The organism is Paenibacillus sp. J31P316 (assembly GCF_056269105.1).
The window spans coordinates 1-115343 of the sequence record NZ_JBWDNI010000006.1; the positions used below are offsets into that span (position 1 = coordinate 1).

Sequence of the window (115343 nt, forward strand, 5' to 3'; positions counted from 1 at the left end):
GCGTATGCTTCCGATGTAGTTTTGCTTGTCTCGCCGGGTTCCCCGGCTTCGCGGCTCCGCCGCAAAACTTAGCGTATGCTTCCGATGTAGTTTTGCTTGTCTCGCCGGGTTTCCCGGCTCGCGGCTCCGCCGCAAAACTTTTAGGAGGTTTTTCAACATGACCCTTGAACGTTCCGTTCCACTTTCCGTATTGGATTTGGCTCCTGTCGTAGAAGGCGGCACGCCTGCCGCGGCTTTCCCGCAAACGCTGGAATTGGCCCGACATGCCGAGCGCCTGGGCTATAACCGCTACTGGTTGGCGGAGCATCATAACATGGCCGGCATCGCCAGCTCCGCCACGTCCGTCGTCATCGGCTATGTAGCAGGCGGCACGAAGCGGATTCGCGTCGGCTCCGGCGGCATTATGCTGCCGAACCATGCGCCGCTGGTCATCGCCGAGCAATTCGGCACGCTGGAGTCCATGTACCCCGGCCGAATCGACCTCGGCCTCGGCCGCGCGCCCGGCTCCGACCAGACGACCGCACGTGCGCTGCGCCGCGACTTGGCGACGCACGGACAGGAATTCCCCGAGCTGCTGTCCGAGCTCCGCGCTTACTTCAATCCGCCGGCCGATGAGTTCCGTCCCGTCCGCGCGACGCCCGGCGAAGGGCTGAACGTGCCGATCTGGCTGCTCGGCTCGAGCGGCTTCAGCGCCAAGCTGGCGGGCGAGCTTGGCCTGCCGTTCTCGTTTGCGAGCCATTTTGCTCCCGAATATCTGATGCCTGCCATTCATCTGTATCGCAGCAGCTTCCGCCCATCGGAAGCGCTCGACAAGCCTTATATTATGGTCGGCGTCAACATCGTAGCCGCAGATACGGACGAAGAGGCGAAACGCCTCGCGACCTCGCAGCAGCAGCAATTTCTCAGCTTAATCCGGGGACGTCCAGGCAAGCTGAGACCGCCGGTCGACAACATGGACGATCTGTGGCAGCCGCATGAACGCGAAGCGCTGCAGTCCAAGTTCCAATTCGGCATCACCGGCAGCAAGGCTGCGGTCGAAGCGCGCCTGCAGGAGATTCTCCGGGATACGATGGCCGATGAGCTCATCGTTACTTCCCAAATTTACGATCACGGCGCACGGATGCACTCCTTTGAGCTCATCGCCGAGGCCGGCAACCTGCAAGCATCCGTCTAAACATCAAAAAGCACTCTCCTGACCGCCAGTCAGGAGAGTGCTTTTTTACAACGCTCGCCCATAATTCAAGGCAGCAGCAGCCGGAATAGCCCGATGGCGCTGATCAGCAACCGTTCCTTCTTGCTGCCGAGCAGCCGCTGCGTCCAATCGACGAATCCGCCGTCGCCGATGTCATGCTCGCGCCCCTCGATCCGGGTTTTGATCGTGAATTGCACGCCCTGGTAATACGCGTTATCCAATAAAGCCGGTCCAACGCTAGTATTGATGCTGATTCCACGCGCTTCCCCGTCCGCAAGCAGCCGCTCAACCAGCCCTTCAGCATTCCGATAGCAGCGCGGTTTCCGTTCGAGGTTCCTTATCCATAGGCAGGCCATCCCTCCCGAGTTTTAACCCAGCATCTCCGCGCACTGGACGAAGCTGTCGATCGTCTCCGTCCGCTGCCTGCGCAGCTGCTCCGGCGACCATTTGGCAGGCAATCCGGCAGCTGCCGCTGCCGCCTTCAGATCCTTCTCGATCAGAAGCAGCATCCACAGCGAGAACACGGCCGCGAAGCGGGCATATTCCCTTTTAAAACCGACAGCCTCAACCTCCGCGCCGAGCAAACGCGCTTCCTGCACATACGAATCCAGTAAGTGCTGCCTCGATACAACGTCCAATACCTTCGGGAAAACCGGGTGCGACAGGTCCAGCAAATGATACAAATCCCAGTACGGACTGTTAAGGTGGACATGCTCCCAGTCCAGCACCTTGGCCTCCCCGTTCACCAGCGCATAGTTGCCTAGATGCAGGTCGCCGTGGGATAGAACCCGGCGCATCCAGCCGGCAGGCAGCTCCCCGCCGATCCGTACAGGATCCAGCACCAAAGCCAGCAATTCGCTGCCGCACTGAATCTCAGTCAGTGCAGCCCTCAGCTCCTCTTCCTGCCTCAGGACGTCCTGCAGAAGCACCTCGATCATCGGCTTGGGTCCGAGCAGCGGAGCAGTTTGCAGTCCTTCCGTCGGCAGCGCCTGCCAATGGGCAATCGAAGGGATTAACCCGGCAGCCGTCCGAACGGCGAACGCGTGAGACAGCGGGCCCAAGTCCTCGAACAGACACCAGCAGCCATCGCCGTCCCTTTTCTCCAAGTCGGACGTCACCACTTCATCAGCATTGGCTGAGGCTGAGCCTGAGGCCGCTTCTTCTCCAGCCGGCATGCCCGCTTGCCCCCATGCTTCTCCCCTGACCCCCGAATACGCAAGAAGCCGAGGGTATATAGGCGGAAACGCCGGCAAAACATGCTCATATACCCACGCTTCCCTGCCAAGCTGGCTGTCATTGGTCAGCGGCTTGTAGATCACGCTCTCTCCCGTCACTAGAAACAGCCGCTCCACGCGCTGCCCGTTCATTCCCGTGTACAGCGTCTCCCGTCCTTCGACTAACGCTTCATTCAGCGTGCCGTCCGGTTTTATCCACTCGTTCATTTCCGCTGCTCCCCTCCAATTACACGCAGTTCAGCAGTCATCCGCAGCCTTGCAAGGTTGCGTTTGCAGCCGCCGAGCTAGATCACGATCGGCGACCCGCCCGTTTGCGGCGTTCCGCTCCCTGAGGCCGTCCCACTATCCGGAACCGCACCTTCGGTTGGCTTCAATGCGTTTTCGCCCGTCTGCAGCTGGTACATTTTAAAATACCTTCCCCCTAGAGCCATCAGCTCGCGATGATTGCCGCGCTCGACAATCTCGCCGCGATGAAGGACGAGTATTTGATCGGCATCGCGGATCGTCGACAGGCGATGCGCGATGACCAGCGTCGTCCGCCCCTCGCTCACGACCTTCAGCGCCTGCTGGATGAGCCCCTCCGTCTCGCTGTCGATGCTCGCCGTCGCCTCGTCCAAGATGAGGATGGACGGATCGAAAGCGAGCGCCCGGGCAAACGAGATAAGCTGCCGTTGACCGGAAGACAGCGTGCTGCCCCGCTCAACGACCTGCTCGGCATAGCCGTTCGGCAGCTGCTCGATGAACGCCGATGCGCCGACTTCGCGCAGCGCGCCCTTCACGCGGTCCGGCGTAATGTCTTTATTATACAGGCTGACGTTGAACATGATGTCGCCCGCGAACAGGAACGGATCCTGCAGCACGATGCCCATATGCTTGCGCAGCGATTGCTTCGAGAACTTCCGGATATCACGCCCGTCGATGGAGATGACGCCCTGCTGCGGCTCGTAGAAACCGAGCAGCAGGTTCATGATCGAGCTCTTGCCGGAGCCCGTATGGCCGACCAGCGCAAGCGTCTCGCCCTTGCGCGCTTCGAACGAAATGCCTTTCAGGACATTCTCGCCTTCCTTGTAGGCGAAGGTGACGTTATCGAATTTCACGACGCCCTCCGGACGGGCCGTTCCTTCCGCTCCCTCCACTTCCGTGCCTTCGATATCCATAATCGCGAACACTTTGTCCGCGGACACGAATGCGCGCTGCGCATTCATAAGCTGGTCGAAGAACCCGATGATCGGCTGGAAGATCCGGCCCAAATAATCGATGAACGCATAGAACACGCCGAACGATATGGATGCCGCCGTGAGCGACTCGTTCCCGAAATACCAGATGACTCCTGCCGTCAACAGGCCGCCGATCGTGCCGACGATATTACGCGAGGACAGCGAGAAGACGCGAAACTGTTTCACTTGATTGATGTATCTGTCGTGATTAAGCGTCTCGAACTCGTCGATCGTCACTTTCTCCCGGCGAAAGGCCTGGATGACCGGCATGACGTTGATCGTCTCGCTGAACATCGCATTCATGTCGCTCAGCCGGGCGCGCATAATGGTGATGTACACCTTGGAGTATTTCAGATGCACGTACATGATCACGACGAACAGCGGCGGCAGCAGCAGCGTGAATAACGCCAGCCGGGCATCCAGGATGAACAAAGCCGTGTAGATGCCGATCAGCTGCACGATGCTCACGACGAACGTTGCCATGAAGCTCATGAACAAATCGCGGATCGCTTCCGTATCGTTGGCAATACGCGAGACGACCTGGCCGATCGGCGTATTGTCAAAATACCGCACCGGTATGCGGGAAATATGCTTCATCAGATCCATCCGCATATTCTTGATAATGCGCAGCGCAGTGGCTTGCAGCATATACGACTGGGTGAAATTGCAGACGCTGGCCGTCAGCAGCAGACCCATATACAGGCCCAGCAGCCGAAGAACGGCGCCGATGTCACCTTCGCCTGAGGACAAATGCTTATCGATGATGGTTTTGGCGATATACGGCCCGCCCAGTTCGGCGCCGACGGCGCAGCACAGAATGAGAATAGCCGCGATAATACGGTATTTGTAGACGAGGGCATAGCGGGACAGCCTGCTCGTCGTGGTTGATTTCATCGGACGACCTCCTGACGATGTCACCCCGAAGGGCGCATAAAATGCCTACTCCTGCAGCCCGGCTTCCATCTGCTGACGGTCCCATTGCTTCCGGTACCAGCCGCCGAAGTGCATCAGCTGCTCATGCGTCCCTTCTTCCAGGACGCGGCCTTCGTCAAGCACGAGAATCCAGTCCGCATGACTGACGGCAGACAGGCGATGCGTGGTAATGAAGGTGGTTTTACCCGCGCGTTCCCGCCGGATATGCTGCAGAATCCGGCTCTCGGTCCGGGCATCGACGGCCGACAGCGAATCGTCCATCGCCAGAATTTCCGCATCCAGCAAGAGCGCCCTTGCAATCGCCAGCCGCTGCTTCTGGCCGCCCGAGAGCATGACGCCGTTCTCGCCGACGATGGTTCCCAGTCCTTCCGGCATGAGCGCGACATCGGAGGTGAAGGATGCCATCTCCACCGCCTTGGCGATCTCCTCATCCGTCGCGTCCGGCTTGCCGAGCGCGATATTGTCGCGAATCGACTTGGACAGCAGCAGATGCTCCTGCGGCACATACGCGACCCATTGCTTCACCCGGTCGAGCAGGATCTCTTCCACGGGAACGCCGGCAATGAACAGCTGCTTCTCCGCGAGCGGATATTGCCGCAGCAGCTGCTTGAGCAGCGTGCTCTTCCCGCTGCCCGTGCGTCCGACGACGCCGAGCGTTCCGCCGCGCGCGAGCGAGAAGGAAACGTCCTTCAGGCTCGGATGCTCGGCGGCCGGATACGTGAACGTCAGTCCGCGCATCTCGATAACCTCCGGCACGTCGACTTGGACAGGTTGTGCCGGGTCGGCCAAGTCCGGCTGCTGGATAAGCGACTTCTCTACGCGATCCGCGGAAGCGTTGCCGCGCTGCAGCACGTTAATGAACTCCCCGAACGAAATCATCGGCCAAATGAGCATGCCCAAATAAATGTTGAACGAAATCAATTGTCCCAGCGAGATTTCATCATGAAAGACCAAATACGAGCCGTACCCAATGCCGATGGAGTAGCTGATGCCGACGATGAGGGAGATGAGCGGCTGGAACAGCGCGTTCAGCAGCGATACTTCCCGGTTCCGATCCATGACCCCGGTCGTCACGCCGTCGAAGGCGGTTATGTCCTGTTTCTCCTGCACGTAAGAACGCAGCACCCGGATACCGGAAATGGACTCCAGCGCGTGGTCGTTCATTTTGCCGAACGCATCCTGGGCCGCGAGGAAGCGAACCCTCACCTTTCCGCCGAGGTAGCTGATGACGACCGCAAGCAGCGGCAGCGGAATAAGCGCGGCCAGCATGAGCCTGTAATCGATCAGCGAGATCATCGTGATGATGACGACGGAGGCGCCGACCAGCGTATTGACGAGGGTCATGACGCCGTAGCCGGCCGTATTGCCGATCGCCAGAATATCGTTCGTGGCGAGCGCCATGAGCTGCCCCGTGCTGTTGCGCTGGAAGAAGCTCGGTTTCATTCGCGTCAGATGCGCCATGAAGCGTCCCCGAAGCAGCTTCTCCAGCAGCACGGAGTTGCCGTACAGCGTCGTGATCCAGACGTACACCAGCACATACATCCCCAGCGCCAAGCCGATCAGCAGCAGTACGGTATGGCTCAGCTCCGCCGCGTTCAAGCTGCCCTTCTGAATATCGTCGATCGTGTTTCCGATCATTTTGGGCGGGATCGTCTGAAGCAGGTTGACCGTCGCCATGAGCAGGATCGCTGCCGTATAATGCAGCCATCTTGTTTTGAAAAACCATTGCAGCCTTGTTACGAAAGACACGCTTTCTCCCCCATTTCCTTCTGCCCTCAAGGGCTCAACTTGATGGAACGCCCTTCCGCCGCGCCGGCAGCCGCTCGCCGCCCGGACCTTTGCGCCCGGCCAGGAAGACGCCGGCCAAAATAATGACGAGCCCGGCAAGCATGTTCCATTTAATCGTCTCGTTCAGCAGCGCATAGCCCCACACCAAGGCCGTCGATGGCACGAGATACGTGACCATGGAGGCAAACTCGGCGCTTCCCTTCTCCACCATATAGTAGAACAGCAGATAGGCAATGCCGGAGCCAAATAAGCCCAAACCGATGAGCATCGGTATGTTGGACATGGATGTCAGGCTTGGAAGTTCGATGGATTCCGTCATTAAGGACATGACTCCGCAAAGCACCGCACTGCTGATCAGCGTCCCATAGGTGATTTGATACGTCGTGCAGCCGCGCACGGACAACCGCTTGGACAGCTGAGAGCCGATGCCGTAGCAGCAGGCCGCACCCATCATGCCGACAAAACCGATTCCGTCCACGGACAGCAGCGCACCCGGCCGAATGCCCAGCAGGACAAGCAGACCGCACGTGGCGACGGCGAGGCCAACCCATTGCATCCGGCCGGAGCGACCGCGGAAAAACGCCATGCCGACGAGCACCGTCCACACCGGCGTGGTCGCATTCAGAATCGAGGCCATTCCGCTCGTAATCCGCTGTTCGCTGAACGCGATGAGCGTCCAGGGCACCGCCGTATTAATGACCGCCATGACGAACATCGCAAACCATGGAATCGCGCGAAATCCGAACGGCTTGCGGAGGACAAGCATAACGAGCAGTACGACGGCAAGTCCGCAGGTCGAACGCAGGCACGCGATGGACCACGGTCCGAAATCGTGCAAAAGCATTTTGATGAAATAAAACGACCCGCCCCAGATGAGACTTAAACACAGAAGCGCGACATAGACGAGTCTTGGCACCGAAACATCCTTCTTTCCTTCATATCATTCCACTTCACTCGGCTGGTCCTGCTCGTACCGGAATTCCGTCAAATCGACGACTCCCGCCGGATTGACGTAGACGCCTTCCTCTTCAAGGAGCGCGCGCTGCATAAACCGTCCCTCGTCGCTGCCGATCGCGATTTCACCCTTGGCGTTGATGACGCGGTGCCACGGCAAATCGTGCTTCCCGCTCATGGAGTGGAGAATGCGGACCACCTGCCTTGCGGCGCGCGGGCTTCCCGCCCGTTCCGCGATCCCGCCATAGGTCATGACCCGGCCGGGCGGTATGCTCCGAATGATGTTCACTACGTCTGCTGTAAAAGGCGTCAATCCTCGAACCTTCCTTTCGCGCGGCGGCCCGGGAGACGGCTTATGCTCGAAGCATCGGACATTATCTCCATCCGCTTCTTTACCTTCGCGTTCACCTTCCGCCAGCCGAGCTCCTGATGTATTTCTAGTATTTCCTAGTATAGCGTACTTCTACCGTGCACACAGCCATTTATACGAAAATATGTTCGTAAAATTTTCTGATGGGCCTTCGCCAATTTTCCTGATAAATGACCTTTCGAATCCAAGTTCAAGCATCCCCGCGCAACCAGATCCGCTTCGTCCGTTTCGGCTGGAATTTCATTCCTGGCCCCTTTCCCGCTTTAGGGTTTGAAGACCTTTTATGCTAAAATAGGGCTATATGAACGTAAGGAGTGTTTTCAATGATAAATGATTTCCAAACCAAGCTTGAACGCTACGCGGCGCTTGCCGTCGAGGTCGGCGTGAACGTGCAGCCCGGACAAACGCTTGTCGTCACGGCCGGCATCTCTTCCGCGCCGTTCGTGCGCATGGTCGTGAAGAAAGCCTACGAAGTGGGCGCCAAGAACGTCCACGTCGAGTGGAACGACGATGTCGTTACCCGCACCAAGTACGAGCTCGCTCCCGACGAGGCGTTTACGGAGTACCCGCAGTGGCGCGCGCAGGGCTGGGAAGATATGGCCAAGGATAACGCGGCTTTCCTAAGCATCATCGCGGCCAACCCCGATCTGCTGAAGGGCATCAACCCGGAGCGGATTGCCAATGCCAATAAGGCTGCGGGCATCGCGCTCAAGACATGGCGTACATACACGATGTCGGACAAAGTCAGCTGGTCGATCGTAGCCGTCCCTTCGCAGGACTGGGCCGCCAAAGTATTCCCGGACGTTGCGTCCGAGCAGCAAGAGGACGCCCTGTGGGACGCGATCTTCGCGGCGACGCGCATCAACGAGCCGGACCCGGTAGCCGCTTGGAAGACGCATATCGAGACGCTCGATACGAAGGCCGCTTTCCTGAACGAGAAGAAATACTTTGCGCTCCGCTACACCGGCCCGGGCACGGACCTGACGCTGGAGCTTGCGCCCGGCCATATTTGGATCAGCGCGGGCAGCGAGAACACGAAAGGCGATATCTTCGTCGCCAACATGCCGACGGAAGAAGTGTTCACCGCTCCGCTGCGCGGCGGCGTGAACGGCACCGTCACCAGCACGAAGCCGCTTAGCTACGGCGGCAACCTGATCAAGGACTTCGTGCTGACCTTCAAGGACGGCAAGGTGATCGACATTCAGGCGGAGGAAGGCCTTGAGGTGCTGAAGAACCTCATCGGCACCGACGAAGGCGCCGCGTTCTTGGGCGAAGTCGCGCTCGTGCCGCACCGTTCGCCGATCTCGGATACGAACATCATCTTCTACAACACGCTGTTCGACGAGAACGCCTCCTGCCACCTTGCCATCGGCAAAGCGTACGCGTTCTGCATCGAGGGCGGCAAAGAAATGAACGAAGAGCAGCAAATCGCCGCCGGCCTTAACACCAGCCTCGTTCACGTCGACTTCATGATCGGCTCCGCCGAACTCGACATCGACGGCATCCGCGCCGATGGTTCTGCCGAGCCCCTGATGCGCGGCGGCAACTGGGCGATCTAGCTCGGGTTTGCACCGGTTGGCCGCTTGCGAGCTGGCCGCCTGTCAATGCTTCATCTAATCAAGCAGCATCATGCATGCTAAAAAACGCTGGGATGTCCGCAATCGGACTTCCCAGCGTTTTATTTTTAATGGCGGGTAAGATTCACCTAACCCGCAGTACATTCAATCATCGCCGCTACAGCACCTTGGACAGAAAAACCCGCGTCCGCTCTTGCTGCGGACGCTCGAACAGCGCCTTCGGCTCCCCCTGTTCCACGATGCGGCCCTGCTCCATGAAGAGGACCCGGTCGCCGACCTCGCGGGCGAAGCCCATTTCGTGCGTGACGACGACCATCGTCATCCCTTCCTTCGCCAGCTGCTTCATGACTGCGAGCACCTCGCCGACCATCTCGGGGTCGAGCGCCGACGTCGGCTCGTCGAAGAGCATGATCTTCGGCTCCATCGCGAGCGCGCGGGCGATCGCGACGCGCTGTGCCTGACCGCCGGAGAGCGACGACGGATAAGCGCCGGCTTTGTCCTCCAGGCCGACCTTGCGCAGCAGTTCCATCGCCTTGTCGCGCGCCTTTGCCGCCGGCCATTTGCGGACGCGCAACGGCCCCAGCGTGATGTTGTCCAGCACCTTCAGGTGCGGAAACAGATTGAACTGCTGAAACACCATGCCGAGCTCCGCGCGGACGGAGACGATATTCGTCTCTTTCGCCAGCAGCGGCATGCCGTCGATGACGATCTCGCCGCCGCTCGGCTGCTCCAGCAAGTTGAGGCAGCGCAGCAAGGTGGACTTGCCGGAGCCGGAGGGTCCGATGACGACGAGCACCTCGCGCGGCGCGACGTCGAGCGTAATGTCCGACAGCACCTCGTGCTTCCCGAACCGCTTCGACACGTTCGTCACTTGAATGATGGGCATATGTGCCGACGCCATCGTTAGTTCACCTTCCTTTCCAGCAGAACCAACAGCTTATTGAGCGTGTACGTCAAAATAAAATAAATCAGCGCCGCCGTCAAATACGGCTCCCAAACCCGGATGTACTGATTCTTCATCGCGCTGCTCCAGTACATGATTTCGGGCGTCGCGATCAGCGCGACCAGCGAGGAATCCTTCAGCAGCACGATAAACTCGTTGCCGAACGCCGGAATCATCCGTCTCACCGCCTGCGGCAGCACGACGCTCCGCATCGCCTGCCATGGCGACATGCCGATCGACAGCGCCGCTTCCGTCTGTCCCTTGTCGATGGACTGGATGCCGGCCCGGTAGATTTCCGCCGTGTACGCCGCCGCATTGAGCGACAACGCGGTCACCGCCGCCACGATCGCGTCCGTCTTGCCGTAGAGGAGCGGAATAAGGCCGAAATGCACCATATAAATTTGGACGAGCAACGGCGTCCCGCGGAAGAAATTGATGTACGCGTGCATCGGCCAGCGTAAGAACCAATAACGCGACATTTTGCCTAAGCTGACGCCCAGTCCAAGTATCGAACCCAGCGCGATCGACGCCAGCGAAATGCATACCGTATACACCGTGCCCCGCAGCAGCAGCGGCAAATAATCCCGTATAATATCGAATCTGAAATCCATGTCCACTCGCCCTTTCGCATTCGCTCAGCTGCAGGGACAGCAAGGGCACGCGTAACGTTCTCGATTACGCATGCCCCGCCATCCGTCTAAGATTTCGTTTCCAGCAAATGCGTCGTGTCCGGCGCTTCGTCGAACCATTTCTTGTAGATATCCGCGTACGTGCCGTTCTCGATAATTGCCTTGATCGCCGGATCCAACTTCGCCTTCAGCTCGCTGCCCTTCGGATAAGCAAGCCCGTAATATTCCGGATTGAAGTTGACGTCGTCCACCACTTCCTTGTATTTCTTGCCGGGATTGTTCTTGATGTAATCCCGCACGATGGCGATGTCCGCGACGACCGCATCCGCGCCGCCTTGGTCGAGCTCCAGCAGGGCGACCGCGTTGCTGTCGAATTTCTTCAGGTCCGTATTGCCTTCGCCCATGATCTTCGTCATAAGAATATCCGCCGTCGTTCCGCCCTGCAGCGCGACCTTCTTGTCCTTCAGGTCCTCCGCGCTCTGGATGTCGCTGTCTTCCTTGACGAGGATGACGTTCTTGGATTCAAAATAAGGCATGGAAAAATCGTAGGTTTCTCCCCGCTCCGGGGTGATCGATATGCTTGATACGCCGGCTTGGAATTCCGTGCCTTGCTTTACGCTCTCCAGCATCGCGTCCCAAGCGACGTTGCGGACCTCGTACTTCAGACCGGCTTCCTTCATGACCGCTTCGAGAAAATCGATATCGAAGCCCTTCAATTCATCCTTATCCAAATATTCCATCGGTGCGTAGCTGCCATCGCTGGCAAACAGATACGTCGTCTCCTCGGCGGCGTTTCCGCCGGTGACGCTGTTGCTGCTACCCGCTGCGACATTTCCGTTATTCTCGCTACCTGTTGCAGCGCCTTCAGTCTCATTGACAACCTTCTTCGCTCCGCAGCCGGCAAGCATGGCAGCAGACAGAATTGTCACAATACCTAACGCCAATCGTCTATTCATGTCGCGTCCTCCTCGATAGAATCCGAATTTCAATCCCATCCTATCAAGAATTGTTCGGTTATTCAATCCTTTTGTGATATCTATGTAAGATAATCTAACATTATGTTCGCAAAAAAACGTCCGGTCCTCCGCGTTTCCGCAGCAGAACCGGACGTTAATGTCCGAACGCCGATCTATTCTACTCTTCCTCTTCCCCAAGCGCCATGTTCGGATTGAAATCCGCCACGATCAGAACATCCATATGACGGCCTTCCCGCAAAACCGTATCGATAACCGGTTTCTGCTTCAGCCGGCTCCAGAAGCCGCGTCCCGACTGGCCCAGAATCATCTGCGTGCTCTTCAGCTCGTTCGCCTTCGCCAGCAGCGCGTCCGGAATCCGGTTCGCGGCTACGCCGTTCTCGGCTTCGAACGTGCCGCCCAGCCGGTCGACCAGCGCTTTGATCTCCTCGATCCGCTGGTCGCAGGCAGCCGAACGCTCCCCTTCGGGACGCACATAATGCACATGCCAATCGGCCTTAAGCCGGTAGGCGATGCGGAAACCGCGGCGGATAAGCCGCTCCGCGTTCTTGCTCGTCGTGACGCCGACGAAGATCGATTCGTGGCGGCGCCATGGTCCGCGCAGCGAGCCGTGACGCTCCCACGACTCCAGGCGTTCATCCACATCGTCGGCGATCTCGCGCAGCGCCAGCTCGCGCAGCGCGATCAGATTGCCGGTCTTGAAGATGCCGGCAAGCTCGCCTTCCACGTCCTCGGCCCTGCAAATCTGTCCATCCCGCAACCGCTCCTGCAGCGCGCTCGGCGCTACGTCGATCAGCTCCATTTCATCCGCCATGCGGAGAAATTGGTCAGGCACCGTCTCGGTTACTTTCGTTCCCGTGATTTGTTCCACGGCATCCTTCAGACTCTCCAAATGCTGTACGTTCATTGTCGAGATGACCGATATGCCCGCATCGAGCAGTTCCTGAATATCCTCGTAGCGATGCTTGTTGCGGCTGCCCGGCACATTGGCATGCGCCAGCTCGTCGATCAGCACGACCTCCGGATTGCGCGCAATGATCGCCGCGACGTCCATTTCCTCGGCGCCGTTCTCCCCGATCGCAATTCGGGGAACGGCCGCCAAGCGGCCGATCTGGGCTTCCGTATCCGGCCTTCCGTGCGCATCGACGCAGCCGATGACGACATCGATATCCTTGCGAAGCAAGTCATTTCCCTCGCGAAGCATCATATACGTCTTGCCGGCGCCCGGCGCCGCTCCGACGTATACCTTGAACGTCCCCCGCCGGATACGCTCGATCTTCTTCTCGACCTCCTGCTCGCTCAGGCGACGGTAAGGCTCGGATGCCGGCTTCGGCACGTCGCGCTTCGTCGGCAGCACCCGCTCGCCCTCATGCTCGGCGCGGTCGGCCATGAAGAACACGTCGATATTGCGCGTCTGCTTCAGCAGGCTGTGCGCAATGGAGCCATGAAGCAGCTCTTCCGAGCGGGTCTGCTTGGAATGGCCCATGACGATGCGCGTCGCGTTAATCAGCATCGCATAGCGAATCATCGCCCGCGGCACCTGCTTGCGGTTCGAGACGGCAATCTCGCGGAAGCCGGCTCCAACCTTCTCGACCAGCTTCATGATCGATTTCTTGAATGCCTCGCGCTCCTTGGTCTGCTCCTGGCTGGAATCGTTGAAGACGACGACCTGCAGGTCGCCTCCGAGCCGTTTGGCAATCTGCTGCCCGCGCCGTATATAGATGGAGCCGTTGATGTGGTACTGCGCCGCAACCAGAATGCGCTCCGATGCGCCGGAAGGTCCGATAAATCCCTGTTCCTCGCGGTATTTCTCCAGCGACTCGTTTACTCCCTCCGCCACCAGGCGAAGGGCCAGCTCGCGCAGCTTGCCGACGTTGCCGCGTTTCAGCAGCTCCGGATCCTTGATGTTATTCAGCCGGCCTTCGCTGAGCCTGCTCAGAATGGTCTCCGGCGATACGTCGATCAGACGCACCTCGTCCGCCAGCTCCAGCAGATCGGCTGGCACCGTGCATTCCGGCGCGATCCCGGTCAGCTTCTGGGCCTGCTCCTTCACGCCTTCCAGCTCATACACGTTCACCGTCGTGATGACGCTGATGCCGAGGCTGAGCAAATACCGGATATCTTCGCGCCGGGTCGGAAACTTCGCATCCGGGCGGTTCTCATGCGCCAGCGAATCGACCAGCAGCACTTCCGGATTGCGCGCCACGATCGCATCCAAATTCAAATCCTTCTTCTCCACGTCGCCCTTCATCCAATGGATGCTCGGAATACGCTCCAAATCCGCGAGCTGCTCGACGGTTTCCGGACGGCGCATCGTCGAAACCGCGCAGACGACCACCTCGATCCCCTGCTGCTTAAGCGCTTGCCCCTCGCGCAGCATGTGATAGGTTTTTCCGGAACCGCTGACGGCGCCGATATAGATCTTGAGACGTCCGCGATGGATTTTCGAAATGGATAATAGCAATTCCTCCGGAGTTTTACGCCGGTAGCCGGCCATAACAACAAGCCCCTTTCCTGCCTATACCTATAAATTTACATCTTTGCCCGAAACTTATGCCCCGGATGAATACGAGCATCAAAAAAGAAGCCGGCGAAACACGGCCTCTGTTCAGAGGAACGCCTTTCGCGGCTTCCTGGCACATCTTATAATGAAGTGTCCTGTCGCACGCATATTCGTCGCCTCTCTCAGGTCGCTTACGAGGTTAGCTGTCGGATTCGGGCATGAGAGCTGCCCTACCCGAGCACGGCTGCCGCAACTGCCTTGCTCAGGATTCACCCCAGACGGCAAGCGCGGAAGCAATTGCTTCGCATGCTTGAGCTGTCATTGGTTCCCCCGTTTTCCTACTTCGGAAATTCAGCGTAGTTGTCACGTTGTTTGTTTTAGCACGAATCGTATGTTACGCCTGCCACCGCTTTTTGTAAAGGAAATTCACTGGTAATCCGGTCGCGTGTACAGCCAAGCGACTCGGATATAACGCTTACAATGGCGGCTGGCGCCAGCAATCTCCCGCTACCTCGCTAAATGAACGTTTTTTGTAAAAACGGCGAAGCGGCAGGGTTTATTAGCCCCGCCGCTGTTCCGTAGCTGGCGAATGCCGGCATCTTCATCCATTCCCAGTCGCCATCTCGATCCCGCGCAACAGCACACCGATCAAGAAGCCGCAGACCGCTCCGTTGACCCGGATCCACTGCAAATCCTGCCCGACCTTGTCTTCGATCAGCTCGACCAACTGGTCGTTGTCGAGGCGGTCCAGGTTTTCTCTCACGAAGGAACCGATCCGCACATGGTTGCGCTCGATCAGCGACGCGGCCTGCCCCTTGAGCCATTGCTCGGCATCGTGGATAAGCGCTTCGTTCTCTTCCACCCGCTTCAGCAGGCCGTCCAGGAACGGCCACGTCTTCTCGGCAAAATCCTCCGCGTGCAGGAAAGCGACCCCCTGCTCCCGCAGGCGTTCGAACAGCTTATGCAGCTCGCCGTCGAGATCGAAGGCGTTCAGCATCTCGTCTCTCATCGCGTCCAGCTGACCGGATTCCGCCAGTCTCGTGATAAGAATATCGAGCGCCTCGCGCAGCTTGCTCATCACGACGAAGCGTCGCTGCGTATCCGGAATCTTCAGCTCATGGATCTTGGAGAGGACGAACGACTGCAGCATCGTGCCCAGCTTGTCTTCCTCCAGGTAGCCAATGAACGCATTCACCGCGAACGACATCAGGCCGCCCAGGTTCAGCCCTTTGATCAGCGTCATGACCGCGCTGCCGAGCTCGCGGCGCATGCCTTCGGTCGCGATCCACGACTCCGCGCGCTCCAGCAGCAGGTCGAGCATCCGTTCATCCGTGCCGTCGGCCTCCGCTTTGCGCAGGAAGGCGCGCAGCGCCGCCTCCAAGTCGATCCGCTTCACGGCGTCACGAATCTCGCCGGACAGCAGCGGCACGATCCGATCCGCGTCCACGCTGCGGACTGCTCCTTCCAGAAGATGCGGCAGGCGTTCGCTGTGCACCGCCGAATGCACCGCGTTCCGGACGGCCGGCAGCAGCTGCTCCATCAGCTCGAACTGCCTCAGCTTCTCGAGCATGCTCTCCTTGGCAAGCAGCCGGTCTTCCAGCACGCGCACGATGCCTTCCGTCATTTTCTTCCGGTTGCGGGGCAGCAGCGCCGTATGGGGAATCGGAATGCCGAGCGGATGACGGAACAACGCCGTCACGGCAAACCAGTCCGCGAGCCCGCCGATGACGCCGGCCTCGAAGCCGGCATGCAGCAGGCCGAGCCCGCCGCCGCCGAACGGAAGGGTCGCGGCGAAGCCGGCAGCCATCCCGCCGAGCGACAGATTGGCAAATTGTTTATTTTTCTTCGATTCGTTCGCCATGTTCTTCCTCCTATAATTACCTTCTTACACCATACCATTATGGGCGAACCTGTTGCAAAGGGACTGGCCGGCCGCGGCGCCGAATACGGGTCTAGGCGATGCACTGGAAGCGAGAACGAACGCGGCACCAGTAAAGGCACCGGAAGCGCATAAAGGCAGCCCGCTCCCCTGGTAAGAACGGACTGCCGGTATGCAGGCGATTTGCGCAGCCGAAGAAATCCCATTCGAACGAACAGCATCGGCGCAAATCCACGACTGCCGCTGCTCCCGTCCGCGTCATGCGCACCTATTCCTCTTCCTCATCCTCCAACACGATATCCAGCAGCGTAAACTGCCCCGCGTTAATGACCGGTTCTCGCAGTGCGGTCATCTTCTCGGGGAACGAGAATCCCGCGACCAGCATGCCCGGCGGCAGGTTGGAGATCGCGTAACCGCCGTCCACGGCGCTGATCGACGAACGCATGAAGGTGCCGCTCACGGGAAGGGCCAGCGCTTCCTGCAGCGCTGAAATTTTGGCCTTCGGCCTGGCCTTGGTTCTTGCTTTGGCGCGCGAACGCGATGGGACCGGCTGCGCCGCCGCGGACCGCATGACTTCCTCCAGGAAGATTTCCACCAGTGCCAGGTTCAACGGATTGCCCGCGATATCGCGGATCGTCCCCCTCAAGCCCCCGAAGGTCGGAGACAAGTCGAAGACGAGAACGGCGGCGCCCCCGCGGGCGACGGTAACCCGCTGAGAAGTCGAGCCGTAGAACGGCGACGTCGCGGATACGAAATAAGTGCCGGGAGCGAGGGTATTAAACGCGAATACGCCGTCCCCATCGCTCGGTATCGATTCGATGACGATATGCTGCAGCGTAAGCACGGATAGCACGACGCCGGATATCGGCGATCCGGTCGCCGCATTGCGCGTCGTTCCGCTGATCATGGACGGCCCTCCCGCCAACGTCAAATTCAAGCTCGCCCGCTGGCCCGGCGCGAGCAGCGCCGACGTTTCGCCGAATTGGCGCCCGTCCTTGACACCGATGATCCATAGCTGCGCCTCCGTGCCCGTGCCAATGGAATAAAAGCCTTCGGCATCCGTCACGCCTTGCCCGATGATAATGCCATTGCTGTTGATTCCCGTCACGAGCACGTCCTGGATCGGCTGGCCCGAATCGGGATCGGTCACGATGCCTTCCACGATCGCCGGCGTCGCCTGGAGGACGAAGTTCTGAACGACCCGCTCCCCGCGCCCGACATAGAAGGAGGATTGTTTCGTCTCGAACCCGAATTGCGCCAAATTCAAGGTATAGTTCCCTGCGGACAACTCATCCAGCAGGTAGACGCCGCCGCCGTTCGTCGTCGTCAGCGCAAGCGGTCCCGCAAAATTGTTCAACGGCCGCAGGATGATCGCCGCATTCGGAATCGGGCGCCCGGAAATATCCGTCACCGCGCCCGTCAGCGAACCGGGCAGCGGCTGCAGCGCAAAGCTGTACTTGGTCGCTTGGCCGGGAGCAATGGCGAAAGCGCCTTGGCTGGAAGCAAACCCCCTCGACGAGGCAATGCTCAAGTAATTGCCCTGCGCAAGCTCGTTGAACGTGTACATGCCGCTGTTATCCGTCAACACGGATGCCAATTGCACCTGGCTCCGATTGAACAGCTTGATCTCCGCCCCGACCAGCGCCGTCCCGTCATCGAAGTCGGTTACGAAGCCGAAGACGGTACCGGGATCGGGCTGCAGCCGAAAGACCAGATGAATCGGTTTCCCGGGCAAAGCATTAATCGCCGCTGACGCAGCCCCATAGCCGACCGCCGACGCGAATAACGTCAATCGGCCGACGGGAAGCGAGGTGTAGACGAATTCCCCATTATTGTCCGCGGTCAACGATTCGATCGGAAAGGCGATTCTGCCGTTGATGCCGATCAGCGCGCCCGCGATGGGACTGCCCGTATCGGCGTCCACGACCTGCCCTGTTATGCTGATAACTTCGGGAAACAGCGTGAAGGCTACGGTCTCGCTCCTGCCCGCTTCCAGATATACGGTCTGCGTATCCGTAATGAAACCGATCGCGGATACGCTGAGCACGTAAGTGCCCGGAGCAAGGTCGGCAATGGAGAAGTTGCCGTCATTGTCCGCGAACAGCGTCTCGATCAAGGCGCCGGCCACGGTGAACAACTTAACGAATGTGCCGTCGGCAGCAACCTCCGCTCCCCCTTGCCCTTGAATCGTGCCGGAGATGGAGCCTTTCAGCCCGCTCAGACTGATGAACGCGCTAGTCCGGATGTCGCTCTGCACGATTGCGCCGATGGCTCGGGACGCGAAGCCGCGCGCGAATGCCAATACCGCATAGGAGGCAGGACGAAGATTATCGACGACGAATTCGCCGAATTCGCTGGTGGCCGCGAAGGCAATGACGATGCCGGAGGCATCGGACTGACGCACCTCGATTTGCGCGGAGGCAATGACTGCTCCCGTGTCCGCGTCCGTGACCAGCCCGCTGATGCCGCCGGAGTTGGCGATTAACACGAAGTCGATGCCCGGAATGTCGCCTCCCGGCGGCAGCTTCACCGCTCCCAGCGCATTGGCGAAGCCCGGCGCCGATACGACGAGGCTCAGCGTCCCTTCTTGAAGGTTCCCGACTGCATAGGCGCCGAACTGCCCCGTTTGCCCGATGCCCCTGACCGTTTCGTTGCGGTCCAGTACGAGAACCGTTGCATTCGAAACGGGAATTCCCTGCTCATCCTTGACGGTGCCTCTGATGACGCCCGGATTGGGCACAAGCCGAATGACCGCCTGCGACGTTTGCCCCGGAACGATCGTTAGGCCGACGGGATTGGATGAGTAATGAACGGCTTCCGCCGATAACACGTAGTTCCCGGCATTCAGGACCATGAATCGGAAGTTGCCGTTCATATCGGTGTACGTATTGTCGAGGAGCACATTGCGGTCCGTGTACAGCTGAATGAGCACGCCGGCGATCGGCGGCTCAACGGCGCCCGTCAAATCGCCCGTCAATTGGCTCAACCGAATGTCCGCCTGGGTGACCGTATCCGCGAGCACGATCGCGCCGACGACGAGGTACTCGTAGACGGGAGAAGAAGCGACAATGGAATACCCCCCCGGACGTAAACCTTCCAACCGATAGAAGCCTTCGCTGTCTGTCAGCACGGCGTCCAGCCCGACGCCGTTCTGCGTCAGCGCTCTGACCGTCGCCCCCGGTACAGGAGCTCCCGTGCGATCATCCGTTATCGTACCTTGAACGGCGCCCGGCAGCGGTATCAGAATGATGTTGGCCGACACCGTTTGACCCGCGTCGACCTGTCGGGTCGCCTGATCCGACCTGAAGCCGCTGGCGTTAGCCAAGAGCGTATAGAAGCCGGGAGCCAGGTCGCCGCTGACGTAACGCCCGTCGTTACCGGCAAATACCGCGGATACGGTAGCTCCGTTCGAGCTTGAAATGACAACGGACACGGTAATATCCGTAATTGGCTGCTCCTGATCATTCAGCACCAAGCCCTCCAGTCTCCCCGGATTCGCCAGCAGCGCGAAGGATTGCTCGGTATTTTGCAGCTCCAGTACCATCACGACGCCGATCGCCGTTTGAAAACCTTTCAAGGATGCTGTAATCGTATATTGCCCGGGCAGCAAGCCGGACAAGCTGTAGAAGCCGGCGTCGTCCGAAATGACCAGCGCGGCTTGCGTCGTCACCGTAAGAAAATTGACCAGCACGTTGATCGTCGCTCCCGCAAGCGGTCCCCCGGAAGCATCGGTTATGAACCCGCTGATACTCCCTGTCTGCCGAATGAGCGCGAATTCCAGCGACGATTCCAGCAGCGGCTCCACCAGCACGCCTAGAGACTGCATCGCGAAGCCATCCGCTCCCGCGATCACGATATAAGATTGCGGATACAAGCTCGGAATAAAGAAACTGCCATCCGCGTCCGTAATCGTCCGGATAATGACGGCACCGCTGAGGACGACGCTCACTTCGGCGTTGGCGATCGGAGCGCCCCCGAAAGCCGTTACCCGGCCGCTGATCGTCCCCGTTTGCCTTGTAAGCGCAATGGTGACCTCCGTGTTCTGCCCCGATTGCACGATGGCACCGACCGATTGATTGGCGAAGCCGGACGCGTTGACTTGCAGCGTGTACGCACCCGAAGCAAGCGAATCGAAGAAGAACCGGCCGGCCGCATCCGTCGCCGTCGTCTCCAGGTCAAGGCCTCTTACATCGGCAAGGCGGACCGCCGCGCCCGCAAGCAGCTGCCCGACTTGCGATTCCGTGACGACGCCTGACAAGCTGCCGGGAGTCGGAGCCAGCGTGAAATTGACCGTCGCTGTCACCCCCGGCCGGACCCTTACCGACGAAGCCGAAGCCGTAAAACCCGGTGCTGCCGCGCGAATCAAATAGACGATACCGGGGACGAGCAATAGAAGCGAGTATTGCCCGGCTGCGTTCGTCGTTACGTCCACTTGCGTAACCGTCTGCTCGTTCAGCAGCGTGACGGCAGCCCCGGCGATCGGCAGCCCTGCTGCATCCGCAACGACTCCGATGACCCCGCCGGGCGCGACGCGAAGGACGATGTTAAACGTCGATTCCGCTCCGGGAAGGGTGGTAAAGACCGCTGTCGACAGCTGGAATCCTTCTGCTCCGGCGCTGATTTGCAGCTTCCCGGCAGGCAGTCCGGACAACGCGTAGGATCCGTCAGGCGCCGTCGTTACTTGCGCGATCGGCGCGCCGACGGAGTCCTCGATACGCAGCACCGCACCGCCGATGGGCATGCCGTCGGCAGCCGAGGTTACGCCCCCGCGGATCGAAGAAGGCAGCGGAGCAAGCAGCGCATTGACGGCGAGCGTTTGCTGGGGGGCAATCGCCACGGGGATCTGCTGCGTCGCAAAATTGGCCAGGGAGAATTGCAGCGAGTAGCTGCCAGGCGCGATGCCCGTCAGTCCGTAGCCGCCATCGGCTCCGGTCGTCGTCGCAGCGCCGCCGGGAAGAAGCTGCACCGATACGCCCTGGAGTACTTGACCTGACGCGGTATTTTGCACAATGCCGGATACGCTGCCGGATGCCTGGACCGTCACCTGCTGAGCGCCCGTCACGGACGGCAGCGTATTGCCCGTGAATTGGTCGATCCCCGAGACCGCGAAGCTGTTCAAGCTGCGCTCGCCGGAGGTCGTGAATACCGCTGTCAGGGTGAACGTCAGCTCTGCCGTCTGGCCGCTGGCCAGGTTGCCGATGTTCCAGCTCAGCGTGCCGGTGGACGCGTTATAGTTGGCATTGCCCAGCGTCGCCGCGTCTATGTTCAAGGACGACACGGAAGCCGCCTCGAACGGCAGGGTGGCGAACACGGCCAAGGCGCCGCTGGATCCGGCGTTGCTCACCGCAAGCCTCGCCGTCAATGACACCGGTCCGCCGGCCGTGATGACGACAGGCGCCGCGAGAAGCGTCTCCTGCGCCTGCAGGGATGCCCGGACATTGGCTTGGTTGAACGTCACCGGATCGGAGAACGGCAGCGAGTCTTTATCGAATTGCTGCGTCGTGGTCGACGTGAAGAATAACAGCCTCACCGGCGTCGATGCATTAATGACCAGCTGGCTGAAGAACGTACCCGTATCGACGAAGAAGTCGATGAAGTAATTGCTGCTGCCCCCGAAAGTCGAGCCGTCGTCCGTCAGGCGGGCGCGGGCGAGGTCGAAATTGTTGATCGGGCGGTGAAAATTCGGGAATCCGGCGCCGTCCGAGCCCTCGGGCGGGTCCGTCAGCGGGGCGCTTCCTTTGGTCCGGTTCTGGACGAGCGTGATCCAGCTTCTGCCGCCATTGACCGCGAACATCCATTGGTACGACTGCGGATCGCCGCCGAAGGCGAGCAGCACGCCCCAGATCAGATTTTGAAAGCTCGTATTGGATCTGGGATCGCCCTGCAGCCGCAGACGGAAATAAACATTTTGGCCGTCGTAAGCGAAATACGCCGGAGGGAAACGCGCATCCCCGACAATGTCCATGGAACTGGGCGTCACGTCCCCTGCGGGGTCTGACGGAATAACGCCTCCGGCGCGAATGGGAACGAACTGGATATTGGAAGGGAACGCCATTCTTCTTGCCTCCTTTGCATCGCTGTTGGTGCGCGCTATTGCCAATGTATGCGGCGCCCGGTCGATCAAGAAGAAGCCAAGCCGTACGCTGCTTTCTCCGGATCGATCCCTAACGTTGGACTAATAAAAAGCAGGTGAAGGCCTATTGCCTTCACCTGCTCGCCATTCTGCCAGTCATTCCGCCAGCCTCCCTGCCAGCCTTCTCTTGTTCCCTTCTCTTGCTATCCCGACTCGCTCAGCCCAGGACGATCCGATCGTCCGACAACGGGCTGCCGCTGATTCGCTCGAATTCACCGAGCAGCTGCGGAACGGTCAAGCTGCCCTTGCGCGACTCCGGAACGTCCAGGATGATGCGTCCCTTGTCCATCATGATCAAGCGATTGCCCAAGCGGATCGCCTGCTCCATGTTATGCGTGACCATCAGCGTCGTGAGCCTTGTCTCGCGAACGATCTCCTCCGTGAGCGCCGTTATGAGCGCCGCGCGCGCCGGGTCAAGCGCCGCCGTATGCTCGTCCAGCAGCAGAATCTGCGGCTGCGTGAACGTTGCCATCAGCAGGCTAAGCGCCTGCCGTTCGCCGCCGGACAGTAGGCCTGCTTTGGCGCCGAGCCGCTCCTCCAGTCCAATGCCGAGACGGCTTAACTCCTCGCGAAACAACTTCCGGCGGGAAGCGTTCACGCCCCAGCCGAGTCCGCGCTTCTTGCCTCGTCTGTACGCCATCGCCAAATTCTCCTCGATCGACATCGTCGGAGCCGTGCCTGCCATCGGATCCTGGAACACGCGTCCGATCCACCGGCTGCGGGTATGCTCGGGCAGGTGCTGAATCGCTTTGCCGCCGATGCGCACCTCGCCGATGTCCGGCTTCATGACGCCGGATATGATGTTCATCAGCGTCGATTTGCCCGCGCCGTTGCTGCCGATGACCGTCACGAAATCGCCCGGGTCCAGCTTCAGCCGAACGTTCATGAGCGCGATTTTCTCGTCCGGCGTCCCCGGGTTGAACAGCTTCGATGCTTGATTGATTTCCAGCATTACGCTCGACCTCCCTGGCTGCCTGCCCCGCCCAGCAGCTCCTCGGTTCGCCTGCGGGCCAACGCCTTCTGCCTCAGGGAACGCCTTACGGTCGGGATGACCAGAGCCGCAATGACGATCAGCGCCGTCATGATTTTCAAATCCGACGTATCCAGCAGATCGATACGGAGCGCCAGCGCATAGATCGTACGGTATACGATGGAGCCCAGAACAACCGCCAGCGTAGCCCGGAACACCGTACGGGAACCGAAAATCGCCTCCCCGATAATAACGGAAGCCAATCCAAGCACGATCGTGCCGACCCCGCTGGATATATCCGCAAAGCCGCCCTCCTGCGCGATGAACGCCCCGGATAAGGCCACGAGTCCGTTGGAGAGGCTGACGCCGAGGATTTTGGCCGTATCGGTATTCGCGCCCAGACTGCGAATCATGCGGGCGTTGTCGCCGGTCGCGCGCAGCGCCAGACCCATGTCAGTATGCAAAAATGCATCCAGCAGGAGCTTCACGACCAGCACTACAACGGCAAGCACCGGAATGAACACGGCACGGTTATCCGAGATGGCCGAGAACAAGGTGTCCGTACGGAGGAGCGAAATATTCGGCCTGCCCATCAAACGCAAATTAATCGAATACAGCGCGATCATCATTAGAATACCGGCAAGAAGCCCGTTGATCTTGCCTTTCGTATGCAGCAGTCCCGTGCATGCTCCGGCAGCCAAGCCGCAGACGAACGCGCACAGCGTCGCGATTATCGGACTGTGCCCGTGCGCGATCATGATCGCGGCAACCGCGCCTCCCGTGGTGTAGCTGCCGTCGACGGTCAAATCGGGAAAATCCAGGATACGGAAGGTGATGTAGACGCCGAGTGCCATTAAGGCATACAGCAGACCCAGCTCTACCGCTCCCGTTATTGCATTCAGCATCGGCCAGCCTCCTCATAGAAAAGGAGCGAGCGCCATTAACGCCCGCCCCGATTGATTGCCGCTAGTGGTTACTCAATAATGTTGGTCGTTTGATCCTTCACTTCGCTCTTCATCTCGTCCGTCACCGTGATGCCCTGCGCCTCTGCGGCCTTCAGATTGAGAATCAGATCCAGCTTGTCCGGGATGGTTACTTTCATATCCGCCGGTTTCTTGCCGTTCTTCAGAATATCGACCGCCATTTGGCCGACTTGATAGCCGTGGTCATAGTATTTGAAGCCGACGGTTGCAAAAGCTCCCGCTTCGACCGTATCCCGGTCGCTCGAGAAGAACGGGATTTTGTTGTCGTTCGCGACTTTAATGATGGCATCCACGCCGCTGACAACCGAGTTATCCAGCGCAATGTACAGCGCATCCGCCCGTCCGACAAGCGATTCCGCCGCCTGGCTGACTTCGGAGGTTCCCGTTACGGGCGCTTTGAGAAGCTTGATCCCGTGCGCCGCAAGCGCCTTCTCCGCATAGTCCGCCATGATGACCGCGTTCGATTCGCCCTCGTTAATGACCATGCCGACGGTCTTCACGTCCGCGAAATTGCTCGCGATAAAATCCATCAATTGCGTGATTGCCGCCGGATTCGTATCGGAAGCGCCGGATACGTTGCCGCCAGGCTTGTCCAGACTGCCGACGATCTTGTCCTTCAGCGGGTCCGTAACGGCAGCGAACAGAACCGGCTTGTCTTTCTCCTGCTGGACGATGGCGAGCGCGGACGGCGTGGCAATGCCGAGAACGAGATCGTAGTCTTCGGATGCGATTTTTTGGGCAATGGCGAGGTTGTTGCCGGCATCGGCCTGCGCGTTGTTCATATCGACCTTGAGGTTATCGCCTTCTACGATGCCCGCGTCCTTCAGGGCCGCGAGGAAGCCTTCGCGCGTCGCATCGAGCGACGGATGCTCCACGTACTGCGAGATCGCAATGGAATAGTGTTTGGCGCCTGAGCCGGAAGCGTTATCGTTCTTGTTCCCGCAGCCGGTCACCGCCACGAGCGCCGCCGTGGATAAGAGCAGAGCGGCCAGCATCTTTTTCTTCATTACGTTACCTCCTTCGATTTCCATTCTCTACCACGCTAACGCACTTCCGCTTGGCTTGGCTATAGGTCGCGAGGACACAATTTCTCAATAATTACCACCGCCCTGGTAGTTATGACGCACGCCATAAACCCCGAGTATGCGTCGCAGAGGCACGCGCGAAGAAGCAGCAAAAAACAAAAATAGGACCGTCCTCAAACGAATGTTCGAGGACGGCCCTGCCGTACCGATGGGATTATCCCAAGAAGCTTTTTACGATGAAATCCAGCAGATAGTCCAACGTGACCGGGTCATCGAAGTAAGCGCGGTTCGTATCCACCTCGAATACGTGCTTGTTCTTCACCGCCGTCAGGTTTTTGTACATCGTCGTTTCTTGGAAGGAGTTGTCTTGCGCAATATCCTTGCTGAACACGATATAATCGCCTGCATACTGCGGCAGCAATTCGGTAGACAGCGCATAGTAGCCTTCCTTTTGAGCCTGCTGTTTGACTTTATCGGGCATGTTCAATTTCATCTCTTGATACAAAATTTCCGTGCCCCGCGTGTAATGATCGCCGTAAACATAAAGCTGCTTCTCGTAGCTCTCCATGACCGTCACGGTTGCGTCAGCGCCGATTTTGGTCCGGATTTTCTCGCCTGCCTCTTGGGCGCGTTTCTTGAAATCGTCAATCCATGCTTGCGCTTCCGCTTCCTTGTTCACCAGCTTGCCGATTTCCAGGAATTGATCCAGGTAGGCGACTTTCCCGTAGGTATAGGTGATCGTCGGCGCGATTTGTTTCAGCTTGTCGAAGTTCTTCACATCGCCCGCCGCGATAATCAGATCCGGCTTCAGCTCGAGGATTTTCTCCAAATCTTCATCGTTAACCTCAGGCGTATCGCCTAAATAGGCAGCAAAGTTCGGATTCTGTTTGGACCATTCATCAACCGCTACGATAGGAATGCCCAGCGTATGCAGATGCCCGGAAAATCCGGCAAGCGCGACTACGCGCTGCGGATTGGCCGGTACTTCGACAGGACCGTTCTCCGATTGATATGTAATGGTGCCTGCGGCAGTACCGGTGTTCGTGCTAGACTCTGCGTTGGATTCAGTGTTGGTTTTCGTGCCGGTTTCAGCATTTGCGCTCGCGTCCGTGCCGGTGTTGGCGTTCGTGTTCGCGCTCGCGTTGGTGTTAGCCTCATTGGAATTGTTTCCGCAAGCACTCGCAATAAGCGTGAATACAAGAATAAGCGCGCTAAATAAAAATTTCTTTCTCATGACAGTCGTTTCTCCCCCTGTTATCGATCAGATGTCCTCCAACGCAGCCCAATGCCCTATCAGCATCAGAATAGCGGAGTCTCCCTCGCCCTCATTTATTGATATTGATAATCATTATCAAACAAATACGATAATATCGATTAATTCCCTTGATGTCAATCACTAAATTTCTCACGAAAGATGCCCCAAAGCAGGCAGCAAGTTTCCAGGTCCAGGAAGTCGAGCACTTAAATTGCTTTGCAGCAGCGCACGGCACGTGCTAGACCTACCAACATCAGGCATCAAGGAAAGGAAGCACGCAAAAAGTAAAGTGTGTCTGCCAAAGGCAGACGAAAACGAGCCCTCCTCAAACGCAAGTTCGAAGACGGCCCCGTAGCAGTCACGCCAAATCCGAGTCCAGGGACGGAGTCCCTGGGGTCCCCCTTAGGCAAGGGGGATTTAGGGGGTTGTGTTAAGCAGGTCGCGCACGGCACGTGCTAGACCTACCAACATCAGGCATCAAGGAAAGGAAGCACGCAAAAAGCAAAGTGTGTCTGCAAAGGCAGACGAAAACGAGCCCTCCTCAAACGCAAGTTCGAAGACGGCCCCGTAGCAGTCACGCCACACCCGGGTCCAGGGACGGAGTCCCTGGGGTCCCCCTTAGGCAAGGGGGATTTAGGGGGTTGTGAAACGCTTTTGATTAAAGCTTTAAGGTTGAAGGTTTACAGCTTTACAGAGAAGGAAAGAGGGGGTCACAGGGGGAAACTCCCCCTACATCCGCTCCGCGAGAATCATTTGACGATACTCCGTAGGCGTCACGTTCATCTTCTTGCGGAACACCTGCGTGAAGTGCCGCACATCGCCGTAGCCGATCCGCTCCGCGATATCGGCAAGCTTCAGGCCGTGCTGCCGAAGCAGTTCCTTGGCCTGCTCGATGCGCAGGCTGATGACGTAGTCCTTGTAGCCCTGCCCGGTCTTCTGCTTGAACAGCTGGCTGAAGTAGATGGGATTGAGAAACACGACGGACGCGACCTTCTCGAGCGACAGCTCCTCGTTGTAGTGCGCCTTCAAGTACTGCAAGGAAACCTCGATCGCCCGATCGCTTCCCTCGCCGCGCTCCAAGCCGGGGATGGAGGAGGCCTGGCGGAGCCGCTTCACTTCCAAGGCAATGTCATGAACGTCGGTGATGTTGCCGGAGTGCGAGATGCGGAACGGCAGCTTCAAATAATGGCCGAGATGGGTCCGCAGCTCCGCCAGCATGGCCTCCTCCTGAGCCAAGTCCTTGAAATGGACGATGGCCAGTAAGCTCTGCCGGTCGAAATTGACGACGAACCCTTCGCCGTGCCGGTCCACAAGCTCGGACAGCACGTTCTCGATGATGAAATGCTCCAGATGAACCGATTTGACCGCCTCTTCGATATGCGTCATCACGAGATGAAAATCCGGATAATGCTCGAACACCGGCGCAATGTCGATATTGCCGATATCCAGCCCCGAAGCTAGCCGCTGGAAGACCGCCTCGCGGAGATACTTCAGGTTCCGCTTCAGCAGATCGCCTTCGCGCGACAGCTCCGTCTCCGTCTTGGCCTCCTCCGCGAGCTGCTCCATCAGCTCGACAAGCCGCTGCTTCCCGATGGGCTTCAGGAGGTAGTCGCGCGCGCCAAGCCGCACCGCCTCTTGGGCATACGAGAACTCGGAGTGCGCCGAGATCACGACCCATTTCACATGCGGATATTTACGCCGCGACATCTTCATGAACTCCAGCCCGTTGATGCCGGGCATGAGAATATCCGTCAGCACGATATCGATAGGCTGCTCGTCGATAATACTGACCGCCTCCTCCGCGGAGCCGGCCAGATGAATATGGTAGTCGGGAAAAGCCCGGTTAATGGTTCGTTTCACACCTTCTCGAATGACGCTTTCGTCATCCGCGATGAGGATGTTCACTGCCAAGTGCAGCGCCTCCTTCCTTTTGTAGCGGGAGCGGAATCGTAATGATCGCCGTCGTCCCCCGGTTCGGCTCGCTTCGCAATTCAAGCCCGTACGCTTCCCCGAACATATGCTGAATGCGCCGCTGCAGGTTGACGAGACCGATGCCGCCCTCGCGGCGTTCCGACTCTTCGTTCACGTCCGATGCCGTATCGTCCTTCGCCCGTTCCAGCACCGCATGCAGCTGCGCCAGCGTCTCCGCATCCATGCCGATGCCGTTATCTTCGACCATGATGCGCAGCTGGCGGTCGTCTTGTTCCGTATAAACGCGCAGCACGCCGGGGCGATCGACAAGCGGCTCAAGGCCATGCTTGACGGCGTTCTCGATGACGGGCTGCAGCGTCATTTTGGGCAGCGCGATGCTCATCCAAGGCTCGCTGACATCCACCTTGACCGTCAAACGCCCTTCAAGGCGCGTCACGATAATGTTCAAATAATGCTGGATTTGCTCCGTCTCTTGCCGAAGCGTGACGGCGGCGCCATCCACCCAGTGGCTGCTGTAGCGGAACAGACGGGACAGCGAGAGCACGACCTCGCCGAGGCGGTCATGCCCCTTCTCGTCCAGCATCCAATAAATCATGTCGAGCGTGTTATACAGAAAATGCGGATTGACCTGCGATTGCAGCGCCTGCAGCTCCGCGTTCTTCTCGCTGATCGAGGATACCTTCACCCGCTCAATCAGCTCCGCGATATGATTAACCATCTGGTTGAAGGATGCCACCAAAATATTGATTTCCCGATAAGACGTCACGTTAAGCGACCCGCGGAAATTCCCGATCTCGACCTGCTTCATCTCGGAGATCAGCCGCTTCAGCGGCGATGAGAGCGTCCGGGAGAAGATCGTCGCGAGCAGCACGGAGAACACGACGAGAATGGCGCCGACGATGATCAGGAACCGCTTCGTCTCCGTCAGCTCCACGTTCAGATCCCGGGCCGGCGTCACGCTAAGCACCGTCCAGTCCGCGAACGGCAGCTGCGAAGCGACGATCAGCTGTTTGTCTTGCTCCTCGACGACCGGCACGCCGTTCCGCGGACGCGGCAAGCTCGACAGCCACGCGGGATCCCAATGGAAGGCGGTCGTGGAGATAATATCTCCCTTGCTGTTCATCAGGAAAACCTCGCTGTGCGCGCCGAGCTTCAAATTATCCATGGCGGCGATGATCGCCTCCGGATTCGTCTCGAACAAGGCAACGCCGATCGGCCGATGATTGTTGAGATCGTAGATCGGCCGTCCGAACGCGAAGACGGCGCGGTCATCCACTTGGTCGATGATGGAGTGATCGAACACGCCGAGCCACTGCATGTCGCCGGTCGAAGCCGCGATGAGGCCATACCATCCGGTCGTCTTGTAGTCCGGGTTGATGACATTGGCATAGTTACCGTAATTATAGACTTTCCCTTTATCCGTCAGCACATGAATGCCGATGAGGTCGTCTTGCGACAAAAAAGCGGCTCCCAAAATATTGGTAATGGCCCGCTCATTAAAATAATCGACAGCAGGGCTGTCGATTTGGGGATTGCTCAATATGCGATTAAGATCGTTATTGCCGATGACGGATTTGGACAAGCTGTCATACCCTTTCAGAAGAAGATCGAACAAGCCTGCCGTCTGCGATACGTTCTGCTTCGACAGGCTGCTGATCTTCTCATGAAATTGTACCGTCGTACGGTTGTAGTACAGCACGCTGACCGTAAGCACGATCGCGGACATGCTGATCAAGAATAGCACGAACAGCCGATATTGAATGGAATGAAAACCGCGCTTCACGCCGTTACCGCCCTTCCAAGGCAGCATTCCTTCTTGCTTACCCTTTTTACTTCATTCCCTATGCATAACCCTTTAATCTTACCCTTTAACCGCTCCCGCTACCATACCTTTCGTGATCCGTTCGGAAAGGATGAAGTATACGAGCAATACCGGCAGCGCGCCCAGGATGAGGAATGCGCCGATTGCGCCATAGTTGACGTTGTACTGGCTGACGAACGTATAGATGCCGAATGGGAGAGTTTTCAACTTCTCCGACGAGATGAACGTCGCGGCCATGATGTATTCGTTCCAGATCGTAATGAACGTCAGAATGATGACCGTCATGATCGGCGGCACCGAAACCGGCAGGATGATGCTGCGGAAGATCCGGTACACGCTCGCGCCGTCCATGAAAGCCGACTCTTCGATCTCTGCCGGAATGCCTCGCATGAAGCCGCTCAGGATAAAGACCGAGATCGGCGTCGAGAACGCGATATACGGCAGGATGAGCGCCCAACGCGTATCCAGGATATGAATGTTCTTGAAGATAACCATCAGCGGCAGCAGCGTCGCCGACATCGGAATCATCATGCCCATCAAGAAGATAAGCGTGACGATCGGACCGTACTTCCATTTGAAGCGCGAGATCGCGTAAGCGACCATGGAACTGAATACGATGACGCACAGCAGCGTCACGCAGGTGACAAGCACGCTGTTGCCGAGATATTGCAAGTAATGTCCGCTCGTGTAGGCGGCTTTATAGTTAGCCCATTGCGGCGTCGTCGGCATCGAGAAGAAGCTGCCGCCGAGAATCTGATCGTTCGTCTTGAGCGAGTACAGAACGAGCCAAAACAATGGATAAATTTGCGTAATAACGAGGATCGCCAGCAGTAAATATACGACCCATTTTGAAATTGCCTTCATGATTGCCGTTCTCCCTTCTAGCTGTACTTCGCTTCGACTTTTTTGAACACGGCGTTGATAATGACCGTAACGACCAGACACATGACAACGAGGAACGTAGCGATCGCGCTTCCGTAACCGTATTGATTAGACGAGAAGGAGCTCGTGTACATGAGCGTCGCAATCGTGTCCGTCGCGTGCGCGGGACCGCCGCCAGTCATGACCCAAACGAGGTCGAACGACTGCAAAGAGCCGATAAACGCGAGTACGATAGAAATTTTGAAGATCGGAACAGCCATCGGATACGTGATGTACCAATCGGATTTGAAACCTTCGGCGCCGTCGATCTTGGCTGCCTCGTATACTTCTTGCGGGATGTTCTGAACGCCCGTGAATTGAATAAGTAGGTGATAACCGAAATATTGCCAGAGCGATACGATATACAAGCAATACATCGCGATTTTCGGCTCCGTGAGCCAGCTGCGCGTCCAGCTGTCAAGACCGATCGAATTCAGAATGCCGTTCAGCATACCGCCCATTTCCGCCGGATTATAGACCGTTTTCCACAATTGGCCGATGATGACGGTGGACAAAATGACAGGGACGAAATAAATCGACACGAGCGTGTTCGCTTTCTTGACGTAGCGATTCATCAGTGCCGCGATAAACAAGCAAATCGGAATTTCAAGCATGGAGAAGACGGCATACATCAAGGTGTGGCGGACGGCTGGCCAGAAGTTCGCATCGTGCGCGAACATCGTCTTAAAGTTATCGATCCCGATATGCTTCGCCGTATTGATGCCGTCCCAATCCAACGTGCTGTCGTAAATGGATACGATAATGGGAACAAACACGAGACCGATGTAAATAAGTAGACACGGCAGGACGAATACGGCGATTGTGCGGGCCGGTACTTTTAAAACATTCACTGGGGTTGCCTCCTGATTCATAGCAAGATGATAATAACGACCGTCGGAAGGAATCCGGGCGGGGAAAGAAAGCCGATTGGGGCGGAGCCGCCGGAGCGATTCCACCCGCAACCAAGGCTGGTTGAAGCGTCTTATTTGTTAGCGTCGAAAGCGGATTGGTGCTCAGCGGCTACTGCAGCCGGATCAACCTTTTGGACGAACATGTTTTGGATGCTGCTCAAGTGAGCTTGCGCGATGGCCGGCTTCATCGTGTTATCGAATGCCAGGTCGCCGCCTTTAACGCCTTTGAACAGGTCCAGCGTGTCGATTGCGAGCTGCGAGTAGCCAGCGGCTTTGAAGTCGCCTTCGATGATTTGACCGCTGCCCACGGCGTTTTTCAGCTCGAATTGTTTCTTCGGCATTTCCGTCATGAAGTAGTTCAGGAAATCCTTCGTCGCTTGCAGGTGTTTGCTGTTCGCCGATACCGCGAACGCGGAGCCCGGAGCGAGCATGAATTGATCCGGATCGCCTTTGCCGTTAACGGTAGGGAATTTGAATACCCCTGCTTTCGGGCCGATGGCGGATGCGTCGACTGCGCCCGTCTCCCAAGTACCCATAACCATCATAGCCGCTTTGCCTGTTTTGAAGAGATTGCCGCCCGTGTTGTAATCGATGGACGTTGCGCCGTCTTCGAACGCTTTGGCTTGAATCAGATCTTGCATAGCGGATACGGCTTCCGTGAATGCAGGGTCTTTGAATGTTTTCTTGCCGTCAACGACGTCTTGCAGGAAGCCAGGGCCGCCGTTCGTGCGGAGCAGGATGTTCATGAACAGGAACGAACCGGTCCAGGAATCTTTCTCGCCGATCGCGATCGGCGTGATGTTTTTCGCGCGCAATGCTTTTACGTCCGCCAAGAACTCGTCGAACGTCGTCGGAGGAGCCGTGATGCCCGCTTGTTGGAACAGGTCTTTATTGTAATAAACGACTTCGATGTTGTTGCCGTCCGGCAATGCGTATGTGTTGCCGTCGACGCTGTAATAGTCGAGCAGGCCTTTTTGGAACGTGTCTTTCAGGCCGTTCTGATCGATCATGTCGTTCAGCGGAGCAAGCACTTTGACGTAAGGCTGCAATTGAGCGGACGGGTTGACGATCGTGATGTCCGGCACCGTGTTGGAAGCCGCTTGCGTCTTCAGTTTCAGCTTTTGTTGGTCCGTGTTCATCGAGTCGAGAGAGATCGTTACGTTCGGGTGATCCTTTTGGTATTGATCTACGATCGCGTGGAGCATTTTGTAGGAAGGGGTCGCCGGATCCGGGTAGATGTTCTGGAACGTAATCGTTACTTTCTCGTCGCTTGCGCCTGCGTTCGTGCCGGCGTTCGTACCCGCGTTCGTGCCTGTATTGCCGGTATTTGTATTCGTATTATCATCGTTTTTGTTGCCGCATGCCGTCGCGCCTAGAAGCAGTGCTGCCGCGGTCAAAGCAATTGCTGCTGTTTTCGTAGACTTTTTAACCATCTTTGAATCCCCCTTGGGTTAATATACGCTTATTATCATGTACCAACCCCTTTTCAACAATGCGCGAAATCAAGGGATGAGGTTTGCTTTTTTAAGGTGCTGGCGACCAGATATGAAGTTTACCCCCCTCTCGTGCTATCATTAGGGAATGATGGAAAAATAGACCTCGTAAGCGAAGGAGAATAGGAAACATGGAAGATATTCGCAACATTTACTGCGTCGGCCGCAATTATGCGCTGCATGCAAAGGAGCTTGGCAATGACGTGCCGGAGGAGCCGATGATCTTCTCCAAGCCGACGCACGCGCTGCATCCGGCAAGCGGCAAGCTGGCGCTGCCCGGCTCGATCGGCGAGATCCACTATGAGCTCGAGATTGTCGCTCGCATCGGACAAACCTATAAGCCGGGCATGACCGCGGACGAGCTCGTGGACGGCATCGCGCTCGGCATCGATCTGACCGCCCGCGACTTGCAGTCGCAGCTGAAAGAGAAGCGTCACCCGTGGCTGCTTGCCAAAGGCTTCATCGGCTCGGCCGTGCTGGGGCCGTTTCAGCCGTTCGGAGGCGTGGAGGCTTTCGGAGATGTCGTCTTCAGTCTCATCAAGAACGACGAGACCGTGCAATCCGGCTCGCCGCGCGACATGATCTTCTCGCTGCAGCAGCTGATCGACTTCATCGGCACGCGCATGGGACTCGGCGCCGGCGATATTATCTACACCGGCACGCCGGCCGGCGTCGGACCGCTTGCGGACGGCGACGCGCTGGAGCTGAAGCTTGTCGCCGGCGGCAAGGAAGAGACGTTCGGTCCGCTGTATGTGGATCTGATCTAATATGGAAAAGGGCCGCCCCGGCGTCAGATTGTTGACGTCGGGGCGGCCCTTTCATTTATTTGATGCGGCAGCCGTATGCCCTTGTCCATGCAGGCGGCTGCCGCCTACGCCTAATAGGAGCGACGCGGGTTAAACACCTGGCCTGCGGCCAGCGTGATGCGAAGCATTTGCTTCGCGATATCTTCTTCGGTCTGTTTCATGCCGCCTTGCAGCCAATATTTATAGATGGCGATCGCGCCGCCGATGATCCAATCGATGAAGAGGTCGTAGTCGATATCGGCATGCTTCGTGCTCATTCGACCGAGTGAGATATGCAGCGAACGGCTCATCTGATCATGCAGTCGACTCGTCAGATCGGGCACGCCGTTCGTCAGCAGCAGGATACGGTAGAATTCCGCATGCTTCCCGATATGCCGGATCGACTGCCGAATCGTTTTGACGAGCAGCATGGGAGGCCATTGGGCGATCAGATTGCTCGGCGTATTCTCGATGATGTCCGCGTATTCCGTCAGCACGTCATCGATGAGTTCTTCGAGCAAGTCTTCCTTCGCCGCATAATGATCGTAGAAGGTCACTCTATTCATGCGGGCGCGCCCGGCGATTTCCTTGGTTCGGATCTGGCTGAACGGCTTCTCGGCCAGCAGCTCGAGCAGCGCCGACTTCAACTGATCGCGCGAGCGGACGATTCTGGCATCCGATTCTTGAACGGCTTTGGTCATACCTGGGTTCCCACCCTTGCGCATGTTCGCCAACTTCGCGGCAAGACTACATTTTCGGGGAAAATGTCATCTATTCGGCTGACGGATTGCTATTATTATAAGCGTTTAGACCATAGCGCCACAATGAACGAACCATTCGACCATTCGACAGGAGGATGAACAAAGATGAAATTGCAAGGGAAAAGCGCAGTCATCACAGGGGCCGCATCCGGCATGGGCAGATCCATGGCTCTGTTGTTCGCTAGCGAAGGGGCAAGCGTCGTCGTCGCCGACATCAATGCCTCGGCCGTAGAAACCGTCGTGCAGGAAATCACGTCAGCCGGCGGCAATGCCAAGGGTGTCACCGTCAACGTCGCGAGCGAAGAAGACGTCGCCCGGATGATCGATACGGCGGTCGAAAGCTTCGGCAAGCTGGATATTCTCGTGAATAACGCAGGCGTCATGGACGCCATGATGAGCGCGGAAGCCGTGACCGATGCCATGTGGGACAAGGTCATGAGCATCAACGTCACGGGGCCGATGAGGGCGATTCGCAAAGCGATTCCGATTATGAAGGAGCAAGGCCACGGCGTCATCATCAACACCGCCTCGGTCGGCGGATTGTTCGGCTCGCGGGCAGGACTTGCTTATACGGCGTCCAAGCATGCCGTCGTCGGGATGACGAAGAACGTCGGTTTCCAATACGGCAAGCTCGGCATCCGCTGTAACGCGATCGCTCCTGGCGCCGTCATGACCAACATCGGCATCGGCGGCTCGGAGCCGGATCAATACGGGCTGGAGCAAGCCATGGCGGGCATGGGTCTGCAGCGTACGCAGCCGGGCGACCCGAGCGAAATCGCAAGCGTGGCGCTGTTTCTCGCTTCCGATGACGCCAAGTTCGTCAACGGCACGGTCGTGACCGCGGACGGCGGCTGGTCCGCTTATTAATCGCGAGATCGCCATCCGATAGCGCAAGTTAATGTCGTGAATTAATATCGTGAATTAATACCGCGAATTAATACCGTGAACTAATACCGCAACAAACGCAAAAACGGCTGCCCTCGGGGCAGCCGTTTTTCTGTTCAAATCGCGGAAACCTGCGGTTTCCCAAGAAATTGCATCTCTTTCGTCCATGCCAACTTCGACTTATACAATTGCGTGGCGAAAGGTGCTGTTTTGCAGCTTTCCGGTTCACTCTGTTCATGTGGCACTTGAAAAGATGCGGTTTAGCAGCTTTTCAGCGTATTTCCATCGTTTGGAGCTTGAAATTATGCGATTCAGCAGCTTTTGAATGCATTGTACCCGTTAAGAGCCTGAAATTATGCAAATCTGCAGCTTTCATCGCTTTCTGGCCGTGCGGAACTTGCAAGGATACGGTTCTGAAGCTCTTTCGATTGCCGCCGCTGAATGTCTCGAAATCAACATACCTGATGCAAAGCCACTTGCGTTACTTGCGTATACCGCATCGTTGTTCAACAGGCGCGCTTCGGCCGCAACGTTCTCCGCCAATCGCCCATCAAGCCGTTCGCTTCTGCCAACCCCAACTCTCTCTACTCCTACTCGTACATCTTCAGCAGCGTGACGCTGATGTTCTTCACGAGATCGTCTTTCAGCTCGAACTCTATGGCAAGCTTGTTCGTCTTGTCGATATACCCGACCGTTGCCGAGCTTCCGCTTTCGCCCCTCGTATAGAAGCTTTCGCCGTATTGCTTCAAGACATCCGCCTTGGCGGCGCCTAGCTTCAGTCCCTTGGCTGTCATCGACTCGGGGCTCAAGGTGTAGCCGACCACCTCGTTGTCGACCGACGTATACTGAAAATCCGAGTACATGAAAATAAAGCTTCGACCGCCGTCGTTCAGCGTTCGGATCGGCTTGCCTTTCTGGTTCACGAGTTCCTGCTCGCTAATGCCAAGATCGGCTGCTCCGCCCTTCTCGGCGCTCAGATCGGTAGAATCGACCTGATCCATATAGGTCAGCGGCGTCTCGCTTTTGCTGCAGCCCGTGAGCATGAAGACCGCTAAAGCCGCGCATACGAGCGCCAGCATGGATGTTCGTAACCGCATGTTTCTTCTTCTGCTCCTTTGTTTTGCCGTTCTCGCCTAACTTCTTTCGTCGGCCTAGCGGCAAATCCTGCCCCCTGTATAAGCAAAAAGGCACGAACTTGTTACAGTTCGCGCCCTGTGCGGCTGCTCCATGCTTATTCCCCATTAATCAGCTGTATGCGTCGCATGCTCCGAATCGCCCGTCGCCTTATAAGCGACAATGACGATTTCCTCCGAGGTATGCACGCGCAGCTCATTCTCGAGCTGCTGCAGCTGCGTCAAGGCTATCCGGTCCAATAGCGCCGGCTTAAACTCCATCTCGTCTCCTCCTCGCGTACGATGCTGACCATCCTACGATTCAGTGTTGACGGGACTTGGCAGGCTTATTCGAATCACGGCAAATCAATCAGCATGAAATGAGCCCCTTGGCTCGAGCCGACCTCCAGCTTCGCGAGATCGGTGATGCGGGCGGAGTCGCTTCTGCCAAGCGTATGCTCTCCGTTCAGCGTTACCTCGCCCTTCATGACGAAGAGAAAGATTTTGCGGGAAGCAGCGCCTTCGTAAGTCAGGGTTGTGCCGGCATCCGGTTCGGACAAATAAATGGTCATGTCCTGATGAATGCTCACGATCGATTCATCCTGGATCGCATTCGAGACGATCGGCAGCAGCGTGTTTCTCATCGCGCCCTGGTCGAACGCCTTCTGCTCATAAGATGGCGTCAGCCCCTTCGCTTCCGGAAGAAACCACATCTGCAGCAAATTCGCGACTTCCGTATCGGACGCATTCACTTCGGAATGCAGGATGCCGGAACCTGCCGTCATACGCTGCACCTCGCCCGGACGGATCAGGCCCGCTCCGCCCGTATTGTCCTCATGCTTCAGCTCGCCTTTCAGCACGACCGTTACGATTTCCATATCGCGGTGCGGATGAATGCCGAAGCCGCGCGAAGGCTGAATATAATCTTCGTTGAACACGCGAAGCGGACCGAAATTGACATTGTCCGGATCGTAATAATCCGCGAAAGAGAAACTAAAATTAAATTGAAGCCAGCCAAGATCGCCGGAATGACGCGAGGAAGCCGGGTATACGTTAATCATGGGAAACACGCTCCTTAGTGATTGCACAAATAATGATCATCGTTCAATTCATCATTCTTGATTATGATTCATCATTCTTGATCAAGATTCAACGCTCTTTGTTCATCGGTACAGCTCATCATTCGTCTTATGCGATATCCACATTCCAAACGCTTATTAACTTACTTTATGTAAGTATCATATTGTGCTATAGTAAGGATGTCAAGGAGGGGTTGTCATGGACCATTTGTATATCCGCCACACCGTAGGCGGGAGGCTGTTCCTGGATTCCATCAAGCATGCTGCGCCGTTTGCCATCGAGCCGGCCGCGATCCGGGATGGCTGGAAAATCACCATCGACATTGGCGACAGCGCACAAGCAGAGGGCATCTGCAGCAGCCGCGACGAACTGAATATTTTCTTCGTGCCGAGCGGCGCCGCTGACCGCAAAACGTGGTTTTTCTCCACGCATGGGGAAGTCGAGTACGATGCCAATCGCAAGCAGCTCACCATCTGGGCAGACGGCCGCATCGATTACAACGTTTAGTTTGGAGCTTCAAATTATCATGCTTGCGCAATGAATGCGGCAGCTCACGCTGCTGCGCGCGTCTAAAAGGGCTGCCTGCTTAGGCGGCCCTCTTCGCTACACCCATGCCCAGAAAAAAGCGTCCCGTTCCCAGGCTGCGCGCCCGCCGTGCAGTTTCTTGAAGCGCTTCTTCACTTCCTTGTCGATCGACACGTTGCCGTTCTCGTTGATATAGATGAACGAATCGCCATACTTCTCCCGAATATGCGCTACCGCTTGATCCTGATACAGCTTGCCTGTCTCTCTGAGCTCCTCCAGCATCCACTGTGCGATTTCTTCTATTTTCTGATCCTGTTCCATCGATTCTCCTCCTTCAATGCGCTCCATTCAGTTTACCAAAAAATGTTGCCACTTTCCCCTCCCCCGGGCGTATGATTTCCATAAGCGCCCATACGCCAGTGCGTCATGGCCAACTGACATTGGAGGGGTTAACCATGCACGTCGTGGAACCGAATACGAACAAACCGAGATTTCCTTTGCGGATCCTGATTTGGACCGCCGTAGTCGTGTTTGCGGGGCTTCTCATTATTTTGAATTCTTTCGCGACCGTTCAATACGGGAATGTAGGCCTGTACAAGACGTTCGGCAAGCTCAACGATAATATCCTGGCACCCGGTATTCACCTCAAAATCCCATTCGTACAGTCGATTATTCAAGTGAACGTGCAGGTTACGAAAGCGGAGACCGATACATCCGCCTCGTCCAAAGACCTGCAGCCCGTATCGACGCACGTGGCCGTCAACTATTCCGTCGATAAGGCATCGGCCTACAAGCTGATGAACGACGTCGGCGGCTCCTTCGACAACGTGATCGTCAACCCGGCGATTCAGGAAATCGTCAAAGAAGTAACGGCCCGCTATCCGGCGGAGGATCTGATCGCCAAGCGGGACATCGTGGCCGGCGAGGTGCGCGATGCCCTGACGAAGCGGCTGGCCAAGTATAACTTGCTCGTGAACGACATTAATATCGTCAACTTCAAGTTCTCCGATGCGTTCGACCAGTCCATCGAAGCGAAGCAGGTTGCCCAGCAGCAGGCGCTCAAAGCCGAGAACGACCTGAAGCGCGTACAGATCGAAGCCCAGCAGAAGGTCGCGCAGGCACAAGCGGAAGCGGAATCGCTCAAGCTGAAGAAGCAGGAGGTCACGCCGGAGTTGATTCAGCTGAAGCAGATCGAGGTGCAGGAGATGGCCGTGGACAAATGGGACGGCAAGCTGCCGAGCGTTACCGGCGGCGCCGTGCCGTTCATCGATGTCAATTCATTCGGCTCTTCCGCGTCGCAGCCGGCGGTTACGGAGCCTGAGGCAGGCGAGGATGCCGCGGCAAGCGGCGATGCGGCGGCCGAATCGAAAGATGCGCCGTAAGCGGACTGTACAAGAAATGATCGTTGATAATGATTAATAGCCGCTTGCTTGCAGATTACCGGCCTGGACTTGTTCCAAGCCGGTTTCGACTTTATGCGGTCTGTTTCGCTCCCCGAAATCGCAATCTTTCATTTCGCAATTTGTAACTGCTCTTCCGGAAGTCTATTGAACTCGCTCCTTCTTCGGCCGATTTCCTTCTCGTTTCTTCGCTCCATGGGCTGCTGAATCAGCCTCTTGACCTATCATCTGACCGCTTCCGGCCCATGCGGCCCAGCCTGCGTGGGCCCTCTTGACGAGCGCCAAACTTCGCCTTCCGCGCGAGCAATCGCGTATAACCACTTTGTTTAGCGAATGGACACTACCTTTGTCACCCTTGCAGGGGGGCGGCCGCGGCATCTCGAATACTCTTATCAATCCCAACGGAAGCGGAGTGATGAGGAATGGAAGCCGTGAAAAGCAAAGACGCTGCTCTTTCTCTGAACGTGAGTCAAACGACGATTAAACGATGGGCCTCCTACTATCCCGATGTGTTTCGCAAAGACCGATTTGGTCACTATATGTTTAATGAGCGCGACCTTGAGCTGCTCGGTTTGATCAAATCAGCCATCGAACGCGGGGAAACGATGGAGCAGATCAAACTGCCGGTCCCGGGCATGGAGCAGCCAAGGCTGGATGAGGCATTCCTCGAGACGGCGGCAAGCTCCGAGCTGCTGCGGACCGCGGACGACGATATGCTGACGCGCATCCTGCAGGTCGAGCATCGCCTCGAACAGAAGGCCGACGAGGTCGTGAATGCCCAGATCCGCCAGCATCGCCAGGAGCTCGAGGAACTGCGCCGCATGATCGAGCAGCTCTCCGCTTCGATGGAGCTTGCTCGCCAACCGCTCCCTGCCGTAGACCAGCCTCGGAAGAACGAACCCGCCTCCCCTGCTCCTGCCGCCAGCTCCCGCAGACGCGGCTTATTCAAATCGATGTTCATGTGGTTTTGAGGTTCATCACGGCGGCAGCCGTCATCACGCCCTATGCGCAGACATTATGAAGAGCCTTGTTCCCTTGGAGGAACAAGGCTCTTTGCACGTTCTCTAACCGCTGGCAGGCAACGATATTCCCGCGCTTCGAGTTTCGGGGGTCAGCTATATCCGCCCGTTAGCCATCTTGCGCAGTCGCACCTGCGTTTTGCAGGCCGCGCTATGTACGGGAGCTTCTAGTACGTCTTGCTCTCCAGCTCGTTCAGCGGCTTGAACGTATACCCTTTATCGCGTGCCGAGTCGATGATCCGGCCGAGCGCTTCGGCGTTATCCTTGGACACCGAATGCAGCAGGATGACGGCCCCGGGATGGAGCTGCGCCATCACGTTGTCATACGCATACTTCCAGCCGCGTTGAGCGTTCGGCTCCCAATCCCGGTACGCGACAGACCAGAACACGCTGGTGTATCCTTGCTCCTTGCTAACGGCAAGCACCCGGTCGTTGAAAATCCCGCGCGGCGGACGCAGAAACACCATCTCCTGCTGTCCCGTCAGCTCGGCGACCGCAGTCTTCACCTTGGCCAATTCCGTACTGATCTGACCGCTCGAGATGACGCTCATGTCGGGGTGGCTCCAGGAATGATTGCCGATGAGATGCCCTTCCGCAACCATCCGTTTCACGAGCTCGGGCTTGTCTTTGACATAATGCCCCGTGATGAAGAAGATCGCGGGCACGCCCTTCGCCTTCAGCACATCTAGAATGCCTGGCGTATAGCCGTTCTCATAACCGTTGTCGAAGGTCAAATACAGCTCGCGCTGCGACGTATCCCCGAGAAAAATCGCCCCGTGCTGCTGCAGCACGCTCTGAAAGCCTTCTTCCTTAATGGAGGGCAAGGCGCCTCCGACGCTTCGCTTGAAACCAAAATGAAACACGTTGCCGCCTGGCGAAGCAGCCGCGGGCTTCAAGTACGCCAGTCCCGACGCAATAAGCAGCGCCGCCAACAGGATGATCCACTCTCGACGTTTAATCAATGTCTCCACCACTTTCCCAGCTTTGTCCATACTCGTAATATGGCTCATCCCGCGGGAAAATATGTGAGGATGCATGGAAGCCGTACGCCGGAACCAATCAGCGCTCGGATTGTGCTAAAATAGATGGAAACTTCCACATTAAAGGAGCAATTATCGTTATGGCTGATCTTGTGAAAATCCGAGGCAGCGCCTTTATCGGCGGACTTCATTGGCTGCCGGCTATCCGCGAACCGGAGACGGGCATTACCCTCGAATACGCAGGAGATGCCCGCGAATTCACGCCGCACGCCGTTAACACGGGACGTTCTCAGGTGGAGCAGGAGGTCGTCGTCGATTTCGTGAAGCGCAAGCTCTTCACGTATGCCGATACCGGCTTCACCGCGGTTAAGCAAACCGCTGCCGACGGCAAAGCGCAAATCACGCGCGGCAAAGCGTCGGCGGACGGCGTGCGCGTGGAAGATGAAGCTTGGGAAGCCATGTCTGTCTCGTTCGTGATGCGCGCAAGCGCGGCAAACCCGCTTCGTACAGGTGCGCCGGCCGTGGATTACATGCTGCGCGTGACCGTTAACGGCGAGGACGGCACCGTGGACATCACAGGCAGCCATGACGGCTTTCCGTGCTTCGAGTTCTACAAGCAAGTCGATTTCGGCGATTTTCAGCTGCTGTACAGCCATGACTATCGGCTTACAGGGGACACGCCGGCTGCCTTGGGCGGCGATATGAAGTACCATTTCGAACGCAAGCTGTAACGAGCAGCCGATGCGGATTCAAGAAGGAGGAGCGGCATGGCCTTATATCGCCGATTAGTAACGGACGAAGACTTCGAAGAAGCGATGGCGCGGCAGTTCAGGCTGCGCGTCTTCAAAGACGATCATATCATTGACTCCGGCGGCGTCATCATCCGGTTCGACGACACGACGGTCGTCAGCCAGTCCAGCGTCAGCGACGTCGCCTACCACGATCGCACGGCGTGTGAATTTTTCGAAATTCGAAAGCGATAACGAAACGACGAGAACAGCTGCAGCTCGGGAAGCGGATCAGTCCGCAGCCCGGCAGCAGCTGTTTTTGCTTTCACCTTTTGGCCGGTGGCACAACGACCACCATGCTATGGCAGGCGCTTACTGATCCTTGCGCTTCACAGGCACGTAAATATCCATCTGCCACAGCTCGTTGCCAGGACCGCTCCGAGAATCGTACAGCTCGAACTCCGGCTTGCCCGCATGCTCGTAGCCGGAATGCGGGAACCATTCGCTGAAGATCGCCTGCCAGGTATTCTGGATGGATGGCGAGAACTGCTCCGCCGGTACCTTCGGCGTCGTGAACACCGCGTACTCCGCTTCCCCGAACTCGCGGCATACCATATCATCCGGCACGTTGTCGAAGCTCTTCGCCTCCATGCCGATCAAATACAGGAACGTGCCCTCATCCATGTTGAAGCCGTGGCATACGCCAAGCTCGATCGGGCTCTCTTGATGAATGCGGTTCGGAATCTTGCTGCCCAAGTCGTTCTGAATGTACGTCTGCCAGAAGGCCGGAATTTGCTTCAGGTTCTCCCCGTCGCTTGTCGTTTTGATTTCATAGCCAATCACCTTGAAAGCCGGTTTCGTCTCGATGCGGTAGTCCATTTGAATACCTCCCAGATATGGATTGTACTTCCGTTGCAGCACATTCAGCTTCGCGTACGCCGGGATCCGGATTCCCCGCTTGCGATATTTGGCCGGCGTCAGCTCGAACATCCGCTTGAAGGCGCGCGTGAACGTCTCGTGGTTCTGGAACCCGTTCGCCAGCGCAATGTCGAGCAGCCGTTCATCCGTATGGGCGACTTGATAAGCCGACCGGGCAAGCCGCCGTTTGCGGACGTATTCCATCACCGTCTCTCCCGCCAGTGATTGAAAGACGCGATGAAAATGAAAGTCCGACAACAGCGCGACCTTCGCCAGCAGCGAGAGGGACAGCTCTTCCGCCAAATGCGCCTCGATATAGTCGACCGTCGCTTGGATCTGCTTCAAGTAGTCCGTCCGCATTCGAACTCCGGCCTCCCTTCCTGTGCTGCTGCTATTGTAACGCGGCGATACCGAACAAATCTTGACGATGCTTGCTCTTCTTCGCCCGTTTGTTTTCGGTGCTGAATCGGTTAGTACGGAACTACTGTAAACCAACTTAATAGGCGGCGTTTGATTATTCTTGCTATCTTCCCTTATAAGGGAAAGCTTCCTGTTAGAAATATTCCAAATAATAGGAGGCTTTTCCCCTAACAAACCTTTTTCCCGCTGCATCTATTAGTAGTAGCTTGCATGACGAGCCTTCTAATTGAAAGAGAAAGCAGGGATGTAGGATGGCGATTCATAGAACACCGGCAGGGCGAGCCGTTAAGCGCGGCGCAGCACGAAGCTGTCTGACCAAAGGCAGACCGGCCAGTAGCGGCCCGGTAAAGAGCGGCCCCTCCGATAAGGGCACATCGAACAAGACAGTCTCAAGCGGAAGCAGCGGAATGCGTAACCGCAATTTGGGGACCCGCATGGTCAGCGCCCGGGCAACGACCAAGCGGGCAGTGTTCTCGACAGGCATTCTTCGTCGCAGCCCCGGTACGAGCTATGCGCTCGTTGATCTCGTAAATCTCGGCTCCACGATTGCCAATCGGATGACCGTGCAAGTATTCGACTGGTCGAGCGGAATGCCCGTTCCCCTGACTCTCGTGCCGTGCAATTCCACCAAATGCCTGGTATCGCTCGCTCCCGGCACCTCAAGCTTCGTCTATGCGGACGTCTCCGGCGTCGAGTTCAAATACGAGGTTCGCATTACGCGGGCAGCCTTTAACCGTAACGTCATCCTGAACGTATCCGGCTTAAGCTCGGAGCCGATGACGCCGCAAACCGGCAACAACGTGCTGCAGCAGCAGCTCTTCCGTCTCAAGCGACGCAGCGGCTCGGGCAGTTGAGATTGCGAATAATGGATTCGCGGCAAGCCAACCAGCCCCGTTACCCTCGGAATGCACGCAGGGGCTGAACCAGTCCAGCCCTCCTGGCCCTCGGCTTGCCGGGGGTCAATTCGCGTCGAACGACAGGACGTGTACCCGGGGCCAAATCCGCTGCCAGTTCTTCTTCGCGATACGCGCCCGGTACACTTCTTCAAGCGCCGGATGGCTGCGGAAGTAAGGCGTCGGCCGGACAATCATAGCGATGACATCCCCGATGCCGCAAGGCGCCGCCAACAGGACCTCTCCATCCGCGTTCAACGACAATCCGAGCGCTGCCACCGTCTCCGGAAACTTGGAGATGGCATCGACCGTCGACGCGTACGGCAAGTAACCGTTCACGGCATGCATCCTGGCTTCGTTCTTAACCGACCACGGAACATCCGGCATGCGCTCGCGCAGCTCGCGTTCCCAATCCTTCTCCGCCGCCTCGTCCAGACAAGCAGGATCGAAATAAACGACGTCCACGTCAGGCAAGGGCGTACGCTCCGCAAAGCCGTGGAGCGCATCCCAAAGCTTGGAGCGAACGAATCCCGCGCATACCCACCAGTCCGGCAGCTCCAGCGACCGCGCGGCGCGAAGGACATCCATCATCCAATCATCCGCGGCAACCAGACCAATGATGTCCTTTTCCTTCATCCAGCATCCCACCTTCCTCATACGAAACAGGAACATATATTCGTATTCTAACGTATTCCCGCGTGCATTTCTACCTATATTTTGTAAAAAGAGCTCTTCCCGATGCACATGCGGCATCGAGAAGAGCTCTTTTTATTTTTGCGTTCTATTTACTCCAAACAGACCGCGAAGTCGGTATCAAAAAAGCGATAACCAAACTTAAAATGGTTAACGGTTAATCGTTTACGATGATTCAAAAATTTCTTATAATAAGGATATTCATCCTATTATTTCTAATTGGAGGTTCGAGTAATGATGTCCAATCTGAATGGCAAAATCGCGCTCGTTACGGGCGCCGCACGCGGCATTGGCCGTGAAATCGCACGAAGGCTGGCGTCCCAGGGCGCCTCAGTCTGCATCAACTACGCAACCAGCGAGGCATCCGCCGAAGCGCTCGTAGAGGAATTGCGCGCGCAAGGACATGCCGTCTTCGCCCATCGCGCGGACGTCGCCGACGTGAGCCAAGTGAAAGAGATGGCAGGACGGGTCGTGTCCGAATTCGGCGCGCTCGATATTCTGGTCAACAACGCGGCCATCGATCCCGTCGTGGAGATGTCGCAGATGACGGAAGCGATCTGGGATCGGGTCGTCGACACGAACCTGAAGGGCACCTTCTTCAGCGCGCAGACCTGCGCGGAAGAGATGAAGAAGCGCGGCAGCGGCAAGATCATCAACATCAGCTCGGTGCATGGGAACACGACGATGCGCGGCTACGGGGCATATTCCGCCTCGAAGGGCGGCATGAATGCATTGACGCGCCAGCTCGCTCTGGAGCTGGCGCCGTATCGCATCAACGTGAACGGCGTGGCGCCGGGCGTCATTGAAGTGGAGAAATATTTCACTGACATTCCGTGGTACAACCGCGATATCGAAGGCCGGAAGATCCCGATCGGCCGCGTCGGCATGCCGGACGACGTCGCGCCGCTCGTCGGGTTTCTTGCGTCGGCGGAGTCCGATTTCATTACCGGCCAGACGATCACCGTCGACGGCGGCTCCAGCGCGCGGTTCTTCCTCTGGCAGAAGCCGCTACTCGTAGACGAATAGGCTGCGTTTGCTCTCTAGACCGTAGATGCGGAGCGTGTTCTCGTACATGATTTTGTCGGCGAACCGCTCTGCGTCCTTCGCGGTCCAGAACCCGTCCTCCACCCGCTCCGACAGCACCTTCGCCAGGATATGCCGGAACGCCATCGAGGCGCCGACCCCCTCTTCGCCTGTCCAGGTATCTCCGCCCCAAGCGATCGAGCCGTTGTCGCGCAGCACATCGATATAAACGTTCAGCGCGTCGACGGCCGCGGTCGTGGAGATGAGAGGGAGCCAGTTAATGTCGATCACCACGTTGCCGTAGTTATGCGCCAGCGCCGCCGTCTCGTAGATCCACGGGAAGCCGCCGTGAAACAGCACGAACCGGTTGCGCGGATGCGCCGCGATCAGCGGCTCCATGAGCAGCGGACTCGAGCCGCTCAATTGGGCGAGCCCCGTATGGAACTGAACCGGCAGCTCCAAGGCTTCGGCAATCTCCAACCCCCGGCCAAGGACATAGTCGCCAAAGGCATTGCGCTCGGCCTGCGTCGTCTCGGAGGGGTGTTTGCCAAAGACCTTCGCGGCCTCTTCCCTTGTTGCCGCTTGGAAGCCGATCGTACGCTGGTATGCCGACGCGCATTTCAATCCCGCAATCCGGCCGCGCCGCCTGCGCAGCTCCTCCTCGAAGCGCTCCATGTAAGCCTCGAAAGAAGGCGGCTGTGGGAATAGCGCGTGCGAGCTCGTACCTTCGTTCGTCAACGACTCCGCATGAAAGCCCATCATCCACATGTCCAGCCGGTAGATCGGCGTCACGAATTCGGGGTAGCCGACGTCGCTGCCACTGTCCCAGTAGCAATCCTCCAGAAATCCGGCATAACCGCCGTGCTCCTTCATGACGCTCAGATGCCAGTCGGGATCCTGGTGCGCGGCCGTGATGCGGTCAGATAGTTCATCCCAATTGTCCGCGGTGATCTCGTCGACATCGTAAATCCGGCAGACCGCCTTCTGCAGCCAGCTGAAATACGTATTCGTCCGAATGCCGTCCAGCCAGGCTGCCCGCAGATCCCGGTCATTGGCCGGAGCCGGCTTGCACCAGCCCACGTACGATTGGTTAAATAGACTGTCGAGATTCAACTGCTGCTGCTTAGGCGACTCCATATGATGCTCGTGCGTGCTGAAAACCGGCTTCTCGGATAATAGCTCCAGCCAAATCTGGTAGGTTGCGTTTCCGCGGCTCATGCCGACCCAACTCCCTTCGAATAATGCTGCTCTTCCTCGTCGCATCGCTGCCGAAGCTTATCGCAGGCTTCCGCCAAGGCGCCTCGCAGCCGGAGATAATCCGCTTCCGGCGGCCGGGTCGCCAGCGTCTCGTAGAAGGTCAGCGCCCCTTCGATTTGCTCCATGATGGAGCCGGAGTCGACGGCATTAAAACATGTCCTGCCCTCCGAGGTAATCAGGACCGGACTGGTATGCGCCGCGATCGCTTCCCGCTGGCCTTCTTGGCATCCCCATACCCGCAGCGCGAACCACGTCGGCTCCGATACGGCGACCTCCCAGGTACCGGAAAAAGTTCCGGCCGTGCCTCCGTCTAAATCCTGCCGGACGACCGCTTCGCCGCCTTGTACAAGCTCGACCCGCGTCATCGGAAGCGTAACGGAAGCGGCCTCCCAGCGGATCTCGAGGACGGCGTTGCCGCCGATATCGATTCTCGACCCCATCGGCTGCCCCTGCACGCTGATCGTTAACAAAGGTCCGACAGTGACGAACGTTTCACCGCCGCGAACAGATGCCTTCCACTCGGCGTTGCCGAACGCCGCGGCTGCCGCTCCGCCTCCGGCGAGCCGGGAGTAGGTACGCAGCCTGCCGACGGCGGCGCCGGCCGACATTTTGTCCGTGCCGCCTACGACGGGCAGCAGATACCCGCAATTCAAGAATCGATACCAGTCGCTCAGCGTATACGCGCTGATGCCTCCATGCGAACAGGACCATGCGCAGACCTCGACGGCATCCGCAAGTCCGGCCATGTACACGGCAGCCTCCTCCCCGCGCGGACTCGGAAAATGCGGCAGCACGACGAGCGCGTCCTGCTCCCGCCCCTTCGCCGCCCAAGTCAGCATCGTCGCTTCCAGCGCGTCGCCGAGCGCGGATTCCATCGGGCCGCCCGTGCAGAGCGGCATGATCATGTCGCCCTCGTAGCCGAGCAGCGAGAGATGGCCAAGCACGGCTTGCCGGTTCTCCGTCCCGACGCGGACCAGATAAGGCCCTCGCCCATCCGCATCCTTGGCGCCGATCGTCGTCTCGCCGTCGAAATCGCCGATATTGCTGAACAGCTCGCCCCACTGGCTCGCCAGCAGATGAACCATATGCACGTCCTCGGCTTTTCCCTGCAGCAGCGCGGTCTGCGGGGAGAGGAAGTGGACATGCGTATCCGCCGTCACCCAGCCTCTGCTCCGCCAATCCAGACCTCGATCCAGCTCGATCGTAAGACTATCCGTCGCTTCGCCGATCTCGAACCTGCGCCGGACCGGTATATATTCAAAACCCTTCGTAACCTCCACATAAACGCTCCCGAGAGGCAGACGCAGCTCCGCGCGCCCGTCGATATACGTCGTGAAATGCCCCTTCTCCGTGCAGTCCGCGCCGTAGTCCTCGAACCATTCCCCGTTCGGCCGGCGGTGCCGGTTCAACGGGACGATCGTTTCCCCTTGCTCGCCGTGGATATGGAGACGGACCGGCGTTTTGGCAGTCAAGCTGCTCGCCCCCCGCTCGCGCACATGCAAGGTTACCGGCCGTGCTCGCTGCGGAATGACGGTCACGCCGTCTTCGAGTGCAAGTTCGCTAATGGGGAGCCCTTCCTTCCAGTGCTCGCTGCCGTCAATTCGCGCTCGAGGATGCGCGGCGTATTCCACGATCCAGCGTTCCGACGATATCGAAGGAGGCTTCAGGGCGTACGATCGATCCCACTCGTCGCCGACCGGGTAATCGAAGGCCGGACGCACCGAGATGATGCGCCCGCGGTCGATCGCCAATTCCGGCGGTTTGGAGCCGGCTTCGGTCCGCAGCGCGAACTTGGCGCGCGGCAGCAGCCGCAGCGGATGCTCCGCCTCCTCCGTATGCGTGATGGCGAACAGCAGGATCGCACCTGTCCCCGGAAGAAACCCCAGCGAGCGAATGCGTTGTTCCGGACGAGGATTCTCCAGCGCATAGATCCAGTGGTACGCCAGCGGATGGCCGAAATCCGCCGTCACTCTGCTCTGCGATTCGCCCCACGCCGTATCCGGGATACCGCCGGACCGGATCGACTCCGACGTCTCCGCCCGCGCGCGAGGCATGGCATGCGGCACGCAGCCGAAGCTGCTTTCGCCCATGGACACGCCGAGCTGGCTGATCTCCATTCGACGCCGGATGGGTACGCCATGCGAGGTTCCGTCTTCATAATGCAGCACATAATAGCCGGCTTCGTCGCCAAGCTCCGTCGTGCCGCGGATGGGACGCGCGTACAAGCCATCTTCGCGCAAGCGGCGCTCCGGAAAATCCGACGCGTGCAAGAACAGCACATAGCGCGCCCGGATCGGCTCCCCCAGCTTCAGCTCGGCGGCTTCCCGGAGCACGAACAGGTCATTACGGTCTGCCTGTTCTTGTTGCTCTTTCTGGTTTTTCGGTTCATCCTGGTTTCTCGGCTGACTCTGGTTTCTCTGATCCTGCTGATCCTGTCGATCCTGCTGAACGCGCAGCTCCCCGCCGCCGCACTGAAAAGGCAGCCCCCACAGCTGCTGCGCCCCGCGAAGAAACGCACCCCGCAGCGCGTATGCATTCGCGGAGAGCACGCCTTCCGGCAGCTCTGCGGCTCTATAATTGTTAACCCCGCTTAAATCTAACGGGATGAATCGCTCGTTTGCAGCCGGTTCCATTCGTTCAAGCCTCCTTGTCGGCCGCAGCCGGTAACCAAAAACTCAAGCGAGCGGCTCGTTCGTCGAAAACAGATCCGGATCGGCCTGAAGCATCCGGCTCAGCAGCTCGTTCGTCGTTGCCGCGTTCGTTACCCGCGTATCGGCGTAGCCGAAGTGCCCGGTGTACATGATCCCTTCGCGAATGAACAAATCGTTCACTTTCCAGAAATAATACGACCACAGCTCGCCGCAGTGCTTGCGCGAAGGCGCGGAGATTTCCGAGCCGCCCGGCAGCTCGATCACGTACGGCACGAGGTGGTCCGTCAGCCGGTTCGGGATGTCGTTCCATTCCTCGACGCCGTGGATGAAGGTGTTTTTGCACAGATCGACGCCGATGAACAGGATCGTCGCATCGCGGTCGAGCAGCTTGCCGTAGGACGATTGCCGTCCGCACGGCGTATCGCCGAGCTCGTTGCCCGCGATGAATGACGCGGCATCCTTGCCGAGCGCGCATACGGAATGCGTCGGATGAAGCGAACGAAGCACGCCGGGACGCTTGCGGAACAGCTCCGTCAGAATCCCCACGCACGTGGGGGAATCCTGCACGTTGAAGCGCGGGTTGCCTTCTCCGATGTAGGACCACGTATGGGCAGGCAAGGCAAGCAATCCGTCCTGCATGTACTCCGACAGCGCATCAAGCACCGTATCCGGCCCTCCTTCGACGGGACCGATCGCCTTGTACGAGGAATGAACGAACAGCGTGCCGCGGGGATCGATCCGCATCTTCTCCAAATCGCGGAGAAGGGTTTGTTTGGTATGCATGGGGCAGCGCTCCTTGATTGGATTTTCTGATTTATGACTCTCTCGCTATCGGCTTAGGCTGCGGTTGAACATTATTATGAACACGTGCAGCTGCCGTCCGCGCCTATGCACACATCAACTTACCTTGAGACTTCACGCACGCCTCAGCTTCAAAAGCACGACCGTGTGCCTCGGAATGAACAGCTTCAGCAGCCCCGTGCGATCGAGCTCGTGAGAGGCAGCAAGCTGATCCGTACGTTCCCGGTCGATGCGGTACTCCTCGGCGATCCAGCGCTCCCCATCGGGCAGGCCGCCGATGCTGATCTCATAAAAGACGGACTGCCCGCGGTAATTGCTGATGAGCGCCGCTGCCGAAGCCGGTTCGCCGGCCGTGACGCCTGCTCCATCGCCAAAAGCCCCGTTCACGCCCGCGCATGCATAGACGCCGGCGCTTTCGCATTCCGCTTCCGCCCGCCGCGCGTAGTGCCGCAGCTCGTTAAACTGCTTGAACGCGTGGTACGTCTTCGTCGGCACGCCGTAATAATCGAACAGGCCGCACCACAGCGCGGTCGGCTGTCCGTCGTAATAATTGGCTTCATCCACGGGGCAGTCCTGCAGCACGGCCAGTACGGCTGCGGCATAGGAGGCACCCTGCTCGTTCTTGGCACGTTCGAACAGATCCCGCCGATAATACTCGTTTCCGGGCAGAAACAACGTTTCCCACTGCGCGTCGAAGAAATTCCACTCGTTGAAATGGCTCTCCGTCTCCGTGAATCCATGCCGGTCCAGCCCTTCCCGCACATAATGACTCAGCTCGCGGACAAGCTCGGGATCGTCGTTGTACGAATGCCACGAGAAGAAATCGAGCGGGAGACGTTCCTCCCTGCACATGCCGAGGAAACGCTCGAAGAAATGCGGGATGACCTTCACCTGCGCAGCGGAGTAACCGCCGATCTTCAGCGCCGGGTCAAAAGCTTTGATGATGGGAGCCGCGACCCGGTACAGGTCGTAATACTGCTCCTCCGTGCCGTTCCACATCAGACCGCCGCCGCCCTCCGGCTCGTTCCAAATCTCCCAATATTGGATGCCGTAATGAAAGCCGTCCGCCCACCCTTGGTTGTAATGCCGGATGATGCCGATGCAGATGCGCGCCCACTTGGCGTAATCCTCCGGCGGATAGACGTAGTATTTGGTCGGCGTGTGTTCGATGCTTTCTCCAAGCCGCCACAGAATACGGGCGCCCGTGGCCGCCGCCATGCGAATGTAATAGTCCGATTTGGCAAAATCATAGCTCGCCGGGTCCTCCGGGTCGCGGCTGAAATCCGGAAAAATCGTATGGATATCGATCTCCCGCGGATGCGGAAAATTGGGATCATGCAGCCGGACGAGCGGGAATTCGGCCACCTTGAAATGATGGGAGACGTCGACAAGCGAGCCGTAGCCGATCGGCCCGTTGTTCACTCCGTGCAGCGGTTTGATGATGCCGCCGTTTCCTGCCGCGATGCGGTCTAGATGAAGCTTAATTGTCATGGCCTTCGCTCTTCCTCCAATCGAAATCGTCGTCGAACGGATAGAACGGACGTGTCAGCTTCTCGAACTTCAACGACCGGATATTCGCGGGACTGCTTCCCGGGGTATCCAAAATGTAGATATGACGCGACAGCGCGTCGTAATCCGCCCGGAACTGGCTCGCCGACTTGACCATGACGAGGTCGGCGGCCGTCGGCTCCAGCCCCATCGTCCGGTACATGGAGGGGTCGCCCGAGAAGACGGCCCGTTCGCCGATGAGCAGGCTGATCCGACCGATCTCCAGCACGACGCAGCGACCCATGCGCGCCACCGTGTTTTTCGCGTGTCCGCCGCCAAGCCTGAAGCGTCCATCGCCGATCCGAACGACCGTCCCCCGCACGGCAATCGGTTCGCCCGCAGGATTCAGCGTATGTCCGATCGACAGCGCGACTTCCCGGCCGACACCGGCCTCGATCGCTACGGCAACCGCGGGAGCGTCCGTCACGACGAGCAGCGCGTTGATGTCCTTATCCGCCCCGCAGGCCAGCAGCTGCCGAAGGACGGCCGCGCTGTCTCCCGTCGAGCCCGCGCCGGGACTGTCGGCGGAGTCCGAGATGACGATCGGCCCTTCCGTTCCGCGCAGCCGCCGGGCGAGCTCCACGATATCCGCCACGCCGTGAAGCTGCACGTCGAACGCATGGCGCTTGTTCCAGAAGAGCGCGGCCATCCTGTCGGCTTCCCGCTCCGCTTTCTCGCGGTCCTCCCCGACGACGATCACGGAAGCCCCCGACTCCTCGACGTCCAACCAGCATTGCACGGGAAAAATCGACGTGACCGCCGACATGCCGTCCGCTTCCCCCGCGCTCGCTTCCGCCCACAGCTCCGCGAACGGACCGTACATCGTCTGCTGGTTTTCCGCGGGAATGATCATCGGGATTTTGCGGTACGCCATCGCGGGCCGGCGGCCCGTTCGCAGCATGGACAGCAGCAGTTCCGTTGCGCGATAGCCCGTTTCGTAGAAATCCGTGTGCGGAAACGTACGGTAGCCGACGATCGCATCCGGATGCCTGACCATCTCCCGGGTGATGTTGGCGTGCAGGTCCAGCGACAGCACGAACGGCTTATCGCCGATCAACGACCGGATGATGCCGGACAGCCGTCCCTCGACATCGTCGCAGCCTTCGGCCGACATCGCGCCGTGCATGGCGAAGAAAACGCCGTCGCATTCTTCGGCCGCCGCAAGCACGCGCTCGGTCATCAACTGCTCGAGCTCCGCGAAGTCCGCTCCGTCGAAGCGGCCCGCGGATACCGCGTACAAGCACAGCGTCGGAAGAACCTCCGCCCCGTTGTCCTGCAGCGCCTGCAGGCTGCCGCGAACCTCGTTTTCCACTTCGAGGCCGAGCAGCTCGTCGCCGACCAGATAGATATTGCCGCGAAAATCGTCCAGCCCGCTGCGGTACGGACTGAACGTATTGCTTTCCTGCACGATCGCGCCGACCAGGATTTTCATGCGCATTCCCTCCTTTGCGGCCCGGGACTCAGCCTGCCAATCCGCCTGCGGCCGGTATGCCGATGCTCTTGTCGCAAGCCAGCGGCAGCGGCTCGCGCTTCAACGCGGAACGCTCCGTCGTCTCGATCAGCGCGATGTTGCGCGCGGCTTCCTCGGGGCGTACCGCAAGCGGCGCGCCGTTCAGCAGATGCTCGCGGATGTTGCCGTAGTAGGCGAGCGGAAGATCGCTCTTCGTATAAATCTTCGATTCTACTTTCACGCCTTCGACATCGGTATAGAGCGTCACGTCGTTCCTGAACAGGTCGTTGACGACGACGGAGCCTTTCGTGCCTTGAATGACGACCGGCGCTCGGCGGGCTCTAGCTATGTTGGACATTTGCACGTGCGCGACGGCGCCGCTTTCGAATTCGACGATGCTTTCGATCTCATCCTCGTTGGAAATGTCATGCCACACGCGGTTATGAATGAAGCCGCGGACGGAGCGGACCGGCCCCGGGACGATCGTCAGCAGCCAGTCGATGTAGTGCGCGCCCCAGTCGTAGAAGACGCCGCCGGAAATCGTTTTGTCGGCCCGCCACCACGAGCCGGGATGGCCGTATTCGCCGAAAAACATGTGCACGCTGTAGATGTCCCCGAGGATGCCTTTGGCGATCAAGTCCTGCACCGTCATGTACCAGCCGTCCCAGCGGCGGTTATGGTAGACGGACAGCATGACGCCCTTCGCCTTCGCCAGCTCGACGAGCTCGAACGCGTCGTCCGCGCGGATGCACATCGGCTTCTCGATGACGCAATGCTTGCCTGCCGCGATCACCTCGCGCGCGATGTCCGCATGCACGTGATGCGGCGTGACGATCGAGACGAGGTCGATGTCTTCCCGCGCCAGCAAGTCTTGCGAGCGGGTATAGCTCTCGATATGCGGAAAATCTTCCTTCGCCAGCGCCGATCGCACCGGATCGATGTCGCAGGCCGCCACGAACTGAATGCCGTTATCGCGCATATGAAACGCATGGCTCTTGCCCATGTTCAGCGTGCCGCCGTATCCGATGACCGCTCCGCGAATAATGTTGCTCATAGTACAAAACCTCGCATTCTAATTAAGATGGTTAATCTTAAATTTTGTTGGGAAAGTGAATGGCCCGCTGTTGCTTTGGCCCGCGGGGATGCATAAAGGCAAGGCCGGGAAGCTTGGGCCGGAAGGTTCGGGCCCGATTGCTGCTGTTTCACAGCTTTCGGAGCTCCTGGCGCTGGATTCACGCTGGATTTCTGCTGTTTCGCAGCTTTCGGAGCTCCTGGCGCCGAGTTCACGCTGGATTGCTGCTGTTTCGCAGCTTTCGGAGCACAGAGCGCTGGATTCAAGCTGGATTTGTGCTGTTTCGCAACTTTCAGAGCTCCTGGCGCCGGGTTCATGCTGGATTGCTGCTGTTTCGCAGCTTTCGGAGCACAGAGCGCTGGATTCAAGCTGGATTTGTGCTGTTTTGCAACTTTCGGAGCTCCTGGCGCTGGATTCACGCTGGATTGCTGCTGTTTCGCAGCTTTCGGAGCACAGAGCGCTGGTTCACGCTGGATTTCTGCTGTTTCGCAGCTTTCGGAGCTCCTGGCGCCGGGTTCATGCTGGATTGTTGCTGTTTCGCAGCTTTAGGAGCTCCTGGCGCCGGATTCATGCTGGATTGCTGCTGTTTGGCAGCTTTCGGGGCTCCTTGCCCCTGGGTTCGTACTGGTTTGCTGCTGTTCGGCAGCTCTCCTATGCATGACTTCGGTCAAACGACTAGCTCAGCGCCGCGAGTACGCGGTCGGCCGCAGCCAGCGTCGCCTCGATATCCTGCTCCGTATGCGCCGCCGACACGTACCACAGCCCGCTCGGACGAACGAGCACGCCCTCCTGCAGCATTAGCTCCGCAAATTTGGCATAGCGCGCCGAGTCCCGTTTCGCGAAGGCGTCAAAGTCGGTCACCTCTGCCAGCGGAACGAACATGAAATGAAACACGGGGCCGATGCCGTTCACGACGCCCGATATACCGTGCCGCTCCAGCAGCAAACGAAGTCCGTCCGTCAGCTTATCGGCGAGCCGCTCCATGCGCGCCAGTACTTCTCCGCCGTTCTTCTCCAGCTCGTCGATCGTCGCGAGCCCCGCCGCCATGGCGACGCCGCTGCCGTTCAACGTGCCGAGATGGCTGACGGTGCCGTCCTCGATGAGCTTCATAATTTTCCGCTTTCCGCCGACGGCGCTGAGAGCAATGCCGCCGCCGAGCGCTTTGCCCATGGTCATCAGGTCCGGCGTTATGCCGAAACGCTGCTGCGCGCCGCCGAGCGCAAGCCGGAATCCGGTGATGACCTCGTCGAAGATGAGCACGACGCCGAGCTCCGCCGTCAGCTCGCGCAGCTTCTCGAGGTATCCCGGCTTCGGCGCGATGCAGCCGGAATTGCACATGACCGGCTCCGTAATGACGGCGGCGATGTCCGCGTGCGAATCTCGCAGCAAGCGCTCGACGGCCTGCTCGTCATTCCATGGCAGCAGGATAATATCCTCGAGACTGCTGTCGCTCTGTCCTCCGGTTCCGGGCAGGATCGTGTCACTAGCAGCCGCCGCCGTACCCGAAGCCCTCATGTCCGCACTCGGAAACGACGTGAAGATCCCATCCGACCAGCCATGATAATGGCCGTGAAAACGCACGATCCGGCGTTTGCCGGTATACGCGCGCGCAAGGCGCAGTGCCAGCATGACGGCTTCCGTGCCGGAGCCGCTGAACGCCACCTGATCGGCGCAAGGGAGAATCTCCGTCAGCCGCTTGGCAAGCGCAAGCTCGCCTTCATGCTGCAAACCGAATGTGATGCCCTGCTGCATGGCCTGATAGATGCGCTCGACTAGGGCCGGATGCGCGTGCCCAAGCAAGGACGGCCCGTACGCGAGCAAATAGTCGATGTATTCGTTGCCGTCCACATCGCGAATTCGCGAACCCGAGGCGCTAGCCGCATAAAGCGGCACCGGCTTCATCGCCGCGCGCAGCGAGCTCGCAACCCCGCCGGCCAAGTAGTTGCTCGACTCCGCGAGCAGTCGTTCCGATTCGGAATAGCTTTTCATCGTTCAACCTCCGTTCGTTCTCTCAATAACTGACTGCGAATTATGAATCGCAACGATAGCCGCTAAGTGGCTGTCATGTCTTGAAAGTCAAATTCTCGAAATAACTGCAAATCTGCAATTATTTTCACTAGAGCGCTCCCTAAGATTCGAAATAAGTGTAAATATGCAGCTATTTCATTGGAAATCCGTCAATTTGGTCGTTTCCATGGGAAATAGATGCACTTATGCAGTTATTCATCCGTGAGTAGCGAGTTTGGGAGAAAATAGATGCAAAATAGCAGTTATTTCATGGGGTCCGTCTTACGTGGTCCATCTCGCCCCAAGCCCAAGACGGCTTTTACGTACTCCCTCTCCTCCCAGGTTCGACCTGCCCGAACCGAGGTTTGAAATTGCCGTTCCCGGCGTCGCGTATTTCGGCCAAGCGCGCCTTTGTTCGCGATAACCGACTTCGTCCACTCAAAAAGCACTCCGCGAGAATCGCTTCGATCTCCTTCAGCTATCAGCTCTTGCTCTGTTCCTGCTCAGCTCTTGCTCTGTTTCTGCTCAGTTCTTGCCCGCTCTTACTCAGTTCCTGTTCAACTCTTGCTCTGTTCCTGCTCAGCTCTTGCTCTGTTCCTGCTCAGCTCTTACTCAGTTCCTGTTCAACTCCTGCTCAGTTCCTGCTCAGTTCCTGCTCTGTTCCTGCTCAGCTCTTGCTCTGTTTCTGCTCAGTTCTTGCCCGCTCTTACTCAGTTCCTGCCCAGCTCTTGCTCAGCTCCTGCTCAGCTCTTGCCCAGCCCGGCTCAGCTCGAGCTCGAGCCGCCTTCCAGCGCCGGCCGCGCCAAGCGCGTGTACTGGCCGAGCACGCCTTTGTTGGCGATAACCGGCTTCTCCCACTGCGCCCGGCGCTCCGCGAGAATCGCTTCGATCTCCGCTACGGGCCGTTCTTCCCGCTCCGTGCCGACGATATCGATCGCGCGGCCCGGGATATCGATCCGGACGAGATCGCCGTCACGCACGAACGCGATCGGTCCTCCGTCCAGCGCCTCCGGTCCGAGGTAGCCGACGCACGGCCCCCGGGTCGCGCCGGAGAACCGGCCGTCCGTGACGAGCGACGTCGTGCGGGACAGCACCGGATCGGAGGCGATCAGCTCGGACATGAAGAACATCTCCGGCATCCCGATCGCCTTCGGTCCCTGGTAGCGGATAATGACGACGTCGCCCGGCTCGATCGCTTTGGCGAGCAGCGCGTCGACCGCGCTCCGCTCCGTGTCGAATACTTTGGCCGGGCCTTGATGCACCTGCATCGCGGCGTCCACGGCCGACTTCTTGATCGTGGCGCCGCTAGGAGCAAGGCTGCCTCTCAGCACCGCGAGCGACCCCTCCTCCTTAAGCGGCTTCCGAATCGAATAGATGACGTCGCGGCGGTTCAGCTTGTAATTGGCGAGGAACATCTCGGCGAAACGCGGCATTTCATTCTTAGCGTAATCGTCCAAGTTCTCGCCGACCGTCTTGCCGCTGACCGTGAGCGCGTCCAGATGGAGCATCTCCTTCAGCTCCAGCATGACCTGCGGCACGCCGCCCGCGTACCAGAACAGCTCCGTCGGATATTTGCCCGCCGTCTTCGTATCCACGAGCACCGGCACGCGCCGGTGGATCTCGTCGAACGTCTCGGCGGTCAGCTCGATGCCCGCCTCCCGCGCGACGGCGATCAAATGCATGACGGCGTTCAGCGAGCCGCCGATCGCCGAGTGGATCATGATCGCGTTCTCGAACGCCTCGCGCGTCAAAATCCGCGAAGGCGTAATCCCCTCGCGCACGAGGCGCATGACCTGCTGGCCCGCCAGCCGCGCGGCGCGCTTGATCTCGGCGTTCGTCGCCGGGATGAGCGCCGACCAAGGCATCGCGAGGCCCAAGGCTTCGGCCATGACCTGCATCGTCGCCGCCGTGCCCATATACTGGCAAGCGCCGCAGGTCGGGCAGCAAGCGCGCTGGAAGGCCAGAAATTCTTCTTTGGTCATCTTGTTCTCGTCGACTTGCACGCTCATATGCCACAGCTCTTCGTTCGAGCGCATGCACGGCCCCGCCCCCATCGCCCCGCCCGGCACGTGGATCGCGGGAATATCGAGACGCGCGATCGCCATGAGGTGAGCCGGCACAGCTTTGTCGCCTGCGGAAGCGAGCACCATGGCATCGAACGGCGTCGCGAGCGCGTGAATCTCGACCATGTTCGTAATCATATCTCTCGACGGGAGCGAGTAACGCATGCCGTCATGCGCCTGCGCCACCCCGTCGCAAATGTCCGTTGTCGTATAGATGGCCGGCTTGCCTCCCATTTGGAAGACGCCCTTCTCCATCTCTCTTACCAGTTCGCCCAAATGATAGGAGCTGGGGTGGCTGGCCCCGTCCGTGCTCTCCACGAGCACCTGTACCTTCTCCAAATCCTCCACGGTCCAGTCCATGGACATACGGAGCGCATCGCCTTCAAAGCTGATCTTGCGCACCTTCTGACTGCCGAGTTCCTGCATCGGTTCCATTTCGATCTCCCTCTCCTCCATGGTCTGGCTGTCGTCCTCCAGCTTGCGGGCATGCGCCCGGAACGGCCGAGCGGGCCGTCCGGGCGTTATGACCGCGTGGCCTAGCTACCGACCCGGATGAAATCCACGTCGACCGTTCCGGTGTTCGCGATCGGGTCGAGGCGGATTTGCTTGATCGTGCCGCTCCAACCGCTGACCGCGCCCATGTTGATCGTATAGATCGTGTAATCGCTGTTCGCGACGAGCGTGAACTCGCCGTGCTTGCCTTCGCTCCAGTTCGGATCTCCCGCGGTCGTAAAATAAATCCGTGGTCCCGCCGTGTTGGCGGTGTTGTTCTTGACCTTAATCGTGATCGTCGGGTTGGCGCTGGCCGACAGGCCGAGATTATCCTGCCCGACCGCATACGGATCGTAGCCGCTCGAGGTCAGATGCAGCGAACCGCCGGACACGGAGCCCGTCAGCTCGTTCGTCAGGCCCCAGCCCTCGTAATTGCCATCGGTATTGAACTCCCATTGCGCCGCGTAAGTGCCGCCGCCCGCCGGCGTAACCGAAGCTTGCGCCGAATTGCCGCTCGTGCCGGCGCTGTTCGAGGCCGTCACCGCGTAATAATAAGTCGTTCCGTTCGAGACGCTCGTGTCCGTGTAACTCGTCGACGTCAAGCCCGTAGCGACCGTCGTGCCGAAGGTACCGCTCGACGTGCCGCGCTTGACGGTGTAACTCGTCGCGCCGCTCGACGCGTTCCAGCTCAGCGCCACTTGGCCATTGCCGCCCGCTGCGCTCAATCCGGTCGGCGCTCCCGGCGCCTCCGGTCCGCTGCTGACCGCTCCGCCGATTTTGATGGAATCGATGTCCACGCTGTTCGAGCTGTCGAAGAAGTCCATGCGGATCTGCTTAAGCGTCCCGGACCAGCCGGACACCGCTCCCATGTCGATGTCGTAATCGACGTAGCCGCTGTTCGCCGAGATCGGCGATACTTTGGCTTTGCTTTCGGAGAAGCCCCCGTCGGCAGCGGTCGAGAAGTAAATCTGCAGATTCGTCGAGCCGGTGTTGTTCTTGAGCCGCACGTACACATGCCCGTTCGCGGAAGCATTAATGCCGAGATTATCCGGCGACAGGATGTAGGGATCGCCTCCGGTCAGGTTAACGTGTAGCACGCCGCCCGTCGCGGATCCGCTCACGTCGTTCGCCAGCGTCCAGCCCTCCAAGCCGCTACCGTCGAAATTCCATTGCGCCGCATATGAGCCGCCGCCTCCGGATGCCGGCGTCGCCGATGCTTGGCTGGAATTGCCGCTCGTGCCGTACCCGTTCGACGCCTGCACGACGTAGTAATAGGTCGTGCCGTTGCTGACCGTCGTGTCCGCGTAACTCGTGGACGTCACGCCGGATGCGACCGTCGTGCCATAGTTGCCGGACGACGTGCCGCGCTTGATCGTGTAGCTCGACGCCCCGCTCGAAGCGTTCCAGTTCAGCGCCACCTGCCCATTGCCCGCCGCTGCCGTCAATCCTCCCGGAGCCGCCGGCGGAGTGCCCGTCGTCGAACCCGGAATAAGCGTGCCGGCGATCATCTGCGCGTACCAGCGGATCAGGAAGTCGTTGGGATGATTGACGTTGTTGCCCGTCATGTCGGCGTATTTCTTATGATTCAGCAGCTCTTGGTGAACGCCGGTCATATTGACAGAAACGATACCAGTGCCCGACAGCGATTGAAGCTCCCCCAGATACGCGGTCTGGTTGCCGGCGAAATACGTCTCCGGGTTCGCCAGCATCGGCGCAAGGAGAATGAACTCGGCATTCGGGTTCGACGCCTTGACGTCATTGATCATCGATTGGATGTGGGACTTGTAAGACGCGCCGGAGACATAGCCCGAACCGTCGTTCATGCCGAAACCGAGGATGACCAGATCGGGATTGCCGGTGCTGACGAAATTGTGAATGTTGCCCGCCCCCCAGCCGGAATCCGTGCCGCCGACGGATGGATTGACGTACGTGATGGCAGACGAATAACGGGCCGCCAGGCTGTCTGCGACAAGCTGACCGAAGCTCGGAAGATTCGGCGCGTAGTAGTTGCTCGCGTTGGCGCCGGCGGAGATGCTGTCGCCGAAGAGCGCGATCTTCAAGGGACTGCCGTTCTGCAGCTTCGCGAGCGTGTTCGGCAGCTTGGAGGCATCGTAGGTCGGCACGGGGCCGTTCCAGACGTTCGCGTTATGCGTGTACGTGACCGCCAGCTGATGCTCGTGAAACCATATGCCTTCGTGAAACACGACATAACCGCCGCCGACTTTGGGCTGCGTGTCCGAGCCGCCCCCGGGGTACATGTCGCCGTTCGTCAGATAGACCGCGCTGGAATTGCTCGTCAGCTTGATCTTGTTGGTTGCGCTGTCGTACGTCCAGTCCGTGCCTTGCTGGTACGTGACGCCGAGCGCGCTGTCGCGCACGGAGATGATCGACGTCGGCGTGAACAGCAATTGCGCCTCCGGCAGGCCGCCGTTCGTCGACACCATCAGCACCGATTCGTTGAACATCGTCGTCGACGACCAGAACGGCGTCATGTTGTTCGTCAAATCATAAGCCGAAACCGGCCGGTTGGCGTAAAACAGTGTGAAGAGCAGCGCGAATGCGAGCCCCGCCGCAAGCTTGCCTGTTGCTTTCGAAGCGGACATGTCCGGTATCTCCCCCATTTCGCCTAAAATCGCTCCGGCCGGCAGACGCGCCGGCCGGAACGTGTTGGTTCAGGAATCCGCAAACCCGCAGTGCACTGCCTGCCGAGGCTGCGGGGGTTTCAATGCGATCGTGCGAATCAAGGACCGACTTTGATATAATCCACGTCGATCGTGCCGCTGGCGTTGGCCGGATCGAAACGGAGCTGCTTGATCGTTCCCGTCCAGTTGGCATTGCCCGACATGTTGAGGTCATAAACGGTATAGTCGCTGTTCGGCGTTACGGACAGATTCACGACCTTGCTCTCGCCGTAGCCCGTATCCGAGTTCGTAATGAAATAAATCTGAATGCCCGTCGAGCTGGACGTGTTCTTCAGTCTCACGTACACGTGCCCGTTGCCGCTCGCCGTGATGCCCAGGTTATCGGACGAGAACATGTACGGATCCGTGCCGCTGGAGCTCAGATGCAGCGAGCCGCCGGAAACGCTGGACGTCAGCTGATTGCCGAGCGACCATCCTTCCTGGTTGCCGTCGGTGCTGAAGTTCCATTCCTTGGCGTAACTGCTGCCGGAAGACGGCGTCGCGGACGCGCTGCCGGAATCGCCGCTCGTACCTCCGCTATTGGTAGCCGTTACGACGTAGTAGTACGTCGTGCCGTTGCTGACCGTCGTGTCCGTGTAGCTCGTGGACGTCACGCCGCTCGCGACCGTCGTGCCGTACGTACCTGAGGACGTGCCGCGCTTGATCGTGTAGCTGCTCGCGCCGGAGCTGGCCGTCCAGTTTAAGGCCACTTGGCCGTTGCCGCCGGAAGCGGTCAGACCCGTCGGCGCGCTCGGTGCGCTGATCGTGGCGCCGCCCATCTTGATGTAGTCGAAATCCAGGCTGCCCGTGTTGGCGTAGACGTCCAGGCGAAGCTGGTTGACCGTGCTGCCCGACCAGCCGGAAACCGTGCTCATGTCGATGTCGTAGACGTTGTAGCCGCTGTTCGGCGAGATGGAGATCGTCTTCTTGTAGGTCTCGGAGAAGCCGCCATCGCCGCTGCGTTTAAAGTACACGTCCAAGTACTGCGAATCCGTGCTGTTCTGCAAACGCAGGTACACGTGGTTATTGGCTGCCGACACGTTCAGGCTGTCCGGCGAGATGATGTACGGATCGGTTCCCGTCAGGTTGACGTGCAGCGAGCCGCTGCCCACGGAGCCGTTAACGTCATGCGCCAAGCTCCAGCTCTCCAAGTTGCCCGACGTGTCGAAGTTCCATTCCTTCGCGTACGAGCCGCCGCCGCCCGACGAAGGCGTTGCCGACGCTTCGCCCGAATTGCCGCTCGTGCCGTTGCTGTTCGTCGCCGTCACGGCGTAGTAGTACGTCGTGCCGTTGCTGACCGTCGTATCCGTGTAGCTCGTCGACGTGACGCCGCTAGCCACCGTCGTGCCGTAGCTGCCGGAAGACGTGCCGCGCTTGACGGTATAGCTCGTCGCGCCGCCGCTTGCGCTCCAGCTTAGGCTGACTTGGCCGTTGCCGCCGGAAGCGGAGAGGCCCGTCGGAGCGCTTGGCGCCGTTCCGCCCGAGGTGAACGACGTGTAACCGACCGCCGGCGCCCAGCTGACCGTGTCCGCCGTGTTGTTGCCGCTGCCGTCCACTTCAAAACGGATGACGTCGCCGGCGTTAACGGAGATGCTGTCGAGCACCTGCTCGACGCCGACCTTGTCGTTGTAGCCGATCGATTGGTCTCCGCCGGACGGCCAGATGCGCGTGCCGTTCTTCGTGATGCGCGCCGTGACGCCGTCGCCGCCGGAGTAATCCGACTTCAGGATGCGTCCGCGAATGCTGATTTGGCCCGTGGAAGGCGCGGTCCATGCGCGCGCGATTTTGCCGCTCGTGCCCGGCGCCTGCTCGAACTGCTTGACGCTCGGCACCGACGTCGAGGAATTCGTTTGCCAAGCTTTGGCATTCGAATCGTAGTAGGACAGGTTGGACCAGGACGAACCGTTGTACGATTGATAAGACCAGTTGTTGCTGCCCTGCGTGCCGCTGAATTGGAAGCCGGAATGATAGATGTTCGACGCCGAGATCGATTTGTTGTTCGTCTGGTTCATGCTGCCGGCGTTCGCGCCGTTCTCGATCGTCATGAACGTCGAGTCGCCGTACAGGTTATCCCCGATGCGTCCGTTCGGCGTCAGGCCTCCGCCCGCGATGCGGATGGACGCGCCGTTGTTCACCATGACGTTGCTGTCGATATGCAGGTTGTCGAGATGGTTCGTGATGCCGGCGATGTTGGAGTTGAACGCCAGGATCGACGGACCCGCGCCCGCATGGTTGCCGAAATAATTGTTATTGACGTTAATGTTCACGGAGCTGTGCTCGTAATCGATCGCCACTTGGTCCGGCGAGCCGGTGTTCGGCACGTTCGTGAAGATATTGTTGAAGAAGTTGCCGTCCTTGACGAAGAGCAGGATGAAGCTCGCCGTCCCCGACGCGGAATAGCACTTGCCGCCTTCGTCGAACGTGGAATTCATGATCGTGAAGCCATAGACGCCCTTGATCGCCATGGAATCGTCGCAGCCCGTCACGCCGCCGCCCTGATCGTTGTCCCGGATGTCGAGATGGTTCATGACGACGTTCGTCGCGGCGTCGTGGCGCTGAATGTCGCTCGTGACGTAGGAGTAGCCGCCGCCGAACCAGTCGATGCGGATCGTATCCAGGTTATTGTCGCCCGAGATGTAGTCGAACAGCATGTTGTTGATGACCGGCTGGTTCCAGTACGGGGACTCCGTAAAGCCGTCCTTGAGCGTGATTTCGATGCCCGCGGAGTTCCAGATATAGTCGCCGCTGCTCGTGTTCGCGCCGCTGCCGGAGCCTTGATGGATGCCTTTGATGTGGTGGAGGTAAATGTTGCGGAACTCCAGCCCTTGGTGGCCCGAGTTCGTGAAGGCGACGAGGATGCCGGTACCGGCGTTGCTGATCTCGAGGTCTTGAATGCGCCAGTAGTCGGGATTCGTGAGCCGGATCGCCCGATCGGACTCGCTCGAATTGCGGCTGATGATCGGCCGCGCGCCGGAGCCGTACGCTCCGATCGTGATCCAGTTTCCGGACGAGCCGGTGCCGTTCACGACCATCTGCTGGTTGTACGACGAACCGCGCGCCAGCAGGATTTGGTCGCCGCTGCTGAACGTGCCGATATTGTTGATCGGGGTAAACGAGCAGAATGGCTGCGAGGTCGAGGTGCCCGATCCAGAGTCGCTGCAATTCGAGCCGGATTGGTTATTGACGTAGTACGTCGCGTTCGAGGCTTCCGCCGGAGCGGAGAAGTAGATGCAGAGCAGCAGGAACATGGCGCTGCCCAGCCCTGCGGACACCAGTCTTCTAACATTCGGTTTAAACCATGAAACGGTCATCTTCGCGAATCCCTCCATTGCCAGGCTGGATGTTGGGCGTCCTTCGGCCTATCGGTCCTAGGACCCTTTCATCGCCGGCATGTTTTTCAAACGGGCGAATCCTGCCGAGGGCCTTGATAAACGTGATCGCGTCTTGCTATGAATGGCTTCAATTCCCCCCAAACTGATGTAAAATGTATGCTTTGGCTGGTTGACGAACGCACTTGCAGAATCGAGCCAGGCGGTTTCCTACATGAATCACCTCCTTGGCATAATGATGCGGATGCTTACTTGAAGATCGTAATCGGCTTCTTCAGCGGCTCCATCGGTTCGACGTTGGCCCAGTAATTCGGCCGCTCGTTGTTCGTCGGCTTCGCCCAGCGGACCGCGTTCGCGATGACCCGCTGCACGTTCTTGTCATGGTAAGTCGGATACATCTCGTGGCCGGGACGGAAGTAAAACACCTTGCCTCTGCCGCGCTTGAACGTGCATCCGCTGCGGAATACTTCTCCGCCCTCGAACCAGCTGATGAACACGAGCTCATCCGGCGCGGGAATGTCGAAGTGCTCGCCGTACATCTCTTCTTCCTCCAGCTCGAAATAGCGCCCGATGCCCTCGGCGATCGGATGCGTCGGATCGACGACCCACAGCCGTTCCTTCTCGTTCGCCTCCCGCCACGTGAGCCCGCAGCCGGTGCCCATCAGATTGCGGAACGGCTTGGCGAGATGCGCCGAATGCAGGGCGATGAACCCCATGCCGTCCAGAACTCTGCGCTGCACGCGATGGGCGATCTCGTCGGGAACGTCCTCGTTGCGGGAGTGGCTCCACCAGATGAGCACGTCGGTATCGTTCAGCTGCTCCTCCGAGAGCCCATGCTCCGGGTGCTCGAAAATCGAGACGCTCACGTCGATCTCGTCGCTTCGCAGCGCGTCGGCGATGCAGTTGTGCATCCCCGTCGGATAGTTGCGCTGGCAGATATGGTTCAGGCGGTCGTGAAAATTCTCGCCCCAGACTCTGGCTCTAAGCATCAGTGGTCGCTCCCTTTCCTATTGGCGAACGGCGACCTCCGGTCGGTGTGGTCTACGCTCGCTGTTGTATTCGGATTTTTTATTGAGTTAGGATTCAGATGTGAAAATCCGAATACAAAGGCGATCGCTATCGCTGCTCCGACTCACACCGACCTACGGTCACGGCACCATCTCAAGTGGTTTTTTGGATCAAAGGCTCCGAATTCTCAATGGGTTCGAATCCGGGCGCCTAGCTTGAATGCCTTGCAGTGCCGCGCTAGCCGCGGATCACGTGCTCCATGTCCGTGTACCACCGGAAGCCCAACGACGGCGTGCGCATCATATAGCTGAAGTCGAAACGCTCGCCCTTGCGGATCAGCTTCACGACGACGCGGTTGACGCCTTCCTTATAGGTGACGTCCAGGCGGAAGTTGTTGTACGGCATATACATGTCGGACTCGCGGCCTTCCATGAGCATCTCGCCGTTCAGCCAAATCCGGTAGGCGTCGTCGTTGCCGATGAACATCTCCGACTCTTCTTTGCGGAACGGCATGTTGAATTCATGTACGAGATAGAAGCAGCACGGACCGTAATAGCCGACATGCTCCCGAAGGTCGATCCGGTCTTCGTGGAGATTGGTGTAGACGCCTTCTGCGGCGTCCAGCCCGGCGTCCGTCTCGTCGATGTACGCCCGGTCGATGTTGACGAACGAATTGAACATCGCCTTGGGGTCCGGAATGCCGTTCATCTTTTGCGACTTCTCGCCGTACGGGTCGGCGTCGAACCGGGTCGTGTCGTAATCGTCCCAGAAGGGGCCGATCAGCTTGACGCGGGCGGCGCCGGACAGCCCGAACCGATACGGATGCGACAATCCGTCCTGCTCCAGGAAGGAGACGTCGATCAGGTTTTTCTGCGGCAGCGCGGCAGCCGTCTCCTTCACGGCGAAGGTCACCTGCACCTGCACGGTTTGAAATGGCGCGAGCACCAGCTCGGCAGCGACCTCGTCAGCCGCATTTCCGGGCGCCGACTTGTCGCCGGCCGCATTCGCAGCCGCTGCGGCTTTTGGGGATTCGGCCGCGTTTCCCGGCGTACCGGCTTCGTTCACCCTCGCCTTCGGTCCGGCACCGCCATCCTTCTCCGCGCGGGAAGCCGCGACTTCGTCGGCCCCGGGCGCATCGGCACCGTGCGGCTCGACAGCCTCGATCCGCGCTTCCAGATGCGCCGGCACCGCGAACGTCAACTTGCCGCGACGCGCGATTGCCGTCGCGTTGGCTACCGTCAGCGTCACCGTCTTCGGCTCCCCGCACCCGATGCTCGGCAGACCGTCATAGGCGACCTCGAACGCGACCGACGCCGGCTTCTCCGGAAACGGCAGCGTGGGCCGCACGTCTTCCGGCACCTCGGTGAAGCTGACGTCGGTGACGCCGTCCCGGGCAAGCGACAGACCCGCGCCGCAGGTATCCTTCGCAAGGTCGAGAATCTCGTACGAATACCGCTTTATATCCACGGTGCCTATGACGAACTGCTTGCCGACCTTCTCCAGCCACCATTCGGGGATGGACGAGACGCCGCCGATGACGCCCATGATGGCGCCCGCGGTCGCGGCCGTACAGTCCGTATCGTAGCCGCAATTGACGGCCAGCATCATCGTCTTGCCGAAATCCCCTTCGCCGTACAGCAAGGCCATCACCGTCAAGCTGATGTTCGATACCGCGTCGGCGGCATCGGAAGAACCGAACCGGCGAAGCATCGCCATGCGGGCGTCCTCCCACGGTTTGCCGTCGTCGTACATGCCGATGACGAAACGCAGGCAGCGGTGCAGCTTCGACGATTCCGGCACATAACGCGCCAGCGCCGCGTTGATAAGCGTCCGCAGATCCTTTTCCACGAAACTCATCGCCTCGATGGCCGCATAGAACTGCTCGCCGTAGATGCTCTCGCTGACATGGTCGATGATACCGTCCATATAAGCGTATCGAGCTGCCGCGTCGGGATTGCCGGGGCAAATGAAGCCCCAGATTTCCGCGCGGATCGGACAGCCCATCGAATGGATCCACAGCCGATTGTTGAAGCTGCCCGAGAGCGGCGGTCCGATGCCGAGCTCGACGTTGCGCACCGCGATGGCGTACTCGTTGGACATCAGCAGGTTATACCTCGCGAACACATCCGCCACGTCGGCGGGCGTGAAGCGCGAACCCTTCTTCTCCAGCAGCTCCTGCAGCCAGAGCACCTGCAGATCCAGATCGTCGTTGGCCGGAATTTCCGGCGGGAACGCCGATTCCGGGGTATAGTGGAGAATGCCTTTGTTGTTCTCCTGCATGAAGCCGATCGCGCCGCCGATGCATTTGCCGATCCAGCCCCCGTGCACCTGATTCAAATAATCCTCGTACTTCAGTTGTACTACCACTGTTCACGCTCCCTCCGGACGCCAGACTTAGCACGGCCTGCCATCAACCCGCACAGCCGCTAGCCGCTCTTTCTCCTATTCCACGATGCCCGAACGCTCGATGCCCTGCACGAAATACCGCTGCGCGAACATATACAGAAACAGCATCGGTCCGATGATCAGAATCGCCCCCGCCATCTTGAGCGGTTCGTTCATATCGAAGATGAGGTGCACGTTCTGACCCGTCGCGAGCGACTTGTGCAGATTGAGCGCTTCCTGCATCCGGTCGAGCCGCAGGGCAAGCGGTACGAAATCCTTTGCCTGCGCTGCCTGCAAATAAACCGATGGCTCGAAATAATCGTTCCAGTGCCAAACGACCGAGAACAGGAACACGATCAGGATCGCCGGCCGCGCCAGCGGCAGCATGACCTTGACGAACGTGCGGAACGGACCCGCGCCGTCGATCTTGGCCGATTCCTCCAGCTCCTTCGGCAGCGTCGCGAAGAACTGGCGGTAAATGATGATGAACAGCGACGCCTTCAAGCCTGCCGCGAAGATCGCGGGAATGATGAAGGGCAGCGCCGTCTTCGTCCAATTCAGCTTGGCGTACGTGACGTACAGCGGAATGACGAGCACCTGCGGCGGAATGAGGAACGTCAGCAGGACGATGAAGAAGAGCACGTTCTTGAACGGAATGCGCAGCCGCGCGAACGCGTAGCCGGTTAGGCCGCAGGAGAGCACCTGCAGGATGGCCGCCGACAGCGACATGTACGTCGTCTGCCACAGCGCCCTCAAGTAATCGAGACCGATCCACGCATCGTCATAACCTTGCAGGTCGAACTGCCGCGGAATGTAGGTCACCGATTGATCCAGCAGATCGCTCATCGACTTGAACGAGGTGGCCAGCATGTAGAGCACCGGCTGAATATACATGACCGCGATCGACAGCAGCACGATGTACAAGGCGATTTTGAACAGCACCCCGTCGTTGATGTTCTGCCCCAGCAAAATCCGCTTTGCCCTCGCCGCCATCCCGCCGCTCCAGCGCAGTCCGGCCAAACCCGCGCGCCAGCCGTTCTTCTCCACTGGAGGCGCATCGCCCCTCCTCGCCTCGGCGTTCCATAAATCGTTGCTGCCTGAAGCCATGCGCCTCACCTCTTCTCCCGAGTTTGCCTGCGCGACCAGATCACCAGGACGGCGATCGGAATGAGCAGGATGACGAAGTAGATCCAGCCCAGCGCGCTTGCATAGCCGTAACCGGTATCCACGTCCTCCATGTTCAGCGTGATGAGCTTCAGCACGGGGTTGAACGGATACGTAGCCAGGTCAACGACGGTATAGATCAGGTTCAATACGATAAAAGGAACGATTGCCGGAAACGTGATTTTCCAAAACGACTCCCAAGGCGTAGCCCCGTCGATCTGAGCGGCCTCGTAGGTGGATTTCGCGATCGTTTGAAAAGCTGCCAGGAAGATAAGGATCTGAATGCCGGAGTACCACAGCACGATGACGAATTGATCGAGAATGCCGACGATGGCCTTCGCGATCGTTGGCGAGAAAGTCGTATAGAGCAGGTCCGCCACGTTGTATTGCTCCAGGAAAGGAATCGTCCCTTGCCCCTGCGCGTTCAGCTCCTGGATGACTTCGCCCGTGGCGAAGATGACCGGCAGGAAGAAGATCGTCCGGAACACCATCCGGCCGGGAAAGCGCTGGTTCAGCATAAGCGCTACGAGAAGCGCGAAGATGACCGAGACCGGCACCGTAAGCACGGACCGATAAACGAACTGCAGCATTTCTACCGGAAACTCGTTGTCGAGAATGAACGCGTCGCGGAAATTGCCCCAGCCGACATAGGTATACGACAGGCCGGAACCGTCCGGCTTCACGCCGATCTTATTGAAGCTGACATAGATGGAGTAGATCAACGGGTAAGCCAGGAAGAAGGCGACGCCGCACAGCCAAGGCGTCAGGAAGAGGAGGCCTCTCAGCGATTCCGCCGCGTTCAGCCTGCGTCTGCGGCTGCGATGCTCCCGCTCGGTCAGCGACTGTCTCGGGGCAGCGGCTTTCCCCGCCGCGCCCGAGACTCCCGCCGCCGGCATAGAGCCCGCGGCCATCGCCGTGCCTGCACCTGCCGCGCCCGCCTTGCCTGCATCCGGCGCGCCTGCGCCAAACGCTTTGCCGATTTCGCTCCGCTCGCTCATTGCGCGCCTCCCTTCTCCACCACTGCGTAGGACATGGCTTTTACCGCGTGGCCTTCAGCCGTGTAGTCCTTATCGTTGTAGTTCACCCATACTTTGCGTCCGCCAGCGTAAGTCGTCTCGAATACCCCGTCCGCCAGCTTGCGGTGATTATCGATGAAGCTGCCCCAGACGCCGCTCGAGGTTTCTTCGAACGCGCGGTACGTCTCGGCGATGCGCGGCTCCCAGACGCTGAACTGCGAGCTGTACAGCCAGGAGAAGCTCGTGCGCTCCAGCATGCCGGGGTTCTTCTCCGTTACCAGGTAAGTCGGCAGCGCGCCGTATTCGATTTCCCGAAGGAAATCCACCTGCGGATCGGGATGCAGATTGCCTTCCGTCCCCGAATAGGTGGCCAAGCCGTGTACCGCGATCGGATAGAACGGCACCTGCTCGTCGACGACGATGTCGTAGTTGTAATCCATCGGGAAATGCGCCAGATGGCTTGCGATGCCGAGGCCGTATGCATAAGCGCCGTTCGTGCCGCCCTGCAGCTCTTCCGTGCCGGAAGCCGTCACCGCCAAGGAAGCTTCCTTCAGCTTCGCCATCGCTTCGCGTTCGAGCTTGACCGCGGACTCGCGATCCACGTATTGCCCCGCATTAAAGTCGCCGTAGACCATGCCGCCGATGCCGAGCAGATTGACGCCGCTTACCCCAAGCTTCTTGTAGCCCTTGATCGCATCCGGCAGCGTATCGTTCAGCATCCGCTGCGGATTGAGCAGGTAGTACGAAGACGCCTCGCCGTTCTGGTTGAAGAGCTTCGGATTGATGGAAATGCCCGAGATGCCCCTCGCCGCCTCCTTGCCGACGGAGAAGCCGTTGCCGAATTTCTCCATCGCGACCTGGAGCGCGTCGTTCAGGTAGAGCGGCACGCCGAGATTCTTCAGCTTCGCGGCCAAGCTCTTCATGCCGGCGTCTCCGCCGACGGCCGAATCCACCGGAAACCGGTCCGGCAGATCGCCCGGATAGCCGCCGTTCTGCCAGCCCTCCAGGCCAACCTTCAACGAAGCGACCCCGTCCTGCTTCAGCCGCTCCGCCATTCGGCCCGCTTCCGCGAGCGTCGTCGCCGCCACGAGCTTGCTGCCGTTGGCGTTCATTTCCTTCGTGCCGAGCAGCACGTTCAGCTGCAGCGGGGGCGGACCGGCCGGATCGCCGAGCGGCACCGCGTGCGCGTGATCGATCAAGTATTCGCGGTACGTCTTCGCCATCGCGACATAGTCCGAGGCGCCTTGCCCGAGCGGCACGTAACGGCTCGTGAACGACTGGGAGATCAGCCCCGTCTCGAACTGAAAATTCGACTTCGTCGTACTGATTTGCTCCTCGTAGAAGCGCCGCAGGATGATGCGGGCATTCGCCTGATTGAAGCCGGTGCCGATGCCTGCGGGCGTCGCCACGATATTCGTCTTGGTCGCGCCCTCCTCCACGATGCCGATGAACCCGTTGCGTCCCCGATTAATGCCGAAGACGGGATAGGCGATGCCGGTGCGGCTGCCCTTGTCTCCGTTCAGCAGATCGCCCGAGGGGGCGGAAGGATCCTGATCATAGATCGGGAAATTGTACGGCAGTACATTATCGAGCGCCGTCTTGCCGAAGTGGATCAAAGCGCCCGGACCGTCCGGCACGAGCAGATAGCCGTCCCCCGCGTCGTTCCTGGCGGCGCCGAAATACGGCAGCACGTCCAGGCTCGTCAGTTCGTTCTTCTTGCTCTCGGCGATGCCGAGCTCCGGAATATGGACCACGAGCTGCCCTTGATCCAGCCGGTATTCGATGTAGATCGTAAAGCCGAGCTCGGTCATCTCGTATTGAAAGCCGATTCCGCCTTCGATCTGCCGCCACTTCACGGCCGCCTTGGCCGCCGTCACGTTGGAGGACGTATCGGCCGTCCGGCCCTCAGGCTGGTAACGAAATAGCAGGGGCGACTCCAGGTTCGAACGGTTTTGGCCCTTGCTCGTCTCTTCCGCCAGCTCATCGGGGGTCGGGTTGCTCGTCAGCATGACGCCGCCGCTCTCGAGCGCGACCTTGCCGGTAGCGGGATCGACCCACAGCGACGCGTCGCCGTCCTGCGCGGCCCGCACCCAAGCCATGCCGCCGTAATTCATCGTCGCGCCGGAAGGGCTGCCGCTTTTGAAGCTGAGGCCGGTCAGGTACGCCGCTGCTTTGTCCGGCGAGTAGCTGGTCGGGAACGACCGGCTCTTCTCCGCGGACATCAGGACGAAGACGATGACGGCGGCGATCGCGAGCAGGACGGCCATAGCCGGCACCTTGCTGCGCAGCCAGCGGACGAAAGCTTTTCCGATTGCGTTAAACACGGTTCAACAGCTCCCTTCCGAGTCCGGTGAAGAAGTCGGCCGTCATGTACATCAATCCGACGAGTACGAAGCCGAATACCCACAGACAGCCGAAGGTGAGAAGGGATACCGCAATCATCTTGAGCGATTCCTTCATGTTGTAGTTATGCACCGTTTGCGTCCCGAGGAACATGAGTACGACCACCCAGATCTGGATGACCAGATGCAGGAAATTGTAGATGACGCCTTCGTCGAGCGTAAGCAGGTTGGAGAACGCCGCGAGCGGCAGCGTGAAGAGGATCGCGGGCACCATGGCGTATGCGTTAACGATGAACACCTTCGCGAACGTGCCTTCCCCCTTCATGATAGAGCCGATCAGATAGTTCGCCAGCACCCACGTGAACCAAGGAAGCAGATAATAGAGCGCTTCGGATTTGATATTCAGATCGACGAACGCGGTGCTGCTGAACAGGTAGCTGACGATCGCCTTGCCGAAGATGCTGACGAGAAAACCGACGATGACGAGAAGAAAGGCGTACCAGAACCGCACTTGTTCCTTCTCCACGATATCGTCCATCGTGCCGACGGGATGGCTCAGCAGACTGAACGTCCGCTGCACTGAGATGAGCCAGCGGTTGCTCGTCTTCGAGCGGATGAGACCCGTGAACGGATCAATGCCGCCTTCCGGCACCTTCCGTTTCGCTGCCTCCCCCTCCTCCTCCGCGCCGAAGCGCATGCGGCCCAGCTCCTCGTCGCCGGCGGACGACAGTTCCTGTTCAGCGGCGCGCTTCCGCGTGCGGAAACGTTGCGCGATGCGCATGACGAAGCCTCCGGCCAGCAGCGCGACCACGCCGAGCATGATCCAGCCGAAATACTTGAACAGCCAGCTCATCCGGATTTCCCAGAACGCGTCGGAATAGCCCTGCTTATTGGAGGCCGTCTTGAAATGCGCGGCAGCGTCCTCGAAATGCCCTTCCTGCAGGTCCCGCTTGGCCAGGCCCAAGTAAGCCCGGTCGAACAGCGCGTCGATCTTCAGAATCTCGCTCCACGTGCCTTCGCTCTCCTCGTAGCGGCCGTCGTTGTACGCCGTGATCGCGTCGTGCATCAGGTCGCCGAAATGGCTGCGCTTGAAGGTCTGGATCATGTTCTGCTCCGAGTCGGCGACGAGAATCGTGCCATCCTGCAGCGTAACGATGCTCATCGGCGACTTGAACAAGCCGAGCCGCTGCGATCCGACGCCGTCCAGCCCGATGCGGAAGATCAGCTTGCCGTTCGTGTCGTACTGGTAGATTTGACCGTTCTGCCGCTGCAGCAGCGTCATGATGCCGTCCTCGTCGACCGATACGTCGGCGAAGGCGAATTGATCGACTTCCTGCGGCGGAATCCACCAAGCGAAGTTTTTGCCCCCGAGCAGATCGTCCCCGGCAAAATTCAGCCGCTTCAGCTGCCCGTTCGACAATCTGGCGTTGACCGTATAGAGGAAACCGTTCCGGTCTACCGTGACGTTGCCGATCGTGCCGGGCAGGTCCTGCTGCTCCTTCTTCAGCTGCTCCTCGGTAAAATATTTCCGCTTCAGCGCCGTCAGCCAATCCGTCTTCACCTTGTTCGCGCCGAAGAAGCCCATGAATTCGCCTTCCGGCGAAAGCTGCAGCAGCCCTTGGAAACCGCCCTTGTTCACGAGATACATGAAGCCGCGCTTGTCGATGACGACCTTCGACGGGACGTAGGTATACGTCTTGGGCAGCAGGTCGGTCGCCGGCGATTTGATCTCGCGCTCGAAGGCGCCGTCCTTATTGAAAATCGCGATGCGCCGATTGTTCGTATCCGCCACGAAGATCGTTCCATCCTTGTCGACGAAGACCCCTTCCGGGTTGCGCAGCGTCTCCTTGCCGTCCTTCGCCTGCTTCTTCGTGTCCTTAACGCCGTCAACGTCCGCCGCGGAGGCCGGAATCGTGCGCAGCACCTCGCCCTTCGCGCTCAGCTGGACGATCCTGCTGTTGCCGGTGTCCGCCACGTAGATCCCGCCGTCCGGCGCGACGAACAAGTCCTCCGGATCGCTGAAGCCCCGCCATACCGGTCCCGGCACGAACGCGTTGGGGGCCTTGATGAACTCTCCCTCCGCATTGATCGAGAGCGTCGGGTAAGGCACGATGGCATCGGCCTCGCGCGGGCTCGCGGCGAACTGCGCGAGCAAGGCGAGAATCGTCAGGCAGAGCAGCCTGATGGTAATCGTGCGGATCTGCATTCGCATGTAAGCTGCCTCCTTCTACTTGATTCCCGAATTCGCCATCGTCTGCAGCACCTTGCGCTGGAAGGACAGGAACACGGCCACGAACGGCAGGAAGACGACCAGCGCGCTGGCGGCCTGGATGCCCTGGCCCGCAACGCCGTTCACGGAGCCGACCGACGAGGATGTCGTGCCCGATCCGTTCGTCAGCGAGTTCACGAAGAAATTGAGCAGCCTCTGCGACTCGATCCCCGTGAAGAGCACCGACGATTCCGTCTCCGGCCAGATTTGCTGGAAGGCGAGAATGCCAATCGTCGACACCGCGGGCATGCACATCGGCAGGACGATGCGCAGGAAGATCGTCCGTTCCTTCGCGCCGTCGATCTTGGCCGCGTCGATGAGCGCCTCCGGCACTTGGTCGATGAACTGCTTCATCAGGAAGACGCACACCGGCATCGCCAGGAACGGGAGAAAATGGACCCAATACGTATTCATGATGCCGAGCTTCGCCACGACCACGTAACGCGTAATCCACACTTGGTCCGGCGAGAACATAAGCGAGACGATAATGATCGCGAACATCGCCGCGCTGCCGGGAAACTTCTTCTTCGAGAAACCGAAGGCCGCCATCGAGCTAACCATGACGACGCCCGTTACGGTAATGGCCGACATCATGACGCTATTCGTAAAGTAGCGCGTGAACGGCACGATGGATTCGCTCAGCAGCAGCGAGCGGAAGTTCGACAGCGTCGGGTGATGCACGAAGAAATTAGGCGGGAACAGGAACAGCTCCGTGATCGGCTTGAACGCTTGATTAAGCGTGAAGATCAGCGGCAGCAGCATGATGAGCGCCAGCAGCGTCAGGAACGCCATGTTGAGCAGCATGAATGCGCTCAGCCGCTTCATCTTCAGCCGCCTTCCGAATGGCAAGCGCATGCTACTCATCCCCCTTCGGTCCGAACAGGTGGAAGGAGAAGCGCGTCATGGCGTAGATCATCACGAGCAGCAGTACGGTAAGCGCCGAGGAATAACCGATCTCGAACCGGTTGCGGAAGTAGTCGTCGAGATGGTTGCTGATCAGCAGTCCCGCATTGCCCGGCGTGATGTCTTGATTCGTCGAAGCGATGAGCGACTGGCCGACGATGCCGCCCTTGAACGTGCCGACGACGGACATAACGGCGCTGAACAGCAGCTGCGGACGGATGGACGGGATCGTGATGTACCACACTTCCTGCAGCCGATTCGAGATGCCGTCCATGGCGCCCGCTTCGTACAGCTCGGTATTGATCGTCTGCAGGCCCGCCAGCATGGCGAGGAAGCCGATGCCCATGGCCTGCCAGAGCGAGATGATAATCATAATCCACATAAAATACCGCGGATCGAACAGCCAGGCGACCGGCTGATCGATGAAACCGAACTGCAGCAGCAGACGGTTCAGATACCCCGTCTCGTCGCCGCCGAAGAACGCCATCCAGACGACGCCCATGCTGACGGCCGAGCCCATGGAAGGAATATAGATCGCCAGCGTAAAATAATCCCGCCACCGCTTCGGCAGCTGGTTGATGAGCCAGGCCAGGAAGAAGCAGAGCGCATAGCCGACAGGCCCGACGACGATGGCATAGAAGAACGTGTTCGGCAGCGCGAAGCGCAGGAACAGCCGGTCCTCCGTGAAGATGGACAGGAAGTTGTCGAAGCCGACGAACTTCGGCGCGGATACGGAATCGTATTGGAAGAGCGACAGCGTCAGCGACAGGAAGACCGGCGCCGCGACGAAGACGATGAACGTAATCATGAAGGGCGCGACGAAGATGTAGGCGGACGCGTTCTCGCGCATCCGCTGCAGCACCGATTTGCGCTTCAGAGGCGCGCCGAGCGGCTTGGCATGTACCGCCGCCGGCGCCGTGGTCGTTTCTACTGCATTCATGGGGTCGCCTCCTTCCATGGTTCCGTGATTTGCGGAACGTCCAGCGTCTTCAGCACCTGGCCGCTGTCGTCGCGCAGCCCCAGCTCGCGCTGCTTGCGCTTCATCTCCCGGTTAATGTCGGCCACGGCGCTCTCCAACACTTCGCGCGGATTCTGCTTCGCCAGGACGACCTGCTTCTCCGCGTCCGTGATCATCCGGCTGGTCATGTAATAGCCCGGCACGATCGGCATCTCCTTCAACCATTTCCGCGACTCCGCGATAACCGCCAGATCCTCCCGCGGCCACGGAAGTTGCTTGAAGGCTTCCCAATTGGCGGTTATCCAGCGATACTTCGGCCCTAGCACGGCTTCGAGCTCGTTGCCGAACCGGCTTTGCGTCTCCGCGGACGACCACCATTGCAGGAACTGCCATGCCTCGGCCTGCTTGTCGGATTTCTGCGAGATGATATCCGTCGTCATATACCCCGGATACCAGCGCACGACCGTGCCATCGGGCTGCTTCACGCCCGGAATCGGCATGATCTTCCATCGCCCGGCAAGTTCCGGCGCGGCGTTCATGATCGAGATGTACGTCGAGTAATCCGCGATCCCGATCGGGATTTGACCCATTTTGAACCGCGTGTAGAAGCTTGGCACGTTACTTGGAATCTGATAAAGCGAGAACATGTCGGTCCACTGCTTGAAGCCCTTGTACGCCGCGTCCGTATCGAGGCTCGACTGCAGGCCGTCCGGCGTATACATATCCGCCCCGTTCTGGTACATGAACGACTGGAACTGGAGCGACTGCATGTAGAAGTCATAGCCTTTCTGCTGCAGCGAGGGCAAAATATTCACGACATCGTCCCACGTGTCCGGCGGCTTGATGCCGAGCTGGCCCAAAATATCCGTCCGGTACATCAGCACCGAGAACGCCTGCGTCTCGGGCAGCGCGTAATCGCCGCCGTCATAGTGGAACGGCCGCAGGGCGCCCGGCTGGAACGCTTTCGCCGTCTCCGCGTAACCGGGCAGCTTGGAGAGGTCGACGAGCGCGCCCCGCATGCCGAAGTCGCCAGCCATCTCTTCCGAGAGACCGAGCGTCACGTCGGGATAATCGCCCGCGATGTTGCCGAGCAGAAATTTCTGCGACGGATCCGGCACGATATTGACGCTGACGGGGATTCCCGTCTCGCTCGTGAAATAATCGTCCGCGAACTTCTGGATCTGCTCCGCCGTATCCCGGTTGTTGACCACCCAAACGTCGAGCGCGCCCGATTCCTTGCTGCGGTAATTCGTATCGTTCGTGTACGAGCCGACCCAGCGCTTGAACTGGCTCGCCACGTTGTCCACGAAGCTCGGCGTCACCTTCGGCAGCTTCGCGCCCGGCTCGGCGACCCAGAAATAATCGAGCGACAGCTTCTGCGACATCAAGCTGTACGTCCAGCTGGCCAGGTCGTTCGCCATCGATTCGAACCAATTGATCCGGTTCGGCACCTGGTTGATGTCGGCCGCCAGCTTCTGCAGGTTCTCCGCCGCCCGGCGGAACGAGGTTTCCGTCTCTCCCTGGCCCATCGTGTTCGCCGCCTGCAGGTCGGCCAATTGCATGAGATCGCCCGCGAATTCCGTCAGCCGCTGCTTGATATCCGGAATGTACTGCTCCAGATCCCACGTACGGTTCATATCCGCGCCGGAGCTCGACTTGTCGTAAATGCCGGTCACGCGGCGAATCTGCTGGTTCAGCTCGCCGATCCGGTTCAGGTTGCGCAGCAGTCCCTCGTAGATCAGGCGCGTCGGCGCGGAAGTGACGGTCATCCGCATCGTATGTTTGCCTGCCTTCAGGTTGAAGAGCAGCGGATCGCCGCTGCCGTCCGACAGCGTCAAGCCGTCCCACTGCCAGTTATGGTCGTACGGGAAGCCGACGTTCTGCAGCTCCTTGAAGAGCGGTTCGCCGTCGATCGTAATGTCGCGGTAGGCAAAGGAATTGTTGACGTATAATTGCAAAAACCGAAAACCAATCTCGTAGCGGCCGTCCTTCGGCACCTCGAACGTCCATTCCAGCCATTGGCCGCTGTCGCCGAAGCCTTCGCCCCCGATATTGTTGTAGACCGTCTTGCCCGTCGTCTCCGGCGACATCAGCGTGCCGATGCTCGACAAGGCGCGGATCGAAGCGTTGGATTTCAGCGTCGGCTGCTCTGCCTCGTTGATCTTCATCCAGGTCCCGTTCATGTCCGGAGCCGGATAGCTCTTCGCCGCTTCCGCATAGCTCGGAAGCTCTTGCGGCGCCGCGATCGTCAGCCCTTTGAGCAGCAGCGGCGCCTGCTTCGACGTCAAGCGAATCTCATGCTTGCCGGCGGTCAGATGAAATTTGAGCGGCTCCGGGCTGATCGTATAATCGCTTAACAGCACGCTCTTCCAGCCCTTCGCCTCGGTGGAATCCGGGCTTCGTTCATTGCCGTGGCCGTCCGTCTTCAGCGGGAAAGCCGTCTGCGTGAACGCGCGCTTCAGCAGCAGCCGGTCCGCCTCGCCGTAAGGAGACCGTCCGTCGATCTGAATGCCGCGGTTAATGTCCTGACCCGAGTCGTCGGCGGAGTCGTACGTCAATCCGATGTCGTACAGCCCGTCCGAGGGGATATCGACGGTATAGGCGATCCATCCTTCTCCGTCGCCCCACAGTACGCCGCCTCCGTCCTGCTGCCGAAATAGCGCCGGGTCCGACACGGACGAATACGAATTCGCCGTCAATTCGATTCCGCCGGAAGCCAAAACCCCATCAGGAACGCCGGATGCCGCGGTGTGCAGCCATTCCAAGTAGGTTACGCTTCCGTCGCCCAAGCCGTACTCGGCCGGAGCAGCCGCTTGCTTCGCGGCGCCGTCCATATAAACCGTCGGCAGCGAAGACATGGTCAAGGAGAGCAGCATAAGGGCGCCTAGAAGTATGGCCAAGCGCCTGCCAACTGCAGGGCGCACTGCCAAGCGGAGTGTATTGCGCCCGCCGACCTTCTCGCCCGCCTCCGCTTCCGCCGCCTTCCGCGTGCTCTTCAGCATAATCGTCCCTCCGTTTGAGGATGGAAGAAATGGACGAGCTCCATGTCGAGCGCGATCCGCATCTTCTGCCCCTCTTCGAACCGCGTGCGCGGATCAACGCGGACGACGAGCTTATATTCCTTGTTCCGCACGTACAAGTAGACGTCGGAGCCCAGCAACTCTTTCATCTCTACTTGGACCTCCAGCTGCGTGTCCGCATAGGTCTCGCTTGCCAATTCGTCGTTGCGGTACACGATATTTTCGGCGCGTACGCCGAGCACGACTTCCTTGTCGTGGAGTTTTCCATCGATAAGCGGCTTCGCTTTCTCCGCGGGAATGGCCAGCCGGAACAAGCGCGTCTCGAAATAGGCGCCCCCGCCCTCCGCTATGAATTTGCCGCGCAGCACGTTCATCGGCGGCGAGCCGATGAATCCCGCCACGAATAGATTGGCCGGCTTCGTATACAACTCCTCCGGCGTCGCGACCTGCAGGATGTTGCCGTCCTTCATGACGACGATCCGCGTTCCCATCGTCATCGCTTCGATCTGGTCATGCGTTACGTAGATCATCGTCGCCTTCAGGCGCCGGTACAGCTTGCCGATCTCTTCCCGCATCTGCACGCGCAGCTTGGCGTCCAGGTTGGACAGCGGCTCGTCGAACAAGAAAACGTCCGGTTCGCGAACGATGGCGCGCCCTAGCGCGACCCGCTGGCGCTGGCCGCCGGACATCGCTTTCGGTTTCTTCTGCAGATGGGCTTCGATTTCAAGAATCTTGGCTGCGCGGGTGACGCGCTCGTGGATTTCGGATTTCGCCATTTTCCGAAGCCGGAGTCCGAATGCGATATTCTCGTACACGCTCATATGCGGATACAATGCGTAATTCTGGAACACCATCGCGATATCCCGATCCTTCGGCGATACGTAATTGATCAGGCGCTCGCCGATATGGATCTCGCCCTCCGATATTTCTTCCAGCCCCGCAAGCATGCGAAGCAAGGTTGATTTGCCGCAGCCGGAAGGCCCGACAAGCACCAGAAACTCGCCGTCGTTCACTTCCAGATTGAAGTTGTTGACCGAATTGCGTTTCTCGCCGGAGTAACGCTTGCACACCCTTTGAAACGACACGCTGCTCATGACTTGCCCTCCCCTTCGGCTTACGCGCTTATCTTGGAAAAGGGACTCAAACCCCAGGAACCCTGAGGTTTGAGTCCATACGCGAACCATGCGATTACTTGGCCGCGGCCTCGCTCTCGGCCTGGACCTTGAATACTTTCTCCGCCGTCGATTTCGCCTGCGCGATCAGCCCGTTCTTCTCCTCGGCCGATTTCGGCAGGTTGTCGTACGCGCTGATTTTGTTCTCGATAACCTGGTCCGCGATATATCCCGTTGCTTCGCCGGCGAAGTTGCCGCCGATCATGCCGTAGGAAGGATCGTAGATCGGGTGGTTATACGCGAAGGCCAACGCTTCCTGGTTGACGGCCGCATAAGAAGGAATGGTTTTGAAATGCGCTTGAATGTCCGCGTCGCTGGAGTTCGGGAACGTGTAGCCGTTGTCGGCCAACAGGTTTTGGAAATCCTTGTTCGTCGTCCAGAACTTCATGAATTCCCAAGCCGCTTCCTTGTGCTTGCTCGCCGCCGCCAGGAACATCGGGTTATTCTGCGCGTAGTTGGCCTGCGTCGCGGTACCGGCCGGAATCGGCGCGATGTCCCATTTGAATTTCAGACCGGTGTCGGGATTGCTCCAGCCCGGGATTTGGAACGAGATGCCGTAGTTGAAGAGCGCTTGCCCCTTCTCCCACAGATCGCCGCCCGTAAAGCCGGCTTTCTGCGAATCGCCCCAGTTCAGCATGGATTGGTCTTTCGTTACGATATCGTAGAAATAGTTCAGATCGTCGAGCGCGGCGGTATTGTCGCCGGTCCACATGATCTTGTCATGCGCCTTGTTCAAGCCATAGATATCTTCGGTATGGCCGTTTGCGTACGGAACGGTGGAAGCCAACCAGCCGATGTTGTAGGACGTATTGTTGAAGCCCCATGTCTTCTCGGCGGCATTCGTCGCCTTCTTCGCCATCTCTCTCATGTCGTCGAAGGTCCAGTTCACTGCCGGCGGATCGATGCCGTACTTGTCGAGAAGGTCTTTGTTGTAGTAGATGACGCCAAGGTCGTTGCCGCGGGATAAGCCGTAGATGTCGTTGCCGACCTTGAAGGTGTCGAGAATGCCGGGGAGGAACGGATAATCGCCGAATTCGGGATCTTTATCGATGTAAGGCTGAAGATCTTCCACGTAGCCTTGGGAGAGCGGCTCCCACATGGTGTTGGCCCAGAAGACGTCGACGGGTTCGCCTGCCGCGATGTTCTCTTGCAGCGTCTTCGTGCCTTGCCAGCTGATCATGTCGACCTTGATGTTGGGGAATTTGGCGTTGAAAAGTTCGAGCATTTTGGTCCATTTGTCGTCTGCGGGAATCCAGGTGGCCAGCTTGAGCGTGACCGGCTCGTCGGCTGCGGGAGCATCCGGCGTCGTGTTGTTCGTCGTGTCGTTCGTGGTGTCGTTCGCGGTATTGTTCGTGGTCGGTGCCGTGGTGTCGGTGTTCTTCGTGCCGCCGTTGTTCGGCGTATTGCTTCCCGTGTCTCCGTTGTTGTCGTTACCGCAAGCGGCCAAAGCCATTGAAAGTGCCATGATGACGGCCAGTGCTGGCAGTGTTCCTCTCTTGTTCATCCTTTTCAAGAAAATCCCCTCCGTACTGAATGGTTTTTCTGAATCCGAATGCTAGAGTATGCGCTTTCATTATGTGGTTTTTGTACAATGAACTTTCAGTTAACCGATGACTGTTAACCAAATTACTTGCACCTCTATCATATGATAGCCCTCTAGGCTTTGCAAGCAAAATCTTTACAGTTTTCTCTGATTCTTCTACTCCTTCACTCTACCTGGAACAGGTCGTTCAGCAGCTCCGCCGTGCGATCGACGAGCTCATGTCCCCCCTCGGGACCGACCAGGCCGTCAAGCGCGAACGCGCTGAAGCCTTTGCCCTCTCTTGCCTTCTCCGTCGGCAGATAAGCCGCGAAATCGCAGGCCAGCTGGACGACGAACGTCTGCCGCGCGCGGCTCAGCGCCTTCAGCCGCAGACCGAATTCCGCGAACAGCTCGAACGGGTTCGTCGCGATCGCAATTCCGCCCAGCCGCATGACATGCACCTCCGCGTCGAAGAACGGAAACTCGGCGCCTTCGGCGATTCGCTGCGCGACCTTGCGCCTGATCCGTTCCGCGCGTTCAGGCTCCCGGAACAGATCCTCGATGTAATCCGACACGATCGCTTCCGTCTCCTCTTCGCGCGGGAAGCTGAGCGGCAGCCGGACGGCGTGCACCTCGTGACGAAATTCAGGCTCGCGCTCCTGGCGTGCCTGCGCCAGCTCGAATTGACTCCAGGCGAGGTCAGCCAGCCTCCTGCCGAGCTCCTCCATCCCTTCGGCTTTGAACATGTCCGGTTCCGCGCCCTTGCCTGCGCGAATGAGGTCGCCATGCGGCGCCGCATCGCCGGCGGCGCCGACGAGGGGCAGGACGAACAGTCCGTCGCCGAACCGCTCCCTCAGCTGATCCCGCGCTTCCGCCCAGAAGTCCGCGGTAATGAAAGATTCGCCCTCCATGACCTGCGCCGGGCACGCGACGTTCATGACGATGCCCGTCAACTGCCCTGCGGCATCCCATAGATAGAGCATTTCCACCCCATGGTCGCTGGGTCCTTCAATTGCCTTGAAGATATCGTGATGCACGGCTCCGTACAGCATCGCCCGACCGTCCACGTAAGTGGAACGGCGGTTGTGCCCGACGACGGCGTAACCGAAGGCCGGACTGACCGCCCCCGCGGCCCTTGCGCGCCAAGCCTCCGCAGCCAGCGTATCCAGCGTACCCAGCAGCTGCTCCATGTACTCCGGCGGATGCATGGCGCCGGGATCGCTGAAGTCGTAGACGTTCGTGCCGCCGGACAACCGCGAGAACTGCTCGTAGTCCTCGAACGGCGCGTTATGCGTATGCGTCGCGCACACCACCAGCTTGGCGGCGTCGAAGTCGGGGATCGAACGGCGAAGCCGCTGCGCAAGCCCGTTCTGCAGCTCGCGGGTGACGATGACCAGATCCACGGACACGATGATCGCCTGACCGCCGTCGGCGCCATCGAGCGCCAGCGCGGTCGCCGTCAGTGGGTCCCGGACATACTGCGACAGACGCTCGAACATTTGCCCGCATAAGTAAACCGGACGCGCCGGCGTAATGTCGCCGGATGCCCAACCGATGCTTAGACCGCCCATGATTTTTTCCTCCTTTATAGAGTTATAGAGTCGCATGATGGCGCCGAATGGCCGAATGCATGATGGCCGATTCGGGTTGGCCCCCCGCGGGACGCCGGGACGGCAATATGCTCCATAAGACGGCGTGCGGCGTGCGGTGCGGGATAGCATGACCATGACCATGACATATCCCGCGCTTCCTCCACGTTAGGAGCCGTTTCGCTCCGGCACCCAGGTTTTCATTTTCCCCGGCTCGCGATTATCCCAAGCGAAGTACGGTACCGCCACGACGCCCGGACTGCCGTCAGCCGTTGCTTCATTGAATTGCACCGCATTCAGGATCCGTTCGTTCCGGCTCAGCGTGAACGTCGTGTCCGGAGCAATCGTCAGCGTCTCGATGTCGATCGGCTGATCGGTCTCCTCGAAGCAGTACACGAGCGGCCCGCGCTGGAGCGCGACTTTCCCGACATTGGCTTCGACGCGCGGATCGGCGTGGACATGCTCGATCGGCATCGCGAACGTCAGTTGAACGGTATCGCCGGCCTTCCATGCCCGGTTCAGGCGAATATAGCCTTTCTCCAAATTCAGCTGGTCGACTTCCTTGCCGTTCACTTGCAGCCGCAGATCTCGGCACCAGCCGGGATACCGCAGCTTCAGCGTAAACTCCGCCTCGCCGTTCTCGGGCTCGACCTTGAGCGTGACCCGCTCTTCCCACGGATGCTCCGTCGTCTGGCTCAGCTTTACGACCGCGCCGCTGCCCAGCGTCAGGCGGGCTTCGCTTTGCGCATAGAGATTGACGACGGCTTCCCGGTCGCCCGTCGCGTACAAGTAGCTGCCGATGGAAGGAATAAATCTCGCCACGTTAGAAGGACAGCAAGCACAGCCGATCCATTCGAAGCGGTGATGCAGACCGTCCGCGTTCAGTGGGTTAATGTAGAAATACTTGTCGCCCGCCAGATTGACGCCCGCCAGCGCGGCGTTGTAGAGCGAGCGCTCCATGACGTCGGCATACTTGGCGTCGCCGTGCAGCAGGTTCATCCGGTGGTTGAAGAACACCATGCCGATGGATGCGCATGTCTCGCAGTAGGCTTTCTCGTTGTTCAGGTCGAAGTCGCGCGTAAAGCCTTCGTTATCATGCGTGGATCCGATGCCGCCCGTGACGAACATGTTGCGGTTGATCAGCCGGTCCCACATGCGATCCAGCGTTGTTTTGTAGCGTTCGTCGTTCGTCTTGTACGCGACGTCCGCCATGGCGGAGAACATGTACGCCGTACGAACCGCGTGGCCCACCAGCTCCGTTTGCTCCAGTAACGGAACATTGCCCTGGCAATACTCCTGGTCCTCGTGATGCCAGCCCTGCCCTTCGCCGTGCCGGCTGCCGCGTTCCTCCAGCATCCACTTCGCATGGTTGAAGTAGCGCTCGTCGCCCGTTTCCCGGTACAGCCTGATTAACGCCATCTCCGGTTCCTGATGCCCCTCCACCCACAGATGCTGATCGGGATTCGGGCCGAAATACCGGTCCCAATGGTCCGCCAGCTTGATCGCCACGTCGAGGAAGTTCGTCTTGCCGGTCGCCTGCTTGTGCGCGACTGCCGCCTCGATGAGATGGCCGCCGCAGTAGAGCTCGTGCTTGCCCATGTCGGTGTATTTCTCGTTCGGCTTCTCCAACTGATAGTAGGTGTTGATGTAGCCGCTTTCCTCTTGAGCCGCGGCAATGAGCGCGATAATATCGTCGACTTGCTTGTCGAGCTCGGGATCCGGCTGCAGCGCAAGCGAGTATGCCGCGCCTTCGAGAATCTTGTACAGATCCGAATCGTCGAAGAAAATGCCTTCGTGTCCGCCTTCCTTCAGCCCTGCCGCCTTCGCGAAGTTGTCGATGCGGCTCTTGGAGAAGCCGAGGCATGCCGGGATCGTGTTCGTCTTGTGCGCTGCCAGCCGCGGCGCCCAGAAGGCATCCGTGAACGTCACTTGCTGAAAAGGTACCCGCGCGAACGTTTTCCCCAAATCCTCCGGGGCCGACGCGCTTTGCTTGGCCATGCTCATTCCTTCTCATCACCTCTTATCGCAGGTTGGTTTCTATTCCCATGATAGATGCTATAATGAGTTTCAAATAGCCTGTAAGCGAACGACATAATCGCACAATATGAACTTCTCGTTCGAAAGGAGCCCTCCGATGAACTACTTTCGGTTTACGGCACCGCCCCTGCCGCATTATATCGTTGGCGGCGAAGCCGTTTATCAAGCCGGGGATCTGCACGCCACCCGCAAAAACATCAGCCTGTTCGATATGATCATCGTCACCGAGGGCTGCCTCTACATGGAAGAAGAGGACCAGCGCTGGGAGGTCAAGGAGGGCGAGGCGCTTATCCTGCATCCTCAGCGGCAGCATGGCTCTTACCGGGCATGCACGGAGCGGACGCATTTCTACTGGCTGCATTTTCAAAGCACGGGCGAATGGGCGGAGGCTTCCGAAGCCGTACCCATGACGGATCCGGACAAAGACCGCCGCTACCAGCGGATCGAGCATTTCACGATCTACCTGCCCCGGTACTGCGGCTTCTCCGACGCCCTGAGCTTCTACGCCAACGTCCTTGCGCTGATCGAGGCGGAGAAGGAGCCGAGCGCCTCCTCGCGGTGGAAGCAGCAGACGATCTTCCAGGCGCTGCTGTTCGACATGAACGAGAATCATCGCAGCCTGCGCTCCCCCGCCCAGCAGATCGCCGAAGCCGTCGAGCAGTATTTGCGCCAGAACTACCGCGAAGCCGACTGCTACGAGCAGTACCGGGATCAGCTGCATTACCATCCCACTTACGTCGCGCGCTGCATGAAGCAGGTCTACCAGATGACGCCGCTCGAATACTTGACCAAGCACCGCGTCGATCAATCCAAGCTGCTGCTCATCAACACCGGCATGCCGATCTCGCAGATCGCCGTCGACGTCGGTTTCTCCAGCGCCACGTACTATATCCGCAGCTTTGCCAAGCTGCAGGGGCAGACGCCGCGGGAATATCGGGGGCGGTTCCGATAGGGATCGAGGGGAAGGCCGGCGGCAGACCGGGCGCTAGTCACAGATGCAGCGCCGGCCGTCCCCTTGCCGCGTGCCGCGCTTAGGGCTCGATGCTCAGCCGAAACGGCGAAGCCGGCAAGCCGGAACCGCCGAACAGATTGGCGTCCGTCCAGTTGCGCCAGCCGTAGCGAACGCGCGCGGGAGCGTCTACGCCATCGGCGCGAAGTACGACCGTCGCCCCGTCTTCAATCTCGGCGGACGCCGGGACGAACAACCCGTCGCTGCCGGCAATTTCGAAGCCGCGCAGTCCGTCGTCGCAGCCGCTGGCCAGGCCGCCTTCGGCATAACCGAAGGTCAGCTCGGCAGAGCCGTCCTCCCGAGCGACGCTTACGAGCGGCACGGGGCCATTGCCGTTCACCGGCTCCCGATATACCTGCTCCCGGGCGATCAAGGCCAGCCGCTCGCCGACGGGCCGCTTGTTCGGCGGATGGATATCGCCGAAATCGCCGCAGTCGATGGAAACCGCCATGCCCGCGCCGGGAATGCGCCGCGAAGCGATCAGCTGCGCCTCCCGCTGCAAGGCCCAGTCCTCGCCGTTCTCGTTGCCCATGCAGCCGAAGTTCGAGAGCTGAACGAACAGGAACGGCAGCTCCGGATCTCCCCAGTCGGCGCGCCAATTGTCCACGAGCGCCTCCATCATGCGGGGATACAGGCCGGAACGCCCCGTATCCGCTTCCCCTTGGTAATAGATAAACCCTCTTAGCCCGTAAGGCGCCGCATGCTTCAGCATGACTTCGTACATGCCGCATGGCCTTAGGAAATACCGCGGGCCGATCGGCGGAGGCCACTCGGGCGCGACGAGCTGTTCCGCCGGTACGCCCTCATCCAAGCGCGCGTAATATTCGGTCGCCACGGCATTGAAATGGCGATCGGCCTCATAGTACGCCTCCAGATCCAGATCCTTCGTCTGCTCCGCGAACTCGTCGAGGTAGACGCAGAGCTCCTCGTCGTCCGCCAACGTCTCCCGGGATACCCAGCAGTTGGCGTACGTGGCGCCTTTGCTGCAGCCGATGATACCCACGGGAACGCCTTGCGTCCGCAGAATCTCCAGCGCAAAATAATACGCCACCGCCGAGAACTGCCCGGTATGCTCCGGAAGCGCCTGCCGCCATTCGCCCCGATGCTCCCGGCCGTCGTCGTAATTGATCGGCGGCACTTCGTAGAAGCGCAGCAGCGACTCCTTCGCCCGTGCCGCCTCGTCCCTGCCGCCGAGCGTATCCTTCAATCGCATCTCCATGTTCGATTGGCCGCCGGCCAGCCACACCTCGCCGAACCAGACGTCTCGGATCGTAATCCGCTCGCCTTCCGATTGGACCGTGAGCTCGAACGGTCCGCCTGCCGCCATAGCAGGCAGCGCAAGCGACCAGCGCCCGCCGCGAACGACCGTACCGGCTTTGGCGACATCATCGCCGATGGCCTGCAAGGATGCCATCCCAGCCTCTTCGATTCGCGCTTCCTCGGCAAGCGCATCGGAAGCCGCTCCGCTAGCATGCATGCGAATGTCCGCGACTCCAGTATTGGTAACTTGAGCATCAGGAGCCTCCGTCCGGCGGCACCAGACATTCACCGTCGCCCCTTCATTGCCCTTGCCCCACAGCGGCGCGGGCTTGCCGCGCTGCAGCACCATGCCGTCGCTTAGAATGGGCGCTATGTTCAGCATGCCGATTTCCCCTTTTATCGGAGCGCCCGCTTCATCGACAGCGCGAGCAGCGTCCGGTAATTTCGCCAATCCTCATGCAGATTCTCGCTGTTCGTGACCACTGCGCCGGTCAAGCCATAATAGGGATCGATCCAAAGCATGCATCCGCTGTAGCCGGGATGCCCGATCGTCTCCGGCGAATTTAAATCGCTGAAGCAGCCGTGGGGATTGTTCGCCGCCTTCATCATGCCGATCGCCGAGAAGGCATGCCGGCCGCCCGTGCGTTCGCGGAACATGAGATCGACGGAAGCTTCGGTAAAGATTCGCCGTCCCTCCCAGTTCCCCTTGTTCAACAGCATCCGGCCGAAGCGGATCAGCTCCGCCGCGGTCGAATGCAGCCCGCTGTCGCCGGTCGTCGCCAAGCGGAACTCGCCGCTCTCGTCGCCCGGCCGGTCCTTATGGCACGGCACCGTGAATTCGCCGTTCGCGAGCGACGCGGTGTCGAACGTCGTCCGCGCCATGCCGAGCGGATCGAACACACTCGCCCTCGCGAACGCCTCTATCGGAGCGCCCGTGATGCGCTCGATGACGTCCATCAGCATGGAGTAACCGGCCGTATAATAGGCGAATTGCGTCTCCGGCAGCGTGTTCCATCCGGTCCGGCCGTAGAGCGCCTCGAAGTAAGCCTCGATACCGCCGAGCCCAGGCCAGCCGAGCTTCACCTCGCGCAGTCCCGAGGTATGCGTGAGCAGATGGCCGATCGTTACCTGCGGCACCGGGAACTCCGGAATGAAGCGCCGCACGAGATCGTTCAGCGTCAGTTCCCCTTCCTCCGCCAGCTTGACGATGAGCGCGGCCGTGAACATTTTGGTCGTCGAGCCGACATTGAACAGGGTCTCCGGCTTCACCGGCGCCTCTCGAACGAAGGACATCGTCCCTTCCTGGAACGTATAGAGCTCCTCGTCCTTGCTGCCGACGGCGATGGACAAACTCGGTGTAATACCGTTAACGATATACGACCTTAATCGATCCTCCAGCGATGCAGAAATCATACGATTTCAACCTTGGATTTTCGGCTCGTGACATCCTCTCTGGACTTGAATTCCGGAAGCAGCTCCGTGCCGAGGCCCGGTTTATCCCAAATCCACATATGACCGTCTTTGATAGGCAGATTGTTGGTGACGACTTGCGTATAGTAGCCGCCGTCGTAGAAGGCGCGTTCCGTTTCGATGGTGAGGGCGTTGGTGACGCTGGCGCATAGATGCATGCTGGAAATGATGGTAACGGGGCCGGTTCCGTCGTGAGGGGCGACTGGGAGGTGGTAGGTGTCGGCGAGCGCGGCAATTTTCTTGCCTTCGGTAATGCCGCCCGTCCAGACGAGGTCGAGAATAACGATATGCGCGGCCTTCTTCTCGAGAATTTGACGGAAGGCATAGCGGGTGAAGAGCCGTTCGCTGACGCATTGCGGCAGCCGGACGCTGTCCGCCAGGCGAGCCAGATCATCGGGACTGTCGGGCTGCATGATGTCTTCCATCCAGAACGGCTGCAGCGGCTCGAGCGCCCGGCCGATCTTGATCGCGCAGTTGAGATCCCAGCGGGAGTGGCCCTCGATCATGATCTCGATCTTGTCGCCGACCCGTTTGCGGATCTCTTCCACGCACCAGAGCCCTTTCTTCAGATCCTCCAAGCTGAGGTAGCTGCCAGCCGGACCGACCGCGGCCCAGCCCGCCGGACCCGTGATCGCTTCGACCTTGAGCTGCGGCGCGAACCGGTCCCATGGCCAGAACTTCATCGCCTTGATGCCCTGCGACAGCAGATGCTCCGCGAGATCTCCCGGCCGCTCCAAGGAATCGTCCATGTCGCGGTACTTGCCGAAGTTGATGCAGGTGTTGTAGATCGGAATGCTGTCCCTTGTCTTGCCGCCGAGCAGCGCGTAGATCGGGAGCCCCGTCGCCTGGCCCAAAATATCCCACAGCGCGATGTCGATCGCCGAGAACGCCCGCATCTCCGCGCCGGCGTACCCATAGAAGTTCGCGCAGACGAACAGCGTGTTCCAAATGTCCTCGATATGAAACGGATTCTTGCCGAGGATGAGCGGCGCCGCCATCTCGTGGATGACCGCCTCCACCGCGCCGGGCACGTAATACGTCTCGCCCAGTCCGACGAAGCCGTTCTCCGTCGTGATCTCGACCCAAATGATGTTCGGCTGCTCTTTCCACCGGTACGTTTCGATGTGTACGATTTTGTCGTTGCCGGGCGATGCCGCCGGATTCTGCTTGATCATCTCTACACCTCTTCCGCGAATAGTATGGGATGCGGATGGCTTCGTACGCGGCCGAATGTCTGGATGTGCGGCCATCCGATGGTTTAACGTTGGTTCATCGTTCAACGTCCCTGTGCACGGCCGTCCTCGCCCTGCTTCCATGCCTCGCCCCAGCCCGAATCGCCGCTGCCGGCCATGCTCCAGTTCCCGGCGCCGCGCAGCTCGGTTCCGCGTTCCAGCAGCTCCAGCGCCGCGCGCGCGATTTGGTCGGGGTCGAGTTCGAAGTGTCGGAAAATATAAGCGTTCGACGCCGCCTTGCCGAATACGTCGCGCAAGCCCAGCCGCCGGAAAGGAACGGCGATCCGCTGCTCCGCGAGCACCTCGCTGACGGCGCTGCCGAGACCGCCGATAACGGAATGATTATCGAGCGTCAGGACGGCCCGGCACGTCGAGGCGACAGCCGCGATGCCTTCCTCGTCCAGCGGCTTGATGCTCGGCGCGTGCAGCACGGCCGTGCGGATGCCGTTCTCCTCCAGCAGGGCGGCTGCTTGAAGCGCGCGTTCGGTCATCAGGCCCGAGGTGACGAGCGCGACGTCGCTGCCGCGGCGCAGCAGGTAGCTCTCGCCCCACTGCAGCCGGTATGCCGTCCCGTCGAACAGCTTCGGGAGCAGTCCCCGGCGAAGGCGAAGATACACCGGTCCGTCGGTGGCAGCCGCCAGTTCGGGCGCCTGCTCGGCTTCGGACGCCTCGCCGACGTCGAGGATGCGCATGTTCGGCGTCGCCCGCATCATGGCCAAATCGTCGATCGCCTGATGCGATGCGCCGCCGGGACTCGAGATGCCCGGCATCATGCCGACCAGCTTGACGTTCAGCCGCGGGTACGCGACCGACATCGCGATCTGGTCGAAGCAGCGCCGCGTAATGAAACAGGCGAAGCTGTGCGCGAACGGAATCTCGCCTGCGCGCGCCAACCCGGCCGCGACGCCGACCATATTCTGTTCGGCCATGCCCATGCTGAAGAAGCGGCCGGCATGTTCGCCGCGGAAGAGGTCGGCCTCCGTCTGGGAGGTCAGGTCCGCGCTCAGGCAGAGCACGTCCGGACGCGCATGGCCGAGAGCCGCAAGCGCGTGGCCGTAAGCTTTCAGCCGCGTTTCCGGCGAGCCTTTGCCCCCGTAAATAACCGATTGCGTCGCGTCGATCATGGCGCCGTTCCTCCCCCCATGCCGAAATCCAGCTCCCGCAGGGCGGCTTCGGACTGTTCCTTCGTCCATCTCACGTAATGGACGTCATGCTTCCCGTGCAGCTCGGAGACGCCGTTGCCGGGAACCGTATGCGCGACGATGATCATCGGTTTCCCGTTCTTCCGAAACGCCTCGCCAAGCGCTTGCTCCACCGCGGCCGGATCGTTGCCGTCGATCTCGGCGACGTTCCAGCCGAACGCCCGCCACTTGTCGGCGATGGGCAGAATGCCCGTCACTTCATAAATGCGGCCGTCCGCCTGCATGCCGTTCACGTCGACGATCGCCAGCAGATTATCCAGCCCGTGGTGCTTCGCTACCATCGCGGCCTCCCACGTCTGCCCTTCCTCCAGCTCGCCGTCGCTCATGTATACGACCGTCCGCCAAGGATGCTGCCGAAGCTTCGCCGCAATCGCAAGGCCGACGCCCTGCGACAGGCCTTGCGCCAGCGAGCCGCCCGTAATCTCGAAGCCGGGCGTCGTCTCGCTGCCGATCATCTCGATGACGCTGCCATCGGCGCTGTACGTGTCCAGCAGCTCATCCGGGAAGTAACCCAGCCGCGCCATCGCCGCATAGACGCCGATCGCGTAATGGCCGACGGATAACAGGAAGCGGTCGCGCAGCGCCCAATCCGGTTGTGCCGGATCAAGCCGCAGCATGCGGTAGAACAGATGCGCGATCATTTCGGCGGAGCCGAGTCCTTGCGCGATATAGCCGCCGCCAGCCGCTTCCGTCATGCGGATGACCGTTTTCCTCAGATCCTTTACGAGTCCGTCCAGCGGCAGCTCCGCAGCGCAGCCGCCCGGCGCGATGTCGGCATAAGCATTCATCGCCATCCCTCCTCCGTCAGATCAAGCTGCCGCCGTTGATGCGCAGCACCTCGCCCGTTATATAGCCCGCCCTGCCGGGATCGCTCAGATAGAGAATCGCGGAAGCCATGTCATGCGCCGTGCCCAAGCGGCCGACGAGCGGGCGCTTCGCGATTTCCTTCTTCTCTTCTTCCGTGTTGGCCAGCATCGGCGTATCCGTCGGCCCCGGCGAAATGACGTTGACGCGGATCGAGGGCGCTCCCTCGCGGGCTAGCGATTTGCTCATCGCGATGATGCCGCCCTTGGATGCGGCGTAGTGGGCCGCGGGACGAATGCTGCCGTATTCGCCTGCCGTCGAGGCGATGTTGACCACGGAGCCGCCGCCGGCTTCCCGCATCTGCTTCATCGCTTCCTGGCACAAGAAGAAGTTGCCCTTCAAATTGACGTCCACGACGAAGTTCCAGTTGTCCTCCGTCACCTCGTCGAACGCCGCTTCATGCCAAACGCCCGCGCAGTTCGCGAGCACGCTGACGGGACCGAGTTCTTCTCTTGTCCGGCTCATGAAGCTTCGGATCGCCGACACGTCGCGAATATCGACCGTATCGTGCACGACGTTACCGCTTTGTAATTTTGAAACCGTTTCCATTAATCCTGTAGATGAAGCATCCATGAGTGCAAGCTTGGCGCCTTCCCGTTCGAAAGCGAGCGCGACGGTTCTGCCCATTCCGCCTCCCGCCCCCGTAACCACGACGACCGAATCCTTGAAAATCACTGCATTTCCTCCTTCTCGAATTCAGGAATCATTGCATAATATGGTTAACTGTCATTTGGTTAACCGTATACCATTTACTATTTACTATTCTAGGAGGAGGGCTTATAATTGTCAATAAGAGTAAATACTCACATTTTATATGTACCATGATAAGGAGAATCTTCGATGATCAAAGTGAATCGCAAACACGATCGATTTTCCCGCAGCGTCTTTGCCAAAGATATTTTGCATCATTTGCGCCTGCAAATTTTATCCGGGGAGCTGCCTGCCAGGTTCCGTCTCGTCGAAGGCCAGCTGGCCGAGGAATACGGCGTCAGCCGCGGCCCCGTGCGCAGCGCCATTCACGCGCTGGAGCAGCAAGGACTCGTGCAAACGCTTCCGAACGGCGGTTCCGAGGTCGTCGGTTTTACCGAGAAGCATGCCAATGACCTGTTCGACATGCGCGAGAATCTAGAGCGGATGGCTGCCAGCGAGATCATGCGGAACGACACGATCGATACCCAGCCGCTGCACGGCATCATCGCGAATATGCTTAAGAACGGGATTTCCCTGCAAGAGCTGGAGCAGCTCGATATCGAGTTTCACTACGAATTCATGAAGCTGGCCGACAATTGGGCGCTGCTGCAGCTGTGGGGAACGCTTCGTCCCATCATCACCGACATGCTCACGCTGTCGAACCGGCTGAACACGGCAAACGAGCTGATTCCGGACAACCACGCGCTGATCCTGCAGGCGATCGAGGATCGGAAGCTGAATGTCCTGCTGCAGCTGGTGGAGGAGCAGATCAAGCTTCCCCGCCAGCTCATCGCGGACTGGTACCGGCAGCGCGCGGCCGAGGAATCGGCTGCCGGATCTTCGGCACAGTAAGCTTCAGCTTTCAACTTAGCCTCCGGCGGAGTTTTCCGCCGGAGGCTTCTTCATGTCGGCCGCGCTCCGCCCCTGCCGTCTCAGGCGAGTAACCAGCAGCAGCGAAGGAATGAATGCGCACCAGCCGGCGATTACTGCTCCCCCCGCTCCCAGCGAAGGGAACACCAGCCGCATGACCGCCAGCATCGGCAGCACGGTCACCATGACGACGGCATTTTGCCGCCCCATCGTCCACAGGCTCCGCCTGGCCTCGTAGGCCACGAATACGCCGACAAACGGAAAAAAGGTAATGAAGCCTTGCAGCTCCTGCTTGCCTAGCACGAGCAGCGTTACCAGGCAGACGGTAAGCGGCACCTTCACCCACGGCGGCAGCGCCGTACGCTCGCCCGGCTCCTCCCGGGGAGGCATCCAGCGCAGCAGCGCCAGCGCCAGCAGGAACGCGGCCGCGGCACCGATCCAGAAGAGCTCGCCTCGGATCGGAACGGCCTGAGCCATTAGATATCCGCAAAGGCAGTAGCCGGCTGCGGATGCCGCGATCGCGGCGATAATCGGCACCCGCCAGCCGGCGTAGAGCATTCGCACCGCTTGCATGAACAGAAACATGAGAGCGAGCGACAGGATATTCAAGATATTCACCTGCTTGCCTACAGCCAAGTAAGCGAACGTGAACGGAAAAGGCAGCCCGAACACGAGCGCCTTCCACTTCGGATGGAACAAATACGACGCGGCCAGCGCCTGCGCCGACACGACGGCAATCAACAGGACATCCCACAGGTTCATCGGCTTAGTCTAAGCCTAGATGCCGCTCAGGTCGATTTTGGTGCCTGTTCGCGCGCTCTCCAGGGCGCCTAAAACCATGGCAATGCTCTTGATATTATCGTGGCAGTCGGTTTCCGCCCGGCGTCCTTCTCGGAGCGCCGCGAACATCTCGTCGAAGCAGCCGAAATGATCCTTTCTTCCTGCGTACGTCAGCTCCGCCGATTCGCGCTCCGTTCGCAGCGTGAAGCTCGGCTCCTGTCCCGCGACGACGATATCCGCGATCGGGGGCTGTTTCGAGCCGTCCCACAACGCCGTACCTTGCGACCCCACCGCGCGCCAATTGGCCTCCCATGACGTATTCGCGCCTTCCGCGCACCAAGAGCCTTGGTAACAGAACACGGATCCGTCCGACATTTCGTAAATGCAGATCGCCGACGCGTTGCCCCCGTACCAGGATCCGGGCGGATTGAACTCATGGCAGTAGACCGACACGGGATCCGCGCCGAGGATGAATCTCGCCTGATCGAAGGTGTGGATGGCCATGTCCAGCAGCAACGGGCTGTCCATCGTATCGCGGAAGCCGCCGAAATGCGCGCCGATATAGAAATCCGCCTGCAAATGGCCGACCTTCCCGATCTTCCCCTCCGCGATCAAATCGCGGTACGCGCGGATGCTCGGATGGAAGCGCCGATTCTGCATCACCGCGTAGGTTCGGGCATGCGTGTCCGCGGCGCGGATCATATCCTGCGCTTCCGTCAGGCTGACGGCCATCGGTTTCTCCGACAGCACGTCGCAGCCGTTCGCGAGCGCCGTCATGCAGACGTTGTAACGGGCGGCGGGGATGGTCACATCGAAGACGAGATTTGCCTTCGATTCGCGGATTGCCTCCGCGAGGTCCGTATAGGTACCGCAGGTCAGTCCGTGGCGCTCTGCCATTCGGACTGCCTGCTCGGGGTAAATATCCATCAGCGCCACGATTTCCGTATCCGGCCGCTGCAGCGCGTATTCCACCCAATGGTTGGCCATGCCGCCGCAGCCGGCCAGCGCGACTTTGAACGTTGTCATTGTCCGTAGGCTCCTTTACTGCGCCAGCTCGCCAAGGCGGGCGAAGATCGCGAGCGCCGGGTCGATCGGCACGTCGGCGCGCTTCACGTCTTGCGGGATCTGAATCGTCGGCGTCGGACGCGGACGGCGGTTGCCGAACTGCGGCAGCCATTCGCTCTCGGCGTCCAGCATCTCCGTCACCATGTCGCGGATTTCCTTCAGTGTCAGCACCGAGGACGTCAGCGGGTCGAGCGCGATCGCCTGCACGACCGTCTCCGGATCGCCGGACTTCGCCGCCATGACGGCCAGCCGTTGGACGTTGATGTTCGTCATGTTCAGCGCCGCGCACTGCGCCGGCAGCTCGCCGACGATCGTCCGGTGGATGCCGGTGCGGTCCGCGTAGACGAGGCCTTCCGCGCAGCAGTCGTCCGGCAGGTTCTTGATCATGCCGTTGTTGCGCAGGTTGCCGCTGAACTTGAACGGCTTGCCGGTCTCCAGCGCCTCGATGATGTAGGCGCAGTATTCGATGCTGCGGGGCGGCAGGTCGGCGGATTCGTCCGTCAGCAGGTCGGCCTCGGTGTATTTATTCGCCACGTACATGCACCAGTTGTAGTACGCGCCGGATTCGCCGCCGAACGCGGGCTCGTCGCAGTAGAGGTCGAGCGCTTTCTTGCTGTGACGGAACCACGGCACGTATTCGGAGAGGTGACCCGTCGACTCCGTCATGAAATAGCCGAAGTGGCGGAATACTTCGCCGCGCACCTTCTCGTTGACGTAAAATTCCGGCTCTTCGAACTTCTCGCGCAGCTGCGGGTAGAGATCCTGGCCCTCGTGCTCGATCTTCAGGAACCAGCCCATGTGGTTGATGCCGCCGGTGATGAAGTCGATCTCCTGCTTCGGCACGCCGGTGTAGCCGGAGATGAGGTCGAGCGTCGTCTGCACGCCGTGGCAGAGGCCGACGTACTGGATATTCGTCTCGCCGAGCGCCCAGCAGATCATGGCCATCGGGTTGACGTAGTTGAGCAGGATCGCTTTCGGGCACAGCTCCTCCATGTCGCGCGCCACGTCCAGAATGACGGGGATGCTGCGCAGGGCGCGGAAGACGCCGCCCGGTCCGAGCGTGTCGCCGATGCATTGGTCGACGCCGTATTTGAGCGGGATCTTGTAATCCAGCTCGAAAGCGGTCAGGCCGCCGATTTGGAACGAGCAGATGACGTAGTTCGCGCCCGCGAGCGCTTCGCGGCGGTCGGTCGTGATGGAGACGCGGGCCTTGAGGTTGTTTTGCGCGATGACGCGGTCGATGTAAGCTTTGACATGCGTCGTCTTGGTCGTCGACGGCGCCATGAGGACGAACTCGGTTTCTTCCAGCACTTCCGTGGCCATGATGTCCAGGATCAGCGTTTTGCAGAATACGACGCTGCCGGCTCCGATGATGGCGACTCTTCTCATAAGGACACCCCGTTCTTTGGAATGGATGAAAAGCGGATGGTGGAAGGCGTGGGGGCCCTGCGGCGGTACGGGTCTGCGTTCGCTGTTGTAGTTCGGAATTCTCTCATTTGATTAGACATTTAGAGGTGGAATTCCGACTACAAAGGCGATCTCCGACTCCGTACCTCCTCCGGGCCCCTGCTTCCACCGGGGCTTTTTAAGACATGGCCTGCAGAACTTCCCCCAGCAGGGGGGCATTGCAGGGTAGGCAAGGCTGACTGTCGTGGAAGACTTCACCTTCTTTTCGTTGCGTTGCGCTGCGCTTTGGCCTGGTCGGCCGGAGGCGGCTTCCGCCGCCGCCAGCATTAATGCCAGTACAAACACCGGCACCATCAATAACACCATCAATAACACCATCAATAACACCATCATTAATACCGGCACCAATTCCAACATCAGTCTCAGCACTAACGCCATTAACAACAACACCAAATACCAACATCAATACCAATGCCAATGCCATTGCCAGCGCCACGCCAACTCCAACATTAATGCCAATACAAACACTTGCACCTCATTAACACCATCATTAATACCGGTACCAATACCAACATCAGCATCAGCACTTACGCCAACTCCAACCCAGCAACAGCAACAGCAACAGCAACAGCAACAGCAACAGCAACAGCACCAACACTAACGCCAGTATCAACATAAACACCAATACCAACATCAGCACCAACCCAGCACCAATACCAGCACTAACCTAGCACCAATACCAGCACCAGCACCAGTACCAGCACCAGTACCAGCACCAGCACCAGCACCACCAGCACCATACCAATACACGCCGACGCCAGCTCGCTCTGCAGCACGGTGAAACCATTCAAATAAATGCAAATTTGCACTTATTCTGCATGGGAAATACCCTCCAAGACCAAATAGATGCAAATATGCATCTATTCCGGGGTTTTTCGCTTCTGTATCGCGTTTATAGCTGAAATAGCTGCATATTTGCAGTTATTGCTCGTATTCAGCGATAAGCGCGCCGATTAGCTGCATTTTTGCAGTTATTTCTACCGTCAAGCGATTGCCGCCAAGCGCGTGATCCCATTGCATCGCTATACTGCAGAGGTATTGCGGTCTGACGAGGATGTGCGTGCCGATCGCAGCAAGCAGCCGGTTCTTCGGTACCTTAACGATCCACGGGATTAATGCTTGATACCGTTACTTGTTAACCGCATAACTGCCCGTCAGCGAGCCGATTGGCCGCCCGCTTCTTTACACCTTCGACTCTTCCTTATACCGCGACATGAACAACACGTAGTCTCGTGCGATCTTCAGGTCCTCCAGCGCTTCTTCGGCCGTGCAAGGCGCCGGACGTTCGCCGCGCACCGCGGCGAGGAAATTGATGGCCTGCTTGCGCATCGCGCCTTGGTTCGGCAGCACCGGCTCCGTGAAGGTCGGCGTGCCCCCGTTGTCGCGGAAGACGGTGACTTTGCCGGCGCGCTGGCGGGCAAGCGGGGCCGGAAGCTCGATTTTGATATATCCCTTCTCGAAGGTAACGAGGATGCTCTCCTGCCAATCCGTCGAGGTGATGTACGTGCCCATCTCCAGCGTGACGCATTTGCCGCTGTCGCTTTCGCCGACCAGCAGCGCGCCCGAGCGGGCCGCATAGACGAGCTTGTACGGTTCGCCCAGCATATAGCGGATCGCGTTCACTTGGTGAATGTAGAAGTTGACGAACCAGTCGTAGCTGCCCGTCTGCTCCTCGGTCATGCCCGGCACCGGCTGCGGCTCCCATTCGGTCGCGCCCGTCGGCTCGTCGCTCCAGAGCGCGTTGTCCGCGCCGCCGCCCCAGTTGCCCGGAGGCATCGAGACGCGAACGTAGTTCAGCTTGCCGAACTCGCCGCTTGCCTGCCACTCGTCGATGAGCGTTTTGGCATACTCGACGGCCGGATCGGAACGCTTGTGATAGCCGACGACGTGCAGCGCGCCGGATTCCTGACCGAGGCGCACGAGCCGATCGCCCGCTTCCACCGACAGCGTGAGCGGCTTCTCCGTGAACACGGGCACGCCCGCGCGGAGGATGTCCGGAATCAGGATCGCGTGGCGCTGATACGGCTGGGACGCAATGACCGCATCCAGCTGCTCGTTCGCAAGCAGCTCCGTATGGTTGGCATAGATCCGAGAAATGCCGTAACGGGCGGCGACCTTCTTCGCCAGCTCCGCGCGCGGCTCCGCCAGCGCCACGACCTCGCACTCGTCCTCCAGCATCGCGTAGTTGAAGAGATGCGCGTTTTGGCCCATGAAGCCGGAACCGATGAATCCGATTTTCAATTTACTCACGCTCGTTACGCCTCCGTCTCGTCATTGCCTAGATTTTCGAACAGGTAAAGTCCGTCCTTGCCGGGAGCCACGATGTCGGGGAAGCCGTTGCCCGTGATGTCCTGCACCCAGAAATAAATGCCGCAGCCCGATGCCTCGCCCGCAGGGCCGTAATCGATGATGTGTTTCTCGAAGGCGCCGTCGCGGATCTTATAGTAGTAAATGCCGATGTCGTCGAATGCGCCGGGATCGCCGTCGTTGTGCGCGCGGTAACGCTTGCCCGTCACAAGCTCCAGCTCGCCGTCGCCGTCGATGTCGACCATCTGCATATCGTGGAATTGCGAAGCCGTCATGTCGATCTCATGCTTGATCCACGACCGGACACCGTTCTCGTCGATGCGCTGTTCCAGCCAATGCAGTCCGTAGTCGTGACCCTGGCCGACGATAATGTCCATCAGGCCGTCGCCATTGACGTCATGCCCCAGCATCGGCACGCTGGCCAATCCCATGTCGAATTCGGCATGGAATTCCCAAGGGCGCTGCGACGGATCCTCCGGCTGCTCCAGCCAGCCGTTCGCGAGGATGATGTCCGTGCGGCCGTCGCCGTTGATGTCCGCAAAGCCCATGCCGTGCATAGCCGCCGACTCGCCGATGACGATCGTCTCGAATTGACCGGTTCCCCGGCCGTTCTCGTCGACGATCAGCTTGAAGTACTGCTGCGGATCGTGCACCGCGTTCGAGAAGATCTCCGGAAGGCCGCAGCCGTCGATATCGAAGAAACGAACCGTTTCGTTGCAAACGCTCGGTCCGATATCGAACGTCTGCCACTCTTCCCCGGTCACGCCGGGGTTTTTGCGCCAACGCACGGTCGGGCTCCAGTAGGAAGCCGTAATGATGTCGGTCCATCCGTCGCCGTCCACGTCCATCGGGAAATCGCTGAAATCGTCATGGTAGCCGCCGATCGACTGAACCTCGCAAATCGGGTGCTTTTTCTCGAAATCCGGTCCCTCATACCAAAAGGCACCGCTTACAATATCCAGTACGCCGTCGTTGTTGACATCGAATACGCTGCAGGCCTCGTAGGCCGTATCATCGATCTTGCGCTTGCGAAAACGGGTAGGCAAAGGTTAACCCTCCTATGAAATTGTTGGTTTCGCCTTCATTTTAAGGGAATCGCAGGACCGCTTATAGCCAATACTCAGACACATTAGTACGAAACTCAGACTAGATGGAAGCTCTTCCAATTGCTATACTTGGGCTGACTGATAATGCGCCAGCGCCAAGAGCTGCCGAACGAATCGGAGGTCGAGCCGTATGCGGGTGAATTACGAAGGCGTCGAGATCACCATCATGGGTGCGGGACGGATTACGCCGGATCCCGAATGGCACATCGCCCCCCACAAGCATGATCAGTACGAGATTCATTTCATTACCGAGGGAATCGGCCGCAACCAGCTGGACAACGGGGAAATGGAGCTCTATCCCGGCATCGTCTACATGGCTCCCCCTCAAGAGATGCACGCCCAATATTCGGACAAAATATCGCCGCTCGGACTGTATTATGTCTTCGTCGACTTGAAATTCCCTGTGCATTGGGAGCCGCTCTCGCGTATCTACGCCCCCTTCAGCTTCTCCAGCGGCGATCTGCTGTCGATCTTCGAAAGCATCGGCAGCCCGGCCGTCGATGCCAGCGTGGGGAGCCGGCTGCTCGGCAATATGCGCCTCATCGAAATGGTGTGGAAGGTGCTGGAGTCCCGTTTGCAATCCGTCATCCCTGCTTCTCCCGCCCAGCCCCTCAATCAGCACGGACAGCCCACGCTTCTGCTTCAGAATGCCGTACTCTACATCCAGCAGCATTTCTACCGCAACCCGACCGTCGCGGAAATCGCCGAGGCCTGCTATGTGAGCGAGCGCCACCTATCCCGCATGTTCCTGCGCCATATGAACATGACGGTCAATCAATTCGTCCAGCACGAGCGTCTCTTCTACGCCTCCACGGAGCTGAAGCATACGAGCTCGTCGCTGCAGGCAATCTCCGAGCGCCTGCAATTCTCGTCCATGCAGTACTTCGCCCAATGGTTCAAAGGACTGTCGTCCATGACGCCGGCGGAGTTCCGGAAGAAGCATTACACCGCGTAAACGCAGGATAAAATAAAAAACAAGGGGCTGCCCGGACGTCTGGATGACGCGGCAGCCCCTTGTTCGCAGCTGGCAAGTATGCGATTGGATGAGGGAACGAATTTACATCGGAGAACCTGCCCTGCCGCCGCGCTGCGCCGCCGAAACCATAAGCAGAATCGCGGAGACCAGGTGAAGGAACCAGCCCACGAACGGAATCCAGCCGAGCGCGGACGTGATGATGCCTACTATGGAACCGTATTTGGCTTCTTTGCTCATCGCCGACATTACGAGCGTCAGGATGTGAAGCAGCAGCATTATGCCGAGTACGCTGTAGCTGCTCCCGACGACGATCAAGCCGCCGACGATCGGAATGGCCAAGATCAGCTCGAATACGCCTGTCAGCCATTTCATTGCTTGTGAACCCGACAATGCGAACGCCTCCTCAAATGGTGTCACTCCACATTGTAACAAATCCGACACAACTCCGACAGCTGTTCCAAGTCCCTCTCATTCGAAATTGTCGCTGCTGCGCTCCGCCCTGCTTCACAATTAGTTAAGTTTTCGCTTACAGCCGCTAGTTGCGATGACGTCTTTCGTTCTCCTCATCCTCATGAAGTCGATCTCATTCCCTGCACCTTCAAAACAGCTGAGGGCAGCCCCTTTCGGAGCCGCCCTCTCTTCATTAACTGCCGATTTTGATGGAATCGAAGTCGATGCTGCCGCTCGTCGAGTATTCGTCGATACGGAGCTGCTTGATCGTGCCCGACCAGCCGGAGACGCTGCTCATGTCGATGTCGTAAGTCGTATAGCCGCTGTTCGCGTTAATCGCGAAGGTCTTCGAGTGCGCTTCGGTAAATCCGCTGTCGCCCGTGTTTTGGAAATACACCTGCAAATTCGTGGAGCTGGTGTTGTTCTGCAGGCGCAGATACAGATGGCCGTTGCTCGCGCTGACGCCGATGCTGCCCGGCGAGAGGATGTACGGATCGGAGCCGCCCGTCATGCTCACGTGCAGCGAGCCGCCCGAGACGGTGCCGGAGACGTCGTTCTGCATCGCCCAGCCCTCGAAATTAGAAGCCGTGTCGAAGTTCCATTCGACCGCGTAGCTGCTGCCGGAGGAAGGCGTCGCGGACGCCTGCGATGAGTTGGTGCTCTCTCCGGCGCTGTTGACCGCGCTCACTACGTAATAGTAAGTCGTGCCGTTCGTCAGCCCCGTGTTCGTATAACTCGTCGACGTCACGCCCGTCGCGACGTTCGTGTACGAACCGCCGGACGTCGTGCTGCGTTTGACGTTGTAGCTCGTCGCGCCCGAGACGGCGCTCCAGCTGAGCGAAGCCTGCGCGTTGCCGCCGGTCGCGGTCAGGCCGGCCGGCGCGCTTGGCACGGTGCCGCCGCCCCCGGAGCCGCCGATCTTAATGGAATCGAAGTCGATGGTGCCGCTGCCGGAGAACGCGTCGACCCGCAGCTGCTTGATCGTTCCCGTCCAGCCGGACACGCCGGTCATATCGACGTCGTACGTCGTGTAGCCGCTGTTCGCGTTAATCGTAAACGTCTTGGAATGCGCTTCGGTAAATCCGCCGTCGCCGGTATTCTGGAAGTAAATCTGCATGCTCGTCGAGCTCGTGTTGTTCTGCGCGCGCACGTAGATGTGGTTATTGGCCGCGCTGACGCCGATATTGTTCGGCGAGATGATGTACGGATCCCCGCCCGTCATGGTGACATGCAGCGAGCCGCCCGAGACGGTACCCGTCACGTCGTTCGCCATGGACCAGCCTTCGAAATTGCTCGCGGTATCGTAATTCCATTCAGCCGCATAGCTCGTGCCGCTCGAAGACGGGGTCGCCGAAGCTTGGCTGGAATTGCCGCTTTCCCCGATGCTATTGACCGCGCTGACGACGTAATAGTACGTCGTGCCGTTCGTGACGCCCGTATCCGTGTAGCTCGTGGACGTCACGCCCGTCGCCACGTTGCTGAACGAGCCGCCCGAGGACGTGCTGCGTTTGACATTGTAGCTCGTCGCGCCGGATGCGGCGCTCCAGCCCAAGGCTACCTGGCCGTTGCCGCCGCTTGCCGACAATCCGGTCGGCGTCGAAGGCAGGCTTCCGCCTCCTCCGAAGGCAGTGTACGCGATCGCCGGCGCCCAGCTTGCCGCGTCCGCCGTGTTGTTGCCGCTGCCGTCCACTTCGAAGCGGATGACATCGCCTGCGCTGACCGTGATGCTGTCCAGCACCTGCTCGGCTCCCACGAGATCATTGTAGCCGATCGACTGATCTCCGCCGGACGGCCAGATGCGCGTGCCGTTCTTCGTAATGCGCGTAGTGATGCCGTCACCGCCGGAAACGTCGGACTTCAGCACGCGTCCGCGGATGCTGATCGTGCCGTTCGACGGCGCGGTCCAGGCGCGGGCGATTTTGCCGCTCGTGCCCGGCGTCTGGTCGAACTGCTTCACGTTCGGCACGGCCGTGGACGAGTTGGTCTGCCACGCTTTCGCAGCCGAGTCGTAGTAGCTTAAATTGGACCAAGAAGAACCGTTGTACGACTGGTATGACCAATTGCTGCCGCCCTGCGTGCCGCTGAATTGGTAGCCGGCATGGTAAATGTCCGAGGCTGACAGCGTCTTGTTGTTCGAAATGCTCATGCTGCTGGACGATCCGCCGGTATCGGTGTAAATGAACGGGCTGTCGCTGGAGAGATTGTTCGCGATCGTGCCCGTCGGCGTGACGCCGCCGCCCGAGATGCGGACGGATCCGCTGCCGTTGCCTTTCATGACGTTGCCGTTGATCTCCAAGTTAAACAGCTGGTTCGGGATAACCGAGCCGATGTAGGAGTTGAACGCGAGGATCGAAGGACCCCAGCCCGCGTTGTTGCCGAAGTAGTTGTTGTTGACGTGCAGGCCGTTCACGCTGTGCTCGTAGTCGATGCCGACCTGGTCGGGCGAGCCCGTATTCGGCATGTTGATCATCAAATTGTTGAAGAAGTTCGAATCGTACGTGAACGCCGTGTAGATCGCCGCCGTTCCGCTCGGGGACGCGCAGCCGCCCGCCTCGTCGAAGATGGAGTTCATCAGCGTCAGGTTCTTCACGCCGTTCAGCGCCATGCTGTCGCCGCAGTAGCTGCCCATGCCGTTCGCGTCGTGGTCATGAATATAGAGATGGTTCATGATGACGTTTGTGGCCGCATCGTGGCGCGTCACGCCCGGACCGACATACGTGTAGCCGCCGCCGAGGAAATCGATGGTCACGGTATCCTGGTTATGCGCGCCCTCGATATAGTCGAACAGCATGTTGTTGATGACCGGTCCGTTCCACGGATCCTCCGACCTGGCGCTGCTCGCCGTAATGACGATGCCCGAGGACGTGCTGATGGAATCTCCGGTCGTTTGGTTGCCGCTGCCGGATTGGCCATGGATGCCGGAGATGTGGTGGAAGTACAAGTTGCGGAATTCAAGCCCTTGGTGGCCGGACGTCAGGAAGGTAACCAGAATGCCCGTGCCGGCATAGCCGACCTCGAGATCCTGGATGCGCCAGTAGTCCGGATTAGTCAGCCGGATACCGCGGTCGGACTCGCTGCCGTTGCGGATGATTTTCGGCCGCGCGCCGGAGCCGTACGCGCCGATCGTGATCCAGTTGCCGGAATTGCCGGCGCCGGTCACGACCATCTGCTGGTTAAACGTGGCACCGCGGGCAAGCAGGATTTGGTCGCCCGCGCCGAATGTGCCGATGTTGTTGATCGGCGTGAAGGAACAAAACGGCTGCGTCGACGTACCTGAACCGGAGTCGCTGCAGCCAGAGCCGGATTGGTTGTTGACGTAGTAACTCGTATTGGATGCGGCCGCCGGTTTCGGCGATATCGCCACGCTGGTCACGGCCAGCAGGAATGCGGTCAGCAGCGCCAGCCACGCGCGGCGGGTCAGCCTGGGTTGAACGATCGTCATTATTAGGGCCTCCTCGAAATTCATGGAATTGGAGGCCGGACCGGGGAGTCCCGGCCCGGCAAAGCCAGTCTAGCTGCCGATCTTAATCGAATCGATGTCGGTGCTGCCGCTCGTCATGAAATAGTCGAGGCGCAGCTGCTTGATCGTTCCCGTCCATCCGCTCACGCCGGACATGTCGACGTCGTAGACCGTGTAGCCACTGTTGGCCGTCACGTTGAACAGCACCGATTTGCCCTCCATAATGGTGGAATCCGCATTCGTCGTGTAAAACAGCTGCATGACGGTCGCGCCCGTATTGTTTTGCATCCGAATGTAGACATGCTTGTTGCTGCTTGCGGCAGCGCCGATATTGTTCGGCGACACGATATACGGATCGCCGCCTCCCGTCATGGACACATGCATGGAGCCGCCGGAGACCGTGCCCGAGACGTCGTTTTGCATGCTCCAGCCCTCGAAGTTGCTTGCCGTATCGAAATTCCACTCCGCCGCGTAGGACGACGAGCCCGAGGACGGCGTCGCCGAAGTCGGACTGGAATCGCTGCTCGTGCCGCTGCCATTGACCGCGCTCACGACATAGTAGTAGGTCGTTCCGTTCGTCAGGCCCGTATCCGTATACGTCGTGCCCGTGACGCCGGTCGCGACCGTCGTGCCGTACGTGCCTGACGCCGTGCCGCGCTTGACCGTATAGCTCGTCGCCCCGCTGACGGCATTCCAGCTCAATGCGGCTTGGGCATTGCCCGCGGACGCCGACAGTCCCGTCGGAGCGCTCGGCGCTGTGCCGCCGCCTCCGCCTACCCCGCCGAGCTTGATGGAGTCGAAATCGACGCTGCTCGAGCTGGCGGCGATGTCGACGCGAAGCTGCTTAATCGTGCCCGACCAGCCGGAGACGCCGCTCATGTCGATGTCGTAGACGGTATAGCCGCTGTTCGGCGCGATGGTGAACGTGCGCGATTTGGTTTGATCGAAACCGGGAGAGCCGTTCGTCGTGAAGAAAATTTCGCCCCACGTCGCGCTCGAATTGTTTTGCATGTTGAGGTAAACATGGCCGTTGCTCGATGCCGCCGCCGCGATATTGTTCGGCGACACGATGTACGGGTCGCTGCCCACCATGTTCACGTGGAGCGAACCGCTCGAGACGGAGCCGGAGACGTCGTTCTGCAAACTCCAGCCTTCCAAGTCGCCCGGCGAATTGAAATTCCACTCCGCCGCATAGGTTGCCGCGCTGGAGCTCGGCGTCGCCGACGCCTCCGAGGAATTTCCGCTCGCCCCGCTGCCGTTGACCGCCGTCACGACGTAATAGTAGGTCGTGCCGTTCGTCAGACTCGTGTCCGTATAGATCGTCGAGCTGACGTTGGTCGCGATCGTCGTGCCGTAGGAGCCGGAAGACGTGCCCCGCTTGACCGTATAGCTGGAAGCGCCGCTGACCGCGTTCCATGACAGCGTCGCCTGCCCGTTGCCCGCCGTGGCCGTGAGGCCGGACGGCGCGGAAGGAATACCGCCGAAGGCGGTGTATGCGATCGAAGGCGACCAGCTCGTCGCGTCGGCCGCGTTGTTGGCGCTGCCGTCGACTTCGAAGCGGATGACGTCGCCTGCAGTGACGGACAGGTTGTCGAGGACCTGCTCCGCGCCGACCTTGTCGTTGTAGGCGATCGACTGGTCGCCGCTTGCCGGCCAGATGCGCGTCCCGTTCTTCGTAATCCGCGCCGTGATGCCGTCTCCGCCGGAGAGATCCGACTTCAGCAGCCGTCCGCGGACGCTGATCGTGCCGGAGGACGGCGCGGTCCACGCGCGGGCGATTTTGCCGTTCGCGCCCGGCGTCTGCTCGAACTGCCGCACGTTCGGCACGGCCGTCCCGGCATTCGGCTGCCAGGCTTTGGCGGATGCGTCGTAGTAGGCGAGATTGGACCAGGACGAGCCATTGTAGCTTTGATACGACCAGTTGCTGCCGCCCTGCGTGCCGCCGAATTGGTAGCTTGACGAATAGAGGTCGGACTCGGTCGGAATGTAGCGGTTGTTGGCTACCGTCATGCTGCTCGCCGTGCCGCCGGTTTCCGTGTAGATGAACGTGGAATCGTGGTACAAATTATCTCCGATTCGGCCGGTAGGATTGTGGCCGTTGCCCGCGATGCGGATGGAGCCCTGCCCGTTGTTCATCATGACGTTGCCTTCGATGCTCAAATTGTCCAGCTTGTTCGGAATGACGGAACCGATATAGGCGTTGAACGCCAAGATGGACGGACCCGCGCCGGCATTGTAGCCGAAGAAGTTGTTGTTGACCTTGAAGTTCGACACGATCGCTTCGTAATCGATGGACACTTGGTCCGGCGAGTTCGTGTTCGGCATGTTCTTCATGATGTTATTGAAGAAGTTCGCGTTGTTCAGGAACCCGGTGTAGATCGCCGCGGTTCCCGTCGGCGCCGGGCAGCTGTTCGCATGATCGAACACCGAGTTCATCAGCGTCAAACCGTCGGTGGCATTAAGCGCCAGGCTCTCGCCGCAGACGTTGCCCATGCCGTTCGCGTCGTTGTCGTGGAAATAGAGATGATTCATGACCACGTCGGTTGCCGCGTCATGGCGCAGATCGCCCGGCCCGACGTACGAGAGGCCGCCGCCCAAGAAATCGATGGCGATCGTGTCCAGATTGTGCGCACCTTCGATGTAGTCGAACAGCACGTTGTCGATGACCGGACCGTTCCAGTGATCCTCGGTCTTCTGCGACCCGTTCGCCGTCAGGTCGATGCCCGCGGAGTTCATGACGTAGTCGCCGCCGTTCTGCGAACCGCTGCCGGAATTGCCGTGAATGCCGGTGATGTGATGCAGGTACAGATTACGGAATTCGAGCCCCTGATGACCGGAAGACGTGAACGTCACCAGAATGCCGACGCCGGCGTAGCCGACCTCGAGGTTTTGGATCCGCCAGTAGTCCGGGTTATTCAACCGGATGCCCCGGTCGGATTCGATGCCGTTCCGGATGATCTTCGGGTCGGCGCCCGAACCGTACGCGCCGATCGTGATCCAGCTGCCCGAATTGCCGGAGCCCGTCACGACCATCTGCTGATTGAACGTCGCGCCCCGGGCGAGCAGAATCTGGTCCCCCGCGCCGAAGGTGCCGATGCCGTTGATCGGCGTGAACGAACAAAACGGCTGTCCGGTCGACGTGCCTGAGCCGGAGTCACTGCAGTTCGAGCCCGATTGGTTGTTGACGTAATACGTCGTGTTGGATGCGTTCGCCAAGCTCGGCGCCCAGACCAGGACCGTCATAAGGGCTCCGAAGGCGATGGCAAACAACGCTAGCAAACGGGTTAGCGTTGTTGCGGATATGCGGTTGTCGACAATCACGTTATAAAATCCCTCCTCCTCATCTCGTCAAACCATTCGAATCGCCGTCAAGCCTTTGCCCAAGAGCCGATTCTGCGCCGCTAGCGCGGCGGCGGATGCCTGCGGGGCATCACCTCCTTTGGTATCGTTGTTGGCGGCCCATAAGAGCGGCAGCGCCTTGCGTTTGACGGCGCTGCATAGCCTTAATGAACTTCAGCCTTTTTTGCCCACAACTCGGCAGTTGTTGTGCTTCATATGAAGAAACACGATTTCGGCCGACTTCGGCTCTTCGTGCTCTCAAAGCTGCTATTTTGCACAATTTCGGGCCAACTTCGGCTATTCGTTCTCCCAAAGCTGCTATTTCGCACAATTTCAGTCCAACTTCAGGCTTTATGAGCTCCCAAAGCTGCTATACTGCACAATTTCAGTCCGACTTCGGCTATTCGTGCTCCCAAAGCTGCTATTTTGCACAATTCCTGCCCGACTCCGGCTTTTCGTGCTCCCAAAGCTGCTATACGGCACAATTTCAGCCCAACTTCGGTTATTCGTGCTCTCAAAGCTGCTATTTTGCACAATTTCAGCCCTACTTCGGCTATTCGTGCTCTCAAAGCTGCTATTTTGCACAATTTCGGCCCAACTTCGATTCTTCGAATTCAAGCCCATTAAGTTGGCAATGCTATTCGGCCCATGCCAGGCCTCTTGTCCGGCACTCGCGTCACTAGGCCATGAGCGATGTTTCCGTTACAAGCTTGCGCTGCTCGTCGACGAGCAGCGTCTTGATCTCGAACGCTCCGAGCCGCTGCAGTTCCGCCAGGCCAATTACGGGAATTCGAAGCTCCGTCTCCTGCGTCTCCGCGGTCGGATTGTAGAGACGGACGACGAAGCCTCCGCCGGCCTCCGCCTGCTTGAACGCCGTCATGACGACCGCTTCGCCCGTCAGCTCGGCAAGCGGCGGCGCAGGCGTCCCCGCGCCCGGCGGGAAGAACGAGAGCACGAACGGCTTCTCGCCCCGTTCCAGCGCCCGGCGATCGAGCTCCGCCAGCTTGGCGCGTCCCGCTCCGCCGCCGAACCAGAACCGGTACAGCCGCTCGCCTTGGTCGACGCGATTGGAATACCGGTCCTGCGGCATGACCGTCCGGTCATTGATCGGGTGGCCGGAGAAACCGGGCGAGCGCAGCAGGGAAAGACGGATCTCCCCGGCATCGTAATCCGAGCCGTAGATGCCGTCGTTAATGCAGCTGAAGGCCAGATCGGACCGGTCGTCGTATACCGCGGTCCATTTCTGCGCGACCGCTTCGAGTCCGCCCTCCGGCAGCCGATCGGTGCCGCCGGCGACTTGGCCGTAATAGGCGCCCGCATCCAGCAGCGTCGGAACGGACAGCTTCAGCATGCGGCTCTTCTCGTTCCAGATGACGCGCACCTGGACCTCGAATTCCGTCCCTTGCTTGGGCAGCTTGTAGGTCTGCACAAGAAAAGAATGATTATAGCGGAACATGGCCTCCACGACCGTGCGGGCTGGACCGTCCTCGATGACGCGGACGGATGGAAGCACGCCTCCCGTAATGCCGGAGAACCGCGTGCCGTCTTCCGGCTGCATCAGCTCGAAGCGGCCATCCAAGCTCCTAAAGCTCTGCACCTCCATGCCCCACGCGTCGTCGCTGTCCGCGATGACGAGAGGCGCGAACGCGCCCGGCTTCAGGAATTCGACGCCGTCCGCGGCGTAACGGTCGACGAGCCCCGTGGCGCAGTTGATGTCTACCTCAAGCTCCGCGCTGCGGAACGCGATGATGCCGTCATGCGGCTGAAGCGCCGGCGCCGGCTTCCTCGGCAGCGTGACGAGCCGCACGTCGAAGCGGTTCATGCTGCCGGGCTCGAGCCGCGCCTGGAAGGCGACCCGCTTGCGCCAATCGAGGTTGAGGTTGCTGAGCTCCTGCTCCGCTTGGGAGGGAACGGGCTCGCCGGCGCGGTACACGTACGGCATTGTGAACTCCTCGTTCCAGTTCTGGTCCGGCAGCTGGAACTCGCATTCCCAGATGCCGTCGACGGCGTACGGATGCGGATTGTAGACGAGAATCGGGATTTCGCCTTCCGCCGCCGTCGGCTGTCCGGCCGACAAGGCGAAGAACGCCCGCGCCTTGAGCCGCGACACGATCTCCAGTCCATGGTCGAGCAGACGAATCGACGCTTCTTCGACCGGCTGGATCGACGAGCCGGGCAGGACGTCATGGAATTGGCTGACCATCAGATCGCACAAGGCGTCATGCAATTCGGCAGCCGGATAGCGGAAGGCCGCGGCCGATGACAAGGCGGATGACAAGACCGCTCCAGTAGATATAGATACAGCAGCCGCTGCTGCTTCGGAGACAGCCTCCGCGGATACGACGGCGGTAACCGTTCCGCCAGCCTCTCCTTCCCTTGCCGGACCCGGAGCGAGACTGGCCAGCGCCGCATGCGTCAGCATTTTCTCGGCCATGTAGATCTCGTTCTCCAGGAGCCGATGCTTCTGCTTGATCCGAATCTGCGACGTGTAGCAGCCGACGGCATGCGGATTCATGTCGGCTGCCCGGCGGGGCAGCTCCCTGCCCGTCTCGCGCAGCTCGGCGAAGTAAGCCTCCGGCGTCGAATGAACGACGAACGTATCGTCCGTCTCGGCGATCAGCGCCTCCAGGTCCTTCAGATCCTCGTACGACGGTCCGCCGCCGTGATTGCCGACGCCCCACAGCATCGCCGCGACGTCCCGGTCCGCAAACTTCGCCAAGCCTTGACCCGCCTTCTGCGCCGCTTGGCCGCGATGCGAGCCGTACATGTCGACTGCCCGGTGCGCCGTTATCTCCGAGCCGTCATAGCCGACCCATACGAAGTCGTCCCCTTCCAGCTCCAGCTGCGAAGGAATCGGGCGACAGAAGATATACGAGTCGTACCCTGCCTTCTTCATCAGCTGGACCAGTCCGCGGCTGTGGCCGAACGAATCGAAATTGATCGCGGTCGTCGGCGTTACGCCGAACTTCTCCGCAAAGTACCGCCGCCCAAGCAGCATCTGCCGCACGAACGACTCCGCGCTCGGCATGTTGCAATCCGGCTGCAGGTACCACCCGCCCATAATATGCCACCTGCCGTCCGCGACCAGGCGCTGGATGCGCGCGAACAGCGCAGGCTCGAACTCCTCGACCCATTTGTACAAGGTGACCTCGTTATGGTTGAAGACGAAGCCCTCGAACCGTTCGCACAGGTCGGCCGCCACCCGGAACGTCGAGACGGCTTCCGCCGCGCCCTCCTCCCATTCCCACAGCCAGACGGGGTCGAGATGCGCGTTGCAGATCAGATGGAACGTCTTCATAAAGCCGCTCCTCCTTGGTCTGCCGTGCTGCCGTCCTTCAATGCTCCCGCTTCCGGCTTGAAGCCGAAGAACTCGTTCGGATTGTTATAGAACCAATCCTCGGCGACCGTCTTCGCGTCGTTCAGCGACAGCCAGCCTTCCTCCACCAGCTCCGACAGCGCGCGCGCGACGTTATCGCGGGCCGCCACGAGGTAGCCGTAGGTCAGCTCGGTCGTAAAAGCATCCGCGCCGAAGGCGAGCACCTTGTTGTACGGGAGGATTTTGAGGGCGCGCTTCATCAGCTCCACCGTATAGTCAGGGTCGATGATATGGCACCAGCAGAGGTCGAGCCAGACGTTCGGATAATTCTTGCCGATGAACAGATATTCGTCCATGTACGGCCAATTGCCGTGAAACAGGCCGACTTTGACGTCGGGATGCGTCTCCAGGAACGGGATGAGCAGCGCCGCGTTCGCCTTGCGCACGTCGTTGCGCGTGCCCGCCATATGGCCCGTGTGCAGCTGAAGCGGCAGCCCGCGCTTCGCGCCGCGGCGGGCGTACTCGCTGAACAGCCAGTCGTCGATCGGCTTCGTCTCCACATACGACAGCGCTTCGCGCGGATACTGGATGAGCCGCGTGAAGATCCGCTCGATGTCGGGCTTGGCATGCATCTCGTAATCCAACGCGCGGCGGTACGCCGATTGGTCCTTGAGGCAGACGGCGCCGAACTGAACCGCTTGATCGAGATACCCGTCGAAAGCAGCCATGAAATCGTCGAGCTCGCGCATCGGTCCCTTGGCGTAAGGAGACAGCTTTTGCAGCGATACGATGCTGAGGATCAAGTGCAGTTCGGGCAGAGGGACGGCGAACTTCGCATGATCGGAGATGCCTTGCACCTTCCCGTTCATAATGTTGCGGAAAT

General features: G+C 59.4%; 84 protein-coding genes and 1 riboswitch (1 of these 85 running past the window's edge). Of the genes, 15 read left to right on the forward strand and 69 right to left on the reverse strand.

Annotated elements, in window-relative coordinates; translation table 11 throughout:
* Positions 1 to 157 precede the first annotated feature (157 nt).
* Positions 158 to 1174 carry an LLM class flavin-dependent oxidoreductase gene (locus AC0YNU_RS19280; RefSeq protein ID WP_475759574.1) on the forward strand — a complete coding sequence of 339 codons (1017 nt, stop codon included), beginning with the start codon at positions 158 to 160 and terminating at the stop codon, positions 1172 to 1174.
* Positions 1175 to 1239: 65 nt separating this feature from the next.
* Here AC0YNU_RS19280 and AC0YNU_RS19285 read toward each other — a convergent pair whose 3' ends face one another.
* The 6 genes from AC0YNU_RS19285 to AC0YNU_RS19310 all read right to left on the reverse strand — a co-directional run bounded on the left by AC0YNU_RS19285 (position 1240) and on the right by AC0YNU_RS19310 (position 7632).
* Positions 1240 to 1548 carry a hypothetical protein gene (locus AC0YNU_RS19285; protein ID WP_475759576.1) on the reverse strand — a complete coding sequence of 103 codons (309 nt, stop codon included), beginning with the start codon at positions 1546 to 1548 and terminating at the stop codon, positions 1240 to 1242.
* A 12-nt stretch (positions 1549 to 1560) separates the two neighbouring features.
* On the reverse strand, positions 1561 to 2634 hold the full coding sequence (locus AC0YNU_RS19290; protein WP_475759578.1) for a phosphotransferase family protein: 1074 nt from the start codon (positions 2632 to 2634) through the stop codon (positions 1561 to 1563).
* A 77-nt stretch (positions 2635 to 2711) separates the two neighbouring features.
* Positions 2712 to 4538, reverse strand: a complete 1827-nt coding sequence (locus AC0YNU_RS19295; RefSeq protein ID WP_475759580.1) for an ABC transporter ATP-binding protein — start codon at positions 4536 to 4538, stop codon at positions 2712 to 2714.
* A 45-nt stretch (positions 4539 to 4583) separates the two neighbouring features.
* Complete coding sequence (locus tag AC0YNU_RS19300; RefSeq protein WP_475759582.1) at positions 4584 to 6326, reverse strand: ABC transporter ATP-binding protein; 1743 nt, start codon at positions 6324 to 6326, stop codon at positions 4584 to 4586.
* A 34-nt stretch (positions 6327 to 6360) separates the two neighbouring features.
* The gene (locus AC0YNU_RS19305) at positions 6361 to 7281 is read right to left on the reverse strand and encodes a DMT family transporter (RefSeq protein ID WP_475759584.1); all 921 of its coding nucleotides are present in this window, start codon (positions 7279 to 7281) and stop codon (positions 6361 to 6363) included.
* Positions 7282 to 7305: 24 nt separating this feature from the next.
* Positions 7306 to 7632 carry an MGMT family protein gene (locus tag AC0YNU_RS19310; protein WP_475759586.1) on the reverse strand — a complete coding sequence of 109 codons (327 nt, stop codon included), beginning with the start codon at positions 7630 to 7632 and terminating at the stop codon, positions 7306 to 7308.
* A 383-nt stretch (positions 7633 to 8015) separates the two neighbouring features.
* Here AC0YNU_RS19310 and AC0YNU_RS19315 point away from each other — a divergent pair, with 383 nt between their 5' ends.
* The gene (locus AC0YNU_RS19315) at positions 8016 to 9248 is read left to right on the forward strand and encodes an aminopeptidase (protein ID WP_475759962.1); all 1233 of its coding nucleotides are present in this window, start codon (positions 8016 to 8018) and stop codon (positions 9246 to 9248) included.
* Between the two features lie 175 nt (positions 9249 to 9423).
* Here the strand turns inward: AC0YNU_RS19315 and AC0YNU_RS19320 are convergent, their stop codons facing one another.
* The 15 genes from AC0YNU_RS19320 to AC0YNU_RS19390 form a co-directional block, all read right to left on the reverse strand.
* Positions 9424 to 10167 carry an amino acid ABC transporter ATP-binding protein gene (locus tag AC0YNU_RS19320; RefSeq protein ID WP_475759588.1) on the reverse strand — a complete coding sequence of 248 codons (744 nt, stop codon included), beginning with the start codon at positions 10165 to 10167 and terminating at the stop codon, positions 9424 to 9426.
* A 2-nt stretch (positions 10168 to 10169) separates the two neighbouring features.
* Complete coding sequence (locus tag AC0YNU_RS19325) at positions 10170 to 10820, reverse strand: amino acid ABC transporter permease (protein WP_475759590.1); 651 nt, start codon at positions 10818 to 10820, stop codon at positions 10170 to 10172.
* A gap of 86 nt (positions 10821 to 10906) precedes the next feature.
* Positions 10907 to 11794 (reverse strand): basic amino acid ABC transporter substrate-binding protein, encoded by an 888-nt coding sequence (locus tag AC0YNU_RS19330; protein ID WP_475759592.1) that lies wholly within the window; start codon positions 11792 to 11794, stop codon positions 10907 to 10909.
* A gap of 178 nt (positions 11795 to 11972) precedes the next feature.
* Positions 11973 to 14309 carry a histidine kinase gene (locus tag AC0YNU_RS19335; protein WP_475759594.1) on the reverse strand — a complete coding sequence of 779 codons (2337 nt, stop codon included), beginning with the start codon at positions 14307 to 14309 and terminating at the stop codon, positions 11973 to 11975.
* Positions 14310 to 14487: 178 nt separating this feature from the next.
* A riboswitch (cyclic di-AMP (ydaO/yuaA leader) is annotated at positions 14488 to 14682 on the reverse strand.
* Between the two features lie 234 nt (positions 14683 to 14916).
* The gene (locus tag AC0YNU_RS19340) at positions 14917 to 16176 is read right to left on the reverse strand and encodes a DUF445 domain-containing protein (RefSeq protein WP_475759596.1); all 1260 of its coding nucleotides are present in this window, start codon (positions 16174 to 16176) and stop codon (positions 14917 to 14919) included.
* A gap of 286 nt (positions 16177 to 16462) precedes the next feature.
* Positions 16463 to 22249: a carboxypeptidase regulatory-like domain-containing protein gene (locus AC0YNU_RS19345; RefSeq protein WP_475759599.1), complete on the reverse strand. Its 5787-nt coding sequence runs from the start codon at positions 22247 to 22249 to the stop codon at positions 16463 to 16465.
* A 235-nt stretch (positions 22250 to 22484) separates the two neighbouring features.
* Positions 22485 to 23279, reverse strand: a complete 795-nt coding sequence (locus AC0YNU_RS19350; protein ID WP_475759601.1) for an ABC transporter ATP-binding protein — start codon at positions 23277 to 23279, stop codon at positions 22485 to 22487.
* Positions 23279 to 24202, reverse strand: coding sequence for an ABC transporter permease (locus AC0YNU_RS19355; protein ID WP_475759603.1), 924 nt, complete (start codon positions 24200 to 24202; stop codon positions 23279 to 23281). Before AC0YNU_RS19355 ends, AC0YNU_RS19350 begins: the two co-directional genes overlap by 1 nt.
* Before the next feature lie 68 nt (positions 24203 to 24270).
* Positions 24271 to 25287 carry an ABC transporter substrate-binding protein gene (locus AC0YNU_RS19360; protein ID WP_475759606.1) on the reverse strand — a complete coding sequence of 339 codons (1017 nt, stop codon included), beginning with the start codon at positions 25285 to 25287 and terminating at the stop codon, positions 24271 to 24273.
* A 232-nt stretch (positions 25288 to 25519) separates the two neighbouring features.
* Complete coding sequence (locus AC0YNU_RS19365) at positions 25520 to 26539, reverse strand: iron-hydroxamate ABC transporter substrate-binding protein (RefSeq protein ID WP_475759608.1); 1020 nt, start codon at positions 26537 to 26539, stop codon at positions 25520 to 25522.
* Positions 26540 to 27289: 750 nt separating this feature from the next.
* Positions 27290 to 28465: a response regulator gene (locus AC0YNU_RS19370; RefSeq protein ID WP_475759964.1), complete on the reverse strand. Its 1176-nt coding sequence runs from the start codon at positions 28463 to 28465 to the stop codon at positions 27290 to 27292.
* A complete protein-coding gene (locus tag AC0YNU_RS19375; RefSeq protein ID WP_475759966.1) occupies positions 28443 to 30275 on the reverse strand; it encodes a sensor histidine kinase in 1833 nt (610 codons plus the stop codon). Before AC0YNU_RS19375 ends, AC0YNU_RS19370 begins: the two co-directional genes overlap by 23 nt.
* 78 nt (positions 30276 to 30353) lie before the next feature.
* Positions 30354 to 31178, reverse strand: coding sequence for a carbohydrate ABC transporter permease (locus AC0YNU_RS19380; protein WP_475759609.1), 825 nt, complete (start codon positions 31176 to 31178; stop codon positions 30354 to 30356).
* Positions 31179 to 31195: 17 nt separating this feature from the next.
* On the reverse strand, positions 31196 to 32086 hold the full coding sequence (locus AC0YNU_RS19385; RefSeq protein ID WP_475759611.1) for a carbohydrate ABC transporter permease: 891 nt from the start codon (positions 32084 to 32086) through the stop codon (positions 31196 to 31198).
* A 131-nt stretch (positions 32087 to 32217) separates the two neighbouring features.
* Complete coding sequence (locus AC0YNU_RS19390; protein ID WP_475759613.1) at positions 32218 to 33579, reverse strand: extracellular solute-binding protein; 1362 nt, start codon at positions 33577 to 33579, stop codon at positions 32218 to 32220.
* Between the two features lie 191 nt (positions 33580 to 33770).
* Between AC0YNU_RS19390 and AC0YNU_RS19395 the strand changes: the two genes are divergently transcribed.
* Complete coding sequence (locus tag AC0YNU_RS19395; RefSeq protein ID WP_475759615.1) at positions 33771 to 34406, forward strand: fumarylacetoacetate hydrolase family protein; 636 nt, start codon at positions 33771 to 33773, stop codon at positions 34404 to 34406.
* Between the two features lie 110 nt (positions 34407 to 34516).
* Here the strand turns inward: AC0YNU_RS19395 and AC0YNU_RS19400 are convergent, their stop codons facing one another.
* Positions 34517 to 35125, reverse strand: coding sequence for a TetR/AcrR family transcriptional regulator (locus tag AC0YNU_RS19400; protein ID WP_475759617.1), 609 nt, complete (start codon positions 35123 to 35125; stop codon positions 34517 to 34519).
* A gap of 165 nt (positions 35126 to 35290) precedes the next feature.
* Between AC0YNU_RS19400 and AC0YNU_RS19405 the strand changes: the two genes are divergently transcribed.
* Positions 35291 to 36052: a glucose 1-dehydrogenase gene (locus AC0YNU_RS19405; protein ID WP_475759619.1), complete on the forward strand. Its 762-nt coding sequence runs from the start codon at positions 35291 to 35293 to the stop codon at positions 36050 to 36052.
* 608 nt (positions 36053 to 36660) lie between these two features.
* Here the strand turns inward: AC0YNU_RS19405 and AC0YNU_RS19410 are convergent.
* The 3 genes from AC0YNU_RS19410 to AC0YNU_RS19420 all read right to left on the reverse strand — a co-directional run bounded on the left by AC0YNU_RS19410 (position 36661) and on the right by AC0YNU_RS19420 (position 38243).
* A complete protein-coding gene (locus AC0YNU_RS19410) occupies positions 36661 to 37167 on the reverse strand; it encodes a hypothetical protein (RefSeq protein ID WP_475759621.1) in 507 nt (168 codons plus the stop codon).
* Positions 37168 to 37311: 144 nt separating this feature from the next.
* Positions 37312 to 37464: a hypothetical protein gene (locus AC0YNU_RS19415; RefSeq protein WP_475759623.1), complete on the reverse strand. Its 153-nt coding sequence runs from the start codon at positions 37462 to 37464 to the stop codon at positions 37312 to 37314.
* Positions 37465 to 37538: 74 nt separating this feature from the next.
* Complete coding sequence (locus AC0YNU_RS19420) at positions 37539 to 38243, reverse strand: pirin family protein (protein WP_475759625.1); 705 nt, start codon at positions 38241 to 38243, stop codon at positions 37539 to 37541.
* Between the two features lie 217 nt (positions 38244 to 38460).
* On the opposite strand from AC0YNU_RS19420, the gene AC0YNU_RS19425 reads away from it, so the two are divergent.
* Positions 38461 to 38769, forward strand: a complete 309-nt coding sequence (locus AC0YNU_RS19425; protein WP_475759627.1) for a hypothetical protein — start codon at positions 38461 to 38463, stop codon at positions 38767 to 38769.
* Positions 38770 to 38865: 96 nt separating this feature from the next.
* On the opposite strand, the gene AC0YNU_RS19430 is transcribed toward AC0YNU_RS19425, so the two are convergent.
* On the reverse strand, positions 38866 to 39108 hold the full coding sequence (locus tag AC0YNU_RS19430) for a DUF6953 family protein (protein WP_475759629.1): 243 nt from the start codon (positions 39106 to 39108) through the stop codon (positions 38866 to 38868).
* A 134-nt stretch (positions 39109 to 39242) separates the two neighbouring features.
* Between AC0YNU_RS19430 and AC0YNU_RS19435 the strand changes: the two genes are divergently transcribed.
* Both AC0YNU_RS19435 and AC0YNU_RS19440 read left to right on the forward strand, forming a co-directional pair.
* On the forward strand, positions 39243 to 40169 hold the full coding sequence (locus AC0YNU_RS19435) for a prohibitin family protein (protein ID WP_475759631.1): 927 nt from the start codon (positions 39243 to 39245) through the stop codon (positions 40167 to 40169).
* 440 nt (positions 40170 to 40609) lie between these two features.
* Positions 40610 to 41158 carry a MerR family transcriptional regulator gene (locus AC0YNU_RS19440; RefSeq protein ID WP_475759633.1) on the forward strand — a complete coding sequence of 183 codons (549 nt, stop codon included), beginning with the start codon at positions 40610 to 40612 and terminating at the stop codon, positions 41156 to 41158.
* 215 nt (positions 41159 to 41373) lie between these two features.
* Here the strand turns inward: AC0YNU_RS19440 and pdaA are convergent, their stop codons facing one another.
* Complete coding sequence (gene pdaA, locus AC0YNU_RS19445; protein ID WP_475759635.1) at positions 41374 to 42198, reverse strand: delta-lactam-biosynthetic de-N-acetylase; 825 nt, start codon at positions 42196 to 42198, stop codon at positions 41374 to 41376.
* Between the two features lie 128 nt (positions 42199 to 42326).
* Between pdaA and AC0YNU_RS19450 the strand changes: the two genes are divergently transcribed.
* Both AC0YNU_RS19450 and AC0YNU_RS19455 read left to right on the forward strand, forming a co-directional pair.
* Positions 42327 to 42917 carry a DUF3238 domain-containing protein gene (locus AC0YNU_RS19450; protein WP_475759637.1) on the forward strand — a complete coding sequence of 197 codons (591 nt, stop codon included), beginning with the start codon at positions 42327 to 42329 and terminating at the stop codon, positions 42915 to 42917.
* Between the two features lie 36 nt (positions 42918 to 42953).
* Entirely contained in the window at positions 42954 to 43169 is a 216-nt protein-coding gene (locus AC0YNU_RS19455; protein ID WP_475759639.1) for a hypothetical protein, read from the forward strand.
* Positions 43170 to 43286: 117 nt separating this feature from the next.
* Here the strand turns inward: AC0YNU_RS19455 and AC0YNU_RS19460 are convergent, their stop codons facing one another.
* Positions 43287 to 44192 carry an AraC family transcriptional regulator gene (locus AC0YNU_RS19460; RefSeq protein WP_475759641.1) on the reverse strand — a complete coding sequence of 302 codons (906 nt, stop codon included), beginning with the start codon at positions 44190 to 44192 and terminating at the stop codon, positions 43287 to 43289.
* Positions 44193 to 44659: 467 nt separating this feature from the next.
* Here AC0YNU_RS19460 and AC0YNU_RS19465 point away from each other — a divergent pair, with 467 nt between their 5' ends.
* Positions 44660 to 45106 carry a hypothetical protein gene (locus tag AC0YNU_RS19465; RefSeq protein ID WP_475759643.1) on the forward strand — a complete coding sequence of 149 codons (447 nt, stop codon included), beginning with the start codon at positions 44660 to 44662 and terminating at the stop codon, positions 45104 to 45106.
* A 105-nt stretch (positions 45107 to 45211) separates the two neighbouring features.
* Here the strand turns inward: AC0YNU_RS19465 and AC0YNU_RS19470 are convergent, their stop codons facing one another.
* Positions 45212 to 45781 (reverse strand): nucleotidyltransferase family protein, encoded by a 570-nt coding sequence (locus AC0YNU_RS19470; RefSeq protein ID WP_475759645.1) that lies wholly within the window; start codon positions 45779 to 45781, stop codon positions 45212 to 45214.
* Between the two features lie 291 nt (positions 45782 to 46072).
* Between AC0YNU_RS19470 and AC0YNU_RS19475 the strand changes: the two genes are divergently transcribed.
* Positions 46073 to 46864, forward strand: coding sequence for an SDR family NAD(P)-dependent oxidoreductase (locus AC0YNU_RS19475; protein WP_475759647.1), 792 nt, complete (start codon positions 46073 to 46075; stop codon positions 46862 to 46864).
* Here the strand turns inward: AC0YNU_RS19475 and AC0YNU_RS19480 are convergent.
* The 6 genes from AC0YNU_RS19480 to AC0YNU_RS19505 form a co-directional block, all read right to left on the reverse strand.
* On the reverse strand, positions 46847 to 48079 hold the full coding sequence (locus AC0YNU_RS19480; RefSeq protein WP_475759649.1) for an amidohydrolase family protein: 1233 nt from the start codon (positions 48077 to 48079) through the stop codon (positions 46847 to 46849). The genes AC0YNU_RS19475 and AC0YNU_RS19480 overlap by 18 nt on opposite strands.
* Complete coding sequence (locus AC0YNU_RS19485) at positions 48076 to 50751, reverse strand: CehA/McbA family metallohydrolase (protein WP_475759651.1); 2676 nt, start codon at positions 50749 to 50751, stop codon at positions 48076 to 48078. Before AC0YNU_RS19485 ends, AC0YNU_RS19480 begins: the two co-directional genes overlap by 4 nt.
* A 42-nt stretch (positions 50752 to 50793) precedes the next feature.
* Positions 50794 to 51552: an AAC(3) family N-acetyltransferase gene (locus AC0YNU_RS19490; protein WP_475759653.1), complete on the reverse strand. Its 759-nt coding sequence runs from the start codon at positions 51550 to 51552 to the stop codon at positions 50794 to 50796.
* A 132-nt stretch (positions 51553 to 51684) separates the two neighbouring features.
* Positions 51685 to 53061, reverse strand: coding sequence for a GH39 family glycosyl hydrolase (locus tag AC0YNU_RS19495; protein ID WP_475759655.1), 1377 nt, complete (start codon positions 53059 to 53061; stop codon positions 51685 to 51687).
* On the reverse strand, positions 53051 to 54550 hold the full coding sequence (locus AC0YNU_RS19500) for a M81 family metallopeptidase (protein WP_475759657.1): 1500 nt from the start codon (positions 54548 to 54550) through the stop codon (positions 53051 to 53053). Before AC0YNU_RS19500 ends, AC0YNU_RS19495 begins: the two co-directional genes overlap by 11 nt.
* Before the next feature lie 28 nt (positions 54551 to 54578).
* Complete coding sequence (locus tag AC0YNU_RS19505) at positions 54579 to 55622, reverse strand: Gfo/Idh/MocA family protein (RefSeq protein ID WP_475759659.1); 1044 nt, start codon at positions 55620 to 55622, stop codon at positions 54579 to 54581.
* An 88-nt stretch (positions 55623 to 55710) separates the two neighbouring features.
* Between AC0YNU_RS19505 and AC0YNU_RS19510 the strand changes: the two genes are divergently transcribed.
* Entirely contained in the window at positions 55711 to 56301 is a 591-nt protein-coding gene (locus AC0YNU_RS19510) for a hypothetical protein (RefSeq protein WP_475759661.1), read from the forward strand.
* 14 nt (positions 56302 to 56315) lie between these two features.
* Here AC0YNU_RS19510 and AC0YNU_RS19515 read toward each other — a convergent pair whose 3' ends face one another.
* The 17 genes from AC0YNU_RS19515 to AC0YNU_RS19595 form a co-directional block, all read right to left on the reverse strand.
* A complete protein-coding gene (locus AC0YNU_RS19515) occupies positions 56316 to 57629 on the reverse strand; it encodes an aspartate aminotransferase family protein (protein ID WP_475759663.1) in 1314 nt (437 codons plus the stop codon).
* Positions 57630 to 58411: 782 nt separating this feature from the next.
* Positions 58412 to 60145, reverse strand: coding sequence for a dihydroxy-acid dehydratase (ilvD, locus tag AC0YNU_RS19520; RefSeq protein ID WP_475759665.1), 1734 nt, complete (start codon positions 60143 to 60145; stop codon positions 58412 to 58414).
* 101 nt (positions 60146 to 60246) lie between these two features.
* Entirely contained in the window at positions 60247 to 62805 is a 2559-nt protein-coding gene (locus AC0YNU_RS19525; protein ID WP_475759667.1) for an SGNH/GDSL hydrolase family protein, read from the reverse strand.
* A 137-nt stretch (positions 62806 to 62942) separates the two neighbouring features.
* The gene (locus AC0YNU_RS19530; RefSeq protein WP_475759669.1) at positions 62943 to 66194 is read right to left on the reverse strand and encodes a hypothetical protein; all 3252 of its coding nucleotides are present in this window, start codon (positions 66192 to 66194) and stop codon (positions 62943 to 62945) included.
* Between the two features lie 266 nt (positions 66195 to 66460).
* Positions 66461 to 67201, reverse strand: coding sequence for a ThuA domain-containing protein (locus tag AC0YNU_RS19535; protein ID WP_475759671.1), 741 nt, complete (start codon positions 67199 to 67201; stop codon positions 66461 to 66463).
* Positions 67202 to 67457: 256 nt separating this feature from the next.
* Positions 67458 to 69587 carry an ADP-ribosylglycohydrolase family protein gene (locus AC0YNU_RS19540; RefSeq protein ID WP_475759673.1) on the reverse strand — a complete coding sequence of 710 codons (2130 nt, stop codon included), beginning with the start codon at positions 69585 to 69587 and terminating at the stop codon, positions 67458 to 67460.
* A 75-nt stretch (positions 69588 to 69662) separates the two neighbouring features.
* Positions 69663 to 70712, reverse strand: a complete 1050-nt coding sequence (locus AC0YNU_RS19545; RefSeq protein WP_475759675.1) for a carbohydrate ABC transporter permease — start codon at positions 70710 to 70712, stop codon at positions 69663 to 69665.
* A 5-nt stretch (positions 70713 to 70717) separates the two neighbouring features.
* A complete protein-coding gene (locus AC0YNU_RS19550) occupies positions 70718 to 71767 on the reverse strand; it encodes a carbohydrate ABC transporter permease (RefSeq protein WP_475759677.1) in 1050 nt (349 codons plus the stop codon).
* On the reverse strand, positions 71764 to 74109 hold the full coding sequence (locus AC0YNU_RS19555) for a DUF5696 domain-containing protein (protein WP_475759678.1): 2346 nt from the start codon (positions 74107 to 74109) through the stop codon (positions 71764 to 71766). The genes AC0YNU_RS19550 and AC0YNU_RS19555 overlap by 4 nt, the downstream gene beginning before the upstream one ends.
* On the reverse strand, positions 74102 to 76339 hold the full coding sequence (locus AC0YNU_RS19560; protein ID WP_475759680.1) for a YIP1 family protein: 2238 nt from the start codon (positions 76337 to 76339) through the stop codon (positions 74102 to 74104). The genes AC0YNU_RS19555 and AC0YNU_RS19560 overlap by 8 nt, the downstream gene beginning before the upstream one ends.
* A gap of 15 nt (positions 76340 to 76354) precedes the next feature.
* Entirely contained in the window at positions 76355 to 77251 is an 897-nt protein-coding gene (locus AC0YNU_RS19565; RefSeq protein WP_475759682.1) for a carbohydrate ABC transporter permease, read from the reverse strand.
* Position 77252: 1 nt separating this feature from the next.
* Complete coding sequence (locus tag AC0YNU_RS19570; protein ID WP_475759684.1) at positions 77253 to 78239, reverse strand: carbohydrate ABC transporter permease; 987 nt, start codon at positions 78237 to 78239, stop codon at positions 77253 to 77255.
* Positions 78236 to 81259 carry an extracellular solute-binding protein gene (locus AC0YNU_RS19575; protein ID WP_475759686.1) on the reverse strand — a complete coding sequence of 1008 codons (3024 nt, stop codon included), beginning with the start codon at positions 81257 to 81259 and terminating at the stop codon, positions 78236 to 78238. The genes AC0YNU_RS19570 and AC0YNU_RS19575 overlap by 4 nt, the downstream gene beginning before the upstream one ends.
* Entirely contained in the window at positions 81253 to 82371 is a 1119-nt protein-coding gene (locus tag AC0YNU_RS19580; RefSeq protein WP_475759688.1) for an ABC transporter ATP-binding protein, read from the reverse strand. Before AC0YNU_RS19580 ends, AC0YNU_RS19575 begins: the two co-directional genes overlap by 7 nt.
* Before the next feature lie 94 nt (positions 82372 to 82465).
* Positions 82466 to 83953 (reverse strand): extracellular solute-binding protein, encoded by a 1488-nt coding sequence (locus AC0YNU_RS19585; protein ID WP_475759969.1) that lies wholly within the window; start codon positions 83951 to 83953, stop codon positions 82466 to 82468.
* A gap of 203 nt (positions 83954 to 84156) precedes the next feature.
* Positions 84157 to 85542 carry a hypothetical protein gene (locus AC0YNU_RS19590; RefSeq protein WP_475759690.1) on the reverse strand — a complete coding sequence of 462 codons (1386 nt, stop codon included), beginning with the start codon at positions 85540 to 85542 and terminating at the stop codon, positions 84157 to 84159.
* 186 nt (positions 85543 to 85728) lie between these two features.
* Entirely contained in the window at positions 85729 to 87558 is a 1830-nt protein-coding gene (locus tag AC0YNU_RS19595) for a glycoside hydrolase family 127 protein (RefSeq protein WP_475759692.1), read from the reverse strand.
* 136 nt (positions 87559 to 87694) lie between these two features.
* On the opposite strand from AC0YNU_RS19595, the gene AC0YNU_RS19600 reads away from it, so the two are divergent.
* A complete protein-coding gene (locus tag AC0YNU_RS19600) occupies positions 87695 to 88549 on the forward strand; it encodes a helix-turn-helix transcriptional regulator (protein WP_475759694.1) in 855 nt (284 codons plus the stop codon).
* Positions 88550 to 88628: 79 nt separating this feature from the next.
* Here the strand turns inward: AC0YNU_RS19600 and AC0YNU_RS19605 are convergent, their stop codons facing one another.
* The 6 genes from AC0YNU_RS19605 to AC0YNU_RS19630 all read right to left on the reverse strand — a co-directional run bounded on the left by AC0YNU_RS19605 (position 88629) and on the right by AC0YNU_RS19630 (position 95309).
* Positions 88629 to 90248: a sialate O-acetylesterase gene (locus tag AC0YNU_RS19605; protein ID WP_475759696.1), complete on the reverse strand. Its 1620-nt coding sequence runs from the start codon at positions 90246 to 90248 to the stop codon at positions 88629 to 88631.
* Between the two features lie 14 nt (positions 90249 to 90262).
* On the reverse strand, positions 90263 to 91279 hold the full coding sequence (locus AC0YNU_RS19610) for a serine hydrolase domain-containing protein (RefSeq protein WP_475759698.1): 1017 nt from the start codon (positions 91277 to 91279) through the stop codon (positions 90263 to 90265).
* Entirely contained in the window at positions 91276 to 92511 is a 1236-nt protein-coding gene (locus AC0YNU_RS19615; protein WP_161702668.1) for a mandelate racemase/muconate lactonizing enzyme family protein, read from the reverse strand. Before AC0YNU_RS19615 ends, AC0YNU_RS19610 begins: the two co-directional genes overlap by 4 nt.
* A gap of 101 nt (positions 92512 to 92612) precedes the next feature.
* Positions 92613 to 93692, reverse strand: a complete 1080-nt coding sequence (locus AC0YNU_RS19620) for a transketolase family protein (RefSeq protein ID WP_475759700.1) — start codon at positions 93690 to 93692, stop codon at positions 92613 to 92615.
* Positions 93689 to 94558 (reverse strand): transketolase, encoded by an 870-nt coding sequence (locus AC0YNU_RS19625; protein WP_475759702.1) that lies wholly within the window; start codon positions 94556 to 94558, stop codon positions 93689 to 93691. Before AC0YNU_RS19625 ends, AC0YNU_RS19620 begins: the two co-directional genes overlap by 4 nt.
* Before the next feature lie 16 nt (positions 94559 to 94574).
* The gene (locus AC0YNU_RS19630) at positions 94575 to 95309 is read right to left on the reverse strand and encodes an SDR family NAD(P)-dependent oxidoreductase (RefSeq protein ID WP_475759704.1); all 735 of its coding nucleotides are present in this window, start codon (positions 95307 to 95309) and stop codon (positions 94575 to 94577) included.
* A 165-nt stretch (positions 95310 to 95474) separates the two neighbouring features.
* On the opposite strand from AC0YNU_RS19630, the gene AC0YNU_RS19635 reads away from it, so the two are divergent.
* On the forward strand, positions 95475 to 96176 hold the full coding sequence (locus AC0YNU_RS19635) for a GntR family transcriptional regulator (RefSeq protein ID WP_475759706.1): 702 nt from the start codon (positions 95475 to 95477) through the stop codon (positions 96174 to 96176).
* A gap of 15 nt (positions 96177 to 96191) precedes the next feature.
* Here AC0YNU_RS19635 and AC0YNU_RS19640 read toward each other — a convergent pair whose 3' ends face one another.
* The 6 genes from AC0YNU_RS19640 to AC0YNU_RS19665 form a co-directional block, all read right to left on the reverse strand.
* Positions 96192 to 96956 (reverse strand): hypothetical protein, encoded by a 765-nt coding sequence (locus tag AC0YNU_RS19640; RefSeq protein ID WP_475759708.1) that lies wholly within the window; start codon positions 96954 to 96956, stop codon positions 96192 to 96194.
* A 15-nt stretch (positions 96957 to 96971) separates the two neighbouring features.
* Entirely contained in the window at positions 96972 to 98000 is a 1029-nt protein-coding gene (locus AC0YNU_RS19645) for a Gfo/Idh/MocA family protein (RefSeq protein ID WP_475759710.1), read from the reverse strand.
* 15 nt (positions 98001 to 98015) lie between these two features.
* Positions 98016 to 99428: an alpha-galactosidase gene (gene melA / locus AC0YNU_RS19650; protein ID WP_475759712.1), complete on the reverse strand. Its 1413-nt coding sequence runs from the start codon at positions 99426 to 99428 to the stop codon at positions 98016 to 98018.
* Positions 99429 to 99624: 196 nt separating this feature from the next.
* A complete protein-coding gene (locus AC0YNU_RS19655) occupies positions 99625 to 99930 on the reverse strand; it encodes a hypothetical protein (protein WP_475759714.1) in 306 nt (101 codons plus the stop codon).
* Between the two features lie 758 nt (positions 99931 to 100688).
* The gene (locus AC0YNU_RS19660) at positions 100689 to 101756 is read right to left on the reverse strand and encodes a Gfo/Idh/MocA family protein (RefSeq protein ID WP_475759717.1); all 1068 of its coding nucleotides are present in this window, start codon (positions 101754 to 101756) and stop codon (positions 100689 to 100691) included.
* A gap of 5 nt (positions 101757 to 101761) precedes the next feature.
* The gene (locus AC0YNU_RS19665; protein WP_475759719.1) at positions 101762 to 102859 is read right to left on the reverse strand and encodes an FG-GAP repeat domain-containing protein; all 1098 of its coding nucleotides are present in this window, start codon (positions 102857 to 102859) and stop codon (positions 101762 to 101764) included.
* Between the two features lie 190 nt (positions 102860 to 103049).
* On the opposite strand from AC0YNU_RS19665, the gene AC0YNU_RS19670 reads away from it, so the two are divergent.
* Positions 103050 to 103874 (forward strand): helix-turn-helix transcriptional regulator, encoded by an 825-nt coding sequence (locus AC0YNU_RS19670; RefSeq protein WP_475759721.1) that lies wholly within the window; start codon positions 103050 to 103052, stop codon positions 103872 to 103874.
* 102 nt (positions 103875 to 103976) lie between these two features.
* Here AC0YNU_RS19670 and AC0YNU_RS19675 read toward each other — a convergent pair whose 3' ends face one another.
* From AC0YNU_RS19675 to AC0YNU_RS19695, 5 genes are all read right to left on the reverse strand, one after another.
* The gene (locus AC0YNU_RS19675) at positions 103977 to 104285 is read right to left on the reverse strand and encodes a hypothetical protein (protein ID WP_475759724.1); all 309 of its coding nucleotides are present in this window, start codon (positions 104283 to 104285) and stop codon (positions 103977 to 103979) included.
* 253 nt (positions 104286 to 104538) lie between these two features.
* A complete protein-coding gene (locus tag AC0YNU_RS19680) occupies positions 104539 to 107787 on the reverse strand; it encodes a fibronectin type III domain-containing protein (RefSeq protein WP_475759726.1) in 3249 nt (1082 codons plus the stop codon).
* 69 nt (positions 107788 to 107856) lie between these two features.
* The gene (locus AC0YNU_RS19685) at positions 107857 to 111126 is read right to left on the reverse strand and encodes a fibronectin type III domain-containing protein (protein ID WP_475759728.1); all 3270 of its coding nucleotides are present in this window, start codon (positions 111124 to 111126) and stop codon (positions 107857 to 107859) included.
* A gap of 697 nt (positions 111127 to 111823) precedes the next feature.
* The gene (locus AC0YNU_RS19690; RefSeq protein ID WP_475759730.1) at positions 111824 to 114442 is read right to left on the reverse strand and encodes a glycoside hydrolase family 38 N-terminal domain-containing protein; all 2619 of its coding nucleotides are present in this window, start codon (positions 114440 to 114442) and stop codon (positions 111824 to 111826) included.
* Positions 114439 to 115343 carry the 3' portion of an amidohydrolase family protein gene (locus AC0YNU_RS19695; protein WP_475759732.1) on the reverse strand. 436 nt of this gene lie beyond the right edge of the window, so only the last 905 of its 1341 coding nucleotides appear in the window; its start codon lies off the right edge, out of view; its stop codon occupies positions 114439 to 114441. Before AC0YNU_RS19695 ends, AC0YNU_RS19690 begins: the two co-directional genes overlap by 4 nt.

Excerpts from the sequence above, each read along its gene's own strand:
- AC0YNU_RS19335 (WP_475759594.1), bottom strand. The coding sequence starts at position 14,309 with ATGGCCGGCTACCGGCGTAAAACTCCGGAGGAATTGCTATTATCCATT.
- AC0YNU_RS19415 (WP_475759623.1), bottom strand. The coding sequence starts at position 37,464 with ATGGAGTTTAAGCCGGCGCTATTGGACCGGATAGCCTTGACGCAGCTG.
- AC0YNU_RS19280 (WP_475759574.1), top strand. The coding sequence starts at position 158 with ATGACCCTTGAACGTTCCGTTCCACTTTCCGTATTGGATTTGGCTCCT.
- AC0YNU_RS19330 (WP_475759592.1), bottom strand. The coding sequence starts at position 11,794 with ATGAATAGACGATTGGCGTTAGGTATTGTGACAATTCTGTCTGCTGCC.
- AC0YNU_RS19340 (WP_475759596.1), bottom strand. The coding sequence starts at position 16,176 with ATGGCGAACGAATCGAAGAAAAATAAACAATTTGCCAATCTGTCGCTC.
- AC0YNU_RS19395 (WP_475759615.1), top strand. The coding sequence starts at position 33,771 with ATGGAAGATATTCGCAACATTTACTGCGTCGGCCGCAATTATGCGCTG.
- AC0YNU_RS19420 (WP_475759625.1), bottom strand. The coding sequence starts at position 38,243 with ATGATTAACGTATACCCGGCTTCCTCGCGTCATTCCGGCGATCTTGGC.
- AC0YNU_RS19430 (WP_475759629.1), bottom strand. The coding sequence starts at position 39,108 with ATGGAACAGGATCAGAAAATAGAAGAAATCGCACAGTGGATGCTGGAG.
- AC0YNU_RS19470 (WP_475759645.1), bottom strand. The coding sequence starts at position 45,781 with ATGAAGGAAAAGGACATCATTGGTCTGGTTGCCGCGGATGATTGGATG.
- AC0YNU_RS19505 (WP_475759659.1), bottom strand. The coding sequence starts at position 55,622 with ATGAGCAACATTATTCGCGGAGCGGTCATCGGATACGGCGGCACGCTG.
- AC0YNU_RS19390 (WP_475759613.1), bottom strand. The coding sequence starts at position 33,579 with ATGGTTAAAAAGTCTACGAAAACAGCAGCAATTGCTTTGACCGCGGCA.
- AC0YNU_RS19510 (WP_475759661.1), top strand. The coding sequence starts at position 55,711 with ATGCATAAAGGCAAGGCCGGGAAGCTTGGGCCGGAAGGTTCGGGCCCG.
- AC0YNU_RS19635 (WP_475759706.1), top strand. The coding sequence starts at position 95,475 with ATGATCAAAGTGAATCGCAAACACGATCGATTTTCCCGCAGCGTCTTT.
- AC0YNU_RS19320 (WP_475759588.1), bottom strand. The coding sequence starts at position 10,167 with ATGGCGTCGGCACATATGCCCATCATTCAAGTGACGAACGTGTCGAAG.
- AC0YNU_RS19410 (WP_475759621.1), bottom strand. The coding sequence starts at position 37,167 with ATGCGGTTACGAACATCCATGCTGGCGCTCGTATGCGCGGCTTTAGCG.
- AC0YNU_RS19325 (WP_475759590.1), bottom strand. The coding sequence starts at position 10,820 with ATGGATTTCAGATTCGATATTATACGGGATTATTTGCCGCTGCTGCTG.
- AC0YNU_RS19640 (WP_475759708.1), bottom strand. The coding sequence starts at position 96,956 with ATGAACCTGTGGGATGTCCTGTTGATTGCCGTCGTGTCGGCGCAGGCG.
- AC0YNU_RS19690 (WP_475759730.1), bottom strand. The coding sequence starts at position 114,442 with ATGAAGACGTTCCATCTGATCTGCAACGCGCATCTCGACCCCGTCTGG.
- AC0YNU_RS19485 (WP_475759651.1), bottom strand. The coding sequence starts at position 50,751 with ATGGAACCGGCTGCAAACGAGCGATTCATCCCGTTAGATTTAAGCGGG.
- AC0YNU_RS19605 (WP_475759696.1), bottom strand. The coding sequence starts at position 90,248 with ATGCTGAACATAGCGCCCATTCTAAGCGACGGCATGGTGCTGCAGCGC.
- AC0YNU_RS19360 (WP_475759606.1), bottom strand. The coding sequence starts at position 25,287 with ATGAAGAAAAAGATGCTGGCCGCTCTGCTCTTATCCACGGCGGCGCTC.
- AC0YNU_RS19500 (WP_475759657.1), bottom strand. The coding sequence starts at position 54,550 with ATGAAAATCCTGGTCGGCGCGATCGTGCAGGAAAGCAATACGTTCAGT.
- AC0YNU_RS19295 (WP_475759580.1), bottom strand. The coding sequence starts at position 4,538 with ATGAAATCAACCACGACGAGCAGGCTGTCCCGCTATGCCCTCGTCTAC.
- AC0YNU_RS19380 (WP_475759609.1), bottom strand. The coding sequence starts at position 31,178 with ATGAAGGCAATTTCAAAATGGGTCGTATATTTACTGCTGGCGATCCTC.
- AC0YNU_RS19655 (WP_475759714.1), bottom strand. The coding sequence starts at position 99,930 with ATGGCATTGGCATTGGTATTGATGTTGGTATTTGGTGTTGTTGTTAAT.
- AC0YNU_RS19465 (WP_475759643.1), top strand. The coding sequence starts at position 44,660 with ATGCGTAACCGCAATTTGGGGACCCGCATGGTCAGCGCCCGGGCAACG.
- AC0YNU_RS19425 (WP_475759627.1), top strand. The coding sequence starts at position 38,461 with ATGGACCATTTGTATATCCGCCACACCGTAGGCGGGAGGCTGTTCCTG.
- AC0YNU_RS19460 (WP_475759641.1), bottom strand. The coding sequence starts at position 44,192 with ATGCGGACGGACTACTTGAAGCAGATCCAAGCGACGGTCGACTATATC.
- AC0YNU_RS19625 (WP_475759702.1), bottom strand. The coding sequence starts at position 94,558 with ATGAATGCTTATGCCGACATCGCGCCGGGCGGCTGCGCTGCGGAGCTG.
- AC0YNU_RS19535 (WP_475759671.1), bottom strand. The coding sequence starts at position 67,201 with ATGCTTAGAGCCAGAGTCTGGGGCGAGAATTTTCACGACCGCCTGAAC.
- AC0YNU_RS19440 (WP_475759633.1), top strand. The coding sequence starts at position 40,610 with ATGGAAGCCGTGAAAAGCAAAGACGCTGCTCTTTCTCTGAACGTGAGT.
- AC0YNU_RS19570 (WP_475759684.1), bottom strand. The coding sequence starts at position 78,239 with ATGAATGCAGTAGAAACGACCACGGCGCCGGCGGCGGTACATGCCAAG.
- melA (WP_475759712.1), bottom strand. The coding sequence starts at position 99,428 with ATGAGAAGAGTCGCCATCATCGGAGCCGGCAGCGTCGTATTCTGCAAA.
- AC0YNU_RS19585 (WP_475759969.1), bottom strand. The coding sequence starts at position 83,953 with ATGAACAAGAGAGGAACACTGCCAGCACTGGCCGTCATCATGGCACTT.
- AC0YNU_RS19600 (WP_475759694.1), top strand. The coding sequence starts at position 87,695 with ATGAACTACTTTCGGTTTACGGCACCGCCCCTGCCGCATTATATCGTT.
- AC0YNU_RS19610 (WP_475759698.1), bottom strand. The coding sequence starts at position 91,279 with ATGATTTCTGCATCGCTGGAGGATCGATTAAGGTCGTATATCGTTAAC.
- AC0YNU_RS19495 (WP_475759655.1), bottom strand. The coding sequence starts at position 53,061 with ATGACAATTAAGCTTCATCTAGACCGCATCGCGGCAGGAAACGGCGGC.
- AC0YNU_RS19530 (WP_475759669.1), bottom strand. The coding sequence starts at position 66,194 with ATGACCGTTTCATGGTTTAAACCGAATGTTAGAAGACTGGTGTCCGCA.
- AC0YNU_RS19290 (WP_475759578.1), bottom strand. The coding sequence starts at position 2,634 with ATGAACGAGTGGATAAAACCGGACGGCACGCTGAATGAAGCGTTAGTC.
- AC0YNU_RS19590 (WP_475759690.1), bottom strand. The coding sequence starts at position 85,542 with ATGGGCGGTCTAAGCATCGGTTGGGCATCCGGCGACATTACGCCGGCG.
- AC0YNU_RS19595 (WP_475759692.1), bottom strand. The coding sequence starts at position 87,558 with ATGGCCAAGCAAAGCGCGTCGGCCCCGGAGGATTTGGGGAAAACGTTC.
- AC0YNU_RS19645 (WP_475759710.1), bottom strand. The coding sequence starts at position 98,000 with ATGACAACGTTCAAAGTCGCGCTGGCCGGCTGCGGCGGCATGGCCAAC.
- AC0YNU_RS19400 (WP_475759617.1), bottom strand. The coding sequence starts at position 35,125 with ATGACCAAAGCCGTTCAAGAATCGGATGCCAGAATCGTCCGCTCGCGC.
- AC0YNU_RS19365 (WP_475759608.1), bottom strand. The coding sequence starts at position 26,539 with ATGAGAAAGAAATTTTTATTTAGCGCGCTTATTCTTGTATTCACGCTT.
- AC0YNU_RS19620 (WP_475759700.1), bottom strand. The coding sequence starts at position 93,692 with ATGATCGACGCGACGCAATCGGTTATTTACGGGGGCAAAGGCTCGCCG.
- AC0YNU_RS19680 (WP_475759726.1), bottom strand. The coding sequence starts at position 107,787 with ATGACGATCGTTCAACCCAGGCTGACCCGCCGCGCGTGGCTGGCGCTG.
- AC0YNU_RS19670 (WP_475759721.1), top strand. The coding sequence starts at position 103,050 with ATGCGGGTGAATTACGAAGGCGTCGAGATCACCATCATGGGTGCGGGA.
- pdaA (WP_475759635.1), bottom strand. The coding sequence starts at position 42,198 with ATGGACAAAGCTGGGAAAGTGGTGGAGACATTGATTAAACGTCGAGAG.
- AC0YNU_RS19560 (WP_475759680.1), bottom strand. The coding sequence starts at position 76,339 with ATGCGAATGCAGATCCGCACGATTACCATCAGGCTGCTCTGCCTGACG.
- AC0YNU_RS19550 (WP_475759677.1), bottom strand. The coding sequence starts at position 71,767 with ATGAGCGAGCGGAGCGAAATCGGCAAAGCGTTTGGCGCAGGCGCGCCG.
- AC0YNU_RS19475 (WP_475759647.1), top strand. The coding sequence starts at position 46,073 with ATGATGTCCAATCTGAATGGCAAAATCGCGCTCGTTACGGGCGCCGCA.
- AC0YNU_RS19565 (WP_475759682.1), bottom strand. The coding sequence starts at position 77,251 with ATGCGCTTGCCATTCGGAAGGCGGCTGAAGATGAAGCGGCTGAGCGCA.
- AC0YNU_RS19350 (WP_475759601.1), bottom strand. The coding sequence starts at position 23,279 with ATGCTGGAAATCAATCAAGCATCGAAGCTGTTCAACCCGGGGACGCCG.
- ilvD (WP_475759665.1), bottom strand. The coding sequence starts at position 60,145 with ATGGAACCGATGCAGGAACTCGGCAGTCAGAAGGTGCGCAAGATCAGC.
- AC0YNU_RS19615 (WP_161702668.1), bottom strand. The coding sequence starts at position 92,511 with ATGATCAAGCAGAATCCGGCGGCATCGCCCGGCAACGACAAAATCGTA.
- AC0YNU_RS19480 (WP_475759649.1), bottom strand. The coding sequence starts at position 48,079 with ATGAGCCGCGGAAACGCAACCTACCAGATTTGGCTGGAGCTATTATCC.
- AC0YNU_RS19525 (WP_475759667.1), bottom strand. The coding sequence starts at position 62,805 with ATGTCCGCTTCGAAAGCAACAGGCAAGCTTGCGGCGGGGCTCGCATTC.
- AC0YNU_RS19405 (WP_475759619.1), top strand. The coding sequence starts at position 35,291 with ATGAAATTGCAAGGGAAAAGCGCAGTCATCACAGGGGCCGCATCCGGC.
- AC0YNU_RS19450 (WP_475759637.1), top strand. The coding sequence starts at position 42,327 with ATGGCTGATCTTGTGAAAATCCGAGGCAGCGCCTTTATCGGCGGACTT.
- AC0YNU_RS19580 (WP_475759688.1), bottom strand. The coding sequence starts at position 82,371 with ATGAGCAGCGTGTCGTTTCAAAGGGTGTGCAAGCGTTACTCCGGCGAG.
- AC0YNU_RS19435 (WP_475759631.1), top strand. The coding sequence starts at position 39,243 with ATGCACGTCGTGGAACCGAATACGAACAAACCGAGATTTCCTTTGCGG.
- AC0YNU_RS19575 (WP_475759686.1), bottom strand. The coding sequence starts at position 81,259 with ATGCTGAAGAGCACGCGGAAGGCGGCGGAAGCGGAGGCGGGCGAGAAG.
- AC0YNU_RS19545 (WP_475759675.1), bottom strand. The coding sequence starts at position 70,712 with ATGGCTTCAGGCAGCAACGATTTATGGAACGCCGAGGCGAGGAGGGGC.
- AC0YNU_RS19355 (WP_475759603.1), bottom strand. The coding sequence starts at position 24,202 with ATGCTGAATGCAATAACGGGAGCGGTAGAGCTGGGTCTGCTGTATGCC.
- AC0YNU_RS19345 (WP_475759599.1), bottom strand. The coding sequence starts at position 22,249 with ATGGCGTTCCCTTCCAATATCCAGTTCGTTCCCATTCGCGCCGGAGGC.
- AC0YNU_RS19490 (WP_475759653.1), bottom strand. The coding sequence starts at position 51,552 with ATGCATACCAAACAAACCCTTCTCCGCGATTTGGAGAAGATGCGGATC.
- AC0YNU_RS19455 (WP_475759639.1), top strand. The coding sequence starts at position 42,954 with ATGGCCTTATATCGCCGATTAGTAACGGACGAAGACTTCGAAGAAGCG.
- AC0YNU_RS19515 (WP_475759663.1), bottom strand. The coding sequence starts at position 57,629 with ATGAAAAGCTATTCCGAATCGGAACGACTGCTCGCGGAGTCGAGCAAC.
- AC0YNU_RS19285 (WP_475759576.1), bottom strand. The coding sequence starts at position 1,548 with ATGGCCTGCCTATGGATAAGGAACCTCGAACGGAAACCGCGCTGCTAT.